Raw genomic sequence first — 112943 nt, forward strand, 5'->3', positions numbered from 1 at the left:
TGGACCTCGATCCCGCGATATACGCGCCTGCGTCGGGCATCCTGAAGGCCACGCCGGGTATTCCTGATCGTCCAATAGAGCGTTCGAATGTCGCGTGCGACATCGACCAGTTCCTGTTCCGACAGCGCCGGCCGGGCCAACAATTCAAGCTGTTTCATCTTGTACTCACGAGGGTATTCATCCGACTTATCGGCAAACACCCTCATGAATTAAGTGAACGCTGTAATTTTTATGTAACTTACGCTTCGCCAGCAAAGGGGCGATGCTCGCGGCTGTGCCATACGCGGGTCACGAGCACCTCGTCGCCGTCCAGCTCGGCGTACCTGATGACGTAGGAGCTTCGACCGAACTTTGCCGCCCATTCCCGGAACTCCGCCCGAGGCGCACCAATACCGGGATTTTCGGCAATCAAATCGGTGGCATCCGCGATGATCTCAGCCGCGCGGCGTGCAACCGCCGGACTGTTCGTGGCGAGAAAATCATACAGCCGTGCAACGTCCTCCAGCGCGTCCGGGTGCCAGATCAGCGTGGGCATTCGGTGCGCTTCCCCGCAGCAAGATCAGCCAGCCAATCACGAGCGCGATCGTGCTGTACGCCCGGCGTGCCGGACAGGTATGAATCAAGCCGTGCGCGATCCATTTCGAGCGACAAAGCGTCCGCACACACCGTCGCGACGTACTCATCGACCGATTGGCCCGACCGGTGCGCCGCCGTCACAATGGCGCTTTCCAGCTCGACGGGCAGAGCTACTGTGAGCATATGCATCCCCTATTTCAGTACTTGGCTATTGTAACGTCTAGGCGGTTTCCCGCGTGGACAGCCAAAACACCCCCAGCTCTTGCCGCCAGTATGCCTGACAGCGATCAAGCGTCGCGCCGGCCTGCAACGCCGCCTTGAACGCGAGTTTCAACGCCTCAGCCGGGTCGTTCGACGTGATGTGATCGATCGGCATGACTTCCGGGACGACGACGCCGCGGCTTGTCCAGTACCGCTTTTCGTTCATCGCGTGCTCCGCGAAATCCTTCGTGATGTACTTCGCCAGGTAGCCCGCGAGCTTGTGGCGCAGGCCCTTTTCCTTGAACGGGTTCCGCACGTTGATCTGGCCATTCCCGACGCCGACGATGCTTTGCCAGATCGAGCGCAGCACGCGGTAATTCTGGCGTCCACGCACCGCGACGTGCAGATGCCACGCACCGCGCTTTTGCCTCTCCGCGACTGCGACATACTGGAAGTCATACAGGCCGCCGAGACGCCGCCGCAGCTTGTCGAAATCCCGTTTCAGCCGGGCTTTGTCCGTCATGTTTTCCCGGTAAGTGAGCGTGATCATGCGGTCAGCCCCGATCGCCTTGCAGCGTAGCCGCACCTGTTGTTTCGCGCGCTTCGCCGAGTCCATCAGGTTCGATTCGCTGTTCTCCGACTCACCGCGCTTTGCCTTGGGCTTTGCATTCAACGACAGCGCACCCATGTAGCGATCAAACCGCGTAGCCGTCACCTCAACCTGACCGTCACCGAAATTCCGGCCACGGATCACCCACTCTCTACGGAACGGCGAGTAATCGCCTATACTTGCGTCGTGCATTGCAACTCACCTTTGTAATGCGCTGTTTCACCAAGCCCTGACCGTTCCAGCGATCAGGGCTTTTCTTTTTCAGAACCGCCCTTCTGTCCTTGTCCTGCCTGCGTTTGCGTCCCTGCCCGTGTCACGCATCCGTTAAGTGTCCCTGATACAAGTTTAGGGGCCGCGCTGCGCGCGGCCCGCCCGGCGCGCTCTGCTGCGCTGGGCGAGCCGCCCGCAGCCATACCCCCACCCCTCTACCTACAACCGCCCACGCCCTTGCCTATCGCGCCGGAACGCCATCGACCGCTGCGGGCTTTCAAGAGGGAGGGCGTTTCCCCGCCGTGCCTGCGCTACCCGCGATCGCGAGCACCCGCTACTCGGTCCGGCAGGCCGCGCTGAGCCGCGCGACAACCGCTACGACTCCGCATCACCGCCGCCGCCCTACGCCGCTTCGATCCCGGCCGGACACTCCTGACGCTAGACGCCGCCCAGCGCGCCACACCGGCTTACAATCTCGCCTACAAAACAACCGAGGGACCACAGATGGGCATCTACGACCGAGACTGGTATCGCGAGGAATACAAGGAGAAGGAGAAGCGTGCGCAACAAGGCCATGCGGCACACAGCACGCCAATTCCAACCGCTCCGCCAATCCCGCCCCGCCCCAAGGCCACCGCCATCACACCCGCGCTTACGTCGGCCAAAATCGCGGTAATAGCACTGACGGCCGGGGCTGCCTCGTATTTCGTCGTCTCCGCGATCCTCGGCCACATCTAGGCATCGGCCCCGATCAGATCCGCTGCACCTGCAGAACCAACAGAACCTCCGTGCGCTGCTTCGAGCTTGATCGACCATCGAGAAAACTCGGCAGCCACGCGTAACCGCTGCGCGCCATCGTGTTGCGGTCCTGAATCAGCCCGCCCAGCACCACGACCTCGCCATCCTTCAATCGCGTGACCGTCTGTAGCTGGCGCGTATTCTTCGTCGGCGACGAATCGACACCGGTTTTCGTCGCGACGAAATCGGAGATTTCCTCATGGACGCGCAGCTCGATCGCGTCGCGCATCACCGTCGGCTCAACGTCGAAGATCAAGCCGGCGTCCTGATACGTGATCGACTGCACCGGCGTGCCGCTCGAACCTTGGTAGCTCACGCTCGATTGCGTCGGCACCTGCTGCCCGACGTTCAGGCGCACCTTCTCACCCGACGCGATCCGGACGTGCGGCGAACTGATGACCTTGAACCGAGAGTCAGCATTGAGCGCCGATATCGCCGCATCGATACCCGGCCCCGTGAAGCGAACCGCGCTCGCATCCGACGACGTGTCGCCGCTCGAGATACGAAGCTGGCCGCCCAGCACTTTCGCCGCGATGCTCCACGCCGAATTAGTCGAATCGGTGTTCGTCACCTCATACGCCCAACCGCGCACCACCACCTCGCCGGGTGCCGTGTCCAGTTCGGGAACCACCTTGCGCAGCAAGGCGACCTCATCACGCGAGCCGACTATGACCAACTCACCGCCACGCGCCTGAACGCCACCCGCGACCGGTTGAAAGACCGGCGCACTGTTCGGCGTCGCAGCCGGTGCGCCCGGCACCTGTACCGCACCAACAGCATCACCGGCAACCGGGCCGATCGATACCGGCGGCAACATAGAACGCGCACCAATCAACGGCTCAACCAGCTCGCGTAACTCGCTCGCCTTTCGGAATCGCGGCTTGTACACGTACACATCGCGATCCGCTTTCGCGAGCACAGCGCCCGGCTTCTTCATCACGTAATCGACGCCGTTTTTGAGGACCACCTGAAAGCCGAGCGAATCGAGGAAATCCACCATCACTTCGCGCACGTCGCGGCTCTGATCGTCCAGGCGGAATGACACAAGGCGAGTGTCGGTCAGCACATCAGGACCGAGCACATACGGCGTGCGCATCGCATCCTGATAGATCAGGTCGACCACCTGCGCCACCGTGACGAATCGCAGATCGAACGCCGTCCCGCGAACGTGCTTGAGCGGCTGTGGCGCCGGCAGGGGTGGCGCAGATGCTGCGGCGGTCAAACTCGCGTCAGCCGGCAGGGTCGGCAACGGTGGAACCGGGCCGGCCGCATGCACCCAACTATTCGACAGCATTAGTGCGCCAAGCAGCGCAACACGTCGCGTCATCGCATACCCCCGTTTTGTTCTGTTTTTCCGCCTTGTACGCCGGTCCATCCGCTCGCCGTCTTTCCGTCCACTTCGCCAACCAGACGCACGCCCTCGCCGCGAAATTCAGATGCCGGAATCGCTCGCAACCGACTATCCGCCGCCACCACCACGACATAAGGCGTCCCGAAGACCGCGTAGCGCCCCGCTACCCGCCACTCAATCGACTTGCTCATATCAGCCGGACGCGGCGCTGTCGTCGGTTGTGACGCTGCAACCGGCCCCGCCAGCGTTGCCCCCGGCGCGACGCCGAAGCCCTCATGCGTCTTGTGATAGATCTTCACAGCCAGCACGACGAACACGACCAGAGCGACCGGGATAACGAACAGCGCTTTCGGAACGACCGCCTGCTTCTTCGTATGCACCTCTGCGCTGGTGTAGAGCTTGAACACCTCACGCGGATACGCCCACTGACGCTTTACGGCGTCTTTCAGGCTACTAGGGTTGTGGCAATGGTCCCACTCGTACAGCATCGCGCGCTTAAGGCCGAACAGGTTGCGCACATGGACGTGTCGGCCAACGAGATCACGAACCGTCTTGCTGATGCGCTGCGGATGCTGCGTGATGATGATGAAATCCACGCCCTTATGCCGATGGACGTGCAGTTGCTCGACATCCGGTGTCGGTTTCTGACTCGCTGTCGTCGGCGGATAAATGCGTTGCGCCTCATCGATGACGATCAGGTCGTGGGCCTGCGCGTTCACATGCCACTGCCGCAACCACGGTTCGTCAATCTCGACGTGCTCCACGGCAAGATCGCGAATACCATCCACCAGCACGCGACGCCCCTTTGCCAGCTTAGTCAGGAGCCACACCGCATACAACGTCTTGCCGCTACCCGGCACCCCTGTAATCAGCGTGATCATTTGCTGAACACCATTTTCGTTGTAGACGTGAGCAGGTAGAAAGACACGCGAGCCGACAAGCCGCCGAGTACATACGCGATACCGTCGCCGACGCCGCCGAGCGCCAGCACGTTCGCGATATCAGCGGCCAATCCGCCAACGCTCGCGGTCATCCACTGAATGACCTGATTTAGCGCCAAATCGATACCGGTCACGGTCAAGAAGCCGATGCCGAGCGCCACCAATACGCGCGTAACGATCGGACCGACCAGCGATACAAGCAAGGTCGCCCAGCTCATGCCATTAGCCCCATAACGAAGATCAAACCCGCGCCGAGCGCTGACAACATGAGCACCAGAGGCCGAAGTCGCACTGCAAAATCGCAGATCGGTTGATAGCTAAACGAAAGATGTGCGTCGAACACGACGACTTCATACGGCTGCGGGCAAACACCGCTGTTCAGGCCGATTGAGATTGGCGACAACGACACACTTTGCGAATCGCGCTTCACGCCCACATCATTCGCACTACCGAGCGGTGCGCAACCAGACGCGTCAGGATGCAAGACGCACAAATCAGGCGACGGTTGCGGCTTGCCGCCGTCTCCCGGATTCGTGCCAGTACCCGGATTCGTGCCAGTACCCGGATTCGTGCCAGTACCCGGATTCGTGCCAGTACCCGGATTCGTGCCAGTACCGGGATTCGTGCCGGTGCCGGGATTCGTGCCGGTACCCGGATTCGTGCCAGTACCCGGATTCGTGCCGGTGCCGGGATTCGTGCCGGTGCCGGGATTCGTGCCGGTGCCGGGATTCGTGCCGGTGCCGGGATTCGTACCGGTGCCGGGGCTCGTGCCAGCACCGGGATTACCGTTCGGCACCGGAAGGCGCATCGATCCACCGCCCGCGCCGGGGCTCACGGACGAGAACTCGCCCACGTTCGGAACCCACCCGGGATTCTGCCGGTTCCAGTCGCTCACGTCGTCCGCGCTAATCGGATAGGCCGGATCGTATGGCACGCCCTGATAGCCGGGCTGAGAGCTTGCCTGCTTCCATAGCTCGTTAGCGAGCGCCGCAACAATCTTCGGATTGATTGGCTTTGACCGCTCCGCATCCGGGAGCGACTTCAATGCGTCCGCTACAGGTTGCGGGCGCCCTTGTTCACGGTAGTTTGCCTCACGCGGGCATGACCGATACATGTCGCTTAGGTAAGCGGTAACTTCAGTGCCATGGTCAATGAAGGTTCGAGGAAACGAATCCGCACTAAACCACATATGATCATTGTAATAACCATCACGAGCCCCGTTTCGATCGGGATCCGGCCAGCAAGGGGCCCCACGCACGTTACCCGTACAAGCGTAGTAAAACGTAACAGTGCCAGTCGTCGGGCAAGGTTCGTTGTCTGTCGCCTGAGCCACCTCCTCAATCGTGAGCGACGGTTTGCTCGGAAAGAGCCAGCGAATCAAGCCACCGAGCGCAATTTGTACGGACGAGCCAACAACAGCACCGATCGCCGAGCATACGGCAACACCCAGCCATCCGGTGCCCAACGCGCAAGCGGCTGTCGTCACGCCACCCGCCATCGTCCCGCCTACGCCGGTGATCGTGTTCATATGCTTAACCGTCGCCTCAGCTACTGCGCCCAGGACGTCATAACCCCGCTTCGCTTCAGTCGCGGCAATCACGCCCGACAACTGCACCGAAGAACGCGATTCCGTTTCAACCACAACGCGATCAAGCGGCGTAGTCGCTTCAGTAGCTTCGACGATGCGATCGAGCGGCCCCGCTGGCTTTGCTGTTGTCCCGGGCTCCATCACGACATTTCCGCGCGTGTCAAAGCGGACAAGCGCCTTAGGTGCCGGTGCCGGACCAGCCGCATTCGCCGCCGCTATCGAAGCGAACAGCAAAGCCACGATGAGAAGGTGCGTAAGTCTCATGACAGCAAAAGCACTCCGGCCGTGTAGATGGTCCCGACGACGACAACAAACTCAATGCAGTACCAAAGCATGGTCAACTCTCCGACGCCGATTCAAGAAAGCGGCGCAGTGCGCGCAGGCCGGCCGCGATCGCCAACACCAAAAGCACTGCGCTACCCACTGTCATACCTGCCTCGACGCCACCCGTGACAGGTACATCGCCAGTCGCTCCATCGTTGACTAGCGTGAGGTGAGCGACCTGCTGCACGCCGGCCGAGCCATCCGACAACGTGCACGGAACTTGAGCGCCAGACGCCGCAGCAGCGGAGGCAGCGCCACACACCACGACGTCGATACCCTGCGCCATACCCCCTCCAATGAAAAAGCCCCCGGCGCGCTAAGGCATTCCGGGGGCCTGTCGTGCCGCTCGATCAGCGACCGATGAAGCTTCGCACCGTGCGGTAACCGAACGTCACCGCCGCCAGCGCGAGCACCGCAGCGCCGACGAGACCGATGCTCGGGCCGATGCCCTTGATCGCCTCGACGACCGGCCCCACGTCCATCGTCGGCATACCCCCGTCCGCCGCAAATGCGCCCGCGCTCGCGACCGCCGTACCTGCTGCTGCAATCAGTTTCTTCATGCTCTTTCTCTCTCAGGTTCTGGCCCGGGTGTAGTGGGTCGTTCGGGCGGGCCAGCTCCGAACGACCAATCGCCCAAGACGGGCTATGCGGTGGCGTTCGCCGCCGGTTTCGCGGTCGGTCGGCCGAACGGAACGAGCGAGACGATGCGCGGCTCCAATTTGCCTTCCATCGACTGTTGCAGCGCGAACTCCGCGAGATACTCGCCAGCCGGGGAGTCTTTCAGCGCGCTCGGCAGGTTGATCGTGCCGACGAGGATTTGCTTGCCATCGCTACTCTCTTGCTCCAATACACATTGCGCCGTGTGGATTTCCCACGGCTGGTTGGTGCGCTTCGAGATACCGCTACGCGCGATCACTTGCAGAATCGTCAACTTTTGCTTTGCCATCGTCGTTCCTTGGTTTAGGACTGCTATTCACGTTAAACGGAGTCGCTTGGACTCCGCATACATGCGCGACGAACGCGCTATTCGAAAAAGGTGGACGCTAAGTCAGCCGTCCACAAAACACCGCACTATCCGAGAGTGGGATGACGGCGCGGTGTACTACACGGGAAACGGGTTGCGAGGCTGGGAGACTTCCACCGGGACCAGCGTGCAGAGGTCCGGCTTACGGCCTGCCCGACGCAGAGCAGCGCGGGCTTTTTCGCGAGCACCCTCCACACCCCGGGCGCTCACATTGAAGACGGCAACGCGGTTGTGGCCGCACTGCGTGTAGGCATGAACTTGGTATTTTGGCACCACCTACCCCCCGTTTGGTTCTGATCTGGCCCCATCAGCGCGGGGTTTACCTTTCCCAGCACCCTGCTAGACTGCTGAAAAATCCCGGCTGAGATAATCTCACGTGGGATATTAATCACATGTGAGATATTTGACAAGGACTTTCAGATGAAAAGCGCCAAATACTTGGATGCCGTTATGGAGCTACACGGCTTAAAGAACGACCGAAAGCTGGCGGAATACCTTGGAATCGCACAAAACACGGTCAGCAATTACCGGACCGGCAAGCGGATTATGGACAACGAGACATGCCTACGCGTTGCCGAGGCGTTGAATATGGATAACCCCCTGCCCGTCATCATGGCGGCCGACATGGATCGGGCAGAGAAAGCCGGTGCGCATTCGGTATGGGAGCGCTTTCTCCCGAAGCTGGCAGGCATGACACTCACTGCCGCCCTGTTCACTGGTGTCACAAATTTTGTGACACCTACTCCCGCAAACGCCGCACCGTCAATAAAAATGGGGCCAGATATTTTACTTTCCGTGAATTATCACCAATTCGGGTTGTAGTAGCTTTTTAGAAATGTCGTGTTCGGGGGTGCGGCTAGAATCTTGGACTGGTTTATGCCGCGAGTCCGAGGCTCTCCCGGTATTCGAGCGGACTCAGTGAGCCAAGCGAGATCTTAATCCGCTTTGCGTTATACCAGCGGATGTAAGAGTCGACTACCTCGATGAACTGCTCGATGCTTGTAGCCTGCCAGTCCCGAGGATAGAACAGCTCCGTTTTCAGCCGGCCGAAGAAACCTTCGCATGCCGCATTGTCGGGCGAGCAACCTTTGCGCGACATCGAGCGAATCAGCCTGGCATCGCGCATCCGTGAGAGCCACCCGGGCCAGCGATAGTGCGCACCGCGATCGGAGTGGACCACTGGCCGGTGTTTGCTCTCGGCTACTGTCTCGATCGCTGCATCGAGCATGGTATTCACAAGCTCGGCATCCGGACGCGTGCCGATCGACCAACTGACAACGAGCCCATCGAAGCAGTCGATCACAGGCGATAGGTACACCTTGCCGGCTGGAATCTGGAATTCCGTAATGTCGGTGAGCCACTTTTTATTCGGCGCTGCCGCCCGGAAATCACGATTGACGAGGTTCTCTGGCGCGGGGCCTATTTCTCCTTGATAGGAGCCGTAGCGACGCCGGCGGGCACTGCCAGCGGCCAAGCCTTCTTGCCTCATCAAACGTCGCACGACTTTCTCCGATATGAAGACCTGCCGCTTACCGAGTGCCGCGCGTATCCGGCGATAGCCGTAGCAACGGTAATTGAGTTCGAAGATGTCTGTGATGACGACGCACGCCAGCATACTTGTCAGCGACAAGCAGTCGTGCGCGATGGTAAAAGTAGGAACTGCGAGCAAGACCCAATACGGCGAGCAGTTCTGGCGAATGCATAGATTTGTCTGAGGGCATCAACCAGCGTCGTCTTCTCCCGATTGCTCAGGAGCCGCGGGTCGATGCCCAGGCCTTTTTTTAACAGTTCATTGGCCTTCTTCAGGATGTCGTGTTCGAGTTGCAGCTGCCGTATGTCGCGTCGAAGCGATTCCAGCTGCTGCTCCAGTTCTGCCCGCTCAGGGGCCGATGCCAGATTCTTATGGCGTTTCATGGATGCCGGAGCCTCACGACCTAGTAACTTATTTTTCCAGTTGTATAGCGTCGGCCTGCTCACGCCTATCTTTTCCGCGATCACGCGTGCACCTCCGTTTCTGGTGCACAGCTCAATGACCGCTGACTGCTTCAACTCTGGGGACGACTGCACATTCGGAGCATTGCTGACAAGACGTTTCCGAATATCGGGGCGCAGTTCGTGGACCCACGCGGCCAGCACTGCGCGACACGGATATCCCAGTGCTCTCGTGGTCCCGGCAAAATTGCAGCCATGACTCAAATAATGCTCGACCGCGATCTGCTTCTGTTCGGCGGAGTATCGTGGCCTGGAGCGGCGATAGCCCGCCGGCAAATCGCCAACCTCAATGAACGCACGGTACCATCGTGCCAAGTTCTTGCGCGAAGGATATCCCAGCTCGCGAATAGTTGCCGCTGCGCTCCTACCGTACTTGATGTAGAGCCGAACCGCTCGAACGCGGTCTTCGTACGAGTACATGAACTACCTCCAGGTAGTCCAAGTTTTCGTCCGCACCTCGTTCTGGCCATTTAGAAATGTCGTGTTTTGACCTCGGTATGCTTGCCGGTTCCTTGCGGGACCACGGAGCCGGCCATGTATCCAGGTGCACTGGTGACACTGAACATGCGAGAACTCGACCGTCTGAAGGTAATCCAGGCCGTGGTGGACATGGGACTCAAGCCCGGACGCGCGGCCGAACGCCTAGGCGTGACCGTGCGTCAGCTCCAGCGTCTGGTGGATCGTTACCGCGAGTCTGGCGCCGCCGGACTGGCTTCGCGCAAACGTGGGCGTCCAGGTAATCGGCGGCTGGATGAGGATCTGGCTCGGCGGGCGCTGACGATCATCCGTGACCGCTATGCCGATTTCGGCCCGACGCTGGCCTGCGAGAAGCTGTATGAGTGCCACGGCATCCGGCTGGCGAAGGAAACGGTCAGACGGCTGATGACGGACGCCGGGCTGTGGGTGCCGCGCCGGCAGCGGCCGCCGAAGGTCTACCAGCCACGGGCACGACGCGCGTGCCTGGGCGAACTGATCCAGATTGACGGTAGCGACCATCGCTGGTTCGAGGATCGGGCGCCGGCCTGCACGCTGCTGGTATACGTGGACGATGCGACGAGCCGGTTGATGATGCTGCATTTCACGGCGACCGAGTCGACCTTCAGCTACTTCGAGGCGACGCGCGCGTATCTGGAGCGTCACGGCAAGCCGATGGCGTTGTACAGCGACAAGTACAGCGTGTTTCGCAACGTCAACCCGGGCAAGACTGGCAATCGGGTGACGCATTTCGGCCGCGCGATGTACGAGCTGAACATCGACACGTTTTGCGCAAACAGCAGCCCGGCCAAGGGGCGGGTCGAGCGTGCGCACCTGACGCTGCAGGACCGACTGGTCAAGGAACTGCGGCTGCGCGGGATTAGCACGGTGGCCGAGGCGAACGCCTATGCACCCTCCTTCATGGCGGCCTACAACGCACGCTTCGCGAAGCCACCAAAGAGCAGTTTCGACGCGCACTGGCCGCTGCGGGACGACGAGGATCTCGACACGCTGCTGATCTGGCGCGAGACCCGCCGTGTGACGAAGTCGCTGACGGTGCAGTATGACCGGGCATACCGCATGAACATCTGTATCGTGCGCTTGACCAGGCTCCCCGCCAATCGAACGATCCGCAGTTCACCAACTGTTCACCAGGTTCGTCACATTGACCGTGCCGATGCCGGTCGCGAAGTTCCAGCCGACACCGGCGCCAAAGGCTTTCCGGTAGCTGTTGCTCGTTGTCGAGAGCACGCCGCTGACGCCGCCCGCGCGATAGCAGTTGATCGAACCCGTGCAGTTCACGTCCATGTCACCCTGCGTGACGTTATAGAAAATGCAGCTGCTGCCGACATTCCTGCCGTTGCTCGAATTACAGCTGCTGCCGCCAGCCCCGAATTCCGTCTTGGCGAGCCGGTAGAAAACCGGATTCGGGTTCCCTTGACTGGCGTTCATCTTCTCGTTGACGAGCGCCTGAAATCCCGCCCAGATCGGCGAGGCAAATGATGTCCCGCCCGCCCCCGCCCAGCCGCTCGGCTCGCCGGTGCAGGCTACGCCGCCATCAGCGGTGTCGGAGTCGCAGAACACGTAGTAGTGCCCCCAGGCGCCGTCGGCGGCGAATAGTGAAACATCGGGAAGATCGCGCACCAGGTCGGGCGGATTGCCGACGAGCGACATCTGCCACGATGGCTTGGCGTAGCCCTTGCACGTGCCGCCGACGACGCCCTGCTGGTGCGCGACTCCCGTGGCGCAGCCGCTTGGTCCTCCGCTGCCGCTCGCCGTGGTCTGATAAAACAGCACGCCGTACAAGCTGTTGCAAAAGCCCCCGCGTCCGTATGTCGTCGTGTAGCCGTTTGCTGCGGCGAGCAGCGTGCTCGCGCAGGAATCGTTCCATGGAATTTCGTTGACGTAAGACAGCGCCGAGCCGTACGTCGAGCTGTTGGACGAACTCCAATAGTTCGAGTTCGTCCCTGCGTAGGTGTCGCCGAAGTCGGTGCCGCCGACAGCGACGTTGTAGGGTGTCGACGCAAGGCCGTTGACGCCGATGCCGTGCGTGGCGCTCGTGACATTCGGATCGCAGCCGGCTGCCCCTTCGTCGCCGGCCGCCACGAACACGGAAACGCCCTGGCTGGCCGCCTGCTGGTACGCGGCATTGTAGGCCGCGTTGGCTGCCGCGCCATTTTGCGCCTCGCATTCGCTGTAGCTGATGCTGACGATAGCCGGCGCGCTCCCGCTGTTGAGCAGGTTCTGAAGTGCTATCAGCCCACCGAACGTGGTGCTGGTGTCCTGGCACGACGCGACCACGATGGCTGCGCCCGGGGCAGCCGCGCTAGCCCATTCGGCATCGAGTTCGGCTTCCATCTCGTTGCCGGCGACGACACCGGGGTCGGCGCAATTGCCGGGGTGGACCTGCGACAACGAGCCTGTCGCATAGCCGGACAAGCCGAAGGTCGAACGGAATGCGGTCCAGTCCGCAACGCTGTACATGTTCGTATTTTCGATGACGCCGATCGTCTGCCCCTTGCCGGTTATGCCGGCCGCGAACAGCGGCTGCAGAGTGTAGATGGTCGCCAGATCGGCCGGGACGACTGCGTTGTACGTCGCGAACAACGACGGGATCGTATAAGCCCGCCTTGGCTTGAAGTTCGCGTGAGGGGTGAAGTCATGCAAGGACACGACGCCGCGCACGATACCGGCGAGCGCCTGCGGAACGCGCGGATTGCTCATGTTCGCGATGTGGGCAATGCCGTTGATATTGAGCTTGTGGATCTCGGTCTGAAACGTGCTGCGAACCTGCTCGGCCGTTCCCGAGAAATCAATCACCATCGCGCTCTTTTGCACGTTGTTGACGGTAAAGCCATGCCGGCGCAGCCAATCCGCGACCACCGACACGTCCTCTTTGGCGGGACCGAACTCGGCCCCAAACTGTTCCGGGGCGAGCCAGTGATGGAAATTGGGTGAATTCGGATCGTAGAGCTGATCGATGAAGCGGTCGAGCGCGGCTTCGGTTTCCGCGGGACGATTGAGGAGCAACTGCATGTGTTCCAGAACCAGGTTGTCGTCAACCCTGCCTCGATCGTTGCCGGCGGTTGCCTCCTGACGAATATTGCCGGGCAATTCCACGGTCTGGCGTTCGTCGATGACCTGGGTGACGAGTCGCGAAGGCAAAACCGTCCTTGCCTGCGGCAAGCCAGGAACGATGACGAGCAGAATGCCGAGAAGCGGTATCAGGATTTCCGATTTCAGTTTCTTGAGCATGATCCTCTCCGGGACGCCGACTTCCCCTCGTGTGCCTTCGTCGCTGGATGCGCCAGCCACACTGCTGCGTAAAAAACCAGGGCGTCGCGCGCAGCGCAAAGGAGCCTGCGTCGAGCGCAACGCTGCTGGCAACGGGTGCTTTGCCGAAGCCAGGCGGGTTGGGACACGTCGAGTTCCCGCGCCGTCTGCGCGAGCACGCATCGTTCATGCCATGCACCGATAACCAAATGATTTGATTGCGGTTTTCCATTTCCCCGGCACACAAGGCCGAGAAAAAACACGGAAGCTGTTTCAGTTTCGAAACAAACCATCGGTGCCGGGAATCAATCTTTCGGATGCGCGAGCGGGATCAGAACTTCGCACTCGTTCGCCCCAAAATGCGGCCTGCCATCGCCGGGAGCAGAACACATGCCGGCCTGCAGAAAATGGCAATGGCGTCTACGCCGGCTTTGATAAAAATTATCAAGGCGGTTTTCAGTCGTCCGGCCCCCGGTTAATTTAGAATGCCGGGCGTTGCTCCGCTCTTGCGAATCGAATTCGCTTCGGGCAACGGTTCGAATTGATAGAATCCGCCGCCCGAGTTTCACGAATCGTTTCGCGTGCAACTGGAGCACGAGGCGCCGCCCCGAGAGAACGGCGCCGCAGTTCAGGGCCATTCAACCAATATGCATAAAGAATTTTTAAAGCCCGACTCCGGTGCGCGACGGAGCCTTTCCCGATGACCGGAGGTCCCGCATGGTGACCGAGTCCCAGGTCTCGTCTGCCTCGTATCAGCCGCGCGATGTCGTCAACGCGCCGGGCATCAAGACGGCAATCGCGCGTCGCAGCGCTGAACGCGGGGACCCCGCCGACATCTCGGCCTGGCTGGCCAACCATTTCTTCCGCTGGGTCATCGGCGGCTTCGAGCAGGCGCAGCCGCTGCATTCGCTGGCCGACTACCGCGCGGTCGCCGGCGCGGACCAGCCGGCCCCCGAATGGCTGGTGCGCCGGTTCATGCCGCGCCCGGCGTCCGGCGATGCACCGGGGGCCGACGCTCCGGGGGCCGACGCCGCGGCATCGCAGGCGCCGGCCTTTCCCAAGCCGCTCTACTTCATCGATCCCGAGCACCTGCTGCTGATCGATCGCGAGCGCGTGCTGGTCGAGTTCCTGCGCTCGCGCGCGGGCACGCGGCTCGCGCAGAAACTGCAGCGCATCACGTGCTCGATGGCCCTCGCGATGTGGGAGCGCGAACACCAGCGCATGCAGGCGCGACGCGACAAGGGCTGGGTGCCCAGCAGCGGCCTGGCATTGCGCGAAGTGCTGCGCACCGCGAACGGGATGATCTTCGAATTCGTCGGCAGCCACGCGGCGCTGCGCGAGGAGATGGCCTACGAGTCGTATCACATGCAGCACTGCCTCGGCCAGTTTTCAGACTGGCGGCAATTGCGCGGCGGTTATGGCGAGCAGTATGCGGAGGCCATCCAGGACGGGCGGCTGCGCCTGTTCACGCTGCGCGGCGCGAGCAATCAGCCGCACGTGACCATCAGCCTGTCGGTGCGCTCCGACGGCCTGCGCATCGACCAGATCAAGGGCAAGCAGAACCGCCATCCGGTGCGCCGCTACACCGACGACGTTCGGCAGTTCCTGCGCGCGCTCGCGCCCAAGGGCGAACGCCATCGGGACTGCGAAGGCATGGGGCTGGTGTTCGAGCCGGAATCGCCGGGCGTCGCCGCGGGCGAATGGACGTTCGTCACAGACGTGCGCTCCCCGGACTACCTGTTGAGCGTGATGAGCGCCAACTTCCATCTGATCGAGCACTTCGAGCAGCCGCCTGCCGTGCTGCAATGGCTGCTGTTGCGCAACGCGCCCCACGCGCTGGGCCGCCTGCGGCAAATCGATCCCGCGGTGGCGGCCGCCGCGCGGCAAACGCTGCCGGGCAACGCTTTGCCCGCCGCGCAGCCTCCCGCTGCAACGCCGGCGCCGCCCGTTGCATTCGCAATCGAAGGCATCCCGATCGATCCGGCGCTCTGCGGCCCGCTCGTCCTTGATTTGGCCACGTCCGGAGACGCGCCATGCTGAAGCTGCTGCTCTGCCTCGTCGGGCTGGTACTGGCGTGGTACGTACTGCGCACGTTCCGGATCGCGGCCCACCTGGTGCGCGAGGTCGACGCCGAGCAGGCCGCCGGGCCGGACCAGGCCGTGTCGGCGCGGGACAGCGCCGCGATGCGCTTCGCGCGGAGCCAGGCCGAACAGGCGCCGCCGAACCGCCGCCGCTGGGCGCTCGCGCTGGCCGACATCCTGTTGATCCGCAACGGCATGCGCTGCGATTGCGACACGCTCGTCTACGCGCTGCCGGACGCGCAGCGCGAGCAGCTTGCCCGCCAGCTGTTGCGCGAACTCGATCTGCCGGCGGACCTGCCCGAGCCGCAGATCGCCCAGCGTGTGCAAAACGTGCTGGCCGGATGGGTCGGCGGCGTCGGCCGCTCGCATGGCGGCTTCTACGAGCAACTGGCCGCCGAGGGGCACGTGCGCGACGCGCTCGCCTTCGATTGCGCCCGCACCGCCTTTCTCGTCCGCTGTCTCGCACTGCTGGGCTGGGCGCCCGAGCCGCAGGCGTGGCTGGTGCTGCTGCTCAACGCCCAGCGCGCGCAGGACAGCTTCGACAGCTGGGAAGACTTTGGACTCGCCTACGCCCGCGCCCGCCTGGAATGGCTGCACGGCAGCAGCCAGGACGGCCCGGCCTCCTCGCGCGCCACGCAGGAAGTGCGCGAGCACCTGCGCAACCCGAGCGGCAACTGGGTCGCGCTGCCCTGGAAGCGCTATCGCATCTTCGATCCCCAACCCGTTTCATCATGAACGCCGACACCGACATCTCCTCCGTCTCTCACGACCTGATCCCGCCAGCACCATCGAAATGGTCCCTGTTCGACATCGATGCGTTGCTGCGCGCGGGCGACTATGCCGCGCTCGACGCGAAGCTGGATGCGGCGCTGGCCGCCAGCCTGACCAGTCGCGAGGAGGAGGCACGCTACGCCGACGCCCTGCCCGGCGACCTGCGCGCCTGCACCGCGGCCGGCGCGGAAGGACTTGCCCGCCTGCGCGCCTGGCAGGCCGCCAATCCGCGCTCGGCCCACGCGTGGCTGTGCGAAGCGCATTACTGGCACCACTGGGCCTACGAATACCGGGGCTCCGGCTGGGCGGAGTCGGTCACCGAGGCGAGCTGGGCCTGTGCCCATGCGTGCGCGACGCGCACCGCGGTGACCGCGCTGCGGGCGTTGCTGCTGTCCCCGACGATGTGGAGCGCGCCCGCGCTGATCTTCCAGAGCGTGGCGTCGTTCGGCGAGCCCGGCTGGCTCACCCGGCTGGTGAAGCAGCGGCAGTGGCCCGTCACCGAGCTACGCGATGACCTGCCGCTGGCCGACGTGGCCGCGCGCGACGCGTTGCTGGGCGTGCTGGCGCGCTCGGGCCTGAATCCGGACGAGTCGGTCGCCTGCCCGGCCGAGTTTCCCGACGCACTGCCCGGCCCGGTCCAGGGCAGGAAGATGCGCAGCGACAAGTGGTACTGGATGGACGCCACGCTGCATCTCCATCCGCAACTGTTCTTTGTGCTGCGCAAGTTCATCTGGTACATGCAGCCGCGCTGGGGCGGCACGCACGAGCAGATCCTCGCGTTCATCGGTTCCAACGCCTGCGCGCACCTGAGCGACGTCGAACAAGACCGGCTGCGCCACGAAATCTGGCGCGACGAGTACCTGAACGACACCGCGGACGAGGACGACGATCCCGACGACGTGCGCCACTGGATGGCCGAGACGCGCGCCCGGGCGGACGCCGCGCTGCACCCGTATCACCGCTGGGAGGCTCTGCACTGGCTTGCGGTCAGCCACTTCATGCGCAGCGAATATGAGCCGGCCTACGCGTGCCTGCTGGAAGCCGAGTGGCACCATCCGATCGACAACAACCGCGCGATGGCGATGGCCGTGAACCTGACGCTGGGACAGGATCCGGACGGCAACTGGCTGACCCGGGCCATCGAGCGCGCGTCCGACGCGCGCCATTGCACGGCGGCCCTGATCCTGCGCGGCTACGGCCACCGCCACGGCACGTTCGGCTTTGCGCTGGACGAGGCGCGCGGCGAGGCGTGGCTGGACACGGCGCGCGCGCACGAGCCCGGGTCGCTGGCCTGGAACCAGATGGGGTCCGCGTTGAGCTTCAAGCGTCGGCGCTGCGCCGACGCGTTCGCGATCACCGAGCTCGGGCTGGCCGCCGGCGGCGATTCCTGCGCGTACCTGCTCGGGTCCTTCTACGAAGACGGCATCCATGTGGAGCCCGACCTGTACAGGGCCGCCCACTACTATCGCCTGACGATGGAGGAAGGCGGCAACATGGGGGCGTACATGCTCGCGGATGCCTGCTATCGCCTCGCAATGGCCAGCCAGGACCCCGACGAACGCAAGCGCCTGAGGATCGAGGCCATCGAGGCCGCGCGCAAGGCGCACGAGATGGGGCACACCGACGGCCTGAGGGACATGCTGATATACATCGGCGTCCTCGAGGACATTCCGTCGCGCCACGGTTACATGGACGAGCTGCGCCGCTATGCGGACGGCGGCCATCCGGCGGCGATGGCCGCGCTGTCGGCGATCCTGTGCGATGGCCGCGACAAGACGCTCTACAACTACCGCGAGAGCGTGCGCTGGATCATGGGCGCCCAGGCGATCGCGCCGGACGACGAATACGTGCACAACATCACGCGCATCTATCACGAGGACGGCATGCTGGGCAAGCTGCTGTACAAGCTGCACCGCAAGCAGATCAAGGCGCACGAGATCCCGGGCAGCGACAACGCGATGGTCTGATCGCGACGGATGCCGGCCGCGCGGTTGCGCGGGCCGGCTTGCCGGCGAAACTGCACAACGGCCTATCCACTCGACGCATGCCGCCGCTCGTGCTCCAGCAACCATTGCTTGCGGGCCAGCCCGCCGCCGTAGCCGGCCAGCGCACCGTTCTTCCCGACCACCCGGTGACAGGGTACGACGATCGCCACGCGGTTGGCGCCATTGGCGCCGGCCACTGCCCGCACCGTCTGCGGCTTGCCGAGTTTCCCGGCCTGCTCGGAATAGCTCGCGGTGCTGCCGTAGGGAATGGCTTGCAGTGCCTGCCACACCGACTGCCGGAACGCGCTGCCGGGCGTATCGAGCGCCAGTTCGAACTGCCGGCGCGTGCCGGCGAAATACTCGCCGATTTCGCGCTCGGCCTGAAGGGTGTGCGGGTTTTCGCCGGCCAGGATGCGCGCTTGCAAGAGCCTTTGCAGATCCTTGAGCTCGGTCTCCAGCATCCGGCGGTCCACGAATTCCAGCAGGCAGACGCCGCGCTCGCTCGCGCAGACGAACATCGGCCCCAACGGCGTGGTAAAGCGGTGAATGAGGATGACATGGGCGGCCGCCGTCGGCGCGCCGCCGGTCAACTTCTTGCAGGTGTAGCCGAAGCCGCTGAGCGAATCGTAGCCGCTGTCGAGCGCGGCATCGGTCGCGCGACGGCCGGTCTTCAGCTCTTCCAGCGCCGTATTGATGCGCAGCGAGCGCTGAAAAGCCTGAAAGCTCATCCCGTAGTGCTGCTGGAACCAGCGCCGGATGCGCTCGGGGCTGTGACCGCGCTGCCTGAGGCGCCAATCGCTCAGACGCTCCTTGGGGTGCTGGCGTACCCACGCGATAGCGTCGGCCACGTCGGGCGGCGCGGCGTGGGCATTCTCGGTCGGCTTGCACACCTTGCATGGCCGGTAGCCGGCATCGAGCGCCTCCTTGAAGTCGGTGTAGAACACCACGTTCTCGCGCTTGGGCTTGCGTGCCCGGCAGGTGGCGATGCAGAACACGCCGGTGGTTTTCACCGCGACGTAGAAGATGCCGACATGGTCTGCCGCGCGCTCGACCAGCGCGCGGTAGTACGCGTCGATTTGCCGGACATCAGTGACCAGCATGGTCGAACAGCGCCCGGAAGGATTGTTCGTCGCGCACGGCGGCAAAGAGTTGCTGCAGGGTCTGCTGCACCCGCCCGTGCAGGAAATTGCCCATGCTGATGCGCTTGACGCCTAGCGCGGCGAGGCGCTCGAACGACGGCAGATTCGGCATGCACATCACGTTCAACGGCAAGGACACGCCAGCCACGATGGCGGCGATATCCGCATCGTCGGTCACACAGGGCACAAACAGGCCGTCGGCGCCGCAGGCGGCATAGCGCTGGCCGCGGGCGACGGTCTCCGCGCGAGCATTCGCCACGCCCAGCAGGAAGGTATCGGTGCGCACATTGACGAACAATTCCACGCCGGCTGCCTGCAAGCCGGCATGGATGTCGCGCAGACGCCGGGCGAAGGCTTCCGTGTCCAGCAAGGCTCGCTGGCCGTTGCGCACCACGCTGTCTTCCAGATTGACGCCGACCACACCCAAGGCCGCCAGCTCGCGCAGATTGGCCACCACCGTCTCGGCCGTCTCGCCATAACCGGCTTCCACGTCCACGGTCAGCGGCAGGTCGATTGCGGCTCGCAAACGTGCGACCAGGGCTTGCAGCTCGGCAAAACTCACGCCCTCGCCGTCGGCGTAGCCCAGCATATCGGCGATGGCCGCGCTGGACGTGCCAATGGCGGCATAGCCCGCGGCTTTCGCTGCACGGGCGCTTGCGATATCCCAGACGTTGGCGAGCAGCAGTGGTTCGGCTTGATGGTGCAGTCGGGCAAAGTGCATGAATGGCTCCTCGATTGAACGTGGCGTCAGTATGTGTGTTCGGCTCGTTGCGTCACAACCGAAAACCGGACGAGTATTTTTCGTCGGCATGCCGGTGGCACATTCAAGCATGGCATTGACGTGCCGGCATACCCTTCCAGGCCCCATCCAACCGCCCCAAACCCGCTATCATCGGTTCCTTCGCCTCACGGCCCGCATCGCGCCGCGAGGCACCGCCGACTCCCGGAAACGACATGACAAACACCCCCGAACGCGTGGAACGCGCCGCTCGCCATCTGCTTGCAGCCCGCCGCGCCGGCGTCGCCGGCCCCCTGCTGCCGGATGACTGCCGGCCCGACGACATCGAGACGGCCCTCGCGATCCAGCGCCGCGTCGTCGAACTGTCGGGCGAGCCGGTCGGCGGATGGAAATGTGCGTTGCCGCCGCCGGGGCGTGTCGTCGTCGCGCCGATCTTCGCGTCGACGATCCACGCGTCAGGCGGCCCGTTCCGGGTCGTTGCCGATGCGCCGACCGTCCGGATCGAACCGGAGATCGCGTTCGTGATCGACCGCGATCTGCCGCCGCGCGAGCGGCCCTACGACGAAGACGACGTGCGCGGCGCGATCCGCGAGGTGCGTCTCGCGGTCGAAGTGCTCGGCTGCCGCTACGCGGAGCCGTCGCGGGCGACCGTGCCGGAGCTGCTGGCGGACGGGCAATTCAACCAGGGCCTGTGCGTCGGGCCGGCCGTGCCCGGCGGCCTGCACGCGACGCTCGACGCGATTGCGCTCGAGTTGCACGGCGGCGTGAACCGGTCGATCGACGGCCGGCACCCGGATGGGCATCCGGTCAGGCCGCTGCTGTGGCTCGTCAATTTCCTCGCCGCGCGCGGCGAATCCGTTCGCGCCGGCCAGATCGTGACCACGGGTTCGTATGCCGGCGCGATCGAAACCCCGCTCGGCCAGACGCTGACCGTACGATTCGGCGCGCTCGGGACGCTCGCGGTGGAACTGGTCGCCTGAGCCCGCGGCCCGGCGCGCTACGCGTCCAGTTCCGGGTAATGCCGGAAAATCCCCTCTTTGTTGAACGGAATCCGCCGGTCGGACGCCAGGTAACGCGCGACCGGCGGATGCTGCGCGACGCGGTCGTGCAGGTCGATCAACCCGCGATGCTTCGGGCCGATGCGGGCCATCGCGTTCGGAAACGCGTAACGCAGCCCTTCGATCAACTGGAACATCGACAGATCCACGTAGCTGAGTTCGCCGCCTGCCATATAGCCGCTCTTGTGCGGGTTATGCGCGAGCACCTTGCCGAAGTAGCCGAGGAATTTCGGCACGCGATGCTTGAGGAAATCCTTCGTCCGCATCGCCGCTTCCGCCATCTGATCCTCGTAATAGAGGCTGGCGGCGATCGGATGATGCGTGTCGTGAATCTCGGCGACGAAGTCGGACACCGTCAACTGGAGCTGGTGGACCCACAGCCGCCCTGCTTCGTCCCGAGGCGCGAGGCCGTGCCGGCCGCCGAGGAACAGCAGGATGTTGGCGGTCTGCCCGATGATCTGGTCGCCGGCCTTCAGGAACGGCGGCGCGAACGGCAGGCATGCGTCGGAAGTGCTCTCCAGCACGCGCATCATGGCCGGCATGCCCATGCCGCGCCCGGATCGGCGCGCGACGTCCACGTAGTCGGCTTCGGCCGCTTCAAGCGCGAGCCGCACGAATTCGCCGCGGCCCTGGATCCCGGGCCAGTAATAAAGCTCGTAGCGCATGTTGCCCTCCAGTCGATTCGTTGAAAGCCGGAATGGATCCGGCGCGTTCCCGATTTTCGCGCATCGCGTCCACGCACCGTGTCATTACTCAGCTTAATGCGTCGCGGGTTAAAAAGTGCGCGCTTAAGCCTGTCTTAATCCTTTCGACCTAGCCTGAAATTGTCGTACCGTGAAGCGGCCATTCCGGCCCGGCGCGTCGCGCGTGGGCTCATGGCCACGCCATGCGACAGGAGCGAAGCATGGCACGCAACGTGCGGACACGCGTTGCACTCTTCGATGGGCCCACTCGCCTCCGCTGCGGCTGGCGCGGCGCGGTCTCCCCGCCCCTTTCCCCGCGCCCGCTGCCGCGCGTCGGCCGCCACGGCCTGCTTGACGGTACGGCAAAACGTCACGGCGCATGCGTCGAACGGCGGGCATTCACACCAGAACCCGACCCGGAATACGACGAGCCGGCGGCGCTCCTCCGCGTCTGACCCGGCGCGCTTTCCCGAACGCCGCTCCATAGCTGCTCCCGACCCTGATGCATGCCGTGATGCCAGCCGGCGCAGCGCGTGCCGTCGCGCCGTTGCCGTGTGTTCGATGCCATCGCGAACGCCCGCCCGCGACTGCGGACGCGAGTCCCGCATATGCATTCATGTGCGGTTTTGCATGGCGCCAACTGAGGGAGGTCACGATGAAACGCTTATCCACCTTGAAGCTGGGGGCCGCGGCCGTGGCGATCGGCCTGGGCAGCCAGCTTGTGCTGGCCGCCGATGCGTCCTCGCTGCCGCCGCCCAATCACGAAAGCCAGGTCGCCTATGTGTCGGGCGGCATCGGCAGCGATCAGTCGGCCGCGCTCAAGCAGCAGATGCGCGACTATTCACTGGTGCTCGAGTTCGCCGGACGAACCGGCAGCGGCAACAACGACTATCTGGCGGACATCCCGGTGAGCGTCACCGACGCGCACGGTCGTCAGGTCCTGTCGACGGTGACCGAGGGCCCGTTCCTGCTGGCCGCGCTGCCGGCCGGACGCTATTCGGTGACCGCCACCTACAACGGCCAGACCCAGCGGCGCAGCGTGCAGGTGCAGGTGTCGTCGCACGTTCACGAAGTGTTCCTCTGGAACATGTGACGGGCGCCGCGACGCCACGCGGCACGGCAATCGCGTCGCAGTGACTATGGCGACGCGCGGTCTGCCGGTGCCGGTGCGTGCCGGGCGGCGGCCGCGGCCTGGTCCGGCGCAGGCGGCGACACATGCGGCGCGCCGCCCGTCGCCGTGTCGGGATCGTCGTCGCCATTCGGCGGAACCGCTTCGCTGGCTTTCGCATGACGTGCGAGCCGCCGGTGCAGCCATCCCGACAGCACGCCGGACGTGATGAACGCGTCGGCGATCACGATCACGTCGAGGCCGCTGAGCTCGTCGTCGAGCCCGTGCATCTGGCAAGCGTCCAGAACGACGTAGCCGATCATCGTTGCCGTGCCGACGAGCATGCCGAGCAGCACGAACCAGCGGCGCCGCACGCGTGTGCCGAGTGCGCCCATGATGCCGCCGGCCACGGCAATCGGCACGAAATAGCCGAACCGGAACGAGCCGAACAGGATCAGCACCGCCATGCCGGCGCCAAACTTCAGGATCCCCCAGAAAGGCTGGCCGAGCGCGGACCAGATGATCAACGCAATCGTCGGCGCGACGAGCGCGGCAACGAGCGGCCCGCCGATCGCGAACGCGGCGACGCCGAGAACGGCGCGGTCGAGGGGGCCATAGCGGTGGCGCGGCTGATGTCGAGCGGCGGTCTTCATGTTCTTGTCGGTGGTCGGAATGGCGGCCCGCCGAAGTGTATCAAGCCCGCACGCTATCGAGCCCGTCCCGGCCACCCTCCGGAAACGGGCGCGCGACACGCGACATCCAATCGACTGAGCGGCCCCGAACCGCGTCCGCGTGACGGCGTGCTTCCGTCAGCCAATGTCCGGAGGAATTCAGGTGAACACTGTCCTCGATGCCGCGCTATGCAGCGCGCTGCTCGCCGTCGCCCTTCCCGTTTCCGCGCAGCAGGCCGGCCCGACCGACCCGCAGATCGCGGCGATCGTCGTCACCGCCAACCAGGTCGACATCGACGCGGGGAAGCTGGCGGAATCGAAAACCCGTAACAAGGACGTCAAGGCATTCGCCGACCGCATGGTGACCGACCACACCGGGGTCAACCAAGCGGCGACCGACCTCGTGCACAAGCTGGGCGTGACGCCCGAAGAGAACCCGACCAGCATGAATCTCAAGCAGGGAGGCGATACCAATCTGCAGACCCTCGGCAAGCTCGAAGGCGCGCGTTTCGACCGCGCGTACATCGATCATGAGGTGACCTACCATGAAGCCGTGCTCGACGCGATCGATCACACGCTGATCCCGTCGGCGAAGAATGCCGAGCTGAAGGCGCTGCTCGTGAAGAGCGAGCCGGCGTTCGTCGCGCACCTCGAACATGCGCGGCATCTGCAGTCGACGCTGGGGAAAGGCGGTGGCGGCGCGCAATGATGCGCTGACGGCGCCGTCGCCGAGCGGCACGGGGGCGCGATCTGCGTTGGCGGCAGCGCTGCTGTGCGCGCTGTTCGCGGCGAGCGCGGCGTGCGCGGATTCGCACGTGGTCGTGATCGAGCAGATGCGCTTCACGCCGGCCGAGCTGACCGTGCATCGCGGCGACGAAGTGACCTGGGTCAACCGCGACCTGTTTCCGCATACGGCAAGCGCGGACGGCCATGGGTTCGATTCCGGCAGCATCGCGCCGCAGGCGTCGTGGCGTTACGTGGCGCGCGAGCGCGGCCGGTTCCCGTACTCGTGCACGTTCCATCCGACGATGCACGGCACGTTGGTCGTTCGTTAGATTCGCCGACGAGGTGTCGCCCATGACGACGGTTTTCGATTCGCGCGTGCTTGCGTCGCCCGGCGACGAACCCGACCTGATTCGCCGGATCGTCGCCGGCGACCCGGGTGCGTTCGAACTGATGATGCGCCGGCACAACCGGCGTCTGTACCGGCTGGCCCGCGCGGTCCTGCGCGACGACGCGGAAGCCGAGGACGCGCTGCAGGTCGCGTACCTGTCCGCATACCGGTCGATCGCGCGATTCCGCGGCGACGCGACGCTCGGCACGTGGCTGTCGCGGCTGGTGCTCAACGAATGCTTCGGCCGCGTGCGGCGCGCGAGACGGCGCGCCGGCGCGCTGCCGATGCGCGACGTCGGCGATGCGTTCGACGAGGCAGACATGATCGATTTGTCGTCCGATTCGCCCGAGCGGTCGGCGGCGTGCGCCGAGTTGCGCAACCTGCTGGAGCGCCGGATCGATGCGTTGCCGCCGGCCTTCCGGATCGTGTTCGTGATGCGCTCGGTGGAGGAAATGACCGTCGAGGAAACCGCGCAATGCCTCGCGTTGCCCGAGGCGACGGTGCGCAGCCGGCATCATCGCGCACGGCGGATGCTGCGTGTGTCGCTGACGCTCGATCTCGACATGGCCGGGCGCGACGCGTTCGATTTTCGCGGGGCGCAATGCGACCGGGTGGTCGCGCAGGTGCTGGCGCGGTTGACGGAAGACGATCCCGGCAATGCGCCGGCCGGCTGATCGTGCGACGGGTCCGCGGGCGCCCGCTCAGCCGGCCGGAAACCTGAAAACGGGGCTGGCCCGGACATGGAATAAGCCGGCCGCCCCGAACGTTACGTGATCGGGCGGGCGCCCTTGTCCGGCCGGTCGACCGGACGACGCGATCGGGCTGCCTGCACGTCGACAGGAGGCTGAGATGAAATCGACAGCGTTTGTCGCAGCCGTGGTTGCGGCGCTGACGCTCCTGCTTTCCGCGGGATGCATGTCCGACAACGGCGCCTCGCAGAACCACGCGGTCGGCCGTTATGGCGGAGCGGGCGGAGGTGGGAAGCGGCGGTGGTGGTGGTGGGGCGGCGGCGGCGGATACTGACCCGTCACTTTCAACCGTATGGTCCGCGTTACGCGAGCGCCGGAAACCGACCGCGTCGCGCCGCCAAGCCTTGCTTTTGCCTTTCAGTGCATTGCTTTCCAGTCGGCTGGTGTCACGCCGGCCGGCTGTCCGCACCATGTTGCACTGCCGGCGTCGCGAACCGGAAGCCGCGTATCCCTTCCCCCCCTCTGCGCCAGCGCCGGCCGCAAACCGGTCGGCGCAACTGGTCACGTCATGGCATTTTTCCTAATCTGAATGCAGCGGTACCAGCAACACCGCGGGAGACGAGCGATGAGCAAAACGAGTCGATATGCGGTGATCGTGGTCCTGGCATTGCTGGGGGGCTGCCACCACGCGGCGAAGACGCCGGAGAACGCCGGCATGAATCAGGGTGCCGGCGGCCAGGCGCCCGGCACGCCGTCGGTCGTGACCGACGAGCTCAACAATCCGAACAGCCCGCTCGCGAAGCGCAGCATCTATTTCGATTTCGACGTCTACGACGTGAAACCGGAATACCAGACGCTGCTGCAGGCGCATGCCGATTACCTGCGCCGCCACCCGTCGCAGCGCGTGCTGATCCAGGGCAATACCGACGAGCGCGGCACGTCCGAATACAACCTCGCGCTCGGCCAGCGCCGCTCGCACGCGGTGATGAGCGCGCTCGTGACGCTGGGCGTGCCGGAGACCCAACTGGAAGCGGTCAGCCTCGGCAAGGAAAAACCGGTGGCGCTCGGTCACGACGAAGCGGCGTGGTCGCAGAACCGGCGCGCGGACATGGTCTATCGCTGACGCGCGCCTTCGCGTGCCGGTCGGGACGGATCGCCGCGCGTCGCGGCGCCCCGCCCTTCCCGGTCAGCGCATCGCCTTCACGTCGGCCGGCGTCACGCTGGCCGGCTGCCCGCCCCACGTCGCGCGCAGGTAGTTCGCGAGCTGCGCGAGTTCGTCGTCGCTCAGCGTGCCGGCGAAGCCCGGCATCGACTGCATGTTTTCGACGCCGGCAAACTTCTGCTCGTCGATGCCGTCGAGCATCGCGACCAGCAGGTTGCGCGGATCGCCCTGGCGCAGCGTCGAGTTGCCGTTCATCGGCACCGCGACGTGCGGCTTGCCCTCGCCGTTCAGCCCGTGACAGCCCGCGCACACCGCGACGTACACCGAGCGGCCCGCCGCGAGCTGCGCGGCGTCGGCCGACACCGGCTTGACCGGTTGCGGCGCCGGCGCCTTGTCGCCGAGCAGGTACACGGACAGCCCGCGCAGGTCGTCCTTCGTCAGGTACTGCGTGCTCAGGTGCACGACCGGATACATCTCGCCGAACGCGGAGCCCTGCGGCGCGATGCCGACGCTGAAGAAGGTCTGCAGGTCCGCGCCCGTCCAGCCGCGCGCGGCGAGGCCCGCCGGCGTGATGTCGGGAGCTGCCACGCGGCCGAGCGCGGCGCCCGCGAACGCCTTCGCGCCGTCGAGCTGGCCCGTGAAGCTGCGCGGCGTATGGCATTCCGCGCAGTGGCCGAGCGCGTTCGCGACGTAGCGGCCGCGCCGCCAGTCGGCGGACTGGCCGGTCGACGCGTCCGGCAGGCTGTCCTTCAGGAACAGCAGGTCCCAGACCGCCATCCCGAACCGCAGGTTGTACGGGAACCTCAGCTCGTGCGCACGGTTTTCCTGCGCGACCGGCTTGACCGACATCAGGTACGCGTACATCGCGTCGGTGTCGGCGCGCGTGAGCTGCCGGTACGACGTGAACGGCATCGACGGATACAGCCGCTTGCCCGGCGCCTTGCCGTCGTGCAGCGCGGCATGGAAGTCGTCCGCGCTCCAGCTGCCGATGCCCTGGTCCTTGTCCGGCGTGATGTTCGAGCCGTAGAACGTGCCGAACGGCGAATCGAGCTTCGCGCCGCCGGAGAACGGCGCGCCGTCCTTCGCGGTATGGCACGCGGCGCAGTCGGCGGCCTTGACGAGATAGCGGCCACGCGCGATCTGCTCGGGCGTCGGCGCAATGCCGGCGGCCGGCGCATCGTGGCCGCCGCAGGCGGCGAGCATCAGCGCGCAGGCGGCCGCGAGCGCGGGCACGCGGACAACGCGCGCGGCCCGTTGGGCGAATGTGCGTGTCATGCGGCGTCCTTCACGAGTCCCGGCGTCGTCAGCACGACGTCCTTCACCGCTTCGTAGTAGCGGACATAGCCGGTGCAGCGGCAGATGTGCGAGTCGAGCGCCTCGGTGATCGTGCGTTCGACGTCGGCCTTCGCGACCGGCTGGCGCTTCAGCCGCTCGATCAGCACCGTGGCGGCGTTGACGAAGCCCGGCGTGCAATAGCCGCACTGGAAGCTGAAATGCTCGAGGAATTTCTGCTGGATCGGCGACAGCTCGACCACTTCACCCGCGTCGTCGCGCTTCGCGTGGCCTTCGATCGTGCGGATCGAGCGGCCGTGGAAGAAGTGCGCGCCGGTGATGCAGCTGCGGACTTCCTCGCTCGTGCCGTCGGGCTTGTCGAGGATCACGACGCACGCATGGCAGATGCCCTGCCCGCAGCCGAGCCGCGAGCCGGTCAGCCCCGCATATTCGTGCAGGAACTCGATCATCATCAGCCCTTCGGGCACTTGCATCGGGCCGACGGACTTGCCGTTGATGGTCACCGACAGCGGCTTCGGCTGGAACCGGACGAGCGGACGCTCGACCTGCGCCGGGGCGGATGCCGATACCGGCGCCGATGCCGGTGCGGCGGCGGACGCCGGGGCCGGCGTGCTGGCGCCGCCTGCGGACGCGGCGGCCGGAGCGACGGCGCTGGCAGCCGACGCGGCGGTTTGGGCGGTCGTCATGCGAGCACCTCCTGGATCTTTTGCGGGGTCACCGGCAAGTCGGTGAAACGATGGCCGATCGCGTGCGCGATGCCGTTCACGATCGCGCCGACGACCGGGATCATCACCACTTCGGCGACGCCCTTCGGCGGATCGGTTTCGGACAGCGGCGGCAGCACTTCGCCCGTCTGCGTCCACACGGCGACGTCGGACGCGCGCGGCAGCTGGTAGCGGTTGAAGTTCCACGTGCCGTTGCCGGGGCCGTCCTCGTACAGCGGCAGGTATTCGTGCAGCGCGTGGCCGATGCCCATCGCGAGGCCGCCCTGCAGCTGGCCCGACACGAGCTGCGGCGAGATCTGGTTGCCGCACTCCATGATCGAGTGGTGCGTGAGCAGTTCGACCTTGCCGGTCGCCTCGTGCACGGCCAGTTCGACGAGCGTGCCGACCGCGGTGTAGTACGTGACGGCCGCGTTGTTGCGGCTCGTCGGCGGGATGAACACGCGCTTGCGGTCGAGCACGCGGTAGCCGTTCGCGGTCGGCGGCAGCGTGCCGCGCATCGCGGTCGCGCCGGCCGGCGCAGCGGTGCCCGGCACCGGCCCGTTCCCGGCGTCCGTCCTCGGCGCGCCAATGCGCAGCGACAGCCCGTCGATCGGCAAACGCTCGACGGCGCCGCCGACTTCGAACTCGGCGTCGGTCCACTGCCAGCGGTTGAACACGTGCACCACGGCGCCGGTCGGCAGGCCGAGCGCATGCGCCTGCTTCGCGAGCTGCTCGAACGACAGCGGCTCGAGGCCGTCGGCGGTCAGCTTGCCGTCGACCCAGCGCGCATCCTCGATGCGGACCGTGTACGGCGCGGCCTGGCCGCCGCCGAGGCCGCGCGTCCAGATCGACATCGCCGCGGGCCACAGCCCGTAGCGGAACACCGCGCGCGCGGCTTCGCGCGTGCTGTGCGTGAAGTAGTACGCGGAATTCGTCGCGCTCGACGGCGACGCGTAGCTCGGCGACCAGCGCGGGTTCGCGCTCAGCCTGTCCTGATCGGCCTGCGACATCAGGTACGGATCGCCGCTCGTCTCGACCGGCAGGTCCGGCCATTCCGTCACCGCGACGCGCACCTCCGTCGCCGGCCGGCCGAGCCATTTCGCGACCGCGACGGCCTGCGACGTCGACATCCCCGTGCCGATCTCGGCGGCCGTGTGATGCAGCGTGACCTGGCCGTTCTCGTCGAACTCGACCTTCGCGAACGACGCTTCCGCGCCCGTGCCGAAGTCCTTCTGCACGCACGCGAAGCCGACGCCGTAGCGCCGGCCCGGATGCGCGGCCTCGAATTCGGCCTTGCGCGCCGCGCGCCGCGTCCACAGCGGATGCTGCCGCGCGCGTTCGAGCACCTCGTCGACACGCAGCGCGCCGGCTGGAATCGCGCCCTGCGTGTTCTTCATGCCCGAGCGCAGCGCGTTCTTCAGGCGGAACTCGATCGGATCGAGCTGCAGCTGCGCGGCGATCTCGTCGATCGCCATCTCGGTCGCGGCCATGCTCTGCAGCGTGCCGTAGCCGCGCGCGGAGCCCGCGTCGATCGCGCGCGACGCGATCGCGACCGCGGCGAGATCGCTTTTCGGGAAGTAGTAGATCGATTGCGCGGCGGTCGCGCCGACCATCGCGACCGACGGCGAGAAGTTGCTGCGGCCGCCGCCGTTCGCCTCGAAGTCGCCCTTGAACGACTGCAGCAGGCCCGTGTTGCGGTCGACGGCGATCCGGTAGCGCATCCTGAACGCGTGGCGCTTCAGCGACGTCTGGAACTGCTCGTAGCGGTCGTTCGCGAAGCGCACCGGGCGGCCGTCCGCGTACAGCGCGCACACGAGGCCGTAGAACGGCACGTTGAAGTGGTCCTTCGACCCGTAGCCCACCGTGTAGCACGGATGCACGAACAGCTTCTTCACCGGGAAGCGGCACTTCGCGACCATCGCCGCGGCGCTTTCCGCGACTTCGAGCGGCGACTGGGTCGGCACGACGAGGTGCAGCGCCTGCGTCGCGGCGTCGTACCAGCAGTTCGCGTTGTCGGGTTCGAGCGCGGCGGTGTCGACCGACTGCGTGTTGTATTCGCGGTCGAACACGAGCCAGTCGGCCGACGGATGGTCGAGCTCGTCGGCGATCCGCGCCGCATGGAACATCCCCTGCTCGTCGAGCTTGCCGTGCTCCTTGCCGTCCGGCCATACCGGCTGGTGCTTGCGCATCATGCTCGGGAAGATCGGCGCGTCCTTCAGGCTCGAATAGGCGTCGTCGTCATAGGCGCTCTTGCCGCCGACGCGCACGTAGCGGAACGTGCCCCACGGGTCGCGTTCGAGCGGGCCCGTGACCGCGCCGTAGCGGATCACGTCGTCGCGGAACTTGAGCAGGTTCTTCGCGAAGCGGAAGCGCGCGAAGTCGTGGTAGATCAGGATCGCGACCGCATGGCCGAGATACGCGGGCGTCTTGCCGGCGGGCAGCAGCATGTCGTCGCCGTAGAACGCCGGGAACGCGACGCCGTCGCGCGCGAGATCGTCGGCGGTGACGATGCGGTCCGGCTTCAGGTCGTCGCCGAGCAGCGACAGGTCGAAGCCTTCGTACACGCGGTCGGCCTGCGCGACGCGCAGGATCAGCGCGTGCGACTGCTGTTGCGGCCAGTGCGGCATGTCGGCCGCGCGCACGTCGCGGGCGAACACTTTCGCGCCGGTGACCTTCGCGATGCCGTCGATGCGGAATTGCGGGATGCCGGTCACGCTGTTCCACTTGACCGGGGTGAGGAGCTTTTCTTCGAAGAGTGCTGCGAATGCGCGGCTGCCGATGGGCGCGACGTAGACTGCGACGCCCGCCAGCACGCTGGCTTTCAGAAAACCTCGCCGTGACAGGCCGTGGTTTTTCATGGGGGGACCTCCTGGTGCGGCTCGCGAAGGCGGGCGGGTGTCGCGGCGTTCGGAGCGGCGCGCATTCTGTCATTTTTTACAGGATGGCGGCTATAGCATTTCTCGCATGTATTACTTATTGGAATGCATATAACGGTCATCGCAGGAAGGCGACATGCCGCCGCACGCGTCGGGCGCTCGGCCCCGCCGACGGCGGCATCGGCCCGTCATGCGCGGCGGGAATGACAGGCCGTCCGTCCGCTGACCGAACCCCGGCAATGCCTGCCGACGCGATGGGGCCGGCGCGGCCATGCGTGCGCGAGATGCGCGCGCGCCGATCGCGGAAGCGCCGCGCGCGGCGGTCCGTTGCATCATGGCTTGCGCGACCGGACGGCCATGTTTCGTGGTAATGTCGTGCGCATCCGGCGAACGGTTTCGCCCGCAACGGTGTCGTGCGAGCGTCGCCAGCCCTCCTCGTGTCGAGGTTATCGATCATGGCAGTCAGGGCGTCACTCCTGCACTCCGTTCTCGCTACGCCTCCTTCCGGCAATCACCGCGTCACGGCGGCGTTGCGCCCGTCCCTGCTTTCCACCCTGTTCGAAGACATCCGGCCGATGTTCCTGTCCGGCCTCGCGAGCGGCTTCGTCGCGGTCGTCGCGCTGCTTCGGCTGCAGCAGGCGTGGTGTCTCGTCTGGCTGATCGCCGACGTGGGCCTGCTCGCCGCGCGAGTCGCGATCGCGCGCGTCTGCGTCGCGCGCCGGGAGGCCGGCGACGACCGCACCGAGTACTGGGCGCGACGCTACGCGCCGGTGTCGCTCGTCGCGTGCTTCCTGCTCGGCCTCGGCACGATGGGCTGCGTGGAAGCCGCCGACGTCGAGCTGGGCACGCTGTCGGTGCTGGTCGCGGGCGGCGTGTTCGGCGGAATCGCGTCGCGCAATTCGGCGCTGCCGCGCCTCGCGATGACGCAGATCACGCTCGGCGTGCTGCCGATCGGCCTCGGCGCGCTGCTGGCGCCGCGCAGCGGCGCATGGCTGCTGCTGCCGCCGATCGCGATCTACCTCGTCGCGATGCGCACGGTCGTGCAGCGGCATTACAAGGTGCTGGTCGCGCTGATCGCCGCGCGCCAGCGCAACGCCGAACTCGTCGCGCGCTTCGACGCCGCGCTCACGCACATGCCGCACGGGCTGTGCATGGTCGACGGCGAGAACCGGGTGATCGTCGCGAACCGGCGCACCGCGCAGCTGTTCGGCTCGCCGCGCGAGATCATGCTGAACATGCCGTTTCCGGACGCCGTCGCGGCGCTTGGCGCGGGCGTGGCCGCGGACCCGGACGGCGCCGAGCTGGCCGCGCGCTGCGCCGGCTGGCTTGGCCGCGAGCCCGCGCCGTTCGAGATCACGCTGGTCGACGGGCGGCAGCTCGAGATGACGCGCCGCCAGGTGCCGGACGGCAACGCGGTGATCATCGTCGAGGACGTCACGGCGCGCCGCCGCGCGGAGATGCACATCCGCCACCTGGCGCGGCACGATGCGCTGACGGGCCTGCCGAACCGGCACGAGCTCCATGCGGAGCTGAAGCGCATGCTCGCGCGGCGCACGCGCCGTCACGGCCTCGCGCCGGCCGTCATGTACCTGGATCTCGACGGCTTCAAGGCGATCAACGACCGCTTCGGCCATCACGCCGGCGACGACGTGCTGACACAGGTCGCCGCGCGTCTCAGCGAGACGCTGCCGCAGGGCGAGCTGGTGGCGCGGATCGGCGGCGACGAGTTCGTCGTCGCGATCGACGACACGACGATGCAGGCGTGCTCGGTCCAGGCCGCGCAGATCATCCGGCAGATTTCCGCGCCGTACACGCTGTCGATCGGCCAGACCGTGAGCCTCGGCATCAGCATCGGGATCGCGCTGGACTGCGATTGCGACGCGCCCGAAGAGCTGATCCGGCAGGCGGACAGCGCGCTGTACGACGCGAAGTCGTCCGGCAAGGGGATCTACCGGTTCTATTCGAACGGCAGCCGGAGCGTCGCGCCGGCCGCGGCGGGCTGACGACGCTCGCGGCTCCTCGTTCCGGGCTTGCGGCATCCCCGGGTGCGGTCGGTTTCACGCGCGATACGATTCATGCGTCGCACGCGGCGTAACGTTACATGTTCCGTAACATCGGGCCGAACGGGCCGCGCAGTTCGCTGCAGAAGCCTGCACGATCGGCGTGTCGGCCGGGTATTCCAGACTGGCACTTTTATTGCTGCTCAACGGGTAACAACGAAGATTCCCGGGGAGCGCAACATGGATACCGTCGAAGTCATCAGCTGCAACGAGCCGATCAACGAAACGAGCGTGATCGACGGCGCCGCGCTGATTCGCCGCCTGACCTCCGTCCGCAGTCCCGACCCGCGCGAAGCCGCATGCGTGAAGACCCCGCCGCTGACGCTGTATGGCGCGTATCGCCAGGGCGTCGAGGATTACGACGCGCACCGCGCGAATCCGTATCGCGCGGGCAGCCGCTATTGGGCGCTGTGGGAGGAAGGACGTATCGAAGCTGAAACCGACGCGCGGTGACGCCAGGCGCGCGCCGGCGCCGCGCCGAAGCAGGCGGCAGCGCGCGACGCGGCGCATGCGCGGCCGCCGGCGTGACGCCGGATGGTTTCATCGATGCAACCGCGCCGATCGTAGCGCGCAGCGATCGTGTCCGCGATTTCTCCTGGCCGAACGACGCGCGCGGGCCTTCGACGCGAAGCCGCGCGCGATGCGTGACCGGCGCGCGTCGGGCGGCCAACCGGCGCATCCCGCGCCTTGTCCGATTCGCTCCGCGCAGCCCGTCCGGCCGCCGCGTCCCGCCTGTTTCCCGATAAGATGGCGCATGCCCCGCCCGACGCCCGCTCCGACGAACATGACCGCGACTTATCAGCCCAGCAACCCGATCCGCTGCGAAATCGACCTCGACGCCCCCGGCAAGCACACCGGCTATCTGCGCCTGCCGCATTCGGTGCACCGCTCCGCCTACGGGTGGCTGCCGATCCCGATCGCGTCGATCCGCAACGGCGACGGCCCGGTCGCGCTGGTGATGGCCGGCAACCACGGCGACGAATACGAAGGCCAGATCATCGTGTCGCAGCTGATGCGCGAGATCGAGCCGGAGATGGTGAGCGGGCAGCTGATTTTGCTGCCGATGGCGAACTTCCCCGCGGCGGACGCGGGCCTTCGCGTGTCGCCGCTCGACGGCGGCAACCTGAACCGCAGCTTTCCCGGCGATCCCGCCGGCACGCCGACGCAGACGATCGCCCATTACATCGAGCACGCGCTGCTGTCCCGCGCGCAATACCTCGTCGACCTGCATTCCGGCGGCAGCTCGCTGCTTTATCACGGCGGCAACATGCTCGCGATCGATCCGCTCGACGCGGACGAGGCCGCGCGGATCAACGCGCTGCTGGTCGCGTTCGGGCTGCCGAACGCGTTGCTGCACGCGCCGAACCCCGTGCATTCCGCGTCGGCCGCGCGCCGGCAAGGCGCGATCTCGATCGTCACCGAACTCGGCGGCGCGGGCATGGCCGATCCGGCGCTGATCCGGCTCGGCCGTCACGGGTTGCTGCATTACCTCGGCTTCATCGGCCTGCTGCACGGCGCGCTGGTGCCCGACGCGCCGCCCGCCGTCACGCGCTTCATGCGGGTCGACGGCGAGCGTCACTACGTGTACGCGTATGAGCGCGGCCTCTACGAGCCGCTCGCCGACCTCGGCGACCGGGTGCGCGCCGGACAGCCGGCCGCGTGGGTGCACTTCCCCGACACGCCGCTGCGCGAGCCGGTGCTGCACCGCTTCGCGGGCGACGGCGAAGTGGTCTGCAAGCGCGTGCAGGCGCAGGTGCAGCGCGGCGACTGCCTGTTCCAGCTCGCGGAGCCGGCCGCCCCGCCCAGCATCGGCCGATAGGCCAGAACCGGATCCATCTTTTCCTCATGCTGTCTGCCATACGTGGCGGACGGCATGCGTGCGCCATTAACCAACTTGACAAATTAACCCTTTTGGTTATGATCGCAGATGGAAAAGTGTACGCCTCACCGCAAGCTGTCACGAGTCAAGGCGCTCGTCGAGACCGGCAAGGTGCGTTTGACCGCGAGTGCGGTAATCGGCGCTCGGCAACTTGGCTTCACCGAAATGGACGCAATTGGAATCGTGATGTCGCTGACAACCGTCGATTTCCACAAGAGCATGACGACCTATGCCGACCACACAATCTGGCAAGACGTGTATCGGCGCCGCACCGTGCGTGGCGACGTGTATCTGAAACTGACAGTGATCGACGACGTGCTGATCGTGTCTTTCAAGGAGCGATGAGATGAAGTGCCCTGCATGCGGTGCCGCTAAACTGATCCGCGACACACGAGACATTCCCTATACCTACAAGGGTCGATCGACGGTCGTCCCCGGTATAACGGGCGATTTCTGTCCGGCCTGCGGCGAGTCAGTGCTGGACATCGCCGAGGCGACCCGCCTCGGCGAAGCGGTAACGGAGTTCAACAAGCAGGTGAACGCGACCATCGTCGACCCCAAGTTCATCGCAAAGGTGCGCAAGAAGCTGATGCTGGATCAGCGCGAGGCGGCCGAGCTCTTTGGCGGCGGCATCAACGCATTTTCCCGCTACGAGACCGGCAAGACGAACCCGCCGCTCGCGCTGGTGAAGTTGTTGAAGATTCTGGACCGTCATCCGCATCTGCTTGCCGAAGTACGCGCGGCGTAGACGCGCGCGATTCGACATCGCGCATGCGTGGAACCCGATTTTCGACGCATGCGCGCCCCTTCGCTCACCTAGCCCACTTCCCCTGCAAGCCTTTTAACGTTCCCCGCGAAATCCTTATCGAAATTGCTTCGTTCGCCTTTGCCTGCCGCGCCGCTAACGTGTTCGAAACGGCGGCGGACCGCCACGCACATCGCAGGATGCGCACCGGCCGCCGTCATCACGACAACCGCGCCGCGATAACGGACGATAACGGACAGGCCATGTGCCCGAGCCCCGCAAGGAACGTCCGCGTCGCGCGCCCTTCGCGACGCCCATGGCCACGACCGACCGCATCCTCGACACGACGCCGCTCGACGTCCGCGCGCAACCGCTGATCGACGCGCTGATCGAAGAGTATTCCACGCGTTACGACGCGTACCGCCCCGATAGCCGGGCATCCGCGCGCGACGAACTCGCGCGCTACCCGGCCGAACGGTTCGCGCCGCCCGAAGGCGCGTTCATCCTGCTGCTGCGCGACGGCGAGACGATCGGCGGCGGCGCATTCAAGCGCTACGACGCGCAGACGGCCGAGCTGAAGCGCATCTGGACGCGCACGGACCTCCGGCGCCAGGGGCTCGCGCGGCGCATCGTCGAAGCGCTCGAAGCGCGCGCCGCGCAGCAGGGCTATCGCCGCCTCTACCTGACCACGGGCTTTCGCCAGCCCGAAGCCTGGGCGCTGTACGACCGCACCGGCTATGCGCGCCTGTTCGATTCGTCGATCGATCCCGAAGCATATTTCCATCTGCCGTTCGGCAAGGACCTGATCGACCCGTCGCGCACGTCGACGCTCGCCGACCTGTGGGCGCCCGAGCCGGCGCTGCCGCGCTGAGCGCTTCCCATCCGACTCCGCCCTCCACGACAGAAACAGGACGCTTTCATGCAACGAGCCGCCCCCTTCGCTTCCCACGTCATCCGCACGCTGGCCGCCGCGCTGCTCGGCCTGAGCGCGTTCGCCGCCGCGGCCGCGACGTTCGACCTGAGCCCCGAGCAGAGCGGCCGCCCGCGCGGCGCCGCGGACCCTGCGGCCGAGCGCGCGCTGCCCGCCGGGTTCCGGTTCGCGGAGCCGGACACGCTGACCATCGGCATCGCGCCGAGCCTGCCGCCGATCAGCACCTATGCGACCGACGCGCGCACGGTCGTCGGCTTCGACGCGGACCTCAGCCAGCTCGTCGCGGACAGCCTCGGCCGCAAGGTGAAGATCGTCGCGCTCGCGTGGCCCGACTGGCCGCTCGCGCTCGCGTCGGGCAAGGTCGACGCGGTGATCTCGAACGTCACGGTCACCGAGGAGCGCAAGCAGAAATTCGACTTCTCGTCGTACCGCAAGGACCAGGTCGGCTTCTACGTGCGCAACGACAGCAAGATCACGTCGATCCGCGAGCCGAAGGACGTCGCGGGCCTGCGCGTCACGACCGACGCGGGCACCAACCAGGAAAAGATCCTGCTCGCGTGGGACCGCGAGAACGTCTCGCACGGGCTCAAGCCGGTCGCCGTCCAGTACTACGACGACGAGGCGATGCGGCTGGTCGCCGTGCAGTCGGGCCGCACCGACGCGGTGTTCAGCGTGAACTCGGTGCTCGCGTACCAGAGCGCGAAACAGGGCAAGACGCGGCTCGTCGGCGCGATCAGCGGCGGCTGGCCGCGCACCGCCGACATCGCGGTCGCGACGCGCAAGGGCAGCGGTCTCGCCGAGCCGGTGACGATCGCGCTGAACGGGCTGATCCGCAACGGCCTGTACCAGCGGATCCTCGAGCGCTGGAGTCTCGGCTCCGAGGCGATCGACCAGGCGCGCACCAATCCGCCGGGCCTGCCGAAGTCCTGATCCGCCGCCCGCCGTCGTCAACGTCATCCGCAGGATTCGCCGCCCATCATGTCTTACTCGCTATCGTTGCTGGACAAGAGCCCGATCGCCGACGGCACGAGCGCAGCCGACGCGCTGCGCTTCACCGTCGCGCGCGCGCAGCGCGCCGAACAGCTCGGCTATCGCCGCTTCTGGGTCGCCGAGCATCACGGCGCGCCCGGGTTCGCAAGCTCCGCGCCGGAAATCGTCGTCGCCCACCTGCTCGCGCATACGTCGCGCATCCGCGTCGGCTCCGGCGGCGTGATGCTGCAGCACTACAGCCCGTTCAAGGTCGCCGAGACCTTCAAGCTGCTCGCGTCGCTCGCACCCGGCCGCGTCGATCTCGGCGTCGGCAAGGCGCCCGGCGGGCTGCCGCTGACGACCCGCGCGCTGCAGTGGTTCCACGACCGCGCGAAAAAGCCCGGGTTCGCCGGCCAGCTCGCGGAGCTCGACGCGTTCCTCGGCTGGGGCGTCGCCGAGGATCACCCGCTCGCCGGCGCGGTCGCGACGCCGGTGCCGCCGCAGCCGCCGCAGCGGATCCTGCTCGGCGGCTCGCCGGACAGCGCCGAGCTCGCCGCGCGCCAGGGCTGGCGCTTTTGCTACGCGGGGCATTTCAACGGCGACGAAGCCAATATCGAGCGTTCGCTCGACGCGTATCGCCGCGCCGGCGGCACGCAGCCGCTCGTCGCGCTGTATGCGGTCGCCGCGCGAACCCGCGACGACGCCGAACGGCTGATCGGGCCGCTGCGGATCTTCAAGCTGCAGTTCGCGAGCGGCCAGAGCTTCAACCTCGCCAGCGCGCAGGCGGCGGCCGAATTCGCGCGGCAAAGCGGCGCGTCCGACTACCGGATCGACGAACTGCGTCCGGCCGTGCTCGCCGACACGCCCGAGCGCGTGCATCGCGCGCTCGACGCGCTGAGCCGGCGGCTCGACGTCGACGAGTTCGTCGTCGATTCGCCGCTGACCGACTACGCGGCGCGGCTCGCGTCGGTCGAATGGCTCGGCGGCGCGCTCGCGGCCACGCCCGCGCGCGCGGTCGACGTCGTCGCCAATGCGGTTGCCGCAGGCCTTCCCCCTTCTCACTGACACCCACCCGTGACCCGCCCATGACCCAACGATCCATCACCTTCGGCCTGATGCTGCAAGGCGCCGGCAGCCACATGAATGCGTGGCGGCATCCGAGCAACCCGCCGGACGCGAGCATCAACCTCGACTTCATCACGCGCATCGCACGCAAGGCCGAGGACCACGGCGTCGCGTTCGCGTTCGTCGCGGACGGCCTCTACATCAACGAGAAGTCGATCCCGCACTTCCTGAACCGCTTCGAGCCGCTGACGGTGCTGTCCGCGCTCGCGACCGCGACGAAGAAGATCGGGCTCGCGGGCACGATCTCGACGTCGTACAGCGAGCCGTTCACGGTCGCGCGCCAGCTCGCGTCGCTCGACGCGATCAGCGGCGGCCGCGCGGGCTGGAACGTCGTGACCACGCCGCTCGAAGGCACCGCGAAGAATTTCGGCAAGGCGCATCCCGATCACGAACTGCGCTACGAGATCGCCGACGAGTACCTGAGCGTCGTGCAGGGACTGTGGGACAGCTGGGACGACGACGCGTTCGTGCGCGACCGCGCGACCGGGCAGTTCTTCGCGCGCGACAGGCTCCACACGCTCGACCACCACGGCCGCTTCTTCCAGGTCGCGGGGCCGCTCAACATCCAGCGCTCGCCGCAGGGGCAGCCGGTGATCTTCCAGGCCGGGTCGTCCGACACGGGAATCGCGCTCGCCGGCAAGTACGCGGACGCGGTGTTCACGCATTCGCCGTCGCTCGACGATACGCGCGCGTTCACGCAGCGCGTGAAGCAGAGCGCGGTCGAGCATGGCCGCCGCGCCGACGACGTGAAGGTGTTTCCGGGCATCGGGCCGATCGTCGGGCGCACGGCCGCGGAGGCCGAGGAAAAATACCAGGCGATCCGCGACCTGCTGACGATCGACGAGGCGCTCGCGTTCCTCGGCCGCTTCTTCGATCACCACGACTTCTCGCAATACCCGCTCGACGCGCCGTTCCCCGAGCTCGGCGAGATCGGCCGCAACAGCTTCCGCTCGACCACCGACCAGATCAAGGCCGATGCGAAGCAGCACGGGTGGACGCTGCGCGAGACCGCGCTCGCGGTCGCGACGCCGCGGCCGAACTTCATCGGTACCGCCGAGCACGTCGCCGACGAGCTGATCCGCTGGATCGACGCGGGCGCCGCCGACGGCTTCATCCTCGGCTTCGCGGTGCAGGCGCAGGGCGTCGACGATTTCTTCGACCTCGTGGTGCCGGTGCTGGAGGCGCGCGGCCGCTACCGCCGCGACCTGCCGGGCAGCACGCTGCGCGATCACCTCGGGCTGCCGCGCAAGGCGAGCCGCTACGCGGCGGCCGAAGCGGAGCGCGCCACCGTGGCCGACGCGCCGGCCTGACGACCATTCGGCCGGCCGCCGCCCGCGTGCGGCGCGCCGGCCGGCAGATAGGCGGAACCACAGGAACCGTACCGGAGCCCGTACCGACATGAGCGACACCACCCACCTCGGCGCGGCCTCGCCGCACCTTTCCCCTCTTGCTCCCGCCGCGCGCGACGCCGGCACGCGCTTCCGGATCGTGCCGGCGCGCCATCGTTCGAGCACGGCCGGCACCACGCTCGCGCTGGTGTTGATCGCGCTCGTGCTGGTTTCGGTCATCGGCAATCCGCAATGGGGCTGGCCGGTGTTCGCCGACTGGTTCTTCGCGCCGCCGGTGCTGTCCGGGCTCGCGCGCACGCTGGTGCTGACGGCGCTCGGCGCGGTGTTCGGCCTCGTGCTCGGCGCGTTCGTCGCGCTCGCGCGGCTGTCGCGCTCGCGGCTGCTGTCGGCGAGCGCGTGGGCGTTCATCTGGCTGTTTCGCTCGATTCCGCTGATCGTGCTGCTGCTGATCCTCAACAACCTCGGCTACCTGTACGAGCACGTGCGGCTCGGCGTGCCGCTCACCGACATCACGTTCGTCGACATCGCGACGACCGACCTGATCAGCCCGTTCCTCGCGGCGGTGCTCGGCCTGACGCTGCACCATGCGGCGTTCTCCGCCGAAGTGATCCGCGGCGGCATCCTCTCGGTCGACCAGGGCCAGCTCGAGGCCGCGGCGGCGCTCGGCCTGCCGCGCGCGCACCAGACGACGCGCATCGTGCTGCCGCAGGCGATGCGCGCGATCCTGCCGACCGCGTTCAACGACCTGATCATGCTCGCGAAGGGCACGTCGATGGTGTACGTGCTCGCGATGCCCGAGCTGTTCTATACGGTGCAGGTGATCTACCGGCGCAATCTCGAGGTGATTCCGCTGCTGATGGTCGCGACGGTCTGGTATCTGATCATCCTCACGGTGCTGTCGGCGATCCAGGTGCAGGTCGAGCGGCACTACGCGCGCGGCGCGCTGCGCAACCCGCCGCCGTCCGCCCTCACCTTCGTGGTCGCGCGCGCCGGCATGCTGTGGCGGCGGCTGGCCGTGCGCAAGGCGACCGTTGCGGCGCCGGGCGCGGCGGACACGGCCGCGCCGCAACGGGGCGGCGAGATCGCGGTGCACGCGGTGTCGAAGCAGTTCGGCGCGCAGCGCGTGCTCGAGCGCGTATCGTTCGTCGCGCCGCGCGGCAGCGTGACGGTGATCGTCGGGCCGTCCGGCTCCGGCAAGTCGACGCTGCTGCGCACGATCAACCATCTCGAGCGCGTCGACGACGGCTACATCGACATCGACGGCGAGCTGATCGGCTACCGGCGCGACGGCGACGTGCTCTACGAGCTGAAGGAGCGCGACGTGCTGAAGCGCCGCACCGCGGTCGGCATGGTGTTCCAGAATTTCAACCTGTTCCCGCACCTGACCGTGCTGGAGAACCTGGTCGAGGCGCCGGTCGCCGTCGGCGGCGCGACCCGTGACGCCGCCGAGCGCACCGCGCGCGCGCTGCTCGCGCGCGTCGGGCTCGCGGACAAGGCCGACGCGTATCCGCGCCAGCTTTCCGGCGGCCAGCAGCAGCGCGTCGCGATCGCACGCGCGCTTGCGCTGCGGCCGAAGGTGCTGCTGTTCGACGAGCCGACGTCCGCGCTCGATCCTGAGCTCGTCAACGAGGTGCTCGACGTGATCAAGGAGCTCGCGCGCTCCGGCACGACGCTTGTGATCGTCACGCACGAAATCGGCTTCGCACGCGAAGTCGCGGACAACGTGCTGTTCATGGAAAGCGGACGCATCGTCGAGGCGGGGCCGCCCGCGATCGTGCTCGACCAGCCGACCCATCCGCGCACGCGCGAATTCCTGTCGCGGGTGCTGTGACGCCCGTGCGCCCCATCTTGCCTTCCGACTTGCGAGACTCGAGCCGATGATCGACCGACGCCTGTTTCTCACGACCGCCCTCGCCGCGGCGGCTGGCCTGCCGTTGCGCACGGCGCTCGCCGCCGCCGCGCTCGCGGATCTCGACCCGCGCCAGGCGGGCCGTGTGCGTGCGCCGTGCGATCCGGCCGCGATTCGCGCGGCGAGCGGCTACCGCTGGGTGCGCGACGGCGCGTTCACCGTCGCGATTGCGCCGCATGCGCCGCCCGTGTCGACCTATGCGACGGACGCCCGCACCGTGGTCGGCGCCGATCCCGACTATGCGCAGCTCCTGGCCGACGCGTTGGGCCGCACGCTCGCGCTGGTGCCGATCGCGTGGGCTGACTGGCCGCTCGGGCTGACTTCGGGCAAGTACGACGCGGTGATCTCGAACGTCGGCGTTACCGAAAAGCGCAAGGAGAAATACGATTTCACGACTTACCGGCTCGGGCTGCACGGCTTCTACGTGCGCACCGCAAGCCCGATCGTGAAGATCGCCGAACCGAAGGACGTTGCCGGGCTGCGCATCATCACGGGCGCGGGGACGAGCCAGGAGCGGATCCTGCTCGAATGGAGCCGGCGCAACGTCGCGCAGGGGCTCAGGCCGACCGAGCTGCAGTATTTCGACGACGACGCGGCCGCGCGCGTCGCGCTGCTGTCGGGGCGCGCCGATGCGGTACTGAACCCGGACGCGGCGCTTGCCTATGAAGCGGCGCGGGACCGCAAGCTGCGGCGCGTCGGGTTCGTCAACGCGGGCTGGCCCGCCAATGCGGACGTCGCGATCGCGACGCGCAAGAACAGCGGGCTGGCCGATGCGTTGACGCTTGCCACCAATACGCTGATCGCCAATGGGCGGTATGGGCAGGCGCTGGCACGCTGGGGATTGCAGCGCGAGGCTGTCGCGCGTGCCGAGACCAATCCGCCGGGGTTGCCGTCGTTTTGAGCCGGGGGGACGGACGCAGCAACGACGCGGCGCCATCGCGCCGTCCGCCGTGCGGCACCCCGCGACCGCCGGACGCCGAAACGTCCGCGCCGGGGCGAATCCATGCGGTAACGGCCGTGCCGGGGCGGTCTTGCACGTCGCGTGCCGTCAAGCGGCGACCGCCGCGCCCTGCCGGTCGAGCTCGCCGACATGCGCGTGAATCGCAGGAATCAGATCCCGGCCATACGCGAGCGCGTCGTCGAGCGGATCGAAGCCGCGAATCAGGAATGTCGTCACGCCGAGCCGGTAGTACGCGCCGAGCGCATGCGCGACCTGCTCCGGCGTGCCGACGAGCGCGGTCGAATTCCAGCGCGCGCCGGTCAGGTTCGCAACGCCCATCCACAGCCGCTCGTCGAGCACGTCGCCCTGCGCGGCCGCCGCCATCAGCCGTTGCGATCCCGCGTTCTGCGGCGCGTGGCCCGCGATCGGCTGGCCGCTCGCGAGCCGCGTCGCGCGCACGCGGGCGCGGATCGCCTCGGCCCGCTCCCACGCGGTGGCTTCCGTCTGCGCGACGATCGGCCGGAACGACACGCTGATGCGTGGCGCTCGCCCATGCGGCGCGGCGGCCGCGCGCACCCGCGCGATCTGCTCCCGCACCGCTGCGAGCGGCTCGCCCCACGTCATGTAGACGTCCGCATGCCGCCCTGCCACGGCCAGCGCCGCCGGCGACGAGCCGCCGAAATAGATCGGCACGTGCGGCTGCTGCGCGCCCTTGACGACCGGCGACGCGCCGCGCAGGCGGTAGAACTCGCCGTCGTGATCGACGGGCGCCTCCGCGAGCCAGACCCGCTTCAGCACGTCGAGATATTCGCCGGCGCGCCGGTAGCGCGCGTCGTGCGGCAGGAAATCGCCGTCGCGCTGCAGGTCGGCGTCGTCGCCGCCCGACACGATGTTCAGCGAGAGCCGGCCGCCGCTGAACACGTCGAGCGTCGCGATCTGTCGCGCGGCGGCCGACGGCGCGATCACGCCCGGCCGGTGCGCGAGCAGGATGCGAATCCGCTCGGTCGCGGCGGCCGCGAACGCACGGACGATGAAGCCGTCGGCCGCGTTGCTGAAATGGCCGACCAGGATCTGGTCGAAGCCCGCGGCCTCGTGCGCCTGCGCGAAGCGCCGCACGTAATCGGGCTGGACGGCGGCGCCGCCGGGCACGTCGACCTCCGCGCCGGGTGTCGCGGTGATCATGCCGATGATCTCGACTGGCATGTCGGAATGTCCTTCGAAGACGGGAAAGGCGATTATTGCGCGGCGGCCTTCTGCGCAGGCGCGGCGAACGCGCCCGCATACGAACGGTCGAGCAGCTTCGCGGTGTCGTACCGATTCGGGATCACGCCGGCCTTGTGCAGGAAATCGGCGGTGTTCTGCGCGTCCTTCGCTGCGGCGGCATCGACCGGGCCGACGCGCTGGTGCGCGTTGTCGAGCCAGCGGTAGGCGACGTCCGGTTCGAGCTTCGCGCGTTTCGCCCACAGGTCCGCGTATTCGCGCGGATGACTGTCGACCCACTGGCGCGCGGCGACCACGCGCCGCAGGAAGTCGGTGATCTCCGCGCGCTTGCCGTCGACGGCCTGCTCGTTCGCCGCGACGAAGCTGAGCGCGGGCATCAGCCCCTGCGCGGTGACGACCGGCCGCGCGCCCTGCCGCAGCGCGAGCGTGCTGACGAACGGTTCCCACAGCGACACCGCGTCGACCGAGCCGTTCGCGAGCGCGTTGGTCGCGTCGATCGGCATCAGGTACGCGTACTTGACCGCGTCGGCGCGCACGCCCGCGTGTTCGAGCGCGCGCAGCACGAGCTGCTGGCTCCACGCGCCGCGCCACACGGCGATCGTCTTGCCCTGCAGGTCGGCGACCGTGCGCACCGGCGAATTCTTCGGCACGAGGATCGCGACGCCGTCGAGGCTCTGGCGCGACACGGCGACCACCTTGACCGGCGCGCCGCGCGCGGCGAGCGTGAGCAGCGCGGAATCGCCGAGGAAGCCCACGTCGATCGCATTGCCGTTGAGGCTTTCGGCGACGGGCGCGGCCGCCTGGAAGTGCTTCCACTCGATCGTGTACGGCAGGTCCTTGAGCACGCCGGACGCCTCCATCGACGCCTGGATGTTGAAGTAGTTCTGCTCACCGACGCGCAGCGCGACGGTGTCCTTCGCGATGCCCGGCTGCGCGGCAAGCGCCAGCACGAGCGCCGTGACGATTCGGCTCAGCAATGTGATCTCCCGGATGGATGGTCGGACGGGGTTGAACCGCAGACGATACGGTTCCTTGATCCATAAAACAAACGTAATATTCTGCTAAGTAAAGATGCGGAAGTCTTATGAAAGAGGCGCACCGTATCGCACGTGGCCCGCCGTGGATTCGAATCATCCCTCGACAGATATTTCGCGCGCGAAATAGTTTTCGAACTATATTTCGCACACGAAATATCCAACGAGCCGAGGGCATCGTGACGACCCAATCGATCGAGTTTTCCGCCGCCGACGGCTACCCGTTGCGCGGCACGCTGTGGCGGCCGGCTGCCGAGCCGTCGGCGCTGGTGCTGATCCATCCGGCGACCGCCGTGCCGGAGCGGCTCTATGCGGGCTTCGCGCGCTACCTGACCGAGCGCGGCTTCGCGGCGCTGACCTACAACTACCGGGGCGTCGACGCGTCGCGTCCGGCGCGCCTGAACCGCCTGCGCGCGCGCATGCGCGACTGGGTGGACCTCGACGTCGAGGCGGCGACCGCATGGGCGCGGCGCGCGTTCGCCGGCGTGCCGCTGCTCGCGGTCGGCCACAGCGTCGGCGGCCACGCGATCGGCCTGTCGGCCGGGTCGCGCCACCTGCACGCGGCGGTGATGGTCGCGTCGCACGCGGGCAGCACGCGGCTGATCGCGCGCGCGGCCGAACGGCTGAAGGTGCGGCTGATCCTGCGCGTGCTCGGGCCGCTGACGTCCGCGCTGCTCGGCTACGTGCCGGGCAGGCGGCTCGGGCTCGGCGAAGACCTGCCGGCCGGCGTGTTCCGCGAATGGAGCGGCTGGACGACGCTGCCGCGCTACTTCTTCGACGACCCGACGCTCGGCGCGGCCGAGCGGTTCGCGAAGCAGCGGCTGCCGATTCTCGCGCTCGGCTTCGACGACGACCCGTGGGCGAACCCGGTGGCCATCGACCTGCTGGTAAGCTATCTGACGCACGCGGCGGTCGAGCGCCGCCAGATCGATCCGCGCGCCACGGGCAGCGGGCCGGTCGGGCACATGGGCTTCTTCCGCAGCCGGCCCGGCGCGGTGCTGTGGCCGGGCGTCGCGGACTGGCTCGCGCAGGCGCTCGACCGGCCGCGCGATGCGGACCGCGTCCCCTCCTCCACGCCAGCAGGAAACCGAGCTTGAGCGACGAACGACGACTGTTCCTGCTGTTGAACATTGGCCAGCGGCGCGCGCAGCGCTGGGTCGACCGCAAGGCGGAAACCGATGCGCACGCGAGCGCCGCGCAGGCCGGCGTGCTGTTCCATCTCGCGAAACACGACGGCGCGCTCGTCGGCGAAGTCGGCGTGGCGCTGCAACTGGCGCCGTCCGCGATGACGGGCCTCGCCGACCGCATGGCGAAGGCCGGCCTGCTCACGCGCCATCGCGATTCGGACGACGGGCGCGCGACCCGCCTGTTCCTCACCGACGACGGCCACGCCGCGCTGAAGAAGGCGCGCGTGCTGCTGCGCGAGCTGAACGCAAAGCTGTGCGACGGGTTTTCCGACGCCGAGCTCGACGTCGTCGCGCGCTGGCTGCGCACGCTGCAGGCGCGCTTTCCGGCGGATCGCTGAACGCGAAGCGATTTCCGAAGCGATCTCGATTCGCGATTCGATTCGACCCTCCACTCGCGATACCGCGAATTTTCCGCCGGTTTTCCGCAAATTTTTCTGCTCGCGCGCATGCGATTCCGGCAACGCTTGCCGGCTACGCTCTGTTACAAAAAATCGCCTGCTTTCCGGGCTTGGGTTGGCCTACATTGCATTCCACCTCACGGCAATCGTCGTATCGAAAGGACAAAGGCGGGACAGCGGCGGCGCCCGACGCGAAGCGCAGCGGCCCGGCGGCAACAAGAATCACAAGGAGTCTTGACCGATGCGCTGGCGGAACCCAGCGAAGGCGGATTGCGATGGCAGAAGCGGCGTACTGTCCGGCACGCGTCGACGCGAGATCCGAAGCGTCGATGCGCTGCGTTGATGTCCAGGCGCACACCCGCGCGCGACGACGCGCGAGGCCGCAGCCTGTCTGGCCACGGCTTCCGCACGTCAACGAGGAGCAGTCCATGCGACGCATTACCCTGCCTCATCCGCTCGTTACCCGGCTGACCGTTGCAGCCGCGCTCGCGTTCACGGCCGCCGCGCACGCGGAACCCGTGCGCGTGTCCGGCCCGAGCCCGTTCGCCGCCTGCACGGTCGGCGGCCCCGGCACCGTGTACGTGAATGCCGAAGTCGAGCCATGGCTCGCGGTCAATCCGGCCCGTCCGACGAACATGATCGGCGTCTGGCAGCAGGACCGCTGGTCGAACGGCGGCGCGCACGGCCTCGTCGCGGGCTACACGTTCGACGGCGGCGCGACCTGGGCGCAGACGCCGCAGCCGTTCAGCGCCTGCGCGCCGGGCGGGCTGCCCTACGAGCGCGCGTCCGACCCGTGGGTGTCGATCGGGCCGGACGGTACCGCGTACTCGGTATCGATCTCGTTCAACCAGTCGAACAACAGCAACGCGGTCGCGGCGTCCGTGTCGACCGACGGCGGCCAGACGTGGAGCAGCCCGGCGCTGCTGATGGCCGACAACGAGCCGACGACGCAGTTCTTCAACGACAAGGAATCGGTGACCGCGAACCCGGTGAAGGCCGGCACTGCGTACGCGGTGTGGGACCGTCTCGAGCTGCCGAACGGCAATCCGTACGCGAACCTGCACACGCAGGCATTCCGCGGGCCGACGCTGTTCTCGAAGACGGTGGACGGCGGCAAGACATGGAAAAAGGCGAGAGTCATCGTCCACGTACCGTCGCGGCAGCAGACGATCGGCAACCAGATCGTCGTCGATCCGAAGAGCGGCACGCTCTACAACTTCTTCAACCTGATCCAGCCGCCGTTCAGCAAGGCCGCGGGCAAGGTCGCGTTCATCAAGTCGACCGACGACGGCGCGACGTGGACGCAGCCGCAGGTGATCGCCGGGCTGCAGACGGTCGGCGTGACCGATCCGAATACCGGCGAGCCGGTGCGTACCGGCGACATCATTCCCGAGCCCGCGATCGACCCGGCGTCGGGGCAGCTCTACGTGGTCTGGCAGGACAGCCGCTTCAACGGCGGCCACTACGACGAGATCGCGCTGTCGACGTCGACCGACGGCGGCGCGACCTGGAGCGCGCCGCTGCAGGTCAACACGCCGACCGGCCGCGCGGCGTTCAACCCGTCGGTGCGCGTCAACGAAGGAGGCGCGGTGATGGTCACCCACTACGACTTCCGCGACCTGCCGGCCGGCGACACGACGACGCTGCCCACCGGCTTCTGGCGCAAGATCTCGCTCGACGGCGGCCGCACGTTCGATACCGAGCGGCGCGTCGCCGGGCCGTTCGACCTGAAGGTCGCGCCGAATGCGGAGGGCTTCTTCATCGGCGACTACCAGGGCCTCGACGTGGGGCCGTCTTCGTCGTTCCATCCGTTCTTCGTGCAGACCAACTCCAGCAATCTCGCGAACCGCACGGACGTGTTCTTCGCGCCGTGACGGCCGACCGGCCGCCTTCGCGGCGGCCGGTCAGGATCCTCTTCATCGCCTCGCGCCGACGGTCGTCGGCGCATCCCCAGGCCGCAGCCGCCGGGCGCCGCGCGCGTGTCAAGCGAGGAATCGCTCGACACGCCGTTCCATCCGCCTCTGACCCAGATCAACGGTTGTCACTGCAATCATCGGATATAACTGGACGCGTTCCGGCGAACGGGCGAGCGCATCGGTCATGCGCGGCCCGGCCCTCGCCGGGCGCCCCAGCAATGGCAACGTCACGCACGGTTGCCAACCGATAACGAGGAATGCCATGCGCCACGTTGCGCTCCCCGACCCGCCGCCTGCCCGGGCGCGCGCCGCCCTTGCACGGGCTGCGCGCGTTGCGATCGCACTGACGTGCGGCGGACTGCTGTCGGGTTGCCTGTCGCTCGCGCCGCACTACACGCGTCCGGCGCAGCCTGTTCCCGCGGCCTATCCCGACATCAAGGCTGACGAAGCGGCGCGCGCGGCCACCGTCCCCGATTGGCGCGCGTACTTCACCGACGCGCGGCTGCGCACGCTGATCGAGCAGGCGCTCGCGAACAACCGCGACCTGCGGGTGGCCGTCGCGCGGGTCGAGGAAGCCCGCGCCGTCTATGGCATCCGGCGCGCGGACCAATGGCCGTCGATCAACGCCGGCGCCGCGTACGCGCGCTTTCGCACGCCCGGCGGCCTGCTCGCGCCGTCGCCATTCATCGGCCGGCTCTACGACGTGCAGCTCGCGGAAACGCAATGGGAGATCGACTTCTGGGGCCGCGTGCGCAACCTGAAGGATGCGGCGCGCGAACGCTATCTGGCGAGCGACGCGGCCCGCCGCGCGGTGTCGCTGAGCCTGATCACGCAGGTGGCCGACGCGTATCTGGCCGTGTGCGCGTACGACGAGCGCATCGCGCTGACCCGCGCGACGATCGACAGCCGGCGCGAGTCGCTGCGGATTTTCCGGCGGCGTCACGATGAAGGTGCGATCTCGCGGCTGGACCTGACGCAATCGGAAATCCTGCTGCAGCAGGCGGAATCGCTCGGCGCGCAGCTGGGCCAGGCGCGCGCGATCGCCGCGGACGCGCTGATGCTGCTGGTCGGCGCGTCGCCGGACCTGCCCGCCGCGCCGCTCACGCTCGACGACCAGGCCGTGATGCCGGCGCTCGCGCCCGGGCTGCCGTCCGCGCTGCTCGAAAACCGTCCGGACGTGATCGCGGCCGAGCACCAGTTGCGCGCGGCGCACGCGAACATCGGCGCGGCGCGCGCGGCGTTCTTCCCGCGCATCGCGCTGACGAGCGCGATCGGGTCGGGCAGCAGCGAGCTGCACAAGCTGTTTTCGTCCGGCACCGGCACGTGGAGCGTGATTCCGAATCTGGCGATGCCGATTTTCGACGCCGGACGCAATCGCGCCAATCTCGCGCTGACGCAGGCGCAGCGCGACGAGGCCGTCGCGCAATACGAGAAAACCGTGCAAGGCGCGTTCCGCGACGTGTCCGACGCGCTTGCTGCGCGCGACTGGCAGGTCGAGCAGCTGCGCATCGAACGCGCGACGCTCGCGTCGCAGACGGAACGCGCGCGGCTCGCGAAGCTGCGCTACGACAGCGGCGCGGTGCGCTTTCTCGAGGTGCTCGACGCGCAGCGCGACCTGCTGAACGCCGAGCAGCAGCTCGTGCAGACGCGTCGCGCGCTGCTGTCCAGCCGCGTCGCGCTGTACGGCGCGCTCGGCGGCGCCCCGCAGGCCGGCGACGACAACGCGCCGGCCCCCTCCCCTCACGTTTCGACCGATTCGGGTTCCATGCAATGAAGATGCCCAACCGCCACTATCTGATCGGGTTCGGCGCGGCCGCGCTCGTGCTCGGCGCCGCCTGGTACGGCTGGACCCTCTGGCGCGACGGCCGCGCCGACGCGGGGCTCGTGAGCGGCAACGGCCGCATCGAGGCGACCGAGATCGACGTCGCGACCAAGCTCCCCGGGCGCGTCAGCGCGATGCGGGTCGACGAAGGCGATTTCGTGAAGGCCGGCCAGCCGCTCGCCAGCATGGACGTGCTCGTGCTGCACGCGCAGCTCGACGAGGCGCGCGCGAAAGAGCAGCAGGCATTGAACACGGCCGCGAGCGTCGACGCGCAGGTCGCGCAGCGCCGCAGCGACAAGGCGGCAGCCGAGGCGGCCGTCGTGCAGCGCGAAAGCGAGCTGGACGCCGCCCGGCGCCGGCTCGCGCGCTCCGAAACGCTGTCGCGCGAAGGCGCTTCGTCAATGCAGGAGCTCGACGACGATCGCGCCCGCGCGCGCAGCATGGAGGCGACCGTGCGGGCCGCCCGCGCGCAGGTCGATGCGGCCCAGGCCGCGATCGATGCGACGAAGGCGCAGCTCGTCGCCGCGCACTCCGCCATCGCGGCCGCGCAGGCGACCGTCGCGCGGGTGCAGGCCGACATCTCCGACAGCGAGCTGACCTCGCCGCGCGACGGCCGCGTGCAGTATCGGGTGGCCGAGGCCGGCGAAGTGCTGCCGGCCGGCGGCAAGGTGCTCAATGTCGTCGACCTGTCCGACGTCTACATGACGTTCTTCCTGCCGGAGACCGTCGTCGGCAAGGTGCCGCTCGGCGCCGACGTGCGGATCGTGCTCGACGCCGCGCCGCAGTACGTGATCCCGGCGCGGGTGTCGTTCGTGTCGAGCACCGCGCAGTTCACGCCGAAGACGGTCGAGACGGCCAACGAACGGCAGAAGCTGATGTTCCGCGTGAAGGCGCGCATCGACCGCGACCTGCTGCAGCGCCATCTCCGGCTCGTGAAGACCGGGCTGCCGGGCGTCGCGTGGCTGAAGGTCGATTCCCACGCGAGCTGGCCGGACACGCTTGCGGTCAAGGTGCCGCAGTGACCCCCGAGCAGGACGCCACCGGCCTGGTCGAGCGTTCGCCGGTCTCGACCGGCGGCGCCGATGGCGGCGTCATCCGCCTGTCCGGCGTGACGCTGCGCTATGGCGCGGCGTGCGCGCTCGACGGCGTGACGCTCGCGGTGCCCGCCGGGCGCATGATCGGGCTGATCGGCCCGGACGGCGTCGGCAAGTCGAGCCTGCTCGCGCTCGCGTCGGGCGCGCGGGCGATCCAGCAAGGCCAGGTGACCGTGCTGGGAGGCGACATGGCGTCGGCCGCGCACCGCGATCGCGTGTGCGGCCGGATCGCGTACATGCCGCAGGGCCTCGGCAAGAACCTGTATGCGACGCTGTCGGTCGAGGAAAACCTGCAGTTCTTCGCGCGGCTGTTCGGCCATGACGCGGCCGAGCGGCGGCGCCGGATCGACAGCCTGACGCGCAGCACCGGCCTCGATCCGTTCCTCGACCGCCCGGCCGGCAAGCTGTCGGGCGGCATGAAGCAGAAGCTCGGCCTGTGCTGCGCGCTGATCCACGATCCCGACCTGCTGATCCTCGACGAGCCGACGACCGGCGTCGACCCGCTCGCCCGCGCGCAGTTCTGGGAGCTGATCGGCCGGATCCGCGCGGCGCGCCCATCGATGAGCGTGGTGGTCGCGACCGCGTACATGGACGAGGCGCAGCGCTTCGACTGGCTGATCGCGATGGACGCCGGCCGCGTGCTGGCTACCGGCACGCCTGACGAGCTGCTCGCGCGCACCGGCTGCGACCGGCTGGAGTCGGCGTTTATCGCGCTGCTGCCCGACGAGCGGCGGCGCGGCTACGTGCCGGTGCGGGTGACGCCGCTGCAGGCGGACGCCGCCGCCGGCTACGCGATCGAGGCGCACGACCTGACGATGCGGTTCGGCGATTTCGTCGCCGTCGATCACGTGAGCTTCCGGATCCGGCGCGGGGAGATCTTCGGCTTTCTCGGCTCGAACGGCTGCGGCAAGTCGACGACGATGAAGATGCTGACCGGCCTGCTGCCCGCGACCGAGGGCGACGCGAAGCTGTTCGGCCGGCCCGTCGCGGCCGGCGACATCAACACGCGCCGCCGGGTCGGCTACATGTCGCAGGGCTTCTCGCTGTACGGCGAGCTGACCGTGCGGCAGAACCTCGTGCTGCACGCGCGCCTGTTCGGCGTGCCGGAGGCGGACGTGGCCGCGCGCGTGGCCGAGATGACCGCGCGCTTCGGCCTGGCCGACGTGCTCGACGCGCTGCCCGAGCGCCTGCCGCTCGGCATGCGGCAGCGGCTGTCGCTGGCGGTCGCGATGGTGCACAAGCCGGAGCTGCTGATTCTCGACGAGCCCACGTCCGGCGTCGATCCGGTCGCGCGCGACAGTTTCTGGCAGCTGATGATCGAGCTGGCGCGGCGCGATCGCGTGACGATCTTCATCTCGACGCACTTCATGAACGAAGCCGAGCGCTGCGACCGGATCTCGCTGATGCATGCGGGCCGCGTGCTCGCGAGCGATACGCCCGCCGAGCTGGTGCGGCAACGCGGCGCGGCCACGCTGGAGGAAGCGTTCATCGGCTACCTCGTCGACGCGCAACGCGCGGGCGACGCGCCGCAGGCCGCGCCGGACGATGCTTCATGGGATGCCGGCGGGGATGCCGGCGCGCCGCCGTCCACCGTCGCCGCCCGACCCGCGCCGCGCTTCAGCCTCGCGCGCGCCGGCAGCTATACGTGGCGCGAAGTGCTGGAGCTGCGCCGCGACCCGGTGCGGGCGACGCTCGCGCTGCTCGGCTCGCTCGTGCTGATGTGCGTGATCAGCATCGGCATCAGCCTCGACGTCGACAACCTCACGTTCGCGGTGCTGGACCGCGACCAGACGATGCTGAGCCAGGGCTACACGCAGAACATCGCCGGTTCCCGCTACTTCGTGCAGCGCAACGCGTTGACCGGCTACGACGACCTCGACCGGCGCATGCGCAGCGGGCAGTTGTCGCTCGCGATCGAGATTCCGCCGAATTTCGCGCGGGACGTCGCGCGCGGCCGGCGCGTGCAGATCGGCATGTGGATCGACGGCGCGATGCCGCTGCGCGCGGAGACGATCCGCGGCTACGTGGCGGGCATGCACGAGAACTGGCTGCGCGACGAGGCGAAACGCCGGCTCGGCGTGTCGCTCGCGCCGGCGGTCGAGATCGCGGTGCGCTATCGCTACAACCCCGACGTGAAGAGCCTGCCCGCGATGATCCCGGCAATCATGCCGATGCTGCTGCTGATGCTGCCGGCGATGCTGACCGCGCTCGCCGTCGTGCGCGAGCGCGAGCTCGGCTCGATCGTCAACCTGTACGTGACGCCCGTCACGCGCACCGAATTCCTGATCGGCAAGCAGGCGCCGTACATCGTGCTCGCGATGCTGAACTTCCTGCTGATGGTGGTGCTCGCCGATCTCGCGTTCGGCGTGCGGATCAAGGGCAGCTTCGCGACGCTGCTCCTCGCCGTGCTGATCTTCAACGTCGTGGCGACCGGCGTCGGCCTGCTCGCGTCCACGTTCACGCGCAGCCAGATCGCGGCAATCTTCATGACGATCATCGGCACGCTGATCCCGGTCGTGCAGTTCTCCGGGCTGCTCACGCCGCTGTCGTCGCTCGAAGGCGTCGGCAAGTGGATCGGCACGCTCTATCCGGCCACCTACATGCTCGCGATTAGCCGCGGCGTGTACAACAAGGCGCTCGGCCTCGCCGACCTGTGGCCGCAGTTCTGGCCCATGCTCGCGTCGGTGCCGGTCCTCCTGGCCGCCACCGTCGCGCTGCTCCGAAAGCAGGAAACCTGACCATGCAGCGTCTGCTCACGATCTACCGGCTCGGCGTCAAGGAACTGTGGAGCCTCGCGCGCGACCCGATCATGCTCGTGCTGATCGTCTACACGTTCAGCGCGTCGATCTACGCGGCCGCCACCGCGCGGCCCGACACGCTGCACAAGGCGCCCATCGCGATCGTCGACGAGGACGCGTCGCCGCTGTCGGCGCGCATCGCGTCGGCGTTCTTTCCGCCGCAGTTCACGCTGCCCGCGATGGTCGACGCCGCGTCGGTCGATCGCGGCCTCGACGACGGCGACTACACGTTCGCGCTCGACATTCCGCCGAACTTCCAGCGCGACGTGCTGGCCGGCCGCCCGGCGACGATCCGCCTCGACGTCGATGCGACGCGGATGAGCCAGGCGTTCACCGGCAGCGGCTACGTGCAGCAGATCGTCACGGGCGAGATCGACGCGTTCGTGCGCCGTTATCGCGGCGGCCCCGACCTGCCGGTCGATCTCGCGGTGCACATGCGCTTCAATCCGAATCTCGACGAGGTCTGGTTCGGCGCGTTGATGGAAGTCATCAACAACGTCACGATGCTGTCGATGATCCTCACGGGCGCGGCGCTGATCCGCGAGCGCGAGCACGGGACGATCGAGCACCTGCTCGTGATGCCCGTCACGCCCGCCGAGATCATGCTCGCGAAAGTCTGGTCGATGGGGCTCGTCGTGACGGTCGCGGCGCTGGCCTCGCTCGTCTTCGTCGTGCGCGGCGCGCTGCAGGTGCCGATCGCGGGCTCGCTCGGGCTGTTCGTCGCCGGCATGGCGCTGCACCTGTTCGCGACGACGTCGATGGGGATCTTCCTCGCGACGCTCGTGCGCAGCATGCCGCAGTTCGGGATGCTGCTCGTGCTGGTGCTGCTGCCGCTGCAGCTGCTGTCCGGCGGGCTCACGCCGCGCGAGAGCATGCCGCAGGCGGTGCAGGACGTGATGTTCGCCGCGCCGACGACCCATTTCGTCGAGCTTGCGCAGCGCATCCTCTATCGCGGTGCGGGTCTCGACGCGGTCTGGCCGCAGTTCGCGATCCTGCTCGCGATCGGCGGCGTGCTGTTCCTGCTGTCGCTGAAGCGGTTCCGCCTGACCATCAGCCGGATGGCATGACGGACCGCCCGCCCGTGGTTCTCGCGGGCGGGCTCGGCGCGGGCGTCAGTGCATGTCGGTCAGCACGACGCGGCCATCGACCTGCCCCGCGCGCAGCTTCGCGAACACGTCGTTGATGTTGCCGAGCCGGTCGCGGTGGATATGCGCGCGCACGAGCCCGTCCGCCGCGAAGTCGAGCGACTCCTGCAGGTCGCGCCGCGTGCCGACGATCGAGCCGCGCACCGTGATGCCGTTCAGCACGGTCGAGAAGATCGGCAGCGGGAAATCGCCCGGCGGCAGCCCGTTCAACGCAACCGTGCCGCCGCGCCGCACCATCCCGAGCGCCTGCGCGAACGCGCTTCTCGACACCGCCGTGACGAGCACGCCGTGCGCGCCGCCGATTTCCTTCTGGAGGACCGCGGCCGGATCGGCGCTCGACGCGTCGACGGTCAGCTCCGCGCCGAGCTGCTTCGCGAGCGCGAGCTTGTCCGGCGCGATGTCGATCGCCGCGACGTGCAGCCCCATCGCGCGCGCATACTGCACGGCGACGTGCCCGAGGCCGCCGATCCCGGAGATCGCGATCCATTGGCCGGGGCGCGTATCGGTAACGCGAATCCCCTTGTAGACCGTCACGCCCGCGCACAGGATCGGTGCGATTTCGTCGAACGCGACCTGCGCCGGCAGGTGGCCGACGTAGTCCGGATCGGCGAGCACGTATTCCGCATAGCTGCCGTTCACCGAATAGCCGGTGTTCTGCTGCCCGTGGCACAGCGTTTCCCAGCCCGAGTAGCAGTGCTCGCAATGCCCGCAGGCCGTATACAGCCACGGCACGCCGACCCGGTCGCCCTCGCGCACGTGCGTGACGCCCGCGCCGACCGCCGCGACCACACCCACTCCTTCGTGGCCGGGAATGAACGGCAGCGACGGCTTGACGGGCCAGTCGCCGTCGGCCGCATGCAGGTCGGTATGGCAGACGCCGGACGCCTTGATGTTGACGAGGATCTGGCCCGGGCCCGGCGTCGGCACCGGCACCGGCACCTCCTCGATGCGCAACGGTTCGCCGAAGGCATGCACTACGGCGGCTTTCATGGTTTGCGTCATGCGTCGCTCCTGATGGATCAATGAGCGAACCAGTATCCGCACGCGAAATCGGGGACGGTTGACGTGCATCAACGGGACGGGAAGGCGCGGCGCAGACGCGGCACCCGGTCGCGCGACGATACTTAAGCAATGACTTGACTTTTACATGAGCGCGCCATAACTTAAGCAAATGATTGAGTATTCGGAACAACTTGACAGAGCCTTCCACGCGCTCGCGGACGCGACGCGCCGGGGGATGCTCGAGCGCCTGTCGCGCGGGCCGGCGTCGGTGAGCGAGCTGGCCGAGCCTTACGGCACGTCCCTCGCCGCGATCCATCAGCACGTGCAGGTGCTCGAGGCGAGCGGGCTCGTCGTGACGGAAAAGCGCGGGCGCGTCCGCGAATGCCGGATCTCCAGCGAGGCGGTCCAGCGCGTAGAAAACTGGCTGAGCGAGCGTCGCCTCCTCTGGGAGAGCCGCTTCGATCGCCTTGGCAAGCTGCTTGAAAGCGATGATCGCAAAGGAGACGAATGATGACGGAGACCCCGTTTTTCCACGGCACATTTACGCTGAGCCGCGTGTGGGCGGCCCGCCCCGACCGGGTGTTCGCCGCGTGGTCCGATCCGGACCTCAAGGCCCAGTGGTTCACCGGCCCGGCCGAGCGCTGGACGCTGGTGCGTCGCTCGATGGACTTTCGGGTGGGCGGCGCCGAGGTGCTGGAAGGCCGCTTCGACGAAAGCGGCATGGTGACGCTGTTCGAGGCCCGCTATCACGTGATCGAGCCGGCCCGGCGCCTCGTCTACAGCTACGATCTCCATCACTCCGGGCGCTTTCATTCGGTCACGCTGTCGAGTCTCGAGCTTGAGCCGCAAGGAGACGGGACGCGCGTCTCCTACACCGAGCAGATCGTGTTCCTGGACGGCAAGGACGGCACCGCCGATCGCCGCCACGGGAGCGGACTCATGTATGACGCGATCGAGACCGCCCTTCGATCCTCGGGAGCCATCCAATGACGGTCGCACTCTACGGGCACCCGTTCGCGTCGTTCGTCTGGAAACCGCTGATCGCGCTCTACGAACGGGAGGTGGCCTTCACGTTCCGGATCGTCGACCCCGATCATCCGGACAACCACGCGCGCATGGCCGCGCTCTCGCCTACCGGGCAATTTCCGGCGCTGGTCGACGGCGACACGGAGATCACGCAAAGCAACGCCGTGATCGAGTATCTCGACCTGTTTCATGGCAACGGCAGGCCGATGGTGCCGGCGGACCCGCGCGAGGCGCTGGACGCGCGGATGATGGCCGACGTGTTCGACGACTATGTCAACGCGCCGATGCAGCGGATCGTCGGCGATGCGTTGCGCGCGGAAGACGAACGGGACCCGCGCGGCGTTGCCGACGCGCATGCGCTGCTGGATCGCAGCTACGACTGGCTGGACGCGCGTCTGCAGGCGAAGGAATGGGCCGCGTGCGGCCGGTTCACGATTGCCGATTGCGCCGCCGCGCCGGCGCTGTTCTATGCGGACTGGGTTCATCCGATTCCCGGGCGTCTTGCCGCGCTCGCGGCGTACCGGGCGCGGCTGCTGTCCCGCCCGTCGGTGGCCCGCGTCGTCGACGAGGCGCGGCCTTATCGGCGCTTCTTTCCGTTGGGCGCGCCCGAGCGCGACTAGACGAATCATGTCTCGCCATGACTCGAAAGGAACCCGCATGGCCGTGACCTTGCGCCCCGCGACTTCAGCCGATGCCAAGGAGCTGGCCGACCTGTACCTGCGGTCGCGAACCGAGCTGGCATCCTATGCCCCCCTCGCGCACTCGGATGCTTCGGTGCGCGACTGGGTCGCCAACGTACTTGTTCCGTCAGGCGGCGTCACTGTCGCCGTGGAGCACGGCACGATCGTCGGCATGGCCGCTCGATCGGAAGCCGACGGCGTCGTCTGGCTCGATCAGCTGTATGTCTGCCCCAGTGCCAAGCGGCGCGGCATCGGCACGCTCCTGCTGAATTCGGTGACGTCGCGCACCTGCCTTCCCGTCCAGCTCCATACGTTCGCCATGAACCGTGCCGCCGCGGCATTCTACGAACGGCACGCGTTTGTCGCGATCGCGCACCGTGACGGAAGCGACAACGAGGAAGGCTGCCCCGATGTCTTGTATCGCCTGACTCGGTGATCGCGTCTCGACCGCGCCGCGCCGCGGGGTCGGGTTGTCAATCGGAAACGATATAACATATCATTTCACCTGCGTGACGCCTGCCGGGTTGCCTGACCGACCGGGCAGGCGCCGTCACGTCTCGCTTCGGCGGGGCATTGCGCGCCGTGGATGCAACAATATATCGTATCCAATGCGCGCGCACCGACTTCCGCTTGTCTCAATCCGACACACATCGACCATGCGCGACCACCCTCGTCTACCCCTTCGCCCGCTCTCCCCGCTGTCCCTGATGCTGCTTGCCACCGTGGCCCACGGCCAGGCCGATACGCTGCCCGCCGCGCCCGGCCGATCCGGCGATCGCCCGCTCGCGCCGATCTTCGTGACCGCGAACCCGCTCGGCGATGCGCAACTGATCGCGCCGACCGCCCAATTGTCCGGCGACGCGCTGACGCGCCGTCAGGCCGATTCGCTCGGCGAGACGCTGAACGGCCTGCCCGGCGTGTCGACGACGACCTACGGGCCGATGGTCGGCCGCCCGATCATCCGCGGCATGGACGGCGACCGGATCCGGCTGCTGCAGAACGGCGTCGCCGCGTACGACGCGTCGTCGCTGTCGTACGACCACGCGGTGCCGCAGGACCCGCTGACGATCGAGCGCGTCGAGATCGTGCGCGGCCCGGCCGCGCTGCTGTACGGCGGCAACGCGGTCGGCGGCGTCGTCAACACGATCGACAACCGCATCCCGCGCGAAGCGATCGAAGGCGTGACGGGCGCAGTCGATGCGCGCTACGGCGGCGCGAACGCGGTGCGCGCGGGCGCCGCGCAGGTCGAGGGCGGCAATGGCCGCTTCGCGTTCCACGTCGATGCGTTCGATCGCGAGACGAGCAAGCTGCGGACGCCCGGCTACGCGCGCAGCGAAGCACAGCGCGCGCTCGACGGCCCGGACCGGCCGCAGCCGTACGGCAGCGTGCCGAACAGCGACGGCCGCGCGCACGGCGGCTCGGTCGGCGCGTCGTACACGTGGGCGGACGGCTTCACGGGGCTGTCGTACAGCGGCTACGAATCGAACTACGGTTCGGTCGCCGAAGACGACGTGCGCCTGAAGATGCGCCAGGAGCGCCTCGCGCTCGCGTCCGAGGTGCGCAACCTGGGCGGGCCGTTCTCGCAGCTGAAGTTCGACTTCGCGTACACCGACTACCGGCACAAGGAGGTCGACCATGGCGAAACCGCGACGATGTTCCGCAATCGCGGCTACGAGGCGCGCATCGAGGCCCGTCACCGCAAGATCGGCCCGTTCGAGGGCGCGCTCGGCGTGCAGTTCGGCCAGAACCGGTTCTCCGCGCTCGGCGACGAAACGCTCGTGCCGAGCACGCGCACGACGAGCGTCGCGCTGTTCGGGCTCGAGGAATGGAAGGTGTCGGACGCGCTGAAACTGAGCGTCGGCGGCCGCTACGAGCACGTCAGGCTGCAGCCCGACCCGGCCGGCGCCGGGAAATTCGCCGGCGCGCAGCCGCGCGACGTCAACGCGGGCAGCGTGTCCGCCGGCGCGCTGGTCTCGCTGACGCCGGTGTGGTCGGTCGCGGCGAACGTCGCGTACACCGAGCGCGCGCCGACGTTCTACGAGCTGTATTCGAACGGCCCGCACGACGCGACCGGCCAGTTCCTGATCGGCAACCCGAACGCGTCGAAGGAAAAGGCGGTGTCGACCGACCTGTCGCTGCGCTACGCGAGCGGGCCGAACCGCGGCAGCGTCGGCGTGTTCTACAACCGCTTCTCGAACTACCTGACCGAGTTCAATACGGGCCGCATCGTCGACAGCGACGGCGACCCGGTCGCGCCGGGCGCGGACGGCGCGCTGTCCGAGGCGGTCTACCGCGGCGTGCGCGCGGAGTTCTACGGCGTCGAGCTGGACGGCAAGTGGCGCGCATTCGCACGGCGCGGCCACACGGTCGACTTCGAGCTGACCGCCGACTATACGCATGCGCGCAACGTCGACACCGGCCAGCCGCTGCCGCGCATCGCGCCGCTGCGCACGACGCTCGCAGCCGACTACGGCTACGGGCCGTTCGGCGCGCGCGCGCAGGTCACGCACGCGTGGTCGCAGCATCGCGTGCCGGACAACGACCTGTCGACCGCCGGCTATACGTCGCTCGGCGTGATGCTGACCTGCAAGTTCCGGGTCGGCGCGACGCGCTGGCTCGCGTATCTGCGCGGCGACAACCTGACGAACCAGGACATCCGCCATGCGAGCTCGGTGGTGCGCGGCTTCGCGCCGGAAGGCGGCCGCAGCGTGATGGCCGGCTTGCGGACGACGTTCTGACGTCACGGCCCGCGGCGGCGTCCGCGGGCGCGTGGCCCTCCCCACTTAAAACCTCAGGAAAATATTGAAGTATTTACTGGAATTATTTCAAAACAAACGAATCGTTTGAATCGCTTTCAAATTCATGCGGCGATTATTTGAATATAAATATCCTGAATCCAAAATGATCGAGCCCTTTGATAATGGTCGCAGTCGTCGATAAATGTTGGCGCACTCGAAGCCTTTATGGGCGGTCCATTTCGCGGAATTCTGGCGGAAGTTAGGGTTTGGGAAGGGTAAAGATTTATCCGGGCTTCCCGTTAAAGCCGGCACGATCCGGATTGCCGGTCGAAAAACAATCTCAACCGAATTTCATTCGTCCGAGGGGCCCACCGTGAAAATCGCCAGAGTAACCATCCAGGCAAAACTGCTTGGCGGCTTCGGCCTGCTCGCCGCGGTCGTCGTGATCGTGGCGGGCGTGGCGCTCAACGCGTTGTCCGACACCAATGACGAGTTTTCCCGGTACATGAACGGCGTCAACGTGCGGGCGAACTTGTCCGCGCAGGTTCGCACCGCGGTCGACCGGCGCGCGATCGCGGCGCGCAACCTCGTGCTCGTCACGAAACCGGCCGACGTCGAGTTCGAGCTCGCCGAGGTACAGCGCGCGCACCAGGACGTGCAGGACCGGCTCGGCAGGCTGAAGGACATGATGACGACAGGCAGCACGACCGCGCGGGCGCGCGAGCTGGTCGCCGAGATCGCGCGCATCGAATCCGGCTACGGGCCGGTCGCGCTCAGGATCGTGAGCCTCGCGCAGAGCGGCAGGAAGGACGAGGCGATCGCGGAAATGAACGACCACTGCCGTCCGCTGCTCGCGCAGCTCGTGAGCGCAACCAACGCGTATGCCTCCTTCACGCGTGACCGGGAACGCATGATCGCGCAGGGCTTCGCGGACCGCTACGCGTTCGACCGCAACCTGCTCGTCGCGATCAGCGTGGTCGCGATCCTGCTCGCGGTCGGCGGCGGGTTGTGGATGACGCGCATGATCACGACGCCGATCGTCACGGCGGTCGGCGTCGCGCGCACGGTCGCCGACGGCGATCTCGGCAGTCGTATCGACGTGCGCGGCAACGACGAGACGCGCGACCTGCTCGACGCGCTGCGTACGATGAACGAGCGGCTGATCGACATCGTGAGCCGCGTGCGCGATACGTCGGGCAGCATCGCCACGGCGGTCGGCGAGATCGCGGCGGGCAACCTCGACCTGAGCCAGCGGACCGAGGAACAGGCCGCGTCGCTGCAGGAAACGGCCGCGACGATGGAGGAGTTCACGTCGACGGTGCGCCACAACGCGGAAAACGCGCAGCAGGCCAGCACGCTCGCCGCGAATGCATCGGACGTCGCGCAACGCGGCAGCGCCGTGGTCGGGCGCGTCGTCGACGCGATGACGCAGATCGGCGACAGCTCGTCGAAGATCGCGGACATCACCGGCATCATCGAAGGCATCGCGTTCCAGACCAACATCCTCGCGCTGAACGCGGCCGTCGAGGCCGCGCGCGCGGGCGAACAGGGCCGCGGCTTCGCGGTCGTCGCGAGCGAGGTGCGCAGCCTCGCGCAGCGCTCGTCGAGCGCGGCGAAGGAGATCAAGGCACTGATCACCACGTCGGTGCAGACGATTCGCGACGGTTCGACGCTCGCGGGCGAGGCCGGCAAGACGATGCGCGACGTCACGCAGGCAGTCGCGCGCGTGACCGACATCATGGGCGAGATCGCGGCGGCGTCCGCCGAGCAGAGCCGCGGGATCGAGCAGGTCAACGTGACGATTACGCAGATGGATCAGACGACGCAGCAGAACGCGGCGCTCGTCGAGCAGGCTGCGGCGGCGTCGAAGTCGCTCGATGCGCAGGGACACGAGCTGAGCGAGACGGTCGCCGCGTTCCGGATGCCGGCCGGCGAGCGAGCGCAGTCGAGCGCCTGCCCGGATGCAGCCGGCGCGCGCGGCGCGTGGCGTGCGGTCGCTGCGTGACGAGCGATGAACGGAGCGCGCGGCCTGCGTGCTTGCCGCGCGCCCGTCACGTCATGTCACGTCCGACGGACACGTGTCGCAACGAGGATGTTCGCGCATGCGACGTACACGTAAACACGCATGCGTCGAAGCCTTGCATTTCGCAAACCCGTTTCGCATGGACTGTCACGCGCCCTTTCGCCGCTCATGTCGCGCCGCAAGCATTCGTCCTACCGTGGACGAATTGCGTTTGATCAAAATCAATCTCCGCGCGCTTCATAAAGTGTCCTCATTGCCGGAACGAAAGCGCCGCCATGGACGAACAACCGCTATGCGCCGCCGTGCTCGCCGATCGTTATGCGCGCACGGGCGAGACGACGCGCGCGGCGATTTTCCGGCGGGTCGCGCATGCGCTCGCGCTCGCCGAGCCGATGACGTCGCGCGCGCACGTCGAGCAGCTGTTCTATCGCAACATGCAGCGCGGCGCGATCGGCGCCGGACGCATCATGGCCAACGCCGGCACCGGGGCGGAAGGGACGATGGTCAACTGCTTCGTGCATCCGGTCGCGATGCCCGGCGTCGCCTCGCTCGCCGCCGTGCACGCGGCGCTCGCGCAGGCGCTCGACGAGGCGCGCATCACGCTGCTGATGGGCGGCGGCGTCGGCTACGATTTTTCGCCGCTGCCGCCGGCCACGGCCTACGAGCGGCGCGGCGCCGATACGCCGGACGTCTGCACGGTGATCGACCGCTTCGACATCGTGTGCCGCGCGCTTCCTTACGCAGGCCCGCGTCGCGGTGCGCAGATGGCGGTCCTGCGCTGCGATCATCCCGACATCATCGAATTCGTCGAAGCAAAGCACGGCCGGCGGCGCTGGCCGACCTTCAGCCTCGCGGTGGGCGTGACCGACGCCTTCATGGAAGCGGTCGCCGGCAACCTGCCGTGGACGTTGCGGCACCGCGTGCCGCCCTGCTCGCCCGCCTGCACGCAGACCGCGCTGCCGGACGGCAGCTGGACCTACGCGACGGTGCCCGCGCGTGCGCTCTGGCATGTGATCGTCAACGAAGCGCGCGACAGCTCCGAGCCGGGGCTGCTGTTTCTCGACACGATCGACGCGGCCGATTCGCTGCGCGCGCACGAGCGCATCGATGCGACGGCCCCGTGCAGCGAGCAGCCCCTGCCCGCGTACGGCAGCAGCGCGCTCGGGCCGATCGACCTGTCCCGGTTCGTGCGCCATCCGTTCGGCGTCGACGGCGAGCCGCATTTCGATTTCACGGCGTTCGCCGACGCGGTGCACGTGCAGGTGCGCATGCTCGACAACGCGATCGACCTGACCGTGTGGCCGCTCGCCGCGCATGCGCGCGAAGCGCATGAGAAACGGCGCATCGGCGTCGGCGTGACGGGGCTCGCCGATGCGCTGACGATGCTGCGTCTGCGCTACGACTGCGGCGCCGCGCGCATGGTCGCGCGCGAGATCGCGCTGACGATGCGCCAGCACGCGTTCTCCGCGTCGGCGTCGCTGGCGGCCGAGCGCGGCGTGTTTCCCGCCTACGACGCCGCCGACTATCTCGACGGCGCCGCGCAGCGCGCGCCGCTGCCGATCAGCGTGCGCGAGACGATCGCGCGTCACGGGCTGCGCAACAGCCACCTGATGTCGTTCGCGCCGGCGGGCAGCGTGAGCCTCGCGTTCGGCGACAACTGCTCGCACGGCATCGAGCCCGCGATCGACTGGATCGAGCGCCGCGAAGTGCGGACCGGCGACAACCACCTGCATGCGATGCGTGCGGAGAATCACGCGTACCGGCTGTTTCGTCAGCTGCATGGCGAGCACGCACCGCTGCCCGACTATTTCGTGAAGGCGGCCGACATCGCGCCGGCCGATCACGTGTCGATGCTCGCCGCGCTGCAGCCCTGCGTCGACGCGGCGATCTCGAAAACGGTCACCGTCGATCGGCGCTGCTCGCTCGCGCAAATCGACGCGCTGTTCTTCGCCGCGTGGCGCGAACGCCTGAAAAGCATCACGATCTTCCGCCCCGATCCGACGTTCCCGTCGGCGCGCCCCGGCGGCGCGTTCGGGCATGCAGACTTTTAAAACCGACGAATGCCGAGTATTCTAAAAAAAGCACCTCCGGTCGGGCGACGGGTCGCATGCCTCGACACCAGCCCGACCGACGCGGCCCCATCGCGCGCATCGAGCCGATGGCGGCGGCTGTCGCGCGCCGTGGCCGCACAGGCATGTTCCCCATCATTCGTCAGGAGAGCTGGTGAGCCGTCTCGTCGTCGTTTCGAATCGCATCGCCGATCCACGTAAAGCCGCCGCAGGCGGCCTCGCCATCGCAGTCCGGGACAGCCTGCAGGAAACGGGCGGCGTATGGTTCGGCTGGAGCGGCCGGCTGCGCGGCGAGGACGACCATCCGCGCCGCGGCGACGAAGTGCAGATCCAGAACGTCGGCGGCATCCAGCTCGCGACGATCGACCTCGATCCGCAAGACTACGACGCGTATTACCTCGGCTATTCGAACAACGTGCTGTGGCCGGTGTTTCACTACCGGCTCGACCTCGCGCAATTCGACCGACGTTTCGCGGACGGCTATCGTCGCGTCAACCAGCTCTTTGCGCGCAAGCTCTACCCGCTGCTGCGCCCCGACGACGTCGTGTGGGTGCACGACTATCAGCTGATTCCGCTCGCGGCCGAGTTGCGCGCGATCGGCTGCACGAACCCGATCGGCTTCTTCCTGCACATTCCGATGCCGCCGCCGCCGATCATGGCGGCGATCCCGGAGCACGAATGGCTGATGCGCTCGCTGTTCGCGTACGACCTCGTCGGCTTCCAGACGGAAAGCGACCTGCTGCACTTCGAGCACTACGTCGAGGCGGAAGCCGCCGCGGCGCGCCTGCCCGACGGCCGGCTGCGCGCCTTCGGCCGCACGTTGTCGGCGGGCGCGTTTCCGATCGGCATCAACGTCGACGAATTCGCGTCGCTCGCGGGCGACCGCGACGGCATCGCGATGTTCGAACGGATGCGCGACGAGTATTCGCGCCGCCAGCTGCTCGTCGGCGTCGACCGCCTCGATTACACGAAAGGGCTGCCGCAGCGCGTGCAGGCGTTCCGCCAGCTGCTCGAGCAGTATCCGGAGAACCGCAATCGCGCGACGCTGATCCAGATCGCCGCGCCGAGCCGCGAGGACCTCGGCGCCTACGACGACCTGCGGCGCGAGATGGACAGCCTGTGCGGCGCGATCAACGGCGATTACGGCGAGCTCGAATGGATGCCGATGCGCTACATCCATCGCACGGTCGCGCGCCGGCGGCTGCCGGGCCTCTACCGCGCGAGCCGCGTCGCGCTCGTCACGCCGCTGCGCGACGGGATGAATCTCGTCGCGAAGGAATTCCTCGCCGCGCAGGACGAGACCGATCCGGGCGTGCTCGTGCTGTCGCGCTTCGCGGGCGCGGCCGAGCAGATGAAGGAAGCGCTGCTCGTCAATCCGTACGACACGCAAGGCACCGCGCAGGCGATCCAGCGCGCGCTCACGATGCCGATCGACGAGCGCCGGCAGCGCCACGCGGCGCTGATGGCGACCGTGCGCCGGTACGACGTGCACTGGTGGCGCACGCGCTTTCTCGACGCGCTCGCCGATGCGTCGGAGGTCGCCGACGCGGCCCAGCCGTGATGCGACCGCATGCAGCGCGGCATGTCTGACGTTACAGGCTCGTCTGCAAGTCTTCCAGCATCGCGCCGTTCACGTCGCACACGTCCACCGATACCGGAATGCCGGTGCGCACGCTTTCGGTGACGACGCAATACGCATCGAACTGCTCGAGCGCGCGCGACGCTTGCGCGAGATCGGCCCACGCCTTGCCGATCGACAGCCGCACCGACATCGACCCCACCCGCACGCGCCCGGTTTCGTTCTGCAGCATGTCGACGTCGATATGCGCGGCCACCGGCTGCGGATCGATACGTTGTTTCTCCAGCGCGAACAGCAGGCTCGCCGCGAGACAATGCGCGACCGACGCCGCCAGCAGGCGCACCGGGTTCGGCCCGCTGCCGAGGCCGAGCGGCGGCGGCTCGTCGGTCAGCATCATGGGCAGGTCCGTGCCGGTGAAGCGGACCTCGAAATGGAAACGTTCGCGTTGCGCGACGTCGACCGACACACGCTCTTCGCTCATGGCGACTCCGTCGAAATCGTGGAGATCGGCGCGCCGCTCGCGCGGGATGCCGACGAGCGCCCTGCCGGGCGATCGGCGCATTCCGGCGTCGAACCGGCGCGCCGCCGTTCAATGATCGGGTTTGTGCGGCGCGCCGTACGTCATGAAATCGTGCACGTCGGCGGTTGCGTCGCCGGGGCCGTTCGCCGTGCCCGGTTCCGCTTCGGCGCCGGGCGCCGCGCGCCGCGGCGTGGCGTCGGGCGGGGCGATCAGCGCCTGCAGCGCGTCGTGTTCGAGGACTTCGCATTCGAGCAGGCGCCGCGCGATCCGCTCGAGCGCGTCGCGATGCTCGGCGAGCGTCGCGGCGACCCGCGCGTGCGCGTCGGAAAGCAGTGCGCGCACTTCGTCGTCGATCAGCTGCGCGGTGTGCTCGCTGCAGCGCCCTTCGCCGGTGTTCCACGCGCCGGGCAGGCCCGCGCGCGGCGCGCCGTCGTCGAACGTCGCGAGGCCGATGCTCTCGCTCATCCCGTACTGCATGACCATGTGGCGCACCATCGCGGTCGCGCGTTCGAGATCGTTCTGCGCGCCCGTCGACACGTCGCCGAACACCAGTTCCTCGGCGACCCGCCCGCCGAGCAGCGCGTCGAGCCGGTCGAGCAGCTCGCTCTTGCGCAGCACGTAGCGGTCCTCGGTCGGCACCTGCTGCGTATAGCCGAGCGCCGCGACGCCGCGCGGAATGATCGACACCTTCTTCACCGGATCGCAATGCACGCGGCATTGCGCGACGAGCGCATGCCCGGCCTCGTGATACGCGATCGTCACCTTCTCCTGCTCGTTCATCACGCGGCTCTTGCGCTCCATGCCGGTCATCGCGCGATCGATCGCCTCGTCGAAATCGATCATCTCGATCGCCGGCTTGCCATGCTCGGCCGCATGCAGCGCAGCCTCGTTGACCACGTTCGCGAGATCCGCGCCGACGAAGCCCGGCGTGCGCGACGCCAGCTCGGCGAGATCGACGCCGGCGGATAGCTTCACGCGCTTCACGTGCACGCCGAGGATCTGCCTGCGGCCGTTGAGATCGGGCCGGTCGATCGCGATGTGCCGGTCGAAGCGGCCCGGGCGCAGCAATGCGGGATCGAGGATTTCAGGCCGGTTGGTCGCGGCCATGATGATCACGCCGGAATTGGCCTGGAAGCCGTCCATCTCGACGAGCAATTGATTGAGCGTCTGTTCGCGCTCGTCGTTGCCGGACATCATGCCGACGCCGCGCACCTTGCCGAGCGCGTCGAGCTCGTCGACGAACACGATGCACGGCGCCTTCTGCTGCGCCTGCTCGAACAGGTCGCGCACCCGCGCCGCGCCGACGCCGACGAACATCTCGACGAACGCGGAACCGCTGATCGAGAAGAACGGCACCGCCGCCTCGCCGGCGACCGCGCGCGCGAGCAGCGTCTTGCCGGTGCCCGGCGCGCCGACGATCAGCACGCCCTTCGGGATCTTCCCGCCGAGCCGCTGGTAGCGTTCCGGGTTGCGCAGGAACGCGACGAGCTGCTGCAGTTCGGCTTTCGCCTCGTCGATGCCCGCGATGTCGTCGAACGTGATGCCGGTCGCCTGCTGCACGTACACGCGCGCCTGGCTCTTGCCCATTCCGCTGAAGTCCTGCAGCCCGCCCCGCCGTCGCAGCATCATGTTCCAGATGAACACGAAGCCGATCAGCGGCAGCACCCACGACGCGAGCGCCGCGAGCCAGCTGGTATCCGGCGTGCCGTGATAGCGGATGCCGGCGGCGGTCAGCGTGTCGACCAGGTGTTCGTCGCTGACGCGGTTGGTCGAGAAGCGCCACGGCGCGCCGGCCTCCTTCACGACGGTCGTCTCGGAGGCCGGCAGCATCGCGCCGGCCTCGGGCATCTTCAGCGTGCCCGAGATCGACGCCTGGCCAATCTCGAGATCGTCGACGAGCCGCGCGTCGACGAGCCGATGGAAGTCGCTGTACGCGATCGGCGTCGACGTCGGGTGCAGCATCAGGAGCTGCACCGCGAACAGGATGAAGAATCCGATCGCGATCAGCAGGCCGGGATAGTCGAATTTCTTGTCCATGGCATCGAGCCGGCCGCGCGTGCGCGGCGTTTCGCTTCTCCTACGCGTCCGCGCGGATCCATTCGGCCCGCAGCATGCCTTCGCCGTCCGGGTAATGCAGCGTCAACTTGCCGTGGTGCGCGCGCAGCATCGCCTTGCCCAGGCGCCGCAGCAGGTGCACGCCGGTCGTGCGGACCGTCAGCGACGCATCGCCGTCGTCGATTTCCATGATCCGTTCGAGCGGATGCTGGCGGGTTTCGTCATCCGCCTGATGATTGAGGAGCGCGAGAATGTCTGCGCGGCGGCGGTCCAGGTACGCGCCGCTCAGTATCAGTTCGCCGGCCGGCGCGTGGTCCTCGGTGCGCTTGCAGGCCGGGCACTGCTGCGCCTTCGCGTCGACGGGCGCGTCGTGCCAGGTCCAGCGGCCGTCGTCGTAGGAAGCGCCGCACGTGGTGCAACGGGTCGCGGTCTTGAGCCGCTTCGGCGCGTGATAGCTGTCGTCGGTATGCGCGGGCGGCCGCTGGTCGTGCCGCACCGCCGACTGTCCGGGAGTGGAGTTCGAGTGGTTCATCGTCGCCTCGTTTCGTCAAAGGAATGGGCGCTTGCGCGTTCGCGCGACCCTGCACCGGCCGGCGATCGCGTGCCCTTGACCGACTCTGTCGCGTCGCATGCCGCGGTTTCGTCCGCGCGGCCGGCGATGCCGGTCCGCGATTGCATGCGGCTCGTAAATCCAGTCTAGTTCGCGGTCGCGGGTCGCGCGACCGCGGGCGCAGCGCGCGCGATTCGTCGGACCTAACCTTTCACCTCCGACCCTCGCCGCGTTATAGTCGCATTCGTGACAGTTTTATGACAATGCGGCGCGCACTGCGGCGGTTCCGGCGCGCGACCGCGATCCCTGTCCGCCTCCGCAGCCGCCCGCGCGGCGCGGCGCGGCAGCGCATCGAACGACAACATCCATCCGCCCACCCGAGGAGCACACGACGTGAACGACACCCCTGCCCGGCCCGACGGCCTTCCCGACGACCCCGACCGCCGCCGCATGCTCGGCGGCATCGCCGCGCTCGGCGCGAGCGTTGCGCTCGCCGGTTGCGAAACCTCGCCCCTCGCCGGCACGCCGCCGCGCTCGGCCGCCGAGCTCCGGCTCGACGACGCGCTGCGCCACCACGTGCGCAACATCGTCGTGATCTACGCGGAAAACCGCAGCTTCGCGAACCTGTACGGGGATTTCCCCGGCGTGCAGCATCCGCTCGCCGCGGTGCCGCCCGCGCAGGCGCGCCAGCTCGACCGCGACGGCAAGACCCCGCTGCCGGTCCTGCCGAAGATCTGGGGCGGCCTCGTGCCGCAGGCGCAGGAAGTCGACGGCACGCGCTACATGATCGCCGAGCACGATATCCAGAAGCTGCCGAACGCGCCGTTCCTGATCCGCGACGCGCACGGCAAGCCGCTGCCGAACAGCGTGATCACGCGCGACCTGTGGCACCGCTTCTACCAGAACCAGATGCAGATCAATGCGGGCCGCAACGACCAGTTCGTCGCGTGGGCCGATTCCGGCGGCCTCGTGATGGGGCATTACCGCAATTCGTCCGACACGCTGCGGTTGTGGAATCTCGCGCAGCAGTACACGCTGTGCGACAACTTCTTCATGGCTGCGTTCGGCGGCTCGTGGCTCAACCACATGTACCTGATCGGCGCGCAGCCGCCGCTGTATCCGGATGCGCACAAGCATCCGCAGGCGGCGAAGCTGCTGTCGGCGGTCGAAGGCGACGACCCGGCCGGCACGCGCCTGAAGCTGGCCGCCGATTCGCCGGCGTCCGCACTCGACGGCCCGCCGAAGTTCGCGCGCGACGGCGCGCTGACGCCCGACGGCTATGGCGTGAACACGATGGCGCCGCCGTACCAGCCGAGCTACGTGCCGCCGCCGGCGGAAGGCAACGCCGCGTATGCCGATCCGGACGACCATCGCGTGCTGCCGCCGCAGGGCTACGCGACGATCGGCGATCGCCTGTCGGACAAGGGCATCGACTGGGCGTGGTACAGCGGCGCATGGCAGTACGCGCTCGAGCACCGCGACACCGGCGACGTGCCCGACTTCCAGTATCACCACCAGCCGTTCAACTACTTCGTCAAGTACGCGCCGGGCACCGAAGCGCGCCGCCGGCATCTGCGCGACGCGGGCCTCGGCGACGAGCCGTCGACCAACCGCCTGCTCGCGGACATCGATGCGGGCCGCCTGCCCGCGGTGACGTTCTACAAGCCGCAGGGCAACCTGAACATGCATGCGGGCTACGCGGACATCGCGTCGGGCGACCGGCACATCGCGACCGTGATCGAGCACATCCGGCGCGGCCCGCAGTGGGCGAACACGGTGATCGTCATGACGCACGACGAGAACGGCGGCTGGTGGGATCCAGTTGCGCCGCCGCTCGGCGACCGCTGGGGGCCGGGCTCGCGGATTCCGGCACTGGTGATCGCGCCGTTCGCGAAGAAGGGCTACGTCGACCATACGCTGTACGACACGAACTCGATCCTGCGCTTCATCAGCCGGGTGCACGGGCTCGCGCCGCTCGACGGCGTGGTTGCGCGCAACCAGGCGTTCGCCGCGCGCGGCCAGACGCCGCCGGGGGATCTGACGAACGCGCTCGATCTCGGCTGACGCAAGTGCGCTGACGGCGCACGCAAAAAATCCCGCGTCGGCACCGGCGGCCGATGCGGGATGTTGTCCGCGATTGCGCCGGACATGCCGGCGCGGCGCGCTACGCGCCGATGCGCTGTTCGATCCGCTTCATCGTATCGAGCAGCGCCGCCGGCAGACGCAGCTTCAGCGTGTCGAACAGCTCCGCGTGCAGCTTCAGTTCGTCGCGCCACTCGGTGGTATTCATCGACGTGACCGTGTCAAACTGCGCGCGCGTGAAGTTCAGTCCGTCCCAGTGCAGGTCGTCGTAGGCCGGCGACACGCCGAATGCGTGCTCGGCGCCGCCGCCCTTGCCTTCGAGACGGTCGAGCATCCACTTCAGCACGCGCATGTTCTCGCCGAAGCCCGGCCACACGAACTTGCCGTCCTCACCCTTGCGGAACCAGTTCACGCAGTAGATCTTCGGCAGCGTCGCGCCGCTCGCGGCGAGCCGTTCGCCCAGCGTCAGCCAGTGGCCGAAATAATCGCTCATGTTGTAGCCGCAGAACGGCAGCATCGCGAACGGATCGCGCCGCACGACGCCCTGCTGGCCGACGGCCGCCGCGGTCGTCTCCGAACCCATCGTCGCGGCCATGTACACGCCTTCGACCCAGTCGCGCGCCTCGGTGACGAGCGGCACGGTCGTCGAGCGGCGGCCACCGAAGATGAACGCATCGATCGGCACGCCGGCCGGGTCCTCCCAGTCCGCGTCGATCGACGGGCATTGCGCGGCCGGCGCCGTGAAGCGCGAGTTCGGATGCGCGGCCTTGCGGCCGGTTTCCTTGGCCGTTTCCGGCGTCCACGGGTTGCCCTGCCAGTCGGTCAGCTTCGCGGGCGGCGTGTCGGTCAGCCCTTCCCACCACACGTCGCCGTCTTCGGTCAGCGCGACGTTCGTGAAGATCACGTTTTCCTTCAGCGTCGAGATCGCGTTCGGGTTGGTCTTCACGCCGGTGCCTGGCGCGACGCCGAAGAAGCCCGCCTCCGGGTTGATCGCGTAAAGTCGGCCGTCGCGGCCGGGCTTGATCCACGCGATGTCGTCGCCGATCGTCGTGACCTGCCACCCGTCGAAGCCCTTCGGCGGAATCAGCATCGCGAAGTTGGTCTTGCCGCAGGCCGACGGGAACGCCGCCGCGACGTGATACTTCTTGCCGGCCGGCGACGTCACGCCGAGGATCAGCATGTGCTCGGCGAGCCAGCCCTGGTCGCGGCCCATCGTCGATGCGATGCGCAGCGCGAAGCACTTCTTGCCGAGCAGCGCATTGCCGCCGTAGCCGGAGCCGAAGCTCCAGATCTCGCGCGTTTCCGGGAAGTGCACGATGTACTTGACCGGGTTGCACGGCCACGGCACGTCCTTCTGGCCCGCTTCGAGCGGATGGCCCACGCTGTGCACGCACGGCACGAACGGGCCGTCTTCGCCGAGCACGTCGTACACGTCGCGGCCCATGCGCGTCATGATCCGCATGTTCACCGCGACGTACGGGCTGTCGGACAGCTCGACGCCGACATGCGCGATTGGCGAGCCGAGCGGGCCCATCGAGAACGGCACGACGTACAGCGTGCGGCCGCGCATCGCGCCGCGGAACAGCCCGTCGAGCGTCGTGCGCATTTCGTCGGGCGCGGTCCAGTTGTTGGTCGGTCCGGCGTCGTCGCGCGACGCGCTGCAGATGAACGTGCGGTCTTCGACCCGCGCGACGTCCGACGGATCGGACTGCGCCAGATACGAGTTGGGACGCTTCGCGGGATTGAGCCGCGTGAGCGTCCCCTGTTCGACCATCGCGTTGCACAGTGCGTCGTACTCGGCTTGCGAGCCGTCGCACCACACGACGCGCTCGGGTTCGGTGAGCTCTGCGATGCGCGTCACCCATTCGATCAGTCCGCGATGCTGGACGAAGGCCGGCGGTGCGATTTTCGCGCCATGCATCGCTTCGTCCGTGGTGTTTCGCTCCATGAGAATGTCTCCAGAATTATTGGGCAAGGATGGGGGAAGCGGGCCGGGCCCGCGAGATGGGGAGGATGATCGGGCGGCAGGTTGCTGCGAACACGGCGCGCAGGACGAATCGCGCGAGCGGTGCGCGTGTCTGAGCCGTGATGCGGGCGAGCGGGCTGGATGTCTCGTTGGAATATGCGAACGCGAGTTTCGCCATGCATGCAACCTGACGTACAACTACATGATGGCCAGCATACCATCGCCAAACCCGCGTCGGCGTTGCGTTGCAGCAAGGAAGTCACGCGCCGGCGGGCGCGCACGTGCGTTGCGTGTGCGTAATTTTTACTGGCGCGATTCGTGCATCGCATCTCCCTGGTCGCGGCGCAGCCCCGCCCCGCAAGGGTTGCGCGGATGCGGCAAGGCCGGCGCGCGCCGGATGCACGCAACGAGCATGCCGGCATCTTGAGTACATTCATGTTTTCGCTAGTGCGGCAAACCCTGAATTAGGTTGCGTACACAAACATCTGACCAGAGCGCGCTACGGCGCAAAAAAGCGCGTACGGCAATCAGGAGTAGTACGTGTCCGCGCGCGTCGCGTGAGAAACGCACAGGAACATTTCCTTTTTCGCAACGTGCAAGACGTCGGCGTGCATGCGCTCTTCGACGCGTGATCGAGCGTGTTGCCTGACCCATGCCAATGCGATGCGAATCCATCGTGAACGCCGTTGATCGCGGGCCTTGGTTTCAACTTGAGAATGGCTGACACGGGACGCCTTCCGAGCGGGCACTTGCGTCATCACACGAGGACGTGACGTTAAGTTTCGCGACCTAGACTAAATGAGTTGTTACGCAGTTTCGTCGCGAAAGGAGTTGCCATGAACATGCACGCGATCGCCGCCGTCCTAGCGGCCGTTTCCGTTTCGGCGCTCGCTCAACCGGGCGCTACGTCGTTCAGTTCCCCACGCGCCGCGGCGCAGGCCGGGATCGCGCACACGGTGTCTCGCATGCCCGGCACCCTGCCCTCCAGTCACGGTCTCGTGCTCGCGAAGATCGATCAGAACAATACGCCGCCGGACCGCGGCGGCGACCCGTCGGGCCGCCGCGCGGGCGGCAGGTTTTGAACGTCGCGCTGCGGATCGCACTTTCTTTTCGTCATACTGATTGATTTGATCGGCGCGACGGCGGCATCGGGTGGCACAACGCAAGGTTGTCGTCCTGGTGCCGCCGCAGCCCGCCGGCGGTTGCGTCCGGCCGCCGAGTCGATCAGCAGCGCCCTGCGCGGATACGGTCGAACACGCACCCGGCGAACGAGCCGGGCGCGAGGTCGTGCGCGCTCGTTGTTGCGCCGAATGGTTGCGCTTGACAGCCGAAATCGGGATCGAAGTGTCGGGCGGTTCAATGCGAATCGTGGTGTCGCGCACCGCGCCGTCGCCGGTGCACGTCGCGCTCCCGCTGCAACTGCGGCATCAGTTCCTCGATGTACTTCCTCGCCTGACCGTGCGTGACGACCTCGCCGAAGCGCTGATGCGCCCGGTCGCGCCCGACCAGCGCCGCATGCGCTTTCTTCAGGATGTGCAGGTAGGCGACCAGGCTCGTGCCGTCGCGCAGCGGCTCGTTGTCGCGCGGGTCCTGATGGGTGGCGTCCTGGGTCATGATCCGATCCTCGGCGGGCAATCCGTGCGGCAGGTCGACGTGATCAGCGACAGCAGGTCGTTCGCGTTGCGGTCGCGGTCGGTCAGCGGTTGGAGATCGAACAGGCGCCCGACGGTCGCGGGCACCGAACTGTGGTCGTACACGGTGTGGTCGACCTGGCCGCGCGCGACCCACGGCGACACGACGATCGCGGGGACGCGCACGCCGTAGACGTCGAACCCGAACCCGTTCGCGTTCAGCGTGGCCGCCGCGCCATCGTTTGGCGGCGGCGCGGCGCCCGGTTTGACGGAGTCGTAGAAGCCGCCGTGCTCGTCGTAGAGAATCACGAGCAGGCTGCTTTCCCACAGCGGCGAGTTGCGGATCGCGTTGTAGACCCGTGCCGCGAGCTGATCGCCGCCGGCGAGGCCGTCCATCGGATGCTGCGACGTGCCGTTCTCGTACGTGCCCTCCACGAGGTTGCCGTAGCCCGGTTCGATGAACGTGTAGCGGGCCGTGTAGCCGGCCGCCAGATCCGCTTCGAAATGCGCGAGGTCGTCGACGTCGAAGAAGCTGATGCCCTTGAGCGATGCGACCTGCGGCACGTGTCCGAACGGCGACCCCGACTGGTCCTGGTAGAGCCGGTAGCTGCCGTCGCCAAGCGCATCGAAGATCGAGCCTTTCGGGTACGAGAAGCCGTCGACCGCTTCCCAGCCGCCCATTTCTTCCCTGGTCGGCGAATGGTCGAGGCCCGCTGACGACGCGCCGTGCAGGAAATACCGGTTCGGCCAGGTCGGGCCGGGCACCGACGCATGCCAGCCGTCGCACAGCACGAATGACGTGGCCAGCTGGTACAGCGACGGAATCTGGGTGCGGGTATCGACGGCCTGCATGATCCTGCCGACATCGGCGCCCTGCGGCGGCACGCCTTCGGTGCGCGTCGTCGCATAGTTCGACACGAAGCCGGAATTGTCGATCGGCGGATACGGTCGGCCCTTCTGGAATCCGACGCCCGCGCCGCACAGCTGTACGACGACGTCCGTGAACTCGTGACCGGGATCGGTGGGCATCTGCGCGGGCGCGCCGCCGCCGAACGGATAGACGTTGCCGGAGTAGGTATTGGTGTCCGCGGGTGTGGCGGCAACGATGCCGGGTACGCCCGACAACGCAAACAAATGGTCGAACGACCGGTTCTCCAGCATCAACACGAATACATGCTGGATCGGCGAATGGACTGACGTTGATGCGGCCGCTGCGTCTGCACTCATGGAGCCTCCTTCCGTCGTTCGAGGGACAGCTGGATTCGCCGGGCTGCGTGGCCGATTGTTGAACGTGTTGTAAGGCGCGTGTCGGTCGCGGAGTGCCGACGAGTGTACGGTGCGGCCGGCGCTCGCGCAAAGATCAGTCGATTGTCGTCACGGATCAACCGTGACGACATCACGAGGCGGCGGGCCTGCCCGATGCATCAGATGGATTCAAGCGGCGGCGGATTCCGCCCGCCGCTTCCGTCCGGTTGCGGCCGATCAGCGGCGCGGCTGTCCGCTCCGGGGCGGCCGGGCCGGCGAGCGGTCATCCTTGTGCCGGAAATTGATGCGCCCTTTCGTCAGGTCGTAGACCGACAACTCCAGCGTCACGCGGTCACCCGCGAGAATGCGGATATGGTTCTTGCGCATGCGGCCCGACGCATACGCGCCGACCACCACGCCATTTTCCAGCGTGACGCGATATTTGCTGTCCGGCAGCACTTCGTCCACGATTCCGTCCAATTCCAGCAGTTCTTCTTTTGCCAAACCAATTCCTCCAGACAAGATGATTGACCGCAGCCGCAACGGTCCGTCGAGCGCTACCCCCTCGCAAGGGGCGGGTATTACGGCTCGATGTACGGCTCGATGTCGAGCGCATGCGTTCATGCAAACGAGCGGTTGATCCGGCTCGTGATCGGAGCCCGACGCGTCGCTGCTTGGTGCGATCAGGAAGGCGGTGCCATGGGTGCCGCCAGGATCAAGGCCGCGCCGGCTTCGGCATGGCCTCGGCGTGCTTGAGTTGCTTCGATTGTCTTGATGCGATGCGATGCGACTGTCGCTTCGCAGGGGTGTTTCGTTGCGCGTCGTTCGAGCGCGCGATGAATGGAGCGCCTGACGATGGGCGCGTCGCAAAGGTCGCGACGTGCTGTCTCTTTCGCCGGCGATACGTGCGCGTCCAAAAGCGCTGGACGCTTGAAAGGGAGGCGATTGCCGTCGTGAATCGACAGCGTCCGCCATGGCGGCAGGTGCCGCGCGACGCATCCGTGCGGCACCGGCCTCCTGCAGGCGGCCGGTGCCGATAAGGCTTACAGCGGCGTGATGTTCGATGCCTGCAGGCCCTTCGGGCCGCGCTTCACTTCGTAGCTGACCTTCTGATTTTCGGCGAGGGTCTTGAAACCCGTGCCACGAATCTCGGAGAAGTGCGCGAACAGGTCATCGCCGCCCTTGTCGGGCGTGATGAAGCCAAAACCCTTGGTTTCGTTGAACCACTTGACGGTACCGGTATCCATAAATACTTCCTTAAAACGAATGAATGGTCGTGCCTGTTGATGGCAGCGGACAAAGAATTGAAGAGGGAGAGACCAACGACTGCCGCAGGCAGCGGCCAATGATGAGCAATCGAGCTTCTTGAAGACTTCGGTGACGGACACTACGCGGTACAGGTCGTCACGTCAAGTTCTTTCGATGCGATGTGGCGTCGCATGGCATCGCCAGGCCAGCTGTTGCGGGCGCCGCAAAGATGGGCCGGATCGCTGCGCCGCCCCTAGTCGAACGGATTCAGCAGCCTCACGCCGGTTCTCGCGAAATCGCCGACATTGCGGGTCACGACCGTGAGGTCGTTGATCAGCGCGGTGGCCGCGATCAGCTTGTCCAGTTCGTGCGCCGGATCGGGGGCGCGCAGCATCCCCCACACCTGGCTGATCTCGATATCGACCGGCAGGATGTTCGGCGCATAGTCGGACAGGAGCGTCTCGAGCCATGCTTCGAGGGTAGACGCCTGCCGGACGTCGCCGCGATGACGGATCATCTCGACGCCGCGCCGCAGCTCGGACACCGTCACGACGGACAGGTAAAGGGCGCTCGCATCGGCTTCGGCTTGCCGAAAGAACGCCCGCACGCCGCTGTTGGTTCGTTTTCCCTTTCTGATTTCGCTGATGATGGTCGTATCAATCAGATAGGATGGGCGATCAGAATTATTTTCTTTTGTTTTCAATTGGTTAGGCGCGCATTTTGGCTTAAAAGTACCGGCCAGAGTGTGCGCCGTGCTGCCATAAGAATCAAGCACTTACACATATGTTCTGTACAGCCTTGCCCTCCGGCGTAGACGCATCTCGGGCATCACGCATTTGCGCCCCAACCTGAACTGAGAATGGCCGGATAACTCTGGCAAGCGAGTTGTGCGCCTCCCTCCCCTCCAACTATCGGCACCAGCGGTCCGAGGTTCAGCCCATACCCCATATCTAGAATTTGAACTCTTCATGCATACCATCTATAGTGGTCAAGCGCGGGGTTGGATCACGTCAAAAGCGCAAATGAACCGCTTATGGGAGCTTCAAATGAGCACGAAGAAAGATAGCGACAATCTATATATCGAGCGTCGTGAGCAAGGGGACTATGCAGTTCGAAAGCCGGGTTCCGAGAGAGCGAGTGCGGTTGAACCAACTCAGGGACGCGCAATCGAGCGCGCCAAGGAACTGAACCCGGATGCGGCAATTCACGTCGAGCGTGTTCGAAACACAGCCGGTGGACAGCGCGACAAATGGCGTAAGCCGTGACCCGTGAAGCAAATCAGGCGCCTAAGCGCCTGTTTTTTGATGCAATCGGCGGGATGGCCGGTGGACCTCGAACCCAGATTGAGGGGGTAAGCATTCCGAAAATCAAGGATCACATCACATGTCCGGGAAGCCATCAGATAAGCCCTGGCTCGACTGACCATGTCCCAGTGTTTGACCTGTTCAATAGGCGAACTAGACTTCGGGGAGTATGCCTGCTGCCCCGCGGAGAAGCCATGAAACGCGTCATGAAGAGTTTCCTGCTTGCCCTTGCCCTGCTGACCGTGGCCGGCGGTACCGTCGGCACCTATGCGGCGCTCTCTGCACCGTCGGCTCATGCAGAGCCGTGCGGCGGCCGTGGGTATCCGCAGGACGGTGGTAGCAATTCGCCCTGATCCAAGCCCGGTTCCGAGCAAGCGATCGAGCGCGCCAAGGAACTGAACCGCGATTCGGCGATTCACGTCGAGCGTGTACGAAACGCAGCGGGTAGACAGCAAGACAAATGGCGTAAGCCGTGACCCGTGAAGTGTATTAGCCGGAAGGTGCGCATGGGCGTCTTGCCCTAACACCAGCGCCCCTGATGCTCTCGTTCATTGTTGTCCGGATCAAGCTGCAACTGCCTATCGCCACGATGCGGAACGATGTGATCGCCAATCGTTCCGAGCGGCTCTGCAATCCCTCGTGCGGCACACGTGAGCACCACATCAGCCGGCGACCAGCCAGTCATGCCGATCTCGCTCAGGCAGCACACACAATGCGGATACTTCGTGAGATGGGCCGCCCGCAGCTTCTGCCATGCCTACCCATAACCTCGAGCCGCGCTACTTGTCTTGCTGGCTCGCCATGAGCCTGACCGTGAGCAAAGTGACGTGTGCCTCAGCCAGACGAGAAACACGCGGCCCGAGAGTCGTCAGTTTCGTACGCATCGAGGCAGCTCCAAAATAAAAAGGCTCGCAAGCGCACGCCTGCGAGCCCTCAAACACTTCACAAACTCACATTGCCTTCTTAATCTCGTTCGTAATGTGATCCACGACATTCTGGGAGTTGAATCCGAGGCATCCCCCTTGCACCATTTTTCCATTCACCGTGATCAAGCGCCCGCTACCCAGAGCCGGTGCACCGCTCACACGAATTTGCTGTTGCGCAAGAAGCTCTTCCCCATTACGAACGGACAGTTCAATCAAAAACGAAGAACTTCGTTGATTGTCTGGCTTGAAGTCAATTGGGATTGCTCCGCCGCCGCCGGTGTTCAAGAGTCTAAGAGCCTCAGGCGGTGCCCCCAACGCCTCGGTCAAACCCTTGACGAGAGTATTGATTTCGTCTGCAATTTGCGTCAGCTCTTTCTGCTCAGCCTCTTTTCGGCTCAGAATCGCCTGCTTGTATTCGTCGTAAATTGACACGTCACCTCCGAAGTGGAGAACAAATCATAACCGAATCGCGACAATGCAAATTGCGACCAAACAAAAAGCCCGCACGGCGGACTGAGCGGGTTTCTTCGCATGCAACCTATGCCGCATGGCAAAAGTCATATGCCGCTGTAACAGCAGTGTCAAGCACATTCCATTGCACGCGCAATCAATCCAGTCGCTTCGAAATATGGCGTAAGGCGATTCAGCGCCAACTCTTCAATTTCCCGCATGCGCAGTACGATCTTTTCGTGCGCACGTTTGTACGTCATGTGACTCGCACCGAACTTTCCTGCCAGATCGCGGAAGCTAATCGTAGCCTTCGCATGATTCGCATTCAGTCGGGCGCGCAGACAGTCAAGCGCGAGCATTGAGATCTCTGGAAAAGTCGGAGACAACCAACGAGAGAGGCTTTGAATCGCCTCGGCCCGCTCGGGTAGAAAGAAGAAGCGCTTCACACCTTCTTCGTCTCGGACGTCACCCATCTGCCCAAAGCGCGCCAGCCTGAACAGGTTCTGAACACGTCCTTATGCGACAAGGGTTTCCGACCGATCGAATGTTTCAATCAAAAACATGCCTGGCCTCGCCGGAATCCTGCACGCGCTCGAAATCCGTGTCTTCGCCAACATCGGGGATGCTCTTCAGCACTTCCGCGAAGGTCCTGCGCTTCGGCCGGGCGAGCGCACTCGCGAGAATGGCGCGATGCTCGGCCTCCGCACTCCGGCCGTGCGCCGCAGCCTGCTCGCGCAGGCTCTGGACGATACTGTCATCCACGTTACGCACCAGTAGATTCGCCACACATCCCTCCAGTCAGATTTGCTATCAATGATAGCGCCTCGTCGGCAGGATGCCAGCATTGATATCACCGTAATCCCCGAATCGGATTGCCCCGGCTGGCGCCGGCGAATCGCGGAACGTTGCGTGCAGCGGCCCGATTCCGCGTCTGCCGGATACGTCACATCATGTCGCTGTCAGGTACGAGGAAGACGGCCATTCAGCCAACGTCGCGCGCCTGCGCGAGTGCCGCCAGGCTCCCTTCCCCGAACCCGTGGTGCCCCTGCCGCTGGACGATCTCGAAGAAGATCTCGCCCGGCCGCCGCTTGACGAACGTCTGGAAGAACAGCTGCGGCACGCCGTCGTCGCCGATTTCACCGTCGACGAGCACCGCGCGGCGCCGCAGCGCGTCGAGATCGAGACGGTGCCCCGGCAGCCGCGCATCGACCGTGTCGTAGTAGCGTGCGGGCGGCTCGATGAACTCGACGCCGTTCGCGCGCAGCGCGTCGACGCACGACAGGATGTCGTCGGTCGCGAGTGCGACGTGCTGCACGCCCTCGCCCGGATGATCCGGCAGGTAGGCGTGCATCAGCTCGGTGCGCCGCGTGCCTTCCTCGTAGACCGGAATCCGCAGCGCGCCGCACGGCGACACCATCACGCGCGATTCCTCGGACACGTGCCAGTGCGGGTCGATTTCATGGATTTCGCGGAAATGCAGCAGGTCGTGGTAGAAATCCAGCCATTCCTGCATGCGCCCCGCACCGACCGTCTGCGTGAAATGGTCGACCTGCTGCAGCCCGGTGCCGGCGAAATCGAGATCGGTATGCGCGGTGGCGACGTCGATCGGCCGGAAGTCGATGTCGAAGATCGAGATGTCGCCGACGCCGCCGCGCTGGCCGTCCCGCCCGCGCCAGCGGTCGACGAAGTACAGATGCGAATCGCCGATGCCCTGGATCGCCGGGATCTTCAGCTCGCCGACGCCGACCCGCTCGCCTTCGAACGCCCACGCGCCGAGCTTGATCGCCCGCTCGAACGCGCGCCGCGCGTTGGCAACGCGCAGGCCGATCGCGCACACGCCCATTCCGTACTCTTCCGCGTAGCGCGCGGCGAACGAATCGGGCTCCGCATTGATCAGGAAATTCATCCGGCCTTGCCGGTACAGCGTAACGGCCTTGCTGACGTGCCGGGCGATCGCCTTGAACCCGAGTTGCTCGAAGCGTTGCGCGAGCGCGTCCGGCACCGGCGCCGCGAATTCGACGAATTCCAGCCCGGCCATCCCGAGCGGATTGGCGGCCGGGTTCTCGACAGGCGGCGTATCGCTGGACAGGGGGGGATGAGTGCCAGGCATTCCAGTCTCCGGGGGCAAGCGGGGTCGATGAGGGTGTTGCGCCGGGCCCGTGGCGCGACCCCGCGTGCGCGGCGCCCGGGCCTGCGACTGTTCCGCGCGATGTTATCAATGCTGCCGATTTTAACCAAACCGTTCACGACGGCGCACCTTGGCCGAACGGACTGCGCGGCGTCCGCCTAGTGCAAACCCGAAAATCGTGCGATTAACGCACGAACTTGAACGATAATCGCGCATTTTAGCCGTTTGGCCAATTGCCGCGCCGCGATGCGCGCCCTATGCTCCGTTCACCCAACGCCTTCAATGCAGCATCGGACGCGGCGCCGCCACGATTCCATGATGCGCCGTGCCAGGAGACACCGCCATGACCCCAGCCTTTGACACCGTCGACATCGCCAGCACCGTCCGGGCGCGCAGCCAGGCCCGCAAGGCCGCGCTCGGCAGCTTCGTCGGCGCCGTCGTCGACTGGTACGACTTCCTGCTGTACGGGATCGTCGCCGCGCTCGTGTTCAATTCCGAGTTCTTCCCGAAGGTCAGCCCGACGATGGGCACCCTCGCGGCGTTCGCGACGTTCGGCGTCGGCTTCCTGTTCCGGCCGCTCGGCGGCGTCGTGTTCGGCCACTACGGCGACCGGCTCGGCCGCAAGCGGATGCTCGTGCTGACGGTGATGATGATGGGCCTGTCGACCGTCGCGATCGGCCTGTTGCCGACCTTCGCGACGATCGGCTGGTGGGCGCCCGTGCTGCTGGTCCTGATGCGCGCGGTACAGGGCTTCGCGGTCGGCGGCGAATGGGGCGGCGCGGCGCTGATGGCCGTCGAGAGCGCGCCGCAGAAAAAGAAGGCGTTCTACAGCAGCGGCGTGCAGGTCGGCTACGGCGTCGGCCTCGTGCTGGCGACGGGCAGCGTGTCGATCCTGAGCCACACGCTCGGCGAGGCGGCGTTCAAGTCGTGGGGCTGGCGCCTGCCGTTCGTGTTCAGCATCGTGCTGGTGCTGATCGGCCTGTGGGTGCGCAAGAGCATGGACGAGTCGCAGGAGTTCGTCGAGAAGGTCGAGCACGCGAACCGCAAGCTGCGCCTGCCGGTGCTCGAAGCGCTGACGCGCCATCCGAAGGCGTTCCTGCTGATCGTCGCGCTGCGTCTTGCCGAGCTGTTCACGATGTATATCGTCACCGCGTTCGCGCTCAGCTATTCGACGACCAATCTCGGCATGTCGCGCGACCTGTTCCTGAACATCGGCCTGCTGGTCGGCGCGGTGAGCTGCGTGACGATCCCGTGCTTCGCGTGGCTGGCCGACCGCTTCGGCCTGCGCCGCATCTACCTGGTCGGCGCGCTGATCGGCCTCGCGTCCGCGGTGCCGTTCTTCGTCGCGCTCGAAGCGCGTTCGATCGCGTGGATCGTGATCTTCTCGATCCTGCTGGCAAACGCCGCGCACGACATGGTCGTGAGCGTCCAGCAACCGCTCTTCACCGAGCTGTTCGGCGCCGAATACCGCTATAGCGGCGCAGGCGTCGGCTACCAGTTCGCGAGCGTGGTCGGCGGCGGCTTCACGCCGTTCATCGCAGTCGGGCTCGTGACCCTCGCGGGCGGCTCGTGGCACCTCGTCGCCGGCTACCTCGCGGCGGGCTGCCTGATCTCGCTGGTCGTCGCCGCGCGGATGCGGGCGGCGGGCTGACTGTCCGCGGCCGGCCGCTGCGACGGGCCGGCCGCGCGCAAGCGTCGGGCACGAGCGAGCTGCGTCGCGCGGCGTCAAACACCGTCAAGCCCTGCTCCGATTTCCCCTTTTCACGCTTGCACTTTCCACCGGCATCCCGAGCAATGGCATCATACGGGGCTACGTCAGTCACCGATCTACCCCCATATCATGTCGAATCTCATCGTTCACGGCGGCACACCGCTGCGCGGCGACATCCAGCCGTCCGCGAACAAGAACGCCGTCCTGCCGATCCTGTGCGCCACCCTGCTCACCGACCAGCCGCTGCGGCTCGTCGGCGTGCCCGACATCACCGACGTGCGCAAGATCCTCGACATCTTCCGCACGCTCGGCAGCGACGTGTCGATCGATTTCGAGACCGGCATCCTCGAGCTCCATCACCGCAACACGACGTTCGATCCGGCCGTCCACCGGCTGCCCGAGGCGATGCGCTCGTCGATCATGCTGATCCCGCCGCTGCTCGCGCGCTTCGGCGTCGCGCGCCTCGAGAACGACGTGAAGGGCTGCACGCTCGGCGTGCGCGAGATCGATCCGCACGTCGAGGTGTTCGAACGCTTCGGCGCGCAGATCGAACGCACGCCCGACTCGCTGATCGTGCGCTCGGACGGCCCGCTGAAGGCCAACGATCACTGGCTCGACTACGCGTCGGTGACGACCACCGAGAACTTCGCGCTGTGCGCGACCGCCGCGGCCGGCACGTCGACGCTGATGAACGCCGCGTCCGAACCGCATGTGCAGGAGTTTTCGCAGTTCCTCGCGATGCTCGGCGTCGGAATCGAAGGCATCGGCACGTCGCGGCTCTGCGTGACCGGCGGCGCCAAGCTCGGCGGCGGCGAATTCCGCTTCGCCGAGGACTTCCACGAAATCGCGACGTTCCTCGCGCTCGGCGCGATCACGGGCGGCGACATCGCCGTGCGCAACTCGGTGCCCGAGCATTTCCCGCTGATCGACCGCACGTTCGCGAAGTTCGGCGTGCAGGTCACGCACCGCGACGGCTGGTCGCGCGCGGAGCGCGACGGCCCGCTGCGCGTGCGCCAGCCGTTCACGCAGAACATCCTGACCAAGGTCGAAGCCGCGCCGTGGCCGTACCTGCCGGTCGACCTGCTGCCGATCTTCATCGCGCTCGGCGTGCGCGCGGAAGGCAGCGCGATGTTCTGGAACAAGGTCTACGACGGCGCGCTCGGCTGGTCGGGCGAGCTGTCGAAGTTCGGCGCGCACGTGCTGCTGTCCGATCCGCACCGGCTGATCACGTTCGGCGGGCTGAAGCTCACGCCGGCGCGCGTCGAGAGCCCTTACATCATCCGCGTCGCGATCGCGCTGCTGATGGTCGCCGCAAGCATCGAGGGCCGCTCGGAAATCATGAACGCGCTGCCGATCCGCCGCGCGCATCCGCATTTCGTCGAGAACCTGCGCTCGGTCGGCGCGAACGTCGAGTGGACGAGCAGCGAGTGATGCGAGCCGTGCGGCGCTGCGCGACATGAAAAAGGCCGAGCTCGACAAGCGCGACTGGATCGCCGGCCTGGAGAAGGGCCTGATGATCCTCGAAGCGTTCGACAGCCAGCATGCGCGCATGACGCCGACCCAGGCCGCCGCCCGCACCGGTCTCACGCGCACCGCCGCGCGGCGTTACCTGCTGACGCTCGAATCGCTCGGCTACGTCTATACCGACGGCAAGCTGTACGGGCTGACGCCGCGCGTGCTGCGGGTCGGCTGGTCGTACTTCGATTCCGCGCGGCTGCCGCGCACCGTCCAGCCGTATCTGCAGCAGTTGAGCGCGACGCTGAACGAATCCGCGTACGTGAGCGTGCTCGACGAGTGGGAGCTGGTGTTCATCGCGCGCAACGGCGTGTCGCGCGTGATGACGACCGGCTTCGTGCTCGGCGCGCGCGTGCCGGCGCCGCTGACGTCGCCGGGCGTCGTGCTGCTCGCGCATCATCCGGATCGCGACGCGGTCCGCGCGTGGCTCGACGGCGCCGAGCTGCCGCCGTTCACGCCGCATACGATCACAAACAACGCGCGCCTGCTCGAACAGATCGACCGCGCGCGCGACGACGGGTTTGCGGTGATCGAGCAGCAGTTGCAGGTCGGCGTGCGCGGGATCGCGGTGCCGCTGAAGAACCGGCACGGCGAAGTCGTCGCCGCGCTGAGCACCAACATGCCGATCGGCGCCGAAACGACCGAAGCGGCGGTGCGACGCGTGCTGCCGCAACTGCAGGAAACCGCGCTCGCGATGCTCAACATGCTGTGAGCCCTCTCCCGCGCATCCTCAGCCGATCCGCCACCAGCGCGGCAGCAGATCCCGCACCTCGCGCCGCCGATAGCGGTCGTCGATCAGGTGCACGACGCCCTCGTCCTGCTCGGTGCGGATCACCCGCCCGGCCGCCTGCACGACCTTCTGCAGCCCCGGATACAGGTAGATGAAGTCGTAGCCGTTGCCGAAGCGCGCGTCCATCGCGCGGCGCATCTGCTCGTTGACGTCGTTGACCTGCGGCAGGCCGAGCGTCGCGATGAACGCGCCGATCAGCCGCTCGCCTGCCAGGTCCACCCCTTCCGAAAACGCGCCGCCCAGCACCGCGAAGCCGACGCCGCGCCCGCCCGCGTCGAAGCGTGCGAGGAACGCGTCGCGTTCGGCTTCGGCCATGCCGGGCGCCTGCGCCCAGACGGGCACGTCCGGATGACGCTCCTGCATCAGCGCGACGACGCGCTGCAGGTAATCGAAACTGCTCAGGAAGCTCAGGTAGTTGCCGGGACGCGCTGCGTACTGCGCGGCGATCAGGTCGGCGATCGGCACGAGCGACCGGTCGCGGTCGCGCCAGCGCGTCGACACGTGGCTCGCGACGCGCACGGTCAGCTGTTCGGCGCGGAACGGCCCGTCGACATCGAGCCAGCCTGTGTCGGCGGGCAGCCCGAGCGTGTCGCGATAAAAATGGAACGGGCGCAGCGTCCCGGAAAACAGCACGGTCGCGCGGGCGGCCGAGAAGCGCGGCGCGAGGAAGCCGGCCGGGATCACGTTGCGCACGCACAGCGTCGATTGCGCACGGCGCCGCCGGCCCGCCGGCGCCACGCCGTCGAGCCCCGGCTGCCGGGGCGTCGGCTCGCCGTGCAGCGTGACGTCGAAGATCGACGCGTCGTCGAACGCGTCCGCCAGCGCGCCGAACTGGATCGCGTCGAAATGAAACCGCAGCAACGCGTCGTCGTTCGCGCGCGGCGCGTCGGCCAGGTGCTCGCCGATCGCCGCGACGAGGTTCTGCACGGCCGACACGAGCGGACCGGGGATGTCGGGATATGCCGCGTAGCGCGTCTGCTGCGCGCGATTCAGCGCGCCCCAGGCGCGGCCGAGCCGCTCGAACGCCTTGCGCAGCGCGGCCGGCGCTGCGTCGCGCGCGGCCGCGAACGCGAACGGGTCGAGCGATCCGCTGTACATCTTGCGCGCGCGGTCGAGCAGGTTGTGCGCTTCGTCGACGAGCACGCCGATCCGCCACTGGTTCTGCTGCGCAAGCACGTGCAGCATCGCGCTGCCGTCGTAGTAGTAGTTGTAGTCGCCGACCACCATGTCCGACCAGCGCGCCAGTTCCTGCACGAGGTAGTACGGACAGACGTCGTGCGCGAGCGCGGCCGCGCGCACCGTGTCGCGGTCGAGCAGCCCGTTGCCGATCGCCGTGTCGCGCGCGGCGGCGAGCCGGTCGTAGAAGCCGCGCGCGAGCGGGCACGATTCGCCGTGGCACGCGTTGTCCGGGTGCTCGCACGCCTTGTCGCGCGCGACGAGCTCCAGCACGCGCAGCGGCAGCGCCGGCGTGCCGGCGCCGAGCGTCGTGGCCGCGTCGAGCGCGAGCGCGCGGCCCGGCGTCTTCGCGGTCAGGAAGAACACGCGGTCGAGCTGATCCTCGCCGCACGCCTTCAGCAGCGGAAACACCGTGCCGAGCGTCTTGCCGATGCCGGTCGGCGCCTGCGCGATCAGGCAGCGTTCGTCGCGCGCCGCGCGATAGACAGCGACCGCCAGCTCGCGCTGCCCGCTGCGGAACCGCTCGTGCGGAAACTGCAGCGCGCGCAGCGCCGCGTCGCGCGCGGCACGGTGCGCGGTTTCGCGTTCGGCCCAGCCGACGAAGCACGCGCACTGCTCGGCGAAGAACGCCGCGAGCGCGTCGGCCGCCAGCGTCTCGCTCAGCACGGTCTCGCGCTCGGACACGATGTCGAAATACACGAGCGCGACCGTGATCTCCGGCAGTTCGCGCGCGTCGCACAGCAGGTGCGCGTACACCTTCGCCTGCGCCCAGTGCAGCGCGCGATGATTGGCGGGCATCGCGTCGAGGTTGCCGCGGTAAGTCTTGATTTCCTCGAGGCGGTTCGCCGCCGGATCGTAGCCATCCGCGCGGCCGCGCACGGTCAGCGTCCCCCACGTGCCCGACAGTGGAATCTCGGTCTCGTAGCGGGCGCCGCGGCGCGACGTCACCGCGCCGTGCCCCGCGATGCCTTCGAGCGCGGTCGGCGCGGGCGTGAAGCGCAGGTCGAGATCGCCGCGCCGCGCGGTGAACTCGCACATTGCCCGCACCGCGACGACGTAGCTCATGCGCAGTGCCCCGCGGCGACGGCGGGCACGACGACGTCGCCCGCCCATTCGACGTCGACGACGCGCACCGGCATCCCGTGGCCGATGCAGTAGCCGAGCCAGCGCGTCTGGTTGTCCTGCAGGCGGTCGCCGGGCCCCTTCACCTCGATCAGCTCGTAGCGCCGTTCGGCGGGCCAGAAACGGACGAGATCAGGCAGCCCCGAGCGGTTGCTGCGGATGTCGGCGAGCAGGCGCGCGAACCAGAGCCGCAGATGCGCGGGCGGCAGGCACGCCAGCGCTTCGTCGAGCAATTCCGGGCTCAGCACGCCCCAGAACACGAACGGCGACTGCAGGCCCAGCTTCGTCGCGAAATGGCGGCGGATCGTCTCGCGGTACGCGCCGGAATCGAGCTGCGCGAAGCACGCGGCGAACGCGTCCGCGCGGCGCGCGGCGAAATCGGGCGCATGCAGGTCGGCCGGCCCGCGCTGGAACGGGTGGAAGAACGCGCCCGGCACGGCGGCGAACACGGGCTCCCAGCACAGCAGGCCGAACAGCGAGTTGATCAGCGTGTTCTCGACGTAATGGACCGGCGCGTCGGGCTGCGCGAGATGGTCGCGCACCGCGTATTCGACGCTGACGAACGCGTCGGGGCGCGCCAGCACCAGCGTGTCGCGCGGCACGTCCGGCGCGGCGGGCGCGCGCTCGACCGTGCGGCCGGCACGGCGCTGCAGGCGCGGCAGCATCCGTTCGACGCGCTGGCGCTCCTCGTCGCTCTCGAATGCGGCGCGCGCGTCGAGGGCCAGCGCGAGCGCGTCGTCGTCGTGCCCGCTGCGCTCGAGCACGCGGATTCGCCGGTGGCGGCTGCCGGGCCACGCGCTGCGCGCATACGCGTCGAGCGCGAGCGGCCAGGCGCCGCGGCGTTCGCCGGTCTGACCCACCGCGAACAGCAGCTTCGCGCGGCGCGTCTCGAGCCACGGCTGCCCGCACGCGACCATGCCGATTGCGTCGGCGAGCGCTTCGAGCGGCGCGTCGTCGGGCCACGCGTCGAGCGCATCGCGGCACGCGTGCAGCGCGAGATACGCGTCGACGTCGCCGCGACGCTGGAACGCGCGCGACGACGGCGCAAACGGCACGCTTTCGTACTGGAACACGCCGAGATCGGCGAGCACGAATTCGCTCCAGTCCTGATGGAGATTGCCGAAGAACATCAGCCGCAGCCGGTCGCACAGTGCGCCGACCGTCACTCGCAGCACGCAGTCGCCGTTCGGCGGAGGAGCGCCCTGCGGTTGGCCGGCCGAAAACCATGCGTCGAACGGCTGGGCCAAGTCGTGCGCGAGCCGCAGCCGGTCGAGCCATTCGCTCTTGCGCTCGCCCGCATGGGCGCCGAGCGGCGGAAACATCCGCAGCAATTCCGCCTTGGTGCACAACGCAAAAATCTCATCGAGCGTCAGCGCCGGCGCCGGATCGACCCAGCCCGCCGCAACGAGCGGCGCGGCCGACGCGCGCGGACAGCCGATCTCGTCGTAGGCGAGCTTGCTCGCGCGGAAATCCGGACCGTTGCGCATCAGCATCCGCACGAGCAGCGCGCGCGACGCCTGCGGCAGCGACGGGAATGCCTGCAGGAATGCCCGTTCGCTGTCGTCGAACACGTCGTCGTAGCGCTCGCCGAGCCAGGCAAGCGCACGTTCGAAATTGGTCAGGTAGTAAAACGCCGGCGGAGGCGGCGAAGATGGGGTCACGGAGATCGGTCACTGTACGTTTGTACAGGTCGGAATCATAGCAAATGTGAAGCCGGCGGCGGGCGATGTGCGGTTGCGACGTCCCCTCGGACGCGCGCACAATCGAAAGCGTCACATCGCACGACGGTCCTCGTGCCTCGGCCAGCGCGACCGCGAAGCATGCGGATCGTCCGGCGCACATCGGCGCGCCGCGCCGAAGGAGCGTTCGCCATGACTACCCGCCGCCCGCCTTCCCGCGACACCACCGCGCCGCAAGCCGCGGAGCGCTGGTCGCAACACGTGACCGAACGCAGCGACGCGCTCGATCTCGAACCGGGCACGTTCTCGCACGACGATCCCGAGGACATCGCGCAGGCGCTGAAACGCGCGGCGGAGCGCAGCACGCGCCGCAAGGGCACGCCGTACCAGTCCGCGATGTCGATGCTCAATTTCTACATCAACCGGGCGGGCGCGCATCTGCCGCAAGACCGCCGCGACACGCTCGAACGCGCGAAGCAGAAGCTGCGCGAAGCGTTTGGCCGCGGGTCGTGACGACGAAGCAACGCAGTCGCCCGTCGTACGCTACCGTGCATCACTGGCTGGAAGTATTCAGCGGGCTGCGTTTCAGGGTCCGCACGTCGATCATGCCTTCGTCGTCGGCAATCGAATGCTCTCCGACGCTGCGCAACGCCCCGCGCAGCGCCACGCCATCCGCGAATCGCCGCTTCGTCTGTTCGTCCGCGTCCCGTCCGTCATCCTTCAGCCCGCTCAGCGAATACAGCCGCCCGTCGAAAATCATCAACGCGACCCATGAGTCGAATCGCTCGTCGGGTGTGAAGAAGTATGTGACGCGGTCCGCGCGCAGCCCGCTCCGGAGATAGATGCGGGTCGAATAGTCATCGGGAAAGGCGATCGCGCCGTCCTGTACGCCGATTCCGCCGCTGATCGGCATGTGGACGCCGGGCTTGTCGACATAGGCCACGCAGTTCAGTTTCGGGTGCCCGGGCACCGGGCAACCCGGCATTACGACCTCGAACCCATCCGCCGCGAGTCCGTCGATCCGCTTCCCGAAGCGCGTGTAGATGGCCTTGCCGTCGCTGATGAAGTACGGAGACACGTAGCGCAACGTCGGCTCCATCCCGGGCAGCAGGCGGATCTCGCGGTAATCGGCCAGGAAGACCTTGCCCTGGTTGATCGCGAACGCCCGTGTCCAGCGCCCGTTGCCGAACATCGTCACCGGTGCGTCCGGCGACATGCCGTCGACGCGATCGCCGTAGTAGTAGACGTTGTTCTTGTCGCGCGCCCACACGTCCGACTCCGCTACCGACTCGGCCCCTTCGGGCGTGAAGCGCCGGAAGGTGGCGGCATCGGCGCCCGCAATGCGAACCACCGGCGAAACTGAACTTGAGTTCAGGTAATAGACCCACTTGCCGTCGGTCGCATAGATCGGGGAGCCGGCATTCGCATCGGGCTCCAGGTCGATCAGCCGCAGTTCGCCATCCGTCAACCGGTAATACTCGACAGTGTCGCGCTGCGTGTGGGGGCGCAATGCGTCCGGCAGGCCGCACCGCAGATCGATGACGGGGCCTGCGTGAGTCGGCTGGCAGCTCGGACCGCTGCCCGAGCTGCTCCGCCGGATGAAATAGCCCTTGCCGTCGATCGTCGCGAACGCTTCCCTGTCGTGCGCATACCATCTCAGCACTTTCGCGTGATGGACCCCGCATGCGCCGATCTTTGCCTTGCGCTCGGTCTCGGTAAAGGCCTCGCGCGTGCCGTCGAACGCGTGCTCCTGCGTGGGCGCATACCACCGTTCGTCGCATGCCCTCAACGTGTAGGCATGCGCTCGCGAAGCGCCGCCCGCGACCACCGCCACGCAGGCCATGCCGATGCCAATCTGGCGAAAAATCCGTCCGGCCATCCGGCCCTCCGATTGTTGTTTCGCGAGATTATCGACGATCCGATGCTCCGTGCACGAAACAACCCGGCGCGGATCCGCTCAGGGGCTCAGAACTGGTAATTGACCGACAGATCGAGCACGCCGTTCGTCGTCTGCTGCGTGACCGGGCTGCGCGCCGCGCGCCCGACGAGCTGCTCGAGCGCGCCGTCCATCGTCAGGAACCAGTGCTTGTTCACGAACCAGACCATCGTCACGCCCGCGCCGACCGACCGGATCCCCGCCCCCGACGAATAGCGCGGCAGCCCGGAACGCGCCGCGGCCGCATCGCTGACGCCGAACCAGCTGTTCATGTAGCGCGCGTCGGCAAACGACACGGTCGGCCCGGCGAACCAGAAGAAGTGCTCGTTGCTGCCGGGCATCGGCATGTACGCGGACAGGTCGCCGACCCAGCCGTTCGAGCCGCCGACGCTGCGCCGCACGTCCGCGCGCAGCACGAGCGGAAAGTCCTTCGAGATCACGTAATCGGCCGACAACTTGAGCACCGGCGCCGGGTTGATGTTGTCGAAGCCGCTCAGGTGGTCGAGGTCGTCCGCGCTGCGGCGCCCGAGGTCGTAGCCCACCGACAGGCTGACACGCCAGTTGGGGCCGCGCAGCACGTTCGCGCCGATGCCCTCGCCGGTCGACAGGAAGAACAGGTCGCGATAGCGCACGTCGACGTTCGGCCCGCCGAGTACGTGATAGCGATCGGCGCCCGCGTAGCGCGGCTCCAGCGTCATCCCGGCGCCGACACTGACTTGCCAGTCCGGCGGGTTCGGCTCGAACAGCTTCATCAGCGGCACGCCGGCCGAGAACTGCCACTCGCCGAGCGGCGACGGCGTCTGCGCGCGTGCGACCTGCGGGCCGGCCGCCATGAGCGCCGCGACCGTCGACACGCCGGAAAGGAACCGGCGTGCGCCGGGCGACAGCAACAGGCGAGCGATGACCATAGGCGGTATCTGACGGCTGCATGAAAACCGGGGAACGCCGCGCACCGCTTGCCGTACCGGCAAGCCGCAGGCGGCATGCATGAAATGCAGTGTACGCTGAATTCGTGAAGTGCCGATGCGCTGCCCGCACCTCGGCGCAGGTTTTTCCGCGCGGCTTTCATCCGCCGCCGCAGAGGTCCGCCCGGTAACGTAGACTTTGTGTGGGGGCCTTCGTCTCGATCCGCGCGGCTGGGCGTCGTCGCCGCGACGAAGGCTCGGCATGATGCCTGCGAATATTCGTCCATCGACCGAAGGAGGTTCGACCATGATCGTCCATCCCACCGGCAGCCGCACCACCGTACTGACGGCCGCCGGCCTGTCCCGCCTGCTCGCGTCGCAGCGCAAGCCGCCCGCAGACAAGACGGAAGAACGCATCGACGAAGGGCTCGAAGAAACGTTTCCCGCCAGCGACCCGCCCGCGATCGGCGGCGCTTCCCGCATCGACCCGTCGAAGCCGTCCGGCGAACGTGAAAAGCGCGCGCCGCACACGCCTTCGAAACCGCACGATCAGGGCTGACGCGACGGCGTCGGCCGGCCCGCGCCACGCGCGGGAACGCATCGCGGCGTCCGGCAACGTCGCGCGTCGAGCGATCCGGCGCGGCACGCAAGCCGCCGCGGCGGGCGCTGCAGTCGAGCGTCCGCGCGCGGCTTTTGTCATGGGCTCAGTACGGCGTGCGGGTCGAACGCCTGCGATATCGCGCCCCCCCGTCGATTGCCGCCCTCGCGGGCAGACCCGCTGCCCTCGTTGCCGTGGCATGCGTTTCCGCGTCCCCATAGAACGACGCAAGATCGGCCTTCATCGCGGTTCTCGATGCATTGTCGAGGTAGATCATGTGGCCCGACGGATAATTGCGGACCGTCAGGTTGCTGTCGATCTGCGCGCTGGCAAGCGGCATGCTCTGGAAGGTGATCAGGGTCTGGAAGAACGGCGTCACCGAGTCGTAATACCCGTTTGCCGAAAACACCCTCAGGTAGGGATTGACGGACATCGCGGCAGCAAGGTCTCCCGCCGTGTAGAGACTTCCGCCGCCGCCTTTTTCGGCGCCGGTCGGGTCGATATGACTGAAATCCCAATTGTCGAACGCCTGGTCGTTCAGGTCCATGAAGGGCGCGACCGATGTGTATTGCAATTCGTCGTTGAGATACACGTTCCACATGGCTGTGTACACACCGCTCACGGCAGCCATCGTCGGATCGTTGCCGCCCGAATCCGGCGCGACGAATTGGGCGATGCCGGTGTCTATCCCGGTGACGCGCCCGTCATAGGCGCCGACAGCCAGCCCGGCGTCCAGCAGCAGACTTGTCAGGAACGACGCGCCATTTCCCGTTGAAGGATTGAGCTGCCAGTACTTGAGGACCGTGGACGGGATGCCGAGAATCTCGCTCAGATGCCGCAGAACCCCGTCATCGATCTTGGGGAAGGCAGCCAACGCGTCCGCATACGGACCGCTCGCGAACGCGGACACCTTGTCCATGAATTCGGGCAGATCGGTCGGCACCGGGGACAACGAGACTTTCTGGTGGTACCACGCGTCGGCCGCAAACGTCGGGAGGACGCCGACCGCGTTGCCCGCCTGCGAATAATCGAGAATCGACGACTGCAGGACGATCCCGTTCAGATCCACACCGTCTTCGTGCAGCATCCACGTGAGCACGCTGGTGCGCGGCGTTCCGTAGGATTCCCCGAACAGATACTTGGGAGAGTTCCACCGGTTGAAAACCGTCAGGTAGCGCTTGATGAATTGCTTGATGCAGCCGGCGTCCTTGTCCACGCCCCAGAAATCCTTGTTGGTGTGAGGCGCGACCGCGGTCGAGTAACCCGTGCCGACCGGGTCGATGAACACCAGATCGGTCTGGTCGAGCAAACTGTCCGCGTTGTCTTCCAGCGCATACGGGGACGGGGGCGTGAAGTTCGGCATGCTCGTCCTGATCCGCCTCGGGCCGAACGACCCCAGCAGCAGGAAAACCGACGATGATCCGGGGCCGCCGTTATAGAAAAACGTGACCGGGCGCGTGGATGGCGTCGATTGATCGACGGTGAACGCGACATAGAACAGTTTTGCGCCCGGCTGTGAGCTGTAGGCGTCGGTCGTGACAAGGTGGCCTGCTCGCGCCGTATAGTCAATCGACTTTCCATTGAGATTCAGCGTGTGATGCGTAATCGCGGCAATTTCGGTGACGTCGCTGATTGAATCGTGCGGACCATATCCGTATGGCGTTGTGTCGATGAGCGGTTGATCGGGTGCAGCATCATTCCTTGTTGTTGCATTCATCGCTGACCTCCTTCTTCGGTTTGAGTCGAACACGCCCTGCGGCTTCGACACCGTCGTGTCAGTGGTCTTGTGCGTCAGCCGCGACGGGAAATGGTTTGAGCGATACGAAGATGATTGCGGAAATCCGATGCGTCAGGAACGCACTGCGCGCTCGCAGGCGTCGAGCGTTCCGCGTCCTCGTTTGCGAGGATCGAGCTTCTCTGGAAGCCGTGTCCATGTGCCGCCTCTTGCGATCGGGTGAACATCGCTGCGACCGGTGAATATCGCGAAGTATAGGAATTTGCCAGTTGTTTCCAAGGAGCTTTTCCATGATCCGGGGGCTCCGTCGAACAGGCTGACAAAGGGCTTTAAATTGATTGACGTGAGGGAAACGTTGATCGCGCATATTGCCGTTTCATGCGCGGCTCGATGCTGGCGGCGCTTTAGTCTCACTGGCCAATCAGCCTTTCAACAGCATTGCGTGGAGTATTTCGGTCTGCCTGGTCGAGAGGGGGCAGATTGACGAAGTGTCGCGCCTTCGACGTCGTGCGCCGTGTCATCTGCGATCGGACGATGCCGTGGGGCCGGCACGCCGTCCGTTGGCTCGTTCGCCGTTGCGGCAAGCGGGATCTGATCCGGATGAGACCGGAATGCGGGGCTGCGTGACGGGGCGGCCGAGCGGCCGCCCCGGGGTCCGATACGTGCCGCGTCAGGCGACCTTGAACTGCCCGACTGTCGCCGCGAGCGCGTGCGCCTGCGTCTGCAGCGCCGCCGCCGCGGCCGTCGACTGTTCGACGAGCGCCGCGTTCTGCTGCACCATCTCGTCGAGCTGCGTAACTGCGCGGTTGACTTCCTGGATGCCGCGGGTCTGCTCGTTCGCCGCGTGCGTGATCTCGGAAATGATCGTCGTCACGTTGGTGACGTTCGTGACGATCTCCTGCATCGTCTCGCCGGCCTGGCGCACCTGCCCGGACCCGGCCTCGACGCTCGCGACGGTCGATTCGACCAGCACCTTCACCTCGCGCGCGGCCTGCGCGCTGCGCTGCGCGAGGCTGCGCACCTCCTGCGCGACGACCGCGAACCCGCGGCCCTGCTCGCCCGCCCGCGCGGCCTCGACGGCCGCGTTCAGCGCAAGGATGTTGGTCTGGAACGCGATGCCGTCGATCACGCCGATGATGTCGCCGATCCGGCCCGACGCCTCCTCGATCTTCTCCATCGTCGAGACCACGTCCGACACCACCACGCCGCCGTGCGACGCGATCTTCGACGCGGCTTCCGCGCGCTGGTCGGCCTGGCCCGCCGCCGCGGCCGACTGGCCGACCGTCGCGGTGATTTCCTCCATCGACGCGGCCGTCTCCTCGAGGCTCGCGGCCGCCGCCTCGGTGCGCGACGACAGGTCCTGGTTGCCGGCCGCGATCTCGTTGGCCGCCGTGCGCACGGATTCGCTCGCGTCGCGGATCTGCTGCATGACCTCCTGCAGCTTGTCGACGAAGCTGTTGAACGAGCGCGCGATGTCCGTGACCTCGTCCCGGCCGTCCGCCGGCAGGCGCTGCGTCAGGTCGCCGGAGCCCGAACCGATTGCCGCCATCGCCTGGCGGACCAGCGACAGGCGGCGGAATGCCGTCGCGGTGATCGCGCCGACGATCAGCGACGCGATGACGATGTCCGCGACCAGCGTGATCAGCGACGCGGTCAGCAGCGAGCGCATCCCCGCGGTTGCCTCGGACTTGTCGAGCGCGACGAGCGCGTACCAGTCGGTGCCCGGCACCGGCAGCGCGCGGACCAGCTTCGCCGCGCCGCCGACTTCCACCTCGACCGGCGCGCTCGCGTTCACGATCGACGCGGGCGCAATCGCGCCGAGTTCCGGCGACACGTCGTTGACCGGCTTGAGCGTCAGCTTCGAGTCCGGATGGGCGACGACGTGACCGTTGCTGTCGATCAGCATCCCGAAGCTGGCCGGCGTCGGGTGGATCGACTTGACGTTCGCGATCACGGCGTTCATCGCGACGTCGGCGGCGATGACGCCCTTGACCGCGCCGTCGCGCATGATCGGCACCGCGAACGTGACGACCAGGTTGCCGGTGCCGGCGTCGACGTACGGCGGCGTGACGACCGGCTTGCCGGCCTGCGCGGCCTGCTTGTACCACGGGCGGCCGGTCGGATCGTAGTCGGCCGGGATGCCGGTCGGGTCGGAGAACTTGAACGTCTTGTCGGCGTAACCCGCGTAGACGTTGGTGAAGCCGCCCGCCGCGGCCATCTGCTTGTAGACCGGCAACGGATCGGGCGACAGCGCCGCGTCCTCCAGCGACGCGATCATCCGGCTTTTCGTCGCGACCCAGTCGCCGATCCCGACCACGTGGCCGCTTGCGACGGACGTGAGGTTCCGGTCGATCGCGTCGTCGTTGTACGACCGGGCGATGAAATAGTTGATCAGCGTGCTGGCGAGCAGTGCGGCCGCGACGATGGCGACGCACGCGGCGATGATGCGGGCGCGAATGGACGAAAACATGGCAACGACTCTATTTGGGAGCGCGAACGCACGGTGGACGAATTCACCGTGTAAACGGCGGCGTTCGCGATTACTTAAGGGTCGAATTCATCAGACAATTCGTTGTTTGACGTGCGACAGCAAGCCCTTTGCATGCGGGCGTCGGATCGATCAATTGGGGGAAAACCCGGTGCCCGGCGATTGCGGGCTGATGGCGGGCAGCGTGGGGGCGGCCCCGAATTCGGGAAATCCGCGTGAACGTGCTCGCAAGAGCGTGCGCCTGCCCGCCTTCGGGAAAAGGCGCAGACGTATCGCGTCGGCAGGGCGGCGCGCGCGAATGTCGAACAGGACCAGATCCGGACCGGACGACGGGTCCGGCCGTTCGGTCAGTGACGCAGGCGACCTCCCCTCATGGGCGACGGCTCGCCTGAACGTCAGGCTCCGCGGGCTGCCGCGCCGGCGACTCGCCCGCTGCCTGGTCGTCGAGCTGGCGCATCCGCTCGCGCAGATGCCGGACCGCAAACACGTGGATGTAGTCGTGCACGCGTGCGTCGGAGGACAGTGCGCGCACCTCGTCGTCGATCATGGCGCGCAACTGGTCTGCATTGATCGACCGCTGCGCGGCAACTTCCGCTAGCGATTCCAACAAAGTGTCCCGTGACATCGACGGACTCCTTACTGTCGAGGCAAATGAAGATGGATGTATTCGTAGCGTAAAGACTGAACAGCGCCACCGCGCGCGATGGGCAATCGTACCCTTGCGCGGGATCAACAACCCTGAGCGACGCGGGCAGCGCGCAGCGGGTGTCGAGCGTCGCGATCCGACGGCGGATCGCCTGCAACCTGGCCGATGCGGCTTGCGCCGCACGGATCATCCGATGAGAAACCACGCTTCCCCGAAAGCGCGGCGCCGACGCGCGAGCCTGTCGTGGACAGGCATCGGCGGTCGGCGTAGAGATCAAGGTAGACCGGACGAAATGGCTCGTCAAGGCGCTTGCGCTGTGAATCGTTCGCTGAAAACCGCGCGGGTCGCGCGCCGAACCCGCCACGCAACGCCGCCTCGCCGGGATACGCCATCCCGCCGCGCGCGTGTCAGGAAATTCCTATGGCACGGCGGAATTCCTGACGCAGACTTCAGCGCGCCCTGATTGGAAGCGTCCTTTCGCCACACGATACTGATGCCATGGACGCATCGTTCATGCAGGGCCATCGCGCAGCCGGCCGTCGAGCGGGCACGCGGGTCAGGCGGAGGAGACCACTCATGGCTTTCGGCAGTTTTCCCAACGGCGACGGAAAGCGGCGCGCGACGCGCGTGATCGCGGAACCCGCGCCGGCTCCCCGCGACGATCTCGACGCGCTGCTCGCGCTCGCCCGCCAGGCCGGGCTGCTCGTGACGCTCGACGGACAGATCGGCCGCGAGAAGTACCAGAGCATCGTCGGGTCGGTGGCCGCGTTGCAGCGGTTCGCGGCCGCGCTGCGCCAGCAGGTGGCAGTGGCTGCGCCCGCGCCTTCGCCGGTGCGGCGCGCGTCGCGCCGCGGGCACGTGCACGTGAGCCGGACGCGCCGCTTTTCGCCGTGCCGCGCCTGCCCCCTCGGAACGGCGCGCCACCGCGCGCATGCGCGACACGGCGGGCGCCAGCGGCGCAGCGCCCGTCCGGGCCGCGTGTCCTGACATCGAACACGCCACCGCTGCCACCCTGACGAACCGGCCCGGCCGGGCCGGCGCGCAGCGCGGCGTCATCGACGGCGGTCGTGATGCCGACACGCGTGCGCGCGGCCATGCGCAAGCCGGGCCGCGTTCGGCCGTTACCGGTTCACATACGAGGAAAAGCGTCGGCACGGGGCCGGGAAAGCGGGCGGGGTCAACCACCCCTGCCCGTCCTCCAAGGCAACCCGACGGCTACCTGCCCTCGTACCGGAGCGTTCGTGTCCCGGGCCGGCGGCGTCTGCGTGCGCACGCCTACTCGACCACCAGGTTGTCGACCACCACGCGCACGCCGGGCGCAGACCAGGCCGCGCCGCGTGCGACTTCGCGCTCCGCATACGAGTCGACCTTGCCGTTGAGCGTGACCGTGCCGTCCTGCACGATCACGTCGATATGGTTCGCTTCGCGTTCCGCGTGCCGCTGCATCGCCTTGCGGATCGTCGCGCCGATGTCGCCGGCGACCACGTCGCCGCCCACCTCGATCGCATCGGACAGGCCGACGATCCCGCGCATCTGCGACACCGCGCGCAACGCGCGCTGCCGCTGGTAGCCCCAGTCGACCTTGCCGGTCAGCGTGATCCAGCCTTTCTCGATCTGCACGTGAATCGCGTCGTCGCGCAGGCCGGCCGTCCAGTGCAGCACGGCGCGCACCGCCTTCGCGATGTCTTCGTCGGTATGGCGCTCGTCATGCGGCAGATGCACGGTCATGTCGACGACGACGGCCCTCACGCCCGCCACGCGATGCGCGGCGTGTTCCGCCGCGACCTTCTCCGCGATACTCGACGGATGCCCGGACAGCGTGACGACCCGGTCTTCGACCTCGACGCCGATGCGGGTCGAATCGACCGCCGGATCCCACGCGAGCTCTTCCTCGACGTCCTGCTTCACCTGCCTGTCGGTTTTCATCGCACGCTCCCGAATGGGTTCGTCCGGCGTCAGTCCGAGCCGCGCACGAGCAGCACCGGCACCTGCGCGAGATGGGCGACGCGACGCGCGACGCTGCCGATCAGCAGCGCCGCCAGCCCACGCCGGCCGTGCGTGCCGACGACCAGCAGCTCCGCATCCCAGCGCACGGCCTCGCGCATCAGCGCGTGCGCGACGTCATCGCTCGTTGCGTGCGTTTCGATGATGCCGCGCTTGGTCGGATTCGCGCATCCGTCGAACAGCGCCGCCACCCGCGCGAGCGCGCCTTCGCCTTCGGCGCGGTACGCATCCTCGAGCGCGCGCACCGGCACGATGTCCGTCAGACGAATCGCGCGATCGACGACGTACACCGCGTAGAGCAGCGTCGTCGGCGTCGCGAGCACCATGCCGGCCCGCAATGCGTGCAGCGACGGCTCGCTGCCGTCGACCGCGAACATCATCCGCTGCGGCGGTCCGTCCATCGGCCGCTCGTAGCTCGCCGGCACGATCAGCAGCGCGCAGCGGGCGCGCCGCGTCAGCGTGTCCGACACCGCGCCCTCGACGAGCCGCAGCAGGCCGTGATGCGGGCTCGCGCCGACCACGAGCGCATCGGCCTGCCATGCGACGGTGTCGCCGACGAGCGCGTTGGCGATCGTGCCGCCCGCGACCGACGCGTCGACGATGCCCTGCTCGACATCCGCGCCGCATCCGGCGAACAGCGGCGTGATGCGGTCGAGCACGGCCTGCGCATCGTGCGCCATTTCCTCGCGCGCGGATGTGAGCAACGCATCGACGCGCGGGATGTCGGGCAGCAGCAGGCGGGGATTGTCGATCACGCTGACGACGCGCAGTTGCATGCCGGGACGCAGCAGCGTGCGCACGTACTGCGCGGCGCGCAGCGATTCGGGTGCCGAATCGACGGCCAGCACGAGTCGCGAGAGCGGCGGGACGGATGAGTCAGGCTGCATGGCGAAGGCCTCCGTTCGTGCGCGCCGTCCTTCGCGGGACGGCACCGGGGCTTCGCGCGGCAGCGGCGCGCGGCGGATCGAGCCGCCGGCGCACGATCGCAGGTATCGGCGGGCGGTCGCGCGAAGCGCGGACAAGCGATGCCGACAGCATAGAACGCCCGGCCCGCGCGTGCATGATCGAAATCAAGCGGCAGGCCGGACGACGCGCGCGGCCTACGATTTCGTCGAGACCGACGTCACCGGGCGGTTCGCGTAGAACAGCAGGTAGGCGACGCCGAGCAGCACGATCCACACCGGCCCGATCACGAGCGCGACGCGCGTATCGGGCGTGAACGCCATCAGCACGACGACGAGCGCGAGGAACGCGAGCGCGACGTACGAACCGAGCGGATAGAACGGCACGCGGATCGGCAGGCGCGCGATCTTGTCGGCCGACAGCGTACGGCGGAAGCGCATCTGCGCGATCAGGATCACGCACCACGTCCAGATCGCGCCGAACGTCGACACCGACGTGAGCCACGTGAACACGTGCTGCGGCGCGAGATAGTTGAGCAGCACGCCGACCAGCAGCAGCGCGACCGAAACGATCACGCCGTAGACCGGCACGCCATTGCGGTTCACGCGCCCGAGCACGCGCGGCGCCTGGCCCTGCTGCGCGAGGTTGTAGAGCATCCGCGCGGTGCTGAACAGGCCGCTGTTGCACGACGACAGCGCGGCGGTCAGCACGACGAAGTTGATGATGCCGGCGGCGGCCGGGATGCCGAGCCGCGAGAACGTCATCACGAACGGGCTGCCCTGCGTGCCGATCTGGTTCCACGGGTAGATCGACATGATCACGAACAGCGCGCCGATGTAGAAGATCAGCACGCGCCAGAACACCGAGTTCACGGCCTTCGACAGCGACTTTTCCGGGTTGCGCGCCTCGCCGGCGGTCAGGCCGAGCATCTCGACGCCGAGGTACGCGAACATCACGATCGGCAGCGCGCCGATCACGCCGGACCAGCCGTTCGGCATGAAGCCGCCGTGCGCCCACAGGTTCGAGATGCCGGTCGGGACGCCGCCGTTGCCGAGGCCGAGCGTGATCATCAGCGCGCCGCCGATGATCATCAGCACGATCGTGACGATCTTGATCAGCGCGAACCAGAACTCGAACTCGCCGTACAGCTTCACCGCGACGAAGTTGACCGCGCCCATCGCCGAGAGCCCGAGCAGCGCCCAGATCCAGTTCGGCACGTCGGGGAACCACACGTGCATGTAGACGGCGACCCCGGTGACTTCCGCCATGCAGGTGACGATCCACACGAACCAGTAGGTCCAGCCGGTCAGGTAGCCCGCGAGCGGGCCGAGGTAGTCGCGCGCGTAGCGGCTGAACGCGCCGGCGACCGGATTGGTGATCGCCATTTCGCCGAGCGCGCGCATGATCAGGAAAATCACGATGCCGCCCAGCAGATAGGTCAGCAGAATGGCCGGGCCGGCGCCGCGGATCGCGGTGGCCGAGCCGAGGAACAGGCCGACGCCGATCGTCGCGCCCAGCGCCATCAGGTTGATGTGCCGCTCTTCCAGCCTGCGGTGCAGCTGGTCTTCTTGTTGTTTCAATTGCGTCTCCTGGCGGCCGCAGGCGACCGCCGTCACTGTGTCGATATCAGCGCACGGCTTGCCGGTGCCGCTCAGGCCGCCGAAAACGAAATGATTCCCGCCGCTTATTTCCGGATTGGAAATGAAACGGATATTGAACGAAACCGTTCGGAATCGCCGCGCATTATCCGGATATTCCGAAACAATCCGGAAACGGCTCGTGCCTGTTTGGGAACGCGCCGACAGGCCGGACGCGGCGCGCCAGTGCGCGCCGTGCCGGGCATCGCGTTCAACGGGAATTCAATCGAATTCGGCGCGGCATGCCGCGCCTCCTGTGTGCGCCTTTGCGCGCATGCAATATGCAGGCGGGATTATATGAATGATCAGACGATTCGCGCCAGTCGAATTTGCGTGGCCAGTGCCGACGCCGCTTGCGAACGCTGCCGGTGCTTTCCATGCGGCGGACAGCGGTGGACGATCGCACACGCCGATGATTTCTCAGAATAGATGTCGCGATGCGACAGCCTAAATTAATTCGTAATATTGCCGTAAACTGTTAACCGGATTTCAACGTCCCGCACTGCTCGATGCACGCAGATTCAGTCCGTGGACGTCTCTTTTCGAAGTCCGAGATCTTCAATTAACCATATAACCATACGCAAAGGAAATTCATGAGGAAGGTTGCTCTCACCCTCATCGCCATTTCAGTCACACTCGCTGGCTGCGCTACGCCTGGCATGGAAAACAGGGCGGACGCGTACAACGTGCTCGATGTGAATCAGCGTCAGGAAGTGCGCACCATCGAAATCCTGACGATCCTGCCGGGCAAAGTGCAGGTCAGCAACGAGCAGAACAAGAAAAGCGCGCAACTGGCCGGCGCGATGCTCGGCGCCATCGCGGGCGCTGCAATCGGCGGTACGACCGGCCCCGGCGGCTGGAACCGCACCGGCGTAGGTACGGTCGCAGGGGGTGCCGTGGGTGCCGCGGCCGGTTCGATGGTGAACGACAAGGTGCTGGTCGATGGCGTGCAAATCATGTACCGCGATGGCAAGTCGGCATTTGCATCGGCTCAGGTCGGCCGCGTGTGCGAATTCAAGCCGGGTACGGCGATGATGGTTGGCTCGGGCAAGACGACGCGCATTCAGCCGAACTCGCAATGTCCGGTCGCCGACGCGGCACAACAACCAGCGCAGGTAAAATAAATGAAGCGCGAAATTTTTACGCTTTTCTTGCTGACGACACTTCCCGCGTTCGCGCAGGAACAAGCGCCCGTCAATCTCGATAACGGCATCGCACGTATGCAGGCGCTCGAATCGAACGCTGAACACGAGCGCGCCGTGCAACAGCAGCAGGCCGAAGCCGACCGCCGCAGGCAGCGACAGCAGGCAGCCGCGGCCGAGCGCAAGCGCAGCCAGGCGCAGGCCGCAGCGCAAGCGCAGGCCAATCGCGAACGGCAAGCTGCGATCGACCGTCAGCGTGCCATCGACGATCAGGACCGCAGCTACGAAAACCGCTACAAGGAACTGCAGCTGAAAAAGATGGAAGCGCAAGTTGCGCGCGAAAACGATCGCATCAATGCCGACCTCGCGCGATCGAAAGCGGAAACGGATGCGGTGCAATCTCAGGCGGATGCAAATCGCAGCGTCAGCAAAGGCGTGGAGAAGAATTTGAAGGACGCCAATCGCCACTGGTGGGAAAAATAATTCCGCTGGACAAAGCCCATATCGGCAGGCCGTAACAGGATGGTCAGCCTGACCGACACAACCCGATCAGCATGCTGATCGGGTTGGCAGCCGTGGCGTCGCATCCCGGTCATTTCGGGCACGATGGGCGGGATGCGCTCGGCTCGGCAAGCGGGCCTGTCACGCCGCATGAAATCGTGCAGCTACACGCTTTCGGTCACGAGCGGCCTCTTAGCGCAGCACGAACGGTGTATTCATCGCCTGATGCTGCTTCAGCGTGCTGCACGAAGTAACGGGACGCGTCGAGGTCGTCCGGCATCGGCTCGACCGGATAGCCGTGCTTTTCCCACGCGTCGAGGCCGCCCTTCAGCGCCTTGATGTGATGAGCCATCTTCTTGCGCTGCAGCTGCGCGACGATGCGTTTCGCCGTCGCCTCGTTCGGGCACACGCAATAGACGACGATCGGCCGCTTCAGCGCGTCGGGATCGATCAGCTCCGGCGAATCGAGATCGAGCGGCACCGCGCCGGCGATCCGGAACGGCTCGCGTTCGCGCACCGCGCGCGGCCGCGCGTCGAAGATCAGCGGCGGCTCGTCCGACGTCATCATCTCGGCGAGCTGCGGCGGCGAGATGCGCACCTGCGCGAGCCAGCGCCGGAACTGCACGCGGCGCACCCAGCGGTACAGCACGAACGTGATGAAGATCGCGAGGAACGCGTCGAGGATGGTCCCGCCGCTCGCGCGCACCCACAGCACGGCCTGCACGATCTGGTCATGAATCGCCGAGCCGCCGACGAGCCAGAACGCCGCCCACAGCGCCGCGCCGGCGAAGTCCCACAGCAGGAACACGCCGACGCCGATCGCCGTCGTGCCGAGCAGCGGCGCGGACACGAGGCCGAGCCCCGGCAGGAATTTCGCGAGCACGAGGAGCGGCGCGCCGTGGCGTTCGAACAGGTTGCGCGCGAAGCGCAGCGTCGTGTCGAGCGACAGCGAGAAGCGCACGAGGCCGTTGAGCAGGCGCCGGCCGCGCGTGCGGCCCATGAAGAACCACAGCGAGTCGGCGAGCATCGTCGCGCCGACGGCCGCCGCGAACATGGCCGCGTAGGACGCCTGCCCCATCGCCGCCATCGTGCCGCCCAGGATCAGCATCGGCACGGCCGGCACGGGCACGCCGAGCTGCGTGATGAGCACGCTCGCGAACACGGCCCACGGGCCGAGCGACGAGGGAATCGCGACGGGAAAGTGCCACACGGCGGCGCTCCTGGATGACATGCGGGCCGGACCGACGCCGGCGGCCGTCGGGCGGCCGTGCAACGATCGCCGCGGCACTTCCGCAGCGGGGACGGCATGTTCGGCATTCTAAACGGGTTTGATGAATGCCGCGCTGCACGGTGCGCCGGACGGCGCGCGCGTCACGCGGCGGGGGTGGACGGCGTGGCTGGCGCGGTCGTGCCGGCGAACGTGCCGCACGACGGGCAGAAGCGGCTGAACGCGTTCTTGCGCGTGCGGCACTGCCCGCATGCGTTGAACACGCAGATGCCGCAATGCGGGCAGAAATTCGCGTTCGGATCGGTGGTGTCGAGCGGCCGCTCGCAGCCGGGGCAGACCTTCTTCGCGATGCGCGCGTACGCGGTCACGAAATCGATCGCCTCGCGCCGCGACACGTCCGGCTGCTGCTCCTCATGGCGCTTCTGCTCGAGGTAGCGCGACAGCGCGCGGATCGCGTACTGTCCGACCGCGATCGTCAGCACGATGCCGACGAGATAGCGCACGTAGCCGCCGTAGCTCGGCAGGTACGGCACCAGTTCGACGAAAAATCCGTACAGCGCGAAGAAGATGAAGCCCCATACGAACGGCCAGTAGCGGCTGCCGCGCTTCTTCGCGAACAGCCAGCCGGCGACCAGCAGCAGCGGCAGCGTGAACAGCAGCCGGATGCCGAACACACGCAGTTCCTGCGTGCGCTGCGCCGCTTCGAGCTTGCGGTCGGCCTGCGCTTCGAGTTCGCCGAGCGCGAGCCGGGTCGCGCCCTGCTCGCGCTCGAGCCCCTGCGCGGCCTGCTTCAGCGTGCCGATACGGGCCTGCGCGTCGCGTTCGCGCTGCGTCGCCGCCTCGAGCGCGCGCGCGTGCGCGAGCACGGCCGGATCCTGTTCCGCGCGCTCGGTCGCATGGCGGCTCGCGATCGTCGTGCGGAACGCTTCGCGCGCCTGCTGCGTATCCTGCTCGGCCGCGGTCAGCAGCATCGACGCCTGTTCGGTCGCGTCGCGATTCGCGGTCAGGTCCGCCGACAGCTTCGCGAGCGTCTGGCGCAGCGGCGCGGCCGCCTGCCGGTCGATGAACGCGTCGCGGTCCAGCGTCACCTCGACGCGCGGCAAGTCGCCGACGATCAGGCCGCCGAGTCCGATCAGGAAGCCGGCGAACACGACGGCGATGATCCACAGCGCGCGCTGGAACCACACCTCGGCCAGCCGCAGTCCCTTGGTCGATATTGTCATTTGCGTGATGGGCTCCGTGGACGCCGGCCCCGTCGCGCGTCGGCGTGACGCGCGACCGGCGATGAGCGAAAAAAGGGGGCTACGGCAAGGATGCTGCCAGATGTGCGCGTCGCGGCGCAACTTTCGCGCGGCTGAACGCGGCGCGCGCGATCGCAACGCGGGCGGACGCGCCACGGCAGGTGCGCCGCTCCGGGCGTGCGGCGCCGGCACGACGCATTGCGCGGCGCGCCGTCAATCGCCGCGCTCGCACGCGGCCAGATTCATGCATGCATGGCTCAGGCGGGCGTCGCCGCCGTCTTCTCGTCGTGCCGCACCAGCAGCACCGGCCGGTCCGCCGCGCGCAGCAGCGACTCCGCGACGCTGCCGACCAGCAGCCGGCGCAAGCCGTGCCGCCCGCTCGTGCCCATCACGATCAGGTCCGCGTCGACCTCGGCCGCCGTGCGCATCAGCACGGCCGCGACGTCCTCGCCATACGCTGTCAGCGCGCGTACCGTGCCCGGCACGTGGTGCGCATCGAGCGCGGCCTTCGCGTCGTCAAGAACGAGCGTCGCGGCGTCCAGCGCCGATGGCTCGGGTTCCCGCGTGTCCGCGAAGCCCGCGTCGACGTCGACGAGCTGGGTCTTGTGCTCGACGACGGACGCACAGGTGACCGCGCCGCCGGACGCGACCGCGATCCTGATCGCCTCATCCAGCGCCAGACGCGCACTTGGGCTGTCGTCGAGCGCCACGAAAATTCGCTTGTACATGTTCCGCACCTCTCACCGGACAGCCTTGCGCGTTGCGCAAGGCAGGTTCGAATCCGATCGCCGGCTGTTCTGCCGGCCCCTGTGCCTAGTCTGGCCCCACGCTCGCAGGCGCCCGTTGATGCGTATCAAATACGGTCGCCCCCGCCCCCGATCTTTTGTCTGAATTTCCGCTGCCCCCATTACAAAAAGTCGTAAAACGCGCACAATTTCGTCTCGATAACAGATACCGCCAAGCATCGGGCGCCAACCGCGCCCGATTTTTCCTTTGTCGCCCCGGTGCCAGGGCGACCTCGGACAGAGTGGCCCGTAGATGACCGCCAGCGGAACCCCGACGCGCGACGCCCCGGTGCGCACGCGCTTTCAGACCATGTTACGCCAGCCGTTCGCGGCCGGCATCGTCGCGCTCTGCGCCGGCGCAACGCTGTCGCTGGGCGTCGCGCTGATGGTGCGCGAGCAGTGGCAGGACACCGTCCATGCCCGTTTCGAGCGCCGCGTCACGCACGTGACGGCGATGCTGCTCCACGAGCTGCAGGACGGCGTCGCCGTGCTCGAAGGCGCGCGCGGCGCGCTCGGCCTCGTGCCGCAGATGACGCCCGCGCAGTGGCGCCAGTATGTCGACGCGCTCGCCATCGACAGCAGCCATTCGCCGATCAGCCAGCTCAGCTATGCGCCGCTGCCGCCCGCCGTGCGCGGCCAGCTCGCCGGCGACGCCGCGCCTTCGGCTGCCGTGCCGCTCGCGGTCGCCGCGCTCAGCGCGCCCGCGTCGTCGGCGCCCGTCGCGCGCTTCGGCGCAGCCGACGCCGTGTCGCTGCGGCGCGCCGTGCAGACCGGCAACGCCGCGCTCGGCATCCGGGCGGCCGACGACGATGCCGCCCGCACCGTCACGCTGTTCCTGCCCGTCGCCGACCCGCAGCACCCGGCCGCGCGGGAAGGCGGCATCGACGGCGTGCTGTTCGCCGCGCTCAGCCCGCGGCGACTCGTCGAGCGCGCGCTCGACTCGGAGCGCGGGATCGACCTGCGGATCAGCGTCGACGGCGACCCGCGGCCGATCTTCACCGCGGAGTCCACCTCCGACGAAGCGTCGCTCTCGCCCGACCTGATGCGCCGGACCGAGGTGCTGAACTTTGGCGGCAGCACGCTGACGCTTGCCTATTCGGCGGACGGACGCCCGAGCGCGACCGGCGCGCAGCGCGCGGCGGGTACGGTGCTCGCGGCCGGCCTCATCGCGTCGGTCGTGTTCGCGGCGCTCGTGCATGCGCTGCTGCGCGGCCGGCCGGGGTCCGCGGCGGAGCTCGGCGCCCGCAGCAGCGGCATCCTGAACGAAGCGCGGATGATGGGCATCATCCGCTCGTCGATGGAGGCGATCATCACGATCGACGAGAAGCAGACGGTCGTGATCTTCAACCCGATGGCCGAACAGGTGTTCGGCGTGTCCGCGATGGAGGCGATCGGCGCGCCGCTGTCGCGCTTCATCCCGGAGCGGTTCCGCGCGGCGCACGCGAAGCACGTCGACCAGTTCGGCGTCACGGGCGTGTCCGAGCGGCAGATGGGACGCCAGCGCGTGCTGTTCGGGCTGCGCGGCGACGGCGAGGAATTCCCGATCGAAGCGTCGATCTCGCAGATCCGCGATGCATCCGGCAAGCTCTACACGGTGATGCTGCGCGACATCACCCAGCGCGTGCGCGCCGAGAACGCGCTGAAGCAATCGCGCGAGGAGCTGCGCGAGCTGTCGGCGAACCTGCAGAACGTCCGCGAGGAAGAGAAGACGCGCATCGCGCGCGAGCTGCACGACGATCTCGGGCAGCAGCTCACCGCGCTGAAGATGGACCTGTCGGTCGTCGAGCACCAGCTTCGCTCGCCCGACACCGCGCACCCCGGCGAAGACGTGATCGCCCACCTGCAGGGCATGCGGCGGCTGATCGACGCGACGGTCGCGTCCGTGCGGCGCATCGCGGCCGACCTGCGGCCGGTGATGCTCGACGATCTCGGCCTCGTGCCGGCGATCGAATGGCTCGCGAACGATTTCACGAACCGCTACGGGATCGACGTCGAGCGGCACATCGAGCCCGGCGGCCTCGCCTTCACCAACGCCGGCGCGACGACGCTGTTCCGCATCGTCCAGGAAGCGCTGACCAACGTCGCCCGCCACGCCGACGCGACCCGGGTCACGCTGACGCTCGACGTCGAAAGCGGCTTCTGCGTGCTGCGCATCGCCGACAACGGCCGCGGCGCGGCGCCCGGCGCGTCGACGCATGAAGACAAGTCGTTCGGCCTGATCGGCATCCGCGAGCGCGCACACATGCTCGGCGGCACCGTGACGATCGACACCGCGATCGCGCGCGGCTTTTCGATCACCGTCGCACTGCCGCTGAACACGATCCAACAGGAAACTTCAATCACATGATCACGGTGCTCATCGCCGACGACCATACGCTCGTGCGCGACGGGTTGCGGCATATTCTGCAGAACGCCAGCGGCTTCGAGGTCGCAGGCGAGGCCTGGGACGGCCCGACGACGATCGCGCTCGTGCGCTCGACCCCCGCGCAGGTGCTGGTGCTCGACCTGTCGATGCCCGGTCGCAACGGCGTCGAACTCATCAAGCAAATCAAGGACGAGAAGCCGGCGCTACGCGTGCTCGTGCTGACGATGCACGCGGAGCAGCAGTATGCGGTGCGCGCGTTCCGCGCGGGCGCGTCCGGCTACCTGACGAAGGAAAGTGCGAGCGCCGAGCTGGTCGGCGCGGTGACGAAGGTCGCGTCGGGCGGTGTCTACGTGAGCCTCGCGATGGCCGAGCAGTTCGCGCAGAGCCTGAACGAGCCGGCGGAAACGCTGCCGCACCAGCGTCTGTCGGACCGCGAGTTCGACGTGTTCCGGCGCATCGCCGCCGGGCAGACGCTGACCGAGATCGCGCAGGCGCTGTGCGTGAGCGCGAAGACGGTCAGCACGTACAAGACGCGGATTCTCGAGAAGATGCAGATGCCGCATGAGGCCGCGCTGGTGCGCTATGCGATGCGGCACAAGCTGCTCGACGAGACGGACGACGTGTAACGGACGACGCCGAGCGGACGCGCGCCGGCGGCACGCGTCCCGTCGCCGTCACTTCGCCGGCACCGGGCAGGCCAGATCGCCCTCTTCGCACGACAGGTAGCCCTGCAGGCTCTCGGTACGCGCTTTCGTCAGATCGTCGAGGCACATCGACACCACCATCGGATGGACGCTGCCGCCTTCCGCGCCCGCGCTCGAGAAACCGCATTCGGCGTCGCGATACGCGACCCACGCGCGCTGCGCGGAGACGAGCTTCTCCGCCAGCGGACGGTTGGCCCGCACCCGCGCGGTGACGGCCTCGTAAGCCCGGTTCAGCTCCGCATCGGATTTCCGGTACGCGCGATCGGCGCACGCACTCATCGACGCCTGGTCGGCGCCATTCGCGCAGTTCGCCTGCGCATGGGCATTCGCCGCTACCGCCAGCAGCAACAGCAAACCGGTCAAGACACGCATGGACGCTCCTTTTATTCGTTGATGTCGTGGAACACGATGCCGGGCCGGCCGCCCTGCCGCGCCTCGGAGCACGGCGCCGCGCGCCGGGCCGGCGCGTGTCGACGCGCTGCGGCCGCCTCGACGCGGCGACATCGACCGCGATGCTAGCGCACGCCCGCGCAATTGTCAGCCGCATAGGGCCTGTTCACGCTAATAACGGGCTTGCGCTGGCCGCCGGAAGGGTTTTTTAGTTGCGGGAACGTACCTTGCCGGCCGCATTGCGGCGTCGCGCGTCGCTTGCTTGGCTCAGACAAACGGCGCTCCTTGCACGCGCCCGAGGCACAGCCGGCAACGCACGTTCGCAAGCCCGTCATTAGCGTGAACAGGCCCTGGTGGACCATGCTTGCATCTGCCCCTCGTCCGCCTACACTGGAAAATCGAAACCACGTTTCGATCCCGCTAGCGCATCCATCCCGCTCCCTGCAACCGCTGCATTCCTCAGCGCAATCCGCGTTCGCACCGTCGACACGCACGCGACGTCGCGTCGGCCGCCCGTGCGTCGCCCTTTGCGCGGTCGCCCTCGCACAATGGAGGAAACAATG

General features: G+C 67.2%; 102 protein-coding genes and 2 pseudogenes (2 of these 104 running past the window's edge). 54 read left to right on the top strand and 50 right to left on the bottom strand.

From position 1 onward, the window contains the following. The 4 genes from ACFIMZ_RS26840 to ACFIMZ_RS26855 form a co-directional block, all read right to left on the bottom strand. A protein-coding gene (locus ACFIMZ_RS26840) for a hypothetical protein (protein WP_431825299.1) crosses the window boundary here: on the bottom strand, positions 1-158 show its 5' portion. Its footprint begins 142 nt before the window's first position; the window shows 158 of its 300 coding nt (coding positions 1-158); the start codon lies at positions 156-158; its stop codon lies beyond the left edge, outside the window. Between the two features lie 80 nt (positions 159-238). Further along, positions 239-535: a type II toxin-antitoxin system RelE/ParE family toxin gene (locus ACFIMZ_RS26845; RefSeq protein WP_063800946.1), complete on the bottom strand. Its 297-nt coding sequence runs from the start codon at positions 533-535 to the stop codon at positions 239-241. After that, positions 523-759 (bottom strand): hypothetical protein, encoded by a 237-nt coding sequence (locus ACFIMZ_RS26850; RefSeq protein ID WP_431825300.1) that lies wholly within the window; start codon positions 757-759, stop codon positions 523-525. The genes ACFIMZ_RS26845 and ACFIMZ_RS26850 overlap by 13 nt, the downstream gene beginning before the upstream one ends. Positions 760-796: 37 nt before the next feature. Next, a complete protein-coding gene (locus tag ACFIMZ_RS26855) occupies positions 797-1579 on the bottom strand; it encodes a rolling circle replication-associated protein (RefSeq protein WP_431825301.1) in 783 nt (260 codons plus the stop codon). A gap of 522 nt (positions 1580-2101) precedes the next feature. Between ACFIMZ_RS26855 and ACFIMZ_RS26860 the strand changes: the two genes are divergently transcribed. Then, on the top strand, positions 2102-2335 hold the full coding sequence (locus ACFIMZ_RS26860) for a hypothetical protein (protein ID WP_431825302.1): 234 nt from the start codon (positions 2102-2104) through the stop codon (positions 2333-2335). A gap of 13 nt (positions 2336-2348) precedes the next feature. Here ACFIMZ_RS26860 and ACFIMZ_RS26865 read toward each other — a convergent pair whose 3' ends face one another. The 7 genes from ACFIMZ_RS26865 to ACFIMZ_RS26895 all read right to left on the bottom strand — a co-directional run bounded on the left by ACFIMZ_RS26865 (position 2349) and on the right by ACFIMZ_RS26895 (position 7545). Beyond that, entirely contained in the window at positions 2349-3722 is a 1374-nt protein-coding gene (locus ACFIMZ_RS26865; protein ID WP_431825303.1) for a type II secretion system protein GspD, read from the bottom strand. Then, positions 3719-4627 (bottom strand): zonular occludens toxin domain-containing protein, encoded by a 909-nt coding sequence (locus tag ACFIMZ_RS26870; protein ID WP_431825304.1) that lies wholly within the window; start codon positions 4625-4627, stop codon positions 3719-3721. Before ACFIMZ_RS26870 ends, ACFIMZ_RS26865 begins: the two co-directional genes overlap by 4 nt. Then, positions 4624-4905, bottom strand: coding sequence for a DUF2523 domain-containing protein (locus ACFIMZ_RS26875; RefSeq protein ID WP_045600462.1), 282 nt, complete (start codon positions 4903-4905; stop codon positions 4624-4626). The genes ACFIMZ_RS26870 and ACFIMZ_RS26875 overlap by 4 nt, the downstream gene beginning before the upstream one ends. Beyond that, positions 4902-6539 carry a virulence factor TspB C-terminal domain-related protein gene (locus ACFIMZ_RS26880; RefSeq protein ID WP_431825305.1) on the bottom strand — a complete coding sequence of 546 codons (1638 nt, stop codon included), beginning with the start codon at positions 6537-6539 and terminating at the stop codon, positions 4902-4904. Before ACFIMZ_RS26880 ends, ACFIMZ_RS26875 begins: the two co-directional genes overlap by 4 nt. 73 nt (positions 6540-6612) lie before the next feature. After that, entirely contained in the window at positions 6613-6885 is a 273-nt protein-coding gene (locus tag ACFIMZ_RS26885; protein WP_431825306.1) for a hypothetical protein, read from the bottom strand. 64 nt (positions 6886-6949) lie between these two features. Continuing rightward, positions 6950-7159, bottom strand: coding sequence for a major capsid protein (locus tag ACFIMZ_RS26890; RefSeq protein WP_431825307.1), 210 nt, complete (start codon positions 7157-7159; stop codon positions 6950-6952). A gap of 83 nt (positions 7160-7242) precedes the next feature. Continuing rightward, positions 7243-7545, bottom strand: coding sequence for a cellulose synthase (locus ACFIMZ_RS26895; protein ID WP_431825308.1), 303 nt, complete (start codon positions 7543-7545; stop codon positions 7243-7245). A 498-nt stretch (positions 7546-8043) separates the two neighbouring features. Here ACFIMZ_RS26895 and ACFIMZ_RS26900 point away from each other — a divergent pair, with 498 nt between their 5' ends. Continuing rightward, on the top strand, positions 8044-8445 hold the full coding sequence (locus tag ACFIMZ_RS26900; protein ID WP_431825309.1) for a helix-turn-helix domain-containing protein: 402 nt from the start codon (positions 8044-8046) through the stop codon (positions 8443-8445). Positions 8446-8497: 52 nt separating this feature from the next. Here ACFIMZ_RS26900 and ACFIMZ_RS26905 read toward each other — a convergent pair. Beyond that, positions 8498-10035, bottom strand: a pseudogene (locus ACFIMZ_RS26905) (IS3 family transposase). Between the two features lie 114 nt (positions 10036-10149). On the opposite strand from ACFIMZ_RS26905, the pseudogene ACFIMZ_RS26910 reads away from it, so the two are divergent. Continuing rightward, a pseudogene (locus ACFIMZ_RS26910) lies at positions 10150-11160 on the top strand (ISNCY family transposase); the annotation flags it as partial. A 66-nt stretch (positions 11161-11226) separates the two neighbouring features. On the opposite strand, the gene ACFIMZ_RS26915 reads toward ACFIMZ_RS26910, so the two are convergent. After that, complete coding sequence (locus ACFIMZ_RS26915) at positions 11227-13344, bottom strand: S53 family peptidase (RefSeq protein ID WP_431825310.1); 2118 nt, start codon at positions 13342-13344, stop codon at positions 11227-11229. Between the two features lie 735 nt (positions 13345-14079). Between ACFIMZ_RS26915 and ACFIMZ_RS26920 the strand changes: the two genes are divergently transcribed. The 3 genes from ACFIMZ_RS26920 to ACFIMZ_RS26930 are packed head-to-tail and all read left to right on the top strand — an operon-like array spanning position 14080 to position 18181. Continuing rightward, complete coding sequence (locus ACFIMZ_RS26920) at positions 14080-15402, top strand: hypothetical protein (RefSeq protein WP_431825311.1); 1323 nt, start codon at positions 14080-14082, stop codon at positions 15400-15402. After that, on the top strand, positions 15396-16178 hold the full coding sequence (locus tag ACFIMZ_RS26925; protein ID WP_431825312.1) for a DUF1266 domain-containing protein: 783 nt from the start codon (positions 15396-15398) through the stop codon (positions 16176-16178). The genes ACFIMZ_RS26920 and ACFIMZ_RS26925 overlap by 7 nt, the downstream gene beginning before the upstream one ends. After that, positions 16175-18181: a DUF4034 domain-containing protein gene (locus ACFIMZ_RS26930; RefSeq protein WP_431825313.1), complete on the top strand. Its 2007-nt coding sequence runs from the start codon at positions 16175-16177 to the stop codon at positions 18179-18181. The genes ACFIMZ_RS26925 and ACFIMZ_RS26930 overlap by 4 nt, the downstream gene beginning before the upstream one ends. Positions 18182-18243: 62 nt before the next feature. On the opposite strand, the gene ACFIMZ_RS26935 is transcribed toward ACFIMZ_RS26930, so the two are convergent. Both ACFIMZ_RS26935 and ACFIMZ_RS26940 read right to left on the bottom strand, forming a co-directional pair. Further along, entirely contained in the window at positions 18244-19299 is a 1056-nt protein-coding gene (locus tag ACFIMZ_RS26935; RefSeq protein WP_431825314.1) for a bifunctional transcriptional activator/DNA repair enzyme AdaA, read from the bottom strand. After that, positions 19286-20059, bottom strand: a complete 774-nt coding sequence (locus ACFIMZ_RS26940) for an isocitrate lyase/PEP mutase family protein (RefSeq protein ID WP_431825315.1) — start codon at positions 20057-20059, stop codon at positions 19286-19288. The genes ACFIMZ_RS26935 and ACFIMZ_RS26940 overlap by 14 nt, the downstream gene beginning before the upstream one ends. A 233-nt stretch (positions 20060-20292) precedes the next feature. Between ACFIMZ_RS26940 and ACFIMZ_RS26945 the strand changes: the two genes are divergently transcribed. Continuing rightward, positions 20293-21057 carry a 2-keto-4-pentenoate hydratase gene (locus ACFIMZ_RS26945; protein WP_431825316.1) on the top strand — a complete coding sequence of 255 codons (765 nt, stop codon included), beginning with the start codon at positions 20293-20295 and terminating at the stop codon, positions 21055-21057. Positions 21058-21074: 17 nt separating this feature from the next. Here ACFIMZ_RS26945 and ACFIMZ_RS26950 read toward each other — a convergent pair whose 3' ends face one another. Further along, the gene (locus ACFIMZ_RS26950) at positions 21075-21800 is read right to left on the bottom strand and encodes a glutathione S-transferase (protein ID WP_431825317.1); all 726 of its coding nucleotides are present in this window, start codon (positions 21798-21800) and stop codon (positions 21075-21077) included. A gap of 673 nt (positions 21801-22473) precedes the next feature. Here ACFIMZ_RS26950 and ACFIMZ_RS26955 point away from each other — a divergent pair. Continuing rightward, the gene (locus ACFIMZ_RS26955) at positions 22474-22911 is read left to right on the top strand and encodes a carboxypeptidase-like regulatory domain-containing protein (protein ID WP_431825318.1); all 438 of its coding nucleotides are present in this window, start codon (positions 22474-22476) and stop codon (positions 22909-22911) included. Between the two features lie 44 nt (positions 22912-22955). Here the strand turns inward: ACFIMZ_RS26955 and ACFIMZ_RS26960 are convergent, their stop codons facing one another. After that, positions 22956-23579 carry a hypothetical protein gene (locus ACFIMZ_RS26960; RefSeq protein WP_431825319.1) on the bottom strand — a complete coding sequence of 208 codons (624 nt, stop codon included), beginning with the start codon at positions 23577-23579 and terminating at the stop codon, positions 22956-22958. A gap of 163 nt (positions 23580-23742) precedes the next feature. Between ACFIMZ_RS26960 and ACFIMZ_RS26965 the strand changes: the two genes are divergently transcribed. The 4 genes from ACFIMZ_RS26965 (at position 23743) to pal (ending at position 26523) form a co-directional block, all read left to right on the top strand. Beyond that, positions 23743-24306 (top strand): DUF4142 domain-containing protein, encoded by a 564-nt coding sequence (locus ACFIMZ_RS26965; protein WP_431825320.1) that lies wholly within the window; start codon positions 23743-23745, stop codon positions 24304-24306. Then, on the top strand, positions 24290-24652 hold the full coding sequence (locus tag ACFIMZ_RS26970) for a cupredoxin domain-containing protein (RefSeq protein WP_431825321.1): 363 nt from the start codon (positions 24290-24292) through the stop codon (positions 24650-24652). Before ACFIMZ_RS26965 ends, ACFIMZ_RS26970 begins: the two co-directional genes overlap by 17 nt. Before the next feature lie 22 nt (positions 24653-24674). Beyond that, positions 24675-25385 (top strand): RNA polymerase sigma factor, encoded by a 711-nt coding sequence (locus ACFIMZ_RS26975; protein WP_431825322.1) that lies wholly within the window; start codon positions 24675-24677, stop codon positions 25383-25385. A gap of 640 nt (positions 25386-26025) precedes the next feature. Beyond that, positions 26026-26523, top strand: coding sequence for a peptidoglycan-associated lipoprotein Pal (gene pal / locus ACFIMZ_RS26980; protein WP_431825323.1), 498 nt, complete (start codon positions 26026-26028; stop codon positions 26521-26523). Between the two features lie 63 nt (positions 26524-26586). On the opposite strand, the gene ACFIMZ_RS26985 is transcribed toward pal, so the two are convergent. The 3 genes from ACFIMZ_RS26985 to ACFIMZ_RS26995 are packed head-to-tail and all read right to left on the bottom strand — an operon-like array spanning position 26587 to position 31417. After that, positions 26587-27837 (bottom strand): c-type cytochrome, encoded by a 1251-nt coding sequence (locus ACFIMZ_RS26985; RefSeq protein ID WP_431822539.1) that lies wholly within the window; start codon positions 27835-27837, stop codon positions 26587-26589. Then, positions 27834-28541, bottom strand: a complete 708-nt coding sequence (locus tag ACFIMZ_RS26990; RefSeq protein WP_431822540.1) for a (2Fe-2S)-binding protein — start codon at positions 28539-28541, stop codon at positions 27834-27836. The genes ACFIMZ_RS26985 and ACFIMZ_RS26990 overlap by 4 nt, the downstream gene beginning before the upstream one ends. Continuing rightward, positions 28538-31417 (bottom strand): xanthine dehydrogenase family protein molybdopterin-binding subunit, encoded by a 2880-nt coding sequence (locus tag ACFIMZ_RS26995; protein WP_431822541.1) that lies wholly within the window; start codon positions 31415-31417, stop codon positions 28538-28540. The genes ACFIMZ_RS26990 and ACFIMZ_RS26995 overlap by 4 nt, the downstream gene beginning before the upstream one ends. 473 nt (positions 31418-31890) lie before the next feature. Here ACFIMZ_RS26995 and ACFIMZ_RS27000 point away from each other — a divergent pair, with 473 nt between their 5' ends. From ACFIMZ_RS27000 to ACFIMZ_RS27050, 11 genes are all read left to right on the top strand, one after another. Continuing rightward, positions 31891-33438: a diguanylate cyclase domain-containing protein gene (locus tag ACFIMZ_RS27000; protein WP_431822542.1), complete on the top strand. Its 1548-nt coding sequence runs from the start codon at positions 31891-31893 to the stop codon at positions 33436-33438. 237 nt (positions 33439-33675) lie between these two features. Then, positions 33676-33948: a hypothetical protein gene (locus ACFIMZ_RS27005; protein WP_431822543.1), complete on the top strand. Its 273-nt coding sequence runs from the start codon at positions 33676-33678 to the stop codon at positions 33946-33948. Between the two features lie 331 nt (positions 33949-34279). Beyond that, a complete protein-coding gene (locus tag ACFIMZ_RS27010; RefSeq protein ID WP_431822544.1) occupies positions 34280-35314 on the top strand; it encodes a succinylglutamate desuccinylase/aspartoacylase family protein in 1035 nt (344 codons plus the stop codon). 108 nt (positions 35315-35422) lie between these two features. Next, positions 35423-35719: a type II toxin-antitoxin system MqsR family toxin gene (locus ACFIMZ_RS27015; protein WP_431822545.1), complete on the top strand. Its 297-nt coding sequence runs from the start codon at positions 35423-35425 to the stop codon at positions 35717-35719. 1 nt (position 35720) lies between these two features. Next, positions 35721-36122, top strand: a complete 402-nt coding sequence (locus ACFIMZ_RS27020) for a type II toxin-antitoxin system MqsA family antitoxin (protein ID WP_431822546.1) — start codon at positions 35721-35723, stop codon at positions 36120-36122. Positions 36123-36435: 313 nt separating this feature from the next. Beyond that, positions 36436-36990 carry a GNAT family N-acetyltransferase gene (locus ACFIMZ_RS27025; RefSeq protein WP_431822547.1) on the top strand — a complete coding sequence of 185 codons (555 nt, stop codon included), beginning with the start codon at positions 36436-36438 and terminating at the stop codon, positions 36988-36990. A gap of 48 nt (positions 36991-37038) precedes the next feature. After that, the gene (locus ACFIMZ_RS27030; protein WP_431822548.1) at positions 37039-37980 is read left to right on the top strand and encodes an ABC transporter substrate-binding protein; all 942 of its coding nucleotides are present in this window, start codon (positions 37039-37041) and stop codon (positions 37978-37980) included. 48 nt (positions 37981-38028) lie between these two features. Continuing rightward, positions 38029-39084, top strand: a complete 1056-nt coding sequence (locus tag ACFIMZ_RS27035) for an LLM class flavin-dependent oxidoreductase (RefSeq protein WP_431822549.1) — start codon at positions 38029-38031, stop codon at positions 39082-39084. 20 nt (positions 39085-39104) lie between these two features. After that, the gene (locus ACFIMZ_RS27040; RefSeq protein WP_431822550.1) at positions 39105-40454 is read left to right on the top strand and encodes an LLM class flavin-dependent oxidoreductase; all 1350 of its coding nucleotides are present in this window, start codon (positions 39105-39107) and stop codon (positions 40452-40454) included. 88 nt (positions 40455-40542) lie between these two features. Then, complete coding sequence (locus tag ACFIMZ_RS27045; protein ID WP_431822551.1) at positions 40543-42324, top strand: amino acid ABC transporter permease/ATP-binding protein; 1782 nt, start codon at positions 40543-40545, stop codon at positions 42322-42324. Between the two features lie 46 nt (positions 42325-42370). Further along, entirely contained in the window at positions 42371-43303 is a 933-nt protein-coding gene (locus ACFIMZ_RS27050; RefSeq protein WP_431822552.1) for an ABC transporter substrate-binding protein, read from the top strand. A 147-nt stretch (positions 43304-43450) separates the two neighbouring features. On the opposite strand, the gene ACFIMZ_RS27055 is transcribed toward ACFIMZ_RS27050, so the two are convergent. Further along, complete coding sequence (locus tag ACFIMZ_RS27055) at positions 43451-44545, bottom strand: LLM class flavin-dependent oxidoreductase (RefSeq protein ID WP_431822553.1); 1095 nt, start codon at positions 44543-44545, stop codon at positions 43451-43453. Positions 44546-44577: 32 nt separating this feature from the next. Continuing rightward, a complete protein-coding gene (locus tag ACFIMZ_RS27060) occupies positions 44578-45540 on the bottom strand; it encodes an ABC transporter substrate-binding protein (RefSeq protein WP_431822554.1) in 963 nt (320 codons plus the stop codon). Positions 45541-45776: 236 nt separating this feature from the next. On the opposite strand from ACFIMZ_RS27060, the gene ACFIMZ_RS27065 reads away from it, so the two are divergent. The 7 genes from ACFIMZ_RS27065 to ACFIMZ_RS27095 all read left to right on the top strand — a co-directional run bounded on the left by ACFIMZ_RS27065 (position 45777) and on the right by ACFIMZ_RS27095 (position 55879). Further along, positions 45777-46694: an alpha/beta hydrolase family protein gene (locus tag ACFIMZ_RS27065; protein ID WP_431822555.1), complete on the top strand. Its 918-nt coding sequence runs from the start codon at positions 45777-45779 to the stop codon at positions 46692-46694. After that, the gene (locus ACFIMZ_RS27070) at positions 46691-47122 is read left to right on the top strand and encodes a MarR family winged helix-turn-helix transcriptional regulator (protein ID WP_431822556.1); all 432 of its coding nucleotides are present in this window, start codon (positions 46691-46693) and stop codon (positions 47120-47122) included. Before ACFIMZ_RS27065 ends, ACFIMZ_RS27070 begins: the two co-directional genes overlap by 4 nt. A gap of 488 nt (positions 47123-47610) precedes the next feature. Next, positions 47611-49056 carry a sialidase family protein gene (locus ACFIMZ_RS27075; protein WP_431822557.1) on the top strand — a complete coding sequence of 482 codons (1446 nt, stop codon included), beginning with the start codon at positions 47611-47613 and terminating at the stop codon, positions 49054-49056. A 304-nt stretch (positions 49057-49360) separates the two neighbouring features. Then, positions 49361-50872, top strand: a complete 1512-nt coding sequence (locus ACFIMZ_RS27080; protein WP_431822558.1) for an efflux transporter outer membrane subunit — start codon at positions 49361-49363, stop codon at positions 50870-50872. Beyond that, positions 50869-51942 (top strand): HlyD family secretion protein, encoded by a 1074-nt coding sequence (locus ACFIMZ_RS27085; RefSeq protein WP_431822559.1) that lies wholly within the window; start codon positions 50869-50871, stop codon positions 51940-51942. Before ACFIMZ_RS27080 ends, ACFIMZ_RS27085 begins: the two co-directional genes overlap by 4 nt. 23 nt (positions 51943-51965) lie before the next feature. After that, positions 51966-54752: a ribosome-associated ATPase/putative transporter RbbA gene (rbbA, locus tag ACFIMZ_RS27090; RefSeq protein ID WP_431825371.1), complete on the top strand. Its 2787-nt coding sequence runs from the start codon at positions 51966-51968 to the stop codon at positions 54750-54752. A gap of 2 nt (positions 54753-54754) precedes the next feature. Further along, positions 54755-55879: an ABC transporter permease gene (locus ACFIMZ_RS27095; RefSeq protein ID WP_431822560.1), complete on the top strand. Its 1125-nt coding sequence runs from the start codon at positions 54755-54757 to the stop codon at positions 55877-55879. Positions 55880-55924: 45 nt separating this feature from the next. Here ACFIMZ_RS27095 and adhP read toward each other — a convergent pair whose 3' ends face one another. After that, entirely contained in the window at positions 55925-56959 is a 1035-nt protein-coding gene (gene adhP / locus ACFIMZ_RS27100) for an alcohol dehydrogenase AdhP (protein ID WP_431822561.1), read from the bottom strand. 169 nt (positions 56960-57128) lie between these two features. Here adhP and ACFIMZ_RS27105 point away from each other — a divergent pair, with 169 nt between their 5' ends. The 8 genes from ACFIMZ_RS27105 (at position 57129) to otsA (ending at position 67056) form a co-directional block, all read left to right on the top strand. Beyond that, positions 57129-57470: an ArsR/SmtB family transcription factor gene (locus ACFIMZ_RS27105; protein ID WP_431822562.1), complete on the top strand. Its 342-nt coding sequence runs from the start codon at positions 57129-57131 to the stop codon at positions 57468-57470. After that, positions 57467-57949, top strand: a complete 483-nt coding sequence (locus ACFIMZ_RS27110; protein WP_431822563.1) for an SRPBCC family protein — start codon at positions 57467-57469, stop codon at positions 57947-57949. The genes ACFIMZ_RS27105 and ACFIMZ_RS27110 overlap by 4 nt, the downstream gene beginning before the upstream one ends. Beyond that, the gene (locus ACFIMZ_RS27115) at positions 57946-58605 is read left to right on the top strand and encodes a glutathione S-transferase family protein (protein ID WP_431822564.1); all 660 of its coding nucleotides are present in this window, start codon (positions 57946-57948) and stop codon (positions 58603-58605) included. The genes ACFIMZ_RS27110 and ACFIMZ_RS27115 overlap by 4 nt, the downstream gene beginning before the upstream one ends. A gap of 37 nt (positions 58606-58642) precedes the next feature. Next, positions 58643-59101, top strand: a complete 459-nt coding sequence (locus ACFIMZ_RS27120; protein WP_431822565.1) for an N-acetyltransferase family protein — start codon at positions 58643-58645, stop codon at positions 59099-59101. A 271-nt stretch (positions 59102-59372) separates the two neighbouring features. Then, positions 59373-61403, top strand: a complete 2031-nt coding sequence (locus ACFIMZ_RS27125; RefSeq protein ID WP_431822566.1) for a TonB-dependent receptor — start codon at positions 59373-59375, stop codon at positions 61401-61403. A 373-nt stretch (positions 61404-61776) separates the two neighbouring features. Continuing rightward, positions 61777-63408: a methyl-accepting chemotaxis protein gene (locus ACFIMZ_RS27130; protein WP_431822567.1), complete on the top strand. Its 1632-nt coding sequence runs from the start codon at positions 61777-61779 to the stop codon at positions 63406-63408. A 293-nt stretch (positions 63409-63701) separates the two neighbouring features. Continuing rightward, positions 63702-65477 carry an adenosylcobalamin-dependent ribonucleoside-diphosphate reductase gene (locus tag ACFIMZ_RS27135; RefSeq protein WP_431822568.1) on the top strand — a complete coding sequence of 592 codons (1776 nt, stop codon included), beginning with the start codon at positions 63702-63704 and terminating at the stop codon, positions 65475-65477. A gap of 172 nt (positions 65478-65649) precedes the next feature. After that, the gene (gene otsA / locus ACFIMZ_RS27140; protein ID WP_431822569.1) at positions 65650-67056 is read left to right on the top strand and encodes an alpha,alpha-trehalose-phosphate synthase (UDP-forming); all 1407 of its coding nucleotides are present in this window, start codon (positions 65650-65652) and stop codon (positions 67054-67056) included. Between the two features lie 31 nt (positions 67057-67087). Here otsA and ACFIMZ_RS27145 read toward each other — a convergent pair whose 3' ends face one another. The 3 genes from ACFIMZ_RS27145 to ACFIMZ_RS27155 all read right to left on the bottom strand — a co-directional run bounded on the left by ACFIMZ_RS27145 (position 67088) and on the right by ACFIMZ_RS27155 (position 70181). Then, positions 67088-67555: an OsmC family protein gene (locus ACFIMZ_RS27145; RefSeq protein ID WP_431822570.1), complete on the bottom strand. Its 468-nt coding sequence runs from the start codon at positions 67553-67555 to the stop codon at positions 67088-67090. Between the two features lie 108 nt (positions 67556-67663). Further along, a complete protein-coding gene (gene ftsH, locus ACFIMZ_RS27150; protein WP_431822571.1) occupies positions 67664-69631 on the bottom strand; it encodes an ATP-dependent zinc metalloprotease FtsH in 1968 nt (655 codons plus the stop codon). Between the two features lie 40 nt (positions 69632-69671). Next, positions 69672-70181 (bottom strand): BCAM0308 family protein, encoded by a 510-nt coding sequence (locus tag ACFIMZ_RS27155; protein WP_431822572.1) that lies wholly within the window; start codon positions 70179-70181, stop codon positions 69672-69674. A gap of 411 nt (positions 70182-70592) precedes the next feature. Here ACFIMZ_RS27155 and ACFIMZ_RS27160 point away from each other — a divergent pair, with 411 nt between their 5' ends. Next, the gene (locus ACFIMZ_RS27160; RefSeq protein WP_431822573.1) at positions 70593-72263 is read left to right on the top strand and encodes an acid phosphatase; all 1671 of its coding nucleotides are present in this window, start codon (positions 70593-70595) and stop codon (positions 72261-72263) included. A gap of 100 nt (positions 72264-72363) precedes the next feature. Here the strand turns inward: ACFIMZ_RS27160 and ACFIMZ_RS27165 are convergent, their stop codons facing one another. After that, on the bottom strand, positions 72364-74229 hold the full coding sequence (locus ACFIMZ_RS27165) for a phosphoenolpyruvate carboxykinase (GTP) (protein WP_431822574.1): 1866 nt from the start codon (positions 74227-74229) through the stop codon (positions 72364-72366). Between the two features lie 854 nt (positions 74230-75083). Between ACFIMZ_RS27165 and ACFIMZ_RS27170 the strand changes: the two genes are divergently transcribed. Further along, on the top strand, positions 75084-75329 hold the full coding sequence (locus tag ACFIMZ_RS27170; protein ID WP_431822575.1) for a hypothetical protein: 246 nt from the start codon (positions 75084-75086) through the stop codon (positions 75327-75329). 274 nt (positions 75330-75603) lie between these two features. Here the strand turns inward: ACFIMZ_RS27170 and ACFIMZ_RS27175 are convergent, their stop codons facing one another. From ACFIMZ_RS27175 to ACFIMZ_RS27195, 5 genes are all read right to left on the bottom strand, one after another. Further along, complete coding sequence (locus tag ACFIMZ_RS27175) at positions 75604-75861, bottom strand: hypothetical protein (RefSeq protein ID WP_431822576.1); 258 nt, start codon at positions 75859-75861, stop codon at positions 75604-75606. After that, positions 75858-77105, bottom strand: coding sequence for an alkaline phosphatase family protein (locus ACFIMZ_RS27180; protein WP_431822577.1), 1248 nt, complete (start codon positions 77103-77105; stop codon positions 75858-75860). The genes ACFIMZ_RS27175 and ACFIMZ_RS27180 overlap by 4 nt, the downstream gene beginning before the upstream one ends. A 255-nt stretch (positions 77106-77360) precedes the next feature. Next, positions 77361-77627 (bottom strand): translation initiation factor IF-1, encoded by a 267-nt coding sequence (infA, locus tag ACFIMZ_RS27185; protein WP_010089473.1) that lies wholly within the window; start codon positions 77625-77627, stop codon positions 77361-77363. Between the two features lie 539 nt (positions 77628-78166). Continuing rightward, complete coding sequence (locus tag ACFIMZ_RS27190; RefSeq protein WP_010089472.1) at positions 78167-78370, bottom strand: cold-shock protein; 204 nt, start codon at positions 78368-78370, stop codon at positions 78167-78169. Between the two features lie 254 nt (positions 78371-78624). After that, the gene (locus ACFIMZ_RS27195) at positions 78625-79035 is read right to left on the bottom strand and encodes a type II toxin-antitoxin system VapC family toxin (protein WP_431825372.1); all 411 of its coding nucleotides are present in this window, start codon (positions 79033-79035) and stop codon (positions 78625-78627) included. 304 nt (positions 79036-79339) lie between these two features. On the opposite strand from ACFIMZ_RS27195, the gene ACFIMZ_RS27200 reads away from it, so the two are divergent. Further along, a complete protein-coding gene (locus tag ACFIMZ_RS27200) occupies positions 79340-79636 on the top strand; it encodes a DUF2188 domain-containing protein (protein WP_431822578.1) in 297 nt (98 codons plus the stop codon). A gap of 233 nt (positions 79637-79869) precedes the next feature. Then, positions 79870-80028: a hypothetical protein gene (locus ACFIMZ_RS27205; RefSeq protein ID WP_431822579.1), complete on the top strand. Its 159-nt coding sequence runs from the start codon at positions 79870-79872 to the stop codon at positions 80026-80028. Between the two features lie 597 nt (positions 80029-80625). Here the strand turns inward: ACFIMZ_RS27205 and ACFIMZ_RS27210 are convergent. From ACFIMZ_RS27210 to ACFIMZ_RS27225, 4 genes are all read right to left on the bottom strand, one after another. Then, a complete protein-coding gene (locus ACFIMZ_RS27210) occupies positions 80626-81033 on the bottom strand; it encodes a hypothetical protein (RefSeq protein WP_431822580.1) in 408 nt (135 codons plus the stop codon). A 149-nt stretch (positions 81034-81182) separates the two neighbouring features. Then, the gene (locus ACFIMZ_RS27215; protein ID WP_431822581.1) at positions 81183-81497 is read right to left on the bottom strand and encodes a hypothetical protein; all 315 of its coding nucleotides are present in this window, start codon (positions 81495-81497) and stop codon (positions 81183-81185) included. Between the two features lie 103 nt (positions 81498-81600). Continuing rightward, the gene (locus ACFIMZ_RS27220) at positions 81601-81837 is read right to left on the bottom strand and encodes a FitA-like ribbon-helix-helix domain-containing protein (protein ID WP_431822582.1); all 237 of its coding nucleotides are present in this window, start codon (positions 81835-81837) and stop codon (positions 81601-81603) included. A 196-nt stretch (positions 81838-82033) separates the two neighbouring features. After that, complete coding sequence (locus ACFIMZ_RS27225; protein WP_431822583.1) at positions 82034-83161, bottom strand: 4-hydroxyphenylpyruvate dioxygenase family protein; 1128 nt, start codon at positions 83159-83161, stop codon at positions 82034-82036. 361 nt (positions 83162-83522) lie between these two features. On the opposite strand from ACFIMZ_RS27225, the gene shiA reads away from it, so the two are divergent. From shiA to ACFIMZ_RS27240, 3 genes are all read left to right on the top strand, one after another. Further along, complete coding sequence (shiA, locus tag ACFIMZ_RS27230) at positions 83523-84830, top strand: shikimate transporter (RefSeq protein WP_431822584.1); 1308 nt, start codon at positions 83523-83525, stop codon at positions 84828-84830. A 189-nt stretch (positions 84831-85019) separates the two neighbouring features. Then, positions 85020-86321: a UDP-N-acetylglucosamine 1-carboxyvinyltransferase gene (locus ACFIMZ_RS27235; RefSeq protein WP_431822585.1), complete on the top strand. Its 1302-nt coding sequence runs from the start codon at positions 85020-85022 to the stop codon at positions 86319-86321. 25 nt (positions 86322-86346) lie between these two features. Further along, positions 86347-87117, top strand: coding sequence for an IclR family transcriptional regulator domain-containing protein (locus tag ACFIMZ_RS27240; protein ID WP_431822586.1), 771 nt, complete (start codon positions 86347-86349; stop codon positions 87115-87117). 18 nt (positions 87118-87135) lie between these two features. Here the strand turns inward: ACFIMZ_RS27240 and ACFIMZ_RS27245 are convergent, their stop codons facing one another. Both ACFIMZ_RS27245 and ACFIMZ_RS27250 read right to left on the bottom strand, forming a co-directional pair. Next, entirely contained in the window at positions 87136-89436 is a 2301-nt protein-coding gene (locus ACFIMZ_RS27245) for an ATP-dependent DNA helicase (protein WP_431822587.1), read from the bottom strand. Then, a complete protein-coding gene (locus tag ACFIMZ_RS27250; RefSeq protein WP_431822588.1) occupies positions 89433-91154 on the bottom strand; it encodes a VRR-NUC domain-containing protein in 1722 nt (573 codons plus the stop codon). Before ACFIMZ_RS27250 ends, ACFIMZ_RS27245 begins: the two co-directional genes overlap by 4 nt. A gap of 210 nt (positions 91155-91364) precedes the next feature. On the opposite strand from ACFIMZ_RS27250, the gene ACFIMZ_RS27255 reads away from it, so the two are divergent. Then, positions 91365-91685, top strand: a complete 321-nt coding sequence (locus tag ACFIMZ_RS27255) for a DUF3175 domain-containing protein (RefSeq protein WP_431822589.1) — start codon at positions 91365-91367, stop codon at positions 91683-91685. Positions 91686-91725: 40 nt separating this feature from the next. On the opposite strand, the gene ACFIMZ_RS27260 is transcribed toward ACFIMZ_RS27255, so the two are convergent. After that, positions 91726-93051 (bottom strand): DKNYY domain-containing protein, encoded by a 1326-nt coding sequence (locus tag ACFIMZ_RS27260; RefSeq protein ID WP_431822590.1) that lies wholly within the window; start codon positions 93049-93051, stop codon positions 91726-91728. Between the two features lie 86 nt (positions 93052-93137). Further along, the gene (locus tag ACFIMZ_RS27265; protein WP_431822591.1) at positions 93138-94016 is read right to left on the bottom strand and encodes a MipA/OmpV family protein; all 879 of its coding nucleotides are present in this window, start codon (positions 94014-94016) and stop codon (positions 93138-93140) included. 304 nt (positions 94017-94320) lie between these two features. Between ACFIMZ_RS27265 and ACFIMZ_RS27270 the strand changes: the two genes are divergently transcribed. Beyond that, complete coding sequence (locus tag ACFIMZ_RS27270; protein WP_431822592.1) at positions 94321-94572, top strand: hypothetical protein; 252 nt, start codon at positions 94321-94323, stop codon at positions 94570-94572. 145 nt (positions 94573-94717) lie between these two features. Here the strand turns inward: ACFIMZ_RS27270 and ACFIMZ_RS27275 are convergent, their stop codons facing one another. The 3 genes from ACFIMZ_RS27275 to ACFIMZ_RS27285 all read right to left on the bottom strand — a co-directional run bounded on the left by ACFIMZ_RS27275 (position 94718) and on the right by ACFIMZ_RS27285 (position 99459). Continuing rightward, on the bottom strand, positions 94718-96361 hold the full coding sequence (locus ACFIMZ_RS27275) for a S10 family peptidase (RefSeq protein WP_431825373.1): 1644 nt from the start codon (positions 96359-96361) through the stop codon (positions 94718-94720). Positions 96362-97016: 655 nt separating this feature from the next. Continuing rightward, a complete protein-coding gene (locus ACFIMZ_RS27280; RefSeq protein ID WP_431822593.1) occupies positions 97017-98816 on the bottom strand; it encodes a methyl-accepting chemotaxis protein in 1800 nt (599 codons plus the stop codon). A gap of 388 nt (positions 98817-99204) precedes the next feature. Then, entirely contained in the window at positions 99205-99459 is a 255-nt protein-coding gene (locus ACFIMZ_RS27285; RefSeq protein WP_431822594.1) for a DUF3562 domain-containing protein, read from the bottom strand. Between the two features lie 597 nt (positions 99460-100056). On the opposite strand from ACFIMZ_RS27285, the gene ACFIMZ_RS27290 reads away from it, so the two are divergent. Then, positions 100057-100467: a hypothetical protein gene (locus tag ACFIMZ_RS27290; RefSeq protein ID WP_431822595.1), complete on the top strand. Its 411-nt coding sequence runs from the start codon at positions 100057-100059 to the stop codon at positions 100465-100467. 288 nt (positions 100468-100755) lie between these two features. On the opposite strand, the gene ACFIMZ_RS27295 is transcribed toward ACFIMZ_RS27290, so the two are convergent. The 3 genes from ACFIMZ_RS27295 to ACFIMZ_RS27305 all read right to left on the bottom strand — a co-directional run bounded on the left by ACFIMZ_RS27295 (position 100756) and on the right by ACFIMZ_RS27305 (position 103967). Beyond that, positions 100756-101406: a BON domain-containing protein gene (locus ACFIMZ_RS27295; protein WP_431822596.1), complete on the bottom strand. Its 651-nt coding sequence runs from the start codon at positions 101404-101406 to the stop codon at positions 100756-100758. Positions 101407-101435: 29 nt separating this feature from the next. Continuing rightward, entirely contained in the window at positions 101436-102371 is a 936-nt protein-coding gene (locus ACFIMZ_RS27300) for a universal stress protein (protein WP_431822597.1), read from the bottom strand. Positions 102372-102584: 213 nt separating this feature from the next. Further along, positions 102585-103967, bottom strand: a complete 1383-nt coding sequence (locus ACFIMZ_RS27305; protein ID WP_431822598.1) for an amino acid permease — start codon at positions 103965-103967, stop codon at positions 102585-102587. Here ACFIMZ_RS27305 and ACFIMZ_RS27310 point away from each other — a divergent pair. The 3 genes from ACFIMZ_RS27310 to ACFIMZ_RS27320 all read left to right on the top strand — a co-directional run bounded on the left by ACFIMZ_RS27310 (position 103941) and on the right by ACFIMZ_RS27320 (position 105649). Further along, positions 103941-104453, top strand: coding sequence for a hypothetical protein (locus ACFIMZ_RS27310; protein ID WP_431822599.1), 513 nt, complete (start codon positions 103941-103943; stop codon positions 104451-104453). The genes ACFIMZ_RS27305 and ACFIMZ_RS27310 overlap by 27 nt on opposite strands. 164 nt (positions 104454-104617) lie before the next feature. Then, complete coding sequence (locus ACFIMZ_RS27315; RefSeq protein ID WP_431822600.1) at positions 104618-105148, top strand: glycine zipper 2TM domain-containing protein; 531 nt, start codon at positions 104618-104620, stop codon at positions 105146-105148. Continuing rightward, the gene (locus ACFIMZ_RS27320) at positions 105149-105649 is read left to right on the top strand and encodes a DUF5384 family protein (RefSeq protein ID WP_431822601.1); all 501 of its coding nucleotides are present in this window, start codon (positions 105149-105151) and stop codon (positions 105647-105649) included. A 196-nt stretch (positions 105650-105845) separates the two neighbouring features. Here the strand turns inward: ACFIMZ_RS27320 and ACFIMZ_RS27325 are convergent, their stop codons facing one another. From ACFIMZ_RS27325 to ACFIMZ_RS27335, 3 genes are all read right to left on the bottom strand, one after another. Next, positions 105846-106877 (bottom strand): VTT domain-containing protein, encoded by a 1032-nt coding sequence (locus ACFIMZ_RS27325; protein WP_431822602.1) that lies wholly within the window; start codon positions 106875-106877, stop codon positions 105846-105848. 161 nt (positions 106878-107038) lie between these two features. Then, positions 107039-108118 (bottom strand): serine endopeptidase, encoded by a 1080-nt coding sequence (locus tag ACFIMZ_RS27330; RefSeq protein ID WP_431822603.1) that lies wholly within the window; start codon positions 108116-108118, stop codon positions 107039-107041. A 275-nt stretch (positions 108119-108393) separates the two neighbouring features. Next, the gene (locus tag ACFIMZ_RS27335; RefSeq protein WP_431822604.1) at positions 108394-108864 is read right to left on the bottom strand and encodes a universal stress protein; all 471 of its coding nucleotides are present in this window, start codon (positions 108862-108864) and stop codon (positions 108394-108396) included. A 310-nt stretch (positions 108865-109174) separates the two neighbouring features. Between ACFIMZ_RS27335 and ACFIMZ_RS27340 the strand changes: the two genes are divergently transcribed. After that, the gene (locus ACFIMZ_RS27340) at positions 109175-111268 is read left to right on the top strand and encodes a PAS domain S-box protein (protein WP_431822605.1); all 2094 of its coding nucleotides are present in this window, start codon (positions 109175-109177) and stop codon (positions 111266-111268) included. Next, positions 111265-111912, top strand: coding sequence for a response regulator (locus ACFIMZ_RS27345; RefSeq protein ID WP_010089481.1), 648 nt, complete (start codon positions 111265-111267; stop codon positions 111910-111912). The genes ACFIMZ_RS27340 and ACFIMZ_RS27345 overlap by 4 nt, the downstream gene beginning before the upstream one ends. Before the next feature lie 48 nt (positions 111913-111960). Here the strand turns inward: ACFIMZ_RS27345 and ACFIMZ_RS27350 are convergent, their stop codons facing one another. After that, positions 111961-112362: a lysozyme inhibitor LprI family protein gene (locus tag ACFIMZ_RS27350; RefSeq protein WP_431822606.1), complete on the bottom strand. Its 402-nt coding sequence runs from the start codon at positions 112360-112362 to the stop codon at positions 111961-111963. A gap of 578 nt (positions 112363-112940) precedes the next feature. On the opposite strand from ACFIMZ_RS27350, the gene ACFIMZ_RS27355 reads away from it, so the two are divergent. Beyond that, positions 112941-112943, top strand: the 5' portion of a protein-coding gene (locus tag ACFIMZ_RS27355; protein WP_431822607.1) for a DUF1326 domain-containing protein. It continues 600 nt past the right edge of the window; the window shows 3 of its 603 coding nt (coding positions 1-3); its start codon is at positions 112941-112943; its stop codon lies beyond the right edge, outside the window.

It is taken from the genome of Burkholderia sp. F1 (genome assembly GCF_050813845.1).
Lineage (GTDB): Bacteria > Pseudomonadota > Gammaproteobacteria > Burkholderiales > Burkholderiaceae > Burkholderia > Burkholderia ubonensis.

Excerpts from the sequence above, each read along its gene's own strand:
- ACFIMZ_RS27175 (WP_431822576.1), bottom strand. The coding sequence starts at position 75,861 with ATGACCCAGGACGCCACCCATCAGGACCCGCGCGACAACGAGCCGCTG.
- ACFIMZ_RS27085 (WP_431822559.1), top strand. The coding sequence starts at position 50,869 with ATGAAGATGCCCAACCGCCACTATCTGATCGGGTTCGGCGCGGCCGCG.
- ACFIMZ_RS26845 (WP_063800946.1), bottom strand. The coding sequence starts at position 535 with ATGCCCACGCTGATCTGGCACCCGGACGCGCTGGAGGACGTTGCACGG.
- ACFIMZ_RS27245 (WP_431822587.1), bottom strand. The coding sequence starts at position 89,436 with ATGAGCTACGTCGTCGCGGTGCGGGCAATGTGCGAGTTCACCGCGCGG.
- ACFIMZ_RS27320 (WP_431822601.1), top strand. The coding sequence starts at position 105,149 with ATGAAGCGCGAAATTTTTACGCTTTTCTTGCTGACGACACTTCCCGCG.
- ACFIMZ_RS27110 (WP_431822563.1), top strand. The coding sequence starts at position 57,467 with ATGATGACGGAGACCCCGTTTTTCCACGGCACATTTACGCTGAGCCGC.
- ACFIMZ_RS27025 (WP_431822547.1), top strand. The coding sequence starts at position 36,436 with ATGGCCACGACCGACCGCATCCTCGACACGACGCCGCTCGACGTCCGC.
- ACFIMZ_RS27075 (WP_431822557.1), top strand. The coding sequence starts at position 47,611 with ATGCGACGCATTACCCTGCCTCATCCGCTCGTTACCCGGCTGACCGTT.
- ACFIMZ_RS27315 (WP_431822600.1), top strand. The coding sequence starts at position 104,618 with ATGAGGAAGGTTGCTCTCACCCTCATCGCCATTTCAGTCACACTCGCT.
- ACFIMZ_RS27050 (WP_431822552.1), top strand. The coding sequence starts at position 42,371 with ATGATCGACCGACGCCTGTTTCTCACGACCGCCCTCGCCGCGGCGGCT.
- ACFIMZ_RS27260 (WP_431822590.1), bottom strand. The coding sequence starts at position 93,051 with ATGGCCGGACGGATTTTTCGCCAGATTGGCATCGGCATGGCCTGCGTG.
- ACFIMZ_RS27005 (WP_431822543.1), top strand. The coding sequence starts at position 33,676 with ATGGATACCGTCGAAGTCATCAGCTGCAACGAGCCGATCAACGAAACG.
- ACFIMZ_RS27350 (WP_431822606.1), bottom strand. The coding sequence starts at position 112,362 with ATGCGTGTCTTGACCGGTTTGCTGTTGCTGCTGGCGGTAGCGGCGAAT.
- ACFIMZ_RS27155 (WP_431822572.1), bottom strand. The coding sequence starts at position 70,181 with ATGAACCACTCGAACTCCACTCCCGGACAGTCGGCGGTGCGGCACGAC.
- ACFIMZ_RS27235 (WP_431822585.1), top strand. The coding sequence starts at position 85,020 with ATGTCGAATCTCATCGTTCACGGCGGCACACCGCTGCGCGGCGACATC.
- ACFIMZ_RS27145 (WP_431822570.1), bottom strand. The coding sequence starts at position 67,555 with ATGAGCGAAGAGCGTGTGTCGGTCGACGTCGCGCAACGCGAACGTTTC.
- ACFIMZ_RS27335 (WP_431822604.1), bottom strand. The coding sequence starts at position 108,864 with ATGTACAAGCGAATTTTCGTGGCGCTCGACGACAGCCCAAGTGCGCGT.
- ACFIMZ_RS27295 (WP_431822596.1), bottom strand. The coding sequence starts at position 101,406 with ATGAAAACCGACAGGCAGGTGAAGCAGGACGTCGAGGAAGAGCTCGCG.
- ACFIMZ_RS26890 (WP_431825307.1), bottom strand. The coding sequence starts at position 7,159 with ATGAAGAAACTGATTGCAGCAGCAGGTACGGCGGTCGCGAGCGCGGGC.
- ACFIMZ_RS26965 (WP_431825320.1), top strand. The coding sequence starts at position 23,743 with ATGTCCGGAGGAATTCAGGTGAACACTGTCCTCGATGCCGCGCTATGC.
- ACFIMZ_RS26960 (WP_431825319.1), bottom strand. The coding sequence starts at position 23,579 with ATGAAGACCGCCGCTCGACATCAGCCGCGCCACCGCTATGGCCCCCTC.
- ACFIMZ_RS26930 (WP_431825313.1), top strand. The coding sequence starts at position 16,175 with ATGAACGCCGACACCGACATCTCCTCCGTCTCTCACGACCTGATCCCG.
- ACFIMZ_RS27080 (WP_431822558.1), top strand. The coding sequence starts at position 49,361 with ATGCGCCACGTTGCGCTCCCCGACCCGCCGCCTGCCCGGGCGCGCGCC.
- ACFIMZ_RS27095 (WP_431822560.1), top strand. The coding sequence starts at position 54,755 with ATGCAGCGTCTGCTCACGATCTACCGGCTCGGCGTCAAGGAACTGTGG.
- ACFIMZ_RS26920 (WP_431825311.1), top strand. The coding sequence starts at position 14,080 with ATGGTGACCGAGTCCCAGGTCTCGTCTGCCTCGTATCAGCCGCGCGAT.
- ACFIMZ_RS27180 (WP_431822577.1), bottom strand. The coding sequence starts at position 77,105 with ATGAGTGCAGACGCAGCGGCCGCATCAACGTCAGTCCATTCGCCGATC.
- ACFIMZ_RS26850 (WP_431825300.1), bottom strand. The coding sequence starts at position 759 with ATGCTCACAGTAGCTCTGCCCGTCGAGCTGGAAAGCGCCATTGTGACG.
- ACFIMZ_RS27040 (WP_431822550.1), top strand. The coding sequence starts at position 39,105 with ATGACCCAACGATCCATCACCTTCGGCCTGATGCTGCAAGGCGCCGGC.
- ACFIMZ_RS26995 (WP_431822541.1), bottom strand. The coding sequence starts at position 31,417 with ATGAAAAACCACGGCCTGTCACGGCGAGGTTTTCTGAAAGCCAGCGTG.
- ACFIMZ_RS27120 (WP_431822565.1), top strand. The coding sequence starts at position 58,643 with ATGGCCGTGACCTTGCGCCCCGCGACTTCAGCCGATGCCAAGGAGCTG.
- ACFIMZ_RS26935 (WP_431825314.1), bottom strand. The coding sequence starts at position 19,299 with ATGCTGGTCACTGATGTCCGGCAAATCGACGCGTACTACCGCGCGCTG.
- shiA (WP_431822584.1), top strand. The coding sequence starts at position 83,523 with ATGACCCCAGCCTTTGACACCGTCGACATCGCCAGCACCGTCCGGGCG.
- ACFIMZ_RS26875 (WP_045600462.1), bottom strand. The coding sequence starts at position 4,905 with ATGAGCTGGGCGACCTTGCTTGTATCGCTGGTCGGTCCGATCGTTACG.
- ACFIMZ_RS26870 (WP_431825304.1), bottom strand. The coding sequence starts at position 4,627 with ATGATCACGCTGATTACAGGGGTGCCGGGTAGCGGCAAGACGTTGTAT.
- ACFIMZ_RS27265 (WP_431822591.1), bottom strand. The coding sequence starts at position 94,016 with ATGGTCATCGCTCGCCTGTTGCTGTCGCCCGGCGCACGCCGGTTCCTT.
- ACFIMZ_RS27225 (WP_431822583.1), bottom strand. The coding sequence starts at position 83,161 with ATGCCTGGCACTCATCCCCCCCTGTCCAGCGATACGCCGCCTGTCGAG.
- ACFIMZ_RS26885 (WP_431825306.1), bottom strand. The coding sequence starts at position 6,885 with ATGGCGCAGGGTATCGACGTCGTGGTGTGTGGCGCTGCCTCCGCTGCT.
- ACFIMZ_RS27115 (WP_431822564.1), top strand. The coding sequence starts at position 57,946 with ATGACGGTCGCACTCTACGGGCACCCGTTCGCGTCGTTCGTCTGGAAA.
- ACFIMZ_RS26865 (WP_431825303.1), bottom strand. The coding sequence starts at position 3,722 with ATGACGCGACGTGTTGCGCTGCTTGGCGCACTAATGCTGTCGAATAGT.
- ACFIMZ_RS26855 (WP_431825301.1), bottom strand. The coding sequence starts at position 1,579 with ATGCACGACGCAAGTATAGGCGATTACTCGCCGTTCCGTAGAGAGTGG.
- ftsH (WP_431822571.1), bottom strand. The coding sequence starts at position 69,631 with ATGGACAAGAAATTCGACTATCCCGGCCTGCTGATCGCGATCGGATTC.
- ACFIMZ_RS27300 (WP_431822597.1), bottom strand. The coding sequence starts at position 102,371 with ATGCAGCCTGACTCATCCGTCCCGCCGCTCTCGCGACTCGTGCTGGCC.
- ACFIMZ_RS27255 (WP_431822589.1), top strand. The coding sequence starts at position 91,365 with ATGACTACCCGCCGCCCGCCTTCCCGCGACACCACCGCGCCGCAAGCC.
- ACFIMZ_RS27010 (WP_431822544.1), top strand. The coding sequence starts at position 34,280 with ATGACCGCGACTTATCAGCCCAGCAACCCGATCCGCTGCGAAATCGAC.
- ACFIMZ_RS27190 (WP_010089472.1), bottom strand. The coding sequence starts at position 78,370 with ATGGATACCGGTACCGTCAAGTGGTTCAACGAAACCAAGGGTTTTGGC.
- pal (WP_431825323.1), top strand. The coding sequence starts at position 26,026 with ATGAGCAAAACGAGTCGATATGCGGTGATCGTGGTCCTGGCATTGCTG.
- ACFIMZ_RS26895 (WP_431825308.1), bottom strand. The coding sequence starts at position 7,545 with ATGGCAAAGCAAAAGTTGACGATTCTGCAAGTGATCGCGCGTAGCGGT.
- ACFIMZ_RS27330 (WP_431822603.1), bottom strand. The coding sequence starts at position 108,118 with ATGACAATATCGACCAAGGGACTGCGGCTGGCCGAGGTGTGGTTCCAG.
- ACFIMZ_RS26925 (WP_431825312.1), top strand. The coding sequence starts at position 15,396 with ATGCTGAAGCTGCTGCTCTGCCTCGTCGGGCTGGTACTGGCGTGGTAC.
- ACFIMZ_RS27170 (WP_431822575.1), top strand. The coding sequence starts at position 75,084 with ATGAACATGCACGCGATCGCCGCCGTCCTAGCGGCCGTTTCCGTTTCG.
- ACFIMZ_RS27340 (WP_431822605.1), top strand. The coding sequence starts at position 109,175 with ATGACCGCCAGCGGAACCCCGACGCGCGACGCCCCGGTGCGCACGCGC.
- ACFIMZ_RS27270 (WP_431822592.1), top strand. The coding sequence starts at position 94,321 with ATGATCGTCCATCCCACCGGCAGCCGCACCACCGTACTGACGGCCGCC.
- ACFIMZ_RS27135 (WP_431822568.1), top strand. The coding sequence starts at position 63,702 with ATGGACGAACAACCGCTATGCGCCGCCGTGCTCGCCGATCGTTATGCG.
- ACFIMZ_RS27290 (WP_431822595.1), top strand. The coding sequence starts at position 100,057 with ATGGCTTTCGGCAGTTTTCCCAACGGCGACGGAAAGCGGCGCGCGACG.
- ACFIMZ_RS27345 (WP_010089481.1), top strand. The coding sequence starts at position 111,265 with ATGATCACGGTGCTCATCGCCGACGACCATACGCTCGTGCGCGACGGG.
- ACFIMZ_RS27000 (WP_431822542.1), top strand. The coding sequence starts at position 31,891 with ATGGCAGTCAGGGCGTCACTCCTGCACTCCGTTCTCGCTACGCCTCCT.
- ACFIMZ_RS27125 (WP_431822566.1), top strand. The coding sequence starts at position 59,373 with ATGCTGCTTGCCACCGTGGCCCACGGCCAGGCCGATACGCTGCCCGCC.
- ACFIMZ_RS27285 (WP_431822594.1), bottom strand. The coding sequence starts at position 99,459 with ATGTCACGGGACACTTTGTTGGAATCGCTAGCGGAAGTTGCCGCGCAG.
- ACFIMZ_RS27035 (WP_431822549.1), top strand. The coding sequence starts at position 38,029 with ATGTCTTACTCGCTATCGTTGCTGGACAAGAGCCCGATCGCCGACGGC.
- ACFIMZ_RS27280 (WP_431822593.1), bottom strand. The coding sequence starts at position 98,816 with ATGTTTTCGTCCATTCGCGCCCGCATCATCGCCGCGTGCGTCGCCATC.
- ACFIMZ_RS27105 (WP_431822562.1), top strand. The coding sequence starts at position 57,129 with ATGATTGAGTATTCGGAACAACTTGACAGAGCCTTCCACGCGCTCGCG.
- ACFIMZ_RS26880 (WP_431825305.1), bottom strand. The coding sequence starts at position 6,539 with ATGAGACTTACGCACCTTCTCATCGTGGCTTTGCTGTTCGCTTCGATA.
- ACFIMZ_RS26945 (WP_431825316.1), top strand. The coding sequence starts at position 20,293 with ATGACAAACACCCCCGAACGCGTGGAACGCGCCGCTCGCCATCTGCTT.
- ACFIMZ_RS27165 (WP_431822574.1), bottom strand. The coding sequence starts at position 74,229 with ATGGAGCGAAACACCACGGACGAAGCGATGCATGGCGCGAAAATCGCA.
- ACFIMZ_RS27020 (WP_431822546.1), top strand. The coding sequence starts at position 35,721 with ATGAAGTGCCCTGCATGCGGTGCCGCTAAACTGATCCGCGACACACGA.
- ACFIMZ_RS27045 (WP_431822551.1), top strand. The coding sequence starts at position 40,543 with ATGAGCGACACCACCCACCTCGGCGCGGCCTCGCCGCACCTTTCCCCT.
- ACFIMZ_RS27030 (WP_431822548.1), top strand. The coding sequence starts at position 37,039 with ATGCAACGAGCCGCCCCCTTCGCTTCCCACGTCATCCGCACGCTGGCC.
- ACFIMZ_RS26860 (WP_431825302.1), top strand. The coding sequence starts at position 2,102 with ATGGGCATCTACGACCGAGACTGGTATCGCGAGGAATACAAGGAGAAG.
- ACFIMZ_RS26900 (WP_431825309.1), top strand. The coding sequence starts at position 8,044 with ATGAAAAGCGCCAAATACTTGGATGCCGTTATGGAGCTACACGGCTTA.
- ACFIMZ_RS26940 (WP_431825315.1), bottom strand. The coding sequence starts at position 20,059 with ATGCACTTTGCCCGACTGCACCATCAAGCCGAACCACTGCTGCTCGCC.
- ACFIMZ_RS26950 (WP_431825317.1), bottom strand. The coding sequence starts at position 21,800 with ATGCGCTACGAGCTTTATTACTGGCCCGGGATCCAGGGCCGCGGCGAA.
- ACFIMZ_RS26985 (WP_431822539.1), bottom strand. The coding sequence starts at position 27,837 with ATGACACGCACATTCGCCCAACGGGCCGCGCGCGTTGTCCGCGTGCCC.
- ACFIMZ_RS27200 (WP_431822578.1), top strand. The coding sequence starts at position 79,340 with ATGCATACCATCTATAGTGGTCAAGCGCGGGGTTGGATCACGTCAAAA.
- ACFIMZ_RS26990 (WP_431822540.1), bottom strand. The coding sequence starts at position 28,541 with ATGACGACCGCCCAAACCGCCGCGTCGGCTGCCAGCGCCGTCGCTCCG.
- ACFIMZ_RS27055 (WP_431822553.1), bottom strand. The coding sequence starts at position 44,545 with ATGCCAGTCGAGATCATCGGCATGATCACCGCGACACCCGGCGCGGAG.
- adhP (WP_431822561.1), bottom strand. The coding sequence starts at position 56,959 with ATGACGCAAACCATGAAAGCCGCCGTAGTGCATGCCTTCGGCGAACCG.
- ACFIMZ_RS27205 (WP_431822579.1), top strand. The coding sequence starts at position 79,870 with ATGAAACGCGTCATGAAGAGTTTCCTGCTTGCCCTTGCCCTGCTGACC.
- ACFIMZ_RS26955 (WP_431825318.1), top strand. The coding sequence starts at position 22,474 with ATGAAACGCTTATCCACCTTGAAGCTGGGGGCCGCGGCCGTGGCGATC.
- ACFIMZ_RS26975 (WP_431825322.1), top strand. The coding sequence starts at position 24,675 with ATGACGACGGTTTTCGATTCGCGCGTGCTTGCGTCGCCCGGCGACGAA.
- ACFIMZ_RS26915 (WP_431825310.1), bottom strand. The coding sequence starts at position 13,344 with ATGCTCAAGAAACTGAAATCGGAAATCCTGATACCGCTTCTCGGCATT.
- ACFIMZ_RS27240 (WP_431822586.1), top strand. The coding sequence starts at position 86,347 with ATGAAAAAGGCCGAGCTCGACAAGCGCGACTGGATCGCCGGCCTGGAG.
- ACFIMZ_RS27015 (WP_431822545.1), top strand. The coding sequence starts at position 35,423 with ATGGAAAAGTGTACGCCTCACCGCAAGCTGTCACGAGTCAAGGCGCTC.